This window comes from Aquariibacter albus (assembly GCF_014145335.1).
GTDB lineage: Bacteria > Pseudomonadota > Gammaproteobacteria > Burkholderiales > Burkholderiaceae_C > Aquariibacter > Aquariibacter albus.
Window position 1 is genome coordinate 1 of the sequence record NZ_JACIVI010000007.1, and the last position, 107,845, is coordinate 107,845.

Sequence of the window (107,845 nt, forward strand, 5' to 3'; positions counted from 1 at the left end):
GGTGGTGACCGAGCCGCCATCGAGCAAGATCGAAGAAGCCGTCAGCGCCAGGCTGGACAGCGCCGTGCCGCTGCCGACGGCGCCGTTGAGATCGACCGTGCCGGCCGAGACGGACAGCGAGCGGGCGCCATCGACCGTGCTGCCCAGGCTCACCGTGCCCGCACTGGCGGACAGGGTGGTGTCGGCCCCCAGCGTCACCGCACCGGAGTAGGTCTGATGGCCGGTGGTGGTGACCGAGCCGCCATCGAGCAAGATCGACGAAGCCGTCAGCGCCAGGCTGGACAGTGCCGTGCCGCTGCCGACGGTGCCGTTGAGATCGACCGTGCCGGCCGAGACGGACAGCGAGCGGGCGCCATCGACCGTGCTGCCCAGGCTCACCGTGCCCGCACTGGCGGACAGGGTGGTGTCGGCCCCCAGCGTGACGGCACCGGTGTAGGTCTGCTGGCCCGTGGTCGTCACGGCGCCGCCGTCGAGCAAGATCGAAGAAGCCGTCAGCGCCAGGCTGGACAGTGCCGTGCCGCTGCCGACGGTGCCGTTGAGATCGACCGTGCCGGCCGAGACGGACAGCGAGCGGGCACCATCGACCGTGCTGCCCAGGCTCACCGTGCCCGCACCGGCGGACAGGGTGGTGTCCACGCCCAGCGTCACCGCACCGGTGTAGGTCTGATGGCCGGTGGTCGTCACGGCAGCGCCATCGAGCAAGATCGAAGAAGCCGTCAGCGCCAGGCTGGACAGTGCCGTGCCGCTGCCGACGGCGCCGTTGAGATCGACCGTGCCGGCCGAGACGGACAGAGAGCGTGCGCCATCGACCGTGCTGCCCAGGCTCACCGTGCCCGCGCCGGCGGACAGGGTGGTGTCGGCCCCGAGCGTCACCGCGCCGGAGTAGGTCTGGTTGCCGGTGGTGGTGATCGCTGAGCCATCGAGCAGGAGGGAGGCCGCCACCAACTCCAGGCTGCTCAGCGCCGTGCTGCCACCGACCGCTCCGTTGAGATCCACGGCACCGGCCGAAACCGAAAGCGAGCGTGCACCATCGACCGTGCTGCCGAAGCTCACCGTGCCTGCGCCTGCGGACAAGGTGGTGTCCACGCCCAGCGTCACCGCGCCGGAGTAGGTCTGATGGCCGGTGGTGGTGACCGAGCCGCCGTCGAGCAAGATCGACGAAGCCGTCAGCGCCAGGCTGTACAGTGCCGTGCCGCTGCCGACGGCGCCGTTGAGATCGACCGTGCCGGCCGAGACGGACAGCGAGCGGGCGCCATCGACCGTGCTGCCCAGGCTCACCGTGCCCGCACCGGCGGACAGGGTGGTGTCGGCCCCCAGCGTCACCGCGCCGGAGTAGGTCTGATGGCCGGTGGTCGTCACGGCGCCGCCATCGAGCAAGATCGACGAAGCCGTCAGCGCCAGGCTGGACAGTGCCGTGCCGCTGCCGACGGCCCCATTGAGATCGACCGTGCCGGCCGAGACGGACAGCGAGCGGGCACCATCGACCGTGCTGCCCAGGCTCACCGTGCCCGCACTGGCGGACAGGGTGGTGTCGGCTCCCAGCGTGACTGCACCGGTGTAGGTCTGATGGCCGGTGGTGGTGACCGAGCCGCCATCGAGCAAGATCGACGAAGCCGTCAGTGCCAGGCTGGACAGTGCCGTGCCGCTGCCGACGGCGCCGTTGAGATCGACCGTGCCGGCCGAGACGGACAACGAGCGGGCACCATCGACCGTGCTGCCGAAGCTCACCGTGCCCGCACCGGCGGACAGGGTGGTGTCGGCCCCCAGCGTCACCGCACCGGTGTAGGTCTGATGGCCGGTGGTCGTCACGGCGCCGCCGTCGAGCAAGATCGACGAAGCCGTCAGCGCCAGGCTGGACAGTGCCGTGCCGCTGCCGACGGCGCCGTTGAGATCGACCGTGCCGGCCGAGACGGACAGCGAGCGGGCACCATCGACCGTGCTGCCCAGGCTCACCGTGCCTGCGCCTGCGGACAAGGTGGTGTTCGCCCCGAGCGTCACCGCGCCGGAGTAGGTCTGGTTGCCGGTGGTGGTGATCGCTGAGCCATCGAGCAGGAGGGAGGCCGCCACCAACGCCAGGCTGCTCAACGCCGTGCTGCCACCGACCGCTCCGTTGAGATCCACGGCACCGGCCGAAACCGAAAGCGAGCGGGCACCATCGACCGTGCTGCCCAGGCTCACCGTGCCCGCGCCTGCGGACAAGGTGGTGTTCGCCCCGAGCGTCACCGCGCCGGAGTAGGTCTGGTTGCCCGTGGTGCTGACCGCGCCACCATCGAGCGTGATGGACGTGGCCGTCAGCCCCAGGCTGGTCAGCGCCGAGCCCCCCCCCACTGCCCCATTGAAGTCCACCGTACTGCCGGAGATGAGCAGCGCCTGCGCCCCATTGATCGTGCTGCTGAAACGCACCGTGCCCACGCCTGCGGACAGGGTGGTGTCCACGCCCAGCGTGACAGCGCCGGTGTAAGTCTGGTTGCCCGTGGTGCTGACAGCCGAACCGCCCAGCGAAATCGACGAGCCACTCACGCTCAGGCTGTTCAGCGCCACGCCGCTGCCGATGGCCCCGTTGAGCTCCACCGGGCCACCGCTCAGCGTCAAGGCATGGGCGCCGTCAACCGCGGCGCCCAGCTCAATCCTTCCGGCGGTCTGGATGCGCATGTCGGTCGGCAGGTTCAGCACGCCAACGCCGATGTCTCCCGTGCCCTCACTGCGACCGATCTGCAAGGTTCCGAAGCTGGCGAAGAGATCCAGCGTCGCCTGGGCGATGGACAGCGTGCCCACCCCACCGGCCAGACCCACGGAGCTGCCGATCGAACTGGGTGCCAGCGTGGCCGTCCCTGTTCCGGTGACGGTGGCCCCCACATCCAGCGCGGAGAAGAACAAGCTCAGGTCACCCAGCGGCGCCATCCCGCCGACCGCGCCAGTCAGCACGATGCGATCGGCGGCATCGATGGAGAGCTTGTGGCTGCCATCGACGGTGCTGCCAAGCGTGATGTCGCTGCCTGCCGCCGTCGCGCGCAGGACCGTGTCTGTGCCCAGCGTGACTGCACCGGTGTAGGTCTGCTGGCCGGTGGTGGTGACCGAGCCACCGTCGAGCAAGATCGACGAAGCCGTCAGCGCCAGGCTGGACAGTGCCGTGCCGCTGCCGACGGTGCCGTTGAGATCGACCGTGCCGGCCGAGACGGACAGCGAGCGGGCGCCATCGACCGTGCTGCCCAGGCTCACCGTGCCCGCACCGGCGGACAGGGTGGTGTCCACGCCCAGCGTCACTGCACCGGTGTAGGTCTGATGGCCGGTGGTGGTGACCGAGCCGCCATCGAGCAAGATCGAAGAAGCCGTCAGCGCCAGGCTGGACAGTGCCGTGCCGCTGCCGACGGCGCCGTTGAGATCGACCGTGCCGGCCGAGACGGACAGCGAGCGTGCGCCATCGACCGTGCTGCCCAGGCTCACCGTGCCCGCACCGGCGGACAGGGTGGTGTCGGCTCCCAGCGTGACGGCACCGGTGTAGGTCTGATGGCCGGTGGTGCTGACTGAGCCGCCCATGAACTGGGTTGCGCCGGTCATCGTCAGGCTGTCGCCGCCAAGGCTGGCGTTCGCGTTCAGCACCAGCAGCGTGCTTTGGAAGTTCAGCTCCTTGGCAACGACCGTGACATTCGCCTCCAGCACGATGCTGTTACCAGCTTGGACCTGCAGCTTGCGCATGCCCAGGTTGAGCGAATCCTCGAAGGTGACGGTGTTGCTGGCCGTCAGCAGGACATTGCCGACCACGGCCTCCAGAGCTGCTGGCGAAATGGTGAGGTCCCCGCCTGCGGGCAGTGGGTCGGCATAGGCATCCGTGCCGCCCGTCCCGATCACGAGCTTGTCAGGGTCCAGCAGCAAGAGGCCGGACTGCCCGCCGGTCGCGCCGGTGTCGACGCGACCGGCGAAGCCCAGCCCTCGCAAGCCCGAGACCTCGACCCGGCCGCCGTCCCCTTCAAGCGCTCCACCACGGGCCGAGATATGGCCCTGGAACCGGTTGCTGCCGTCGGACCAGACGACGACTTCGCCACCGTTGCCGCGGGCCGTGGCATCGGCGCGGACCTCGGCGCCAGCCTCGACCCGGACCGATTCGGCCCGCCCGACCGTGTCCAGCGCAGCACCCTGCCAACCACCGCCTATGGCCACCGTGCCGCCCCCTGCTACACCGGAGGCGTCGATCCGGCTTCCCCCGCCTACCACCAGGGCTTGGCCACCAACCTGCACGGAACCGCCGCGTGCGCCGGCATCCAGGCCCTGCACGTCGATGCGACCGTTCAGGGCCACTTGACCCTGGCTGCCGCCGTCGATGACGATGCGGCCGTTTCGCTGGCTCAGGCTGCGTGCCTGCAGCAGGCCATCCATGTTGAGCACGGTGTCGGCCAAGGCGCTGCGGGCCTGGGCCCGGAGCTGGATGAGGCCGCCGTCGGCCTGGATGCGACCGAGCTGGTCGAGACGCTGGCTGACTTGGTCACCTCGGGCTTCGAAGAGCACGAGGCCGTCGCCTTCGATATCGACCCGCACCCGGTCAACCGCAGCCAGCGCCACCCGCCCCTCGCGGGCTTCGATGAGGCCGCGGTTGATCACCAGCGGCGCCACCAGGGCCACGGTGCCGCCGTGGGCGGTGATCGTCCCGGCATTCAGCACAGTACCCGCCTCGGCCGTGACCAGGCTGTCGTCGCCGAAGCGGTAGAGGCCCGCCATGAAGTCGACGGTCGAGATGGGCAGGGTCGAGGCCACCAGCGAGCCGACATCGATCCGGGCCCCCTCGCCAAAGACGATGCCGTTCGGATTGACCAGGAAGACCCGGCCGTTGGCCTGCATGTGACCGAGCAGATGGCTGGGGTCTGTGCCCACCACGCGGTTGAGCAATACCGAGCGGCTGTCAGGCTGGACGATGCGCAAGGTCTCGTCTGCCCCGATCGAGAAGCCTTGCCAATCGATCGCGGCCTGGTTGCTGATCTGGCGGATCAGGCCCTGCCGGGGGGCGCCGCTCTCGACCGTGGCTTGTCCGGCCACGATTTCAGCCCCGGTCGGCAGGGCCAAGCTTGCGCCGCTGTGCATCAGCAGGGCACTCGCCAGTGCCACGGGGCTGATCAGGGGGGGGGCGAGTCGGCGCAGGCCGGCAGGCCGGGCGGACAAGGTGGGGCAGGACCGCTTCATGTCGTACCTCGGGACTGCGCGCTAGAAGGACTTGCTGAGCAGCAGATGGGCCCGTGGCGAGCGGTCGACCGGATCGCTTCGCCCCTCGCCCACCAGCGGCCAGGCCAGTGAGGCACGGATCGTGAAGTCACCCGGTCGGTCCCAGACCAGACCGAAGCCAGCACCAGCCAGTGTGGCCGCGTTGTCTGTGGAGACGCTCGGAGCCGACAGTTTGCTCCGGTAGCGTACGTGCCCGATGTCGAGGAAGGTGCTGAAGACCAGTTCCCGCGCCAGCCGTCCCAGCCAGGCGTCCGGAGGCAGCCAGCGCAGTTCGGCGGTAGCCACCACGCCCCGGTCACCGGTGCCCTCCCCGGGGGCGAAGGCACGGACGCGATCGGGGCCGCCGAGCTGAAACTGCTCCGCACTGTCCAGATTGTCCGGAGTCCATTGCCCGCGAAGGCTGAGATAGAGCAGCAGCCTGGCATCCACGATGTTCTGCAGCCGCGCGATCTGGCCGCTCAGCACCACGAAGCGGTCGTCGACGTCATCAAAGACCTGGGGTGGGCTCAGGTCGATCTGGCCAAGGGCCAGGCCGAGCTCGTAGGTGCTGACACCACCGCTGAGCCAGGCGTCCCGCCAGTCGCCGAAGAGGCCGAGACGCAGCGCATCGACGGACTTGTCCCGGGAGAAGCCCGTCAAGCCCTGGCGGTCCTCGAAGCGTTTGAGATCCAGGCTGGCCAGGCCAAATACATTCAGGTTGCGGCTGCGGACCAGGGGGTAGAGCCCGAAGGCGGTGAGGGTGGAGATGTCACCGTTCAGATTGATCGGTAGCTTGTCCTTGTCGATCTGGTAATCGACGTAGGACAAGGACAGGCCGAGCTTCAGTCCGTCATCGCCCACCGGCCGGGTGTAGCTGGCCAGTGCGAAGCGCAGTCCGCCGGTCTCGGAGCTGAGCAGGTTGAAGACCAGGCCGTCGCCCGCACCTGTGGGGCTGTTCCACTGCGCCAGCGCACTGAGGCGCCATTCGCCCGAAAAGCGCGAACCGTGGTTGTCCAGCTCATAGCGCTGACTCCAGCGAGACTCCGGTTGCGGTGTCACCACGAGGGTCGCAGTGCCTGGCTTCCGGCCGGCCTTGACCTCAAAGCGCGCAGTGATGCCGCGCAGGTCATTGATCAGGAAAACCGTGCGCTCGACATCGCGTACCGTGAGGATGGATCCGGGAACCAGCCGGGCCAGATAACGCTCGACGACCCCGCGATCGACCGGGAGGCCGTCGGACCAGTTCAGCTGCACCTCGTCGAGCCGGCCCTCGAGCACGGCAATGCGGATGACGCCATCCTCGGCGGCCTGCTCGGGCAAGTAGGCATAGCCCAGGTAGTAGCCCAGCTCGCTTTGCAGGAAGCGAGTGACCGCAGCGGCTGCTTCGACCAGGTCCTCGTAGCTCCGCTGGGGCCCCACGAAGCCCACTGTCAGCGCAGGCAGGGCCTCGCGGAGCGCCGCCGGAGCCTGGTCATCCACCACGAAACGCTGGACATCGACGCGCAACTCGTCCTGGGGCTTGCCAAGCTCTCGGCTGATCGGTCGGTCCGGCAGGTCCGCCGGGCGTCCGGTGGGCAGGCTGGGGGCCAGGTCCTGCGGCCGCGGAAGGATGCCCGCCGGCGGCGCGGATTGAGCCTGGGATGCGCCTGCCGTTGTGATGAGAAGGGCGAACCCCAAGCCGTGCCAGAGCCTTCGGCGAGGGCACGGCCTCACGCGATGCCGTCTCACTCGGCCCGCCCGATCTCGACGCGGCGGTTCTCGCTGGCAGCAGGATCCTGCGGATTCTTGGGATCCTTGGCCCCCAGGCCGACCGTCTGCAGCGAAGCCGGGTCAGCCCCCTTGCCGACGAGGTAGGCCTTGACCGATTCGGCGCGCCGCAAGGAGAGGGCGAGGTTGCCTGCGGCAGAACCGCTGGCATCGGCATGACCAACGATGCGAACCCCTTGACTGCCCTTGGGGCGCCCCCGCAACACCTCCGCAAAAACGTCGAGCTGCTTGCGCAAGCCCTCAGGCAACTCCGCCGAGCCGAGCTTGAAACTGGCCGCCGGCAGCGAGAAGCGCACGGCGGGCTTCAAGCCCATGCAGCGAAAGCCGTTGGCTTCGAGTTCCTTGCATGCGTCGTCCGGGAAGAGGCCTTCCTTGACTGTCGCGGCGTCAGGCACGGTGGTGCCGAGGTCGACCGCGGGAGCCCCCTCGGCGGCGCAGACGCTGAGACTCAGGGCCAGAAGAGTGCTTCCGCCCAAGGCGCGGAAGGGGCGATGCAAGAGGCCGCGAGCTGTCATTTGCTTATCTCCTGAGGGGCAGGCGCCGCGGTGACCGGGGTCGTGAGGGTCATGCCGGTAGGTGGCGCCCCGAGGTTCGGAACACGGACTGATTCACACCACGCTTGTACTGTGAGCGGTGGGTGGCTTCCATCCTGGGTGTCCCCTGCTTAAGGGATCGGGATAACCCGGGGCGTCTGGCTTCACCACGCGGAAAAGATCTGAAGGGCTGGAACGTGCTGTCTGAATTTGGCGCGAAGATCGTGCAGATGGTGCTCCGGCCAACCCAGGTGGCTGCCGGAAAAAACCCGAGGGTCTGGGGTGTGCATAAGAAAGGCCTGGGTTTCGTTGGCCATCAGGGTTTCATCGCTCGTGTCGTATTCCAGATCTCCGAGGAAAATCCTAAATGCCCTTCGCTGAGATTCGTTCAAAACATCTCGCCAGAATCCGATGACCTGCTTCTGATACCCCTTATGGGTGAAAAAGAAGCCGTGGCTGAGTTCGTGGCGCAAAACGGTTTCCCGCCGTCGGGCATCGACCTCCTCATCGGCCAAAGTGGCCGGGTCGTCCGCCTGCACGGCGGTGAAGGCAATCAGTGCTTGCGACGGGGCCTGCGCTTCGTCGGTCGAAGCTGCTCGCGCCCGAGAGTCCAGCAGACCCGCGTTCTGCAGCGTGGTCCGGAGCCGCTCCTCGTCCGGGTTCAGCGGGAGACCCTGGCGCGCGATCTGGGCGAAGAAGCGGATCACGCTGCTGCCCGCGTAGTCGTGGCCCTGATAAAAAGTCGCGGCGCTGTCTCCCGTCTTCTGCATCAGCAGGGCCAGTTCCTCGGGCGTGAGCACGCGATCCCGTGGCGTCCCGCGCTTCTCGATAAGCGCGGCCAGGCGGTTGAGGGCCGCTCCCTGGGTCAGGAGATCCGGGAACTCGATGACCAGGATCGCGGGATGTTCGGCCAAGCGCGCGACACGCCAGGTTCCGTCTGGTGTGTCGTTCAGCAGGTCCTCCATCCGGCGCACGGCGACACCCGAGCTCGGCTGGGCGTCGGGCGGGGTCACCGTCTGGGCCCCCTGACTTCCGGGCCGAAGCGCTCGTCCAGGATGGGCCGCTTCCGGTGCGAGAGTCGGCGTTTCCGGCCGGCGCTGGAACCCGTTCAGCGCAGCCAGTCCTGCGATACAGCAGAGGCCGCAGAAAAGAAGGATGCTGCGTGAAAGGCGCGAACCAGCACGCCGCGTCTTGGCCGGATGGGTTCGAGGGGGCGGGGGGCTTCCGGGGAAACCCTTGGGTCTCAGCAACTGGCGTGTGATCTCGCGCGGGTCGGTGCTCACAAGGCCCTCTCCGTAAGCCGGCAACACAGCCAAAGGGAGCATTCCACAGCGGAATCAAGGTGGCAACAGGTCATCCGTGCGGCAAACCGGCGGGTCATGCTCCTGGCCCATGGAAAACCCTGAGCGGGCAGTCCATCGCAGTTTTCATGCGCTCAACCGATTGACGCGTACCGAGGGCCTGGTGCTACATTCCGGCGACGTTTGGTGCCGCCCTCAATGCTGGCCCCGATGCAGTTTGACCGTCGCGAGGATCTCCCGAAATCATGGCCGATTATTCGATCGATACATGGCTGGAGCCCATTGACGGTGCGCCGTGTGGCGAGAATCTTGAGTATGACCTCGAGTTTTTCGAACTGAATCAGTCGCTGGCTGGCAAGCCCGAGACCCAGTTTGCCCCTGCAGAACCACCGCAGTGGATGGTGGTGCGCGAGCAGGCCGAATCGCTCATGACGCGCACGCGGGACCTGCGTGTGGTGATGGCCTGGGGACGAGCGTGCGTCAACCTCGACGGGGTCCAGGGCTTGACTCCGATCTTGAAGTTGTTGACGGGCTTGATGGAGGCCTTCTGGAGCGAGGTCCATCCACAACTCGATCCCGATGACGGGGATCCCTTCTCCCGGCTCAGTGTGCTCGGCGGTTTGGGCAAGTGGGAGGATCTGCTGGGCGACGTGCGCAATGCGCTGCTGCTGCCTGACCGACGCCTGGGCGGCTTGCGCGTGCGCGACGTTGAGGTGGCGCTTGATCGTTTGGCGCCGCGGCCGGGCGACTCGCCCCGCACGCTGGGTCAGATCCAGGGTTTGCTTGGCGACCTGCCTGAGCTGGCCTCCCAACTGCGCGACGTCCATACGCATGCCATGCAGGCGGCCCGCGACCTGCAGGCTTTGATGAACAGTCGTTTCGGTGGGGACGTCGCCGTGGACTTGGCCGATCTCCGCGGATTGCTGGATGCACTCCGGCAGGCCCTTCCCGACGAGGCCGCCGTCTTGGATGCAGCGGCCGACGGGCCTGCCCTTGCAAGCGAGCGGTACAGCCGGGCTGCGGAAGCGGACGCCGACCTCGGATCGCGCGTGCTGTCGACCCCGAGCCGGGCCGGGGGCACGGCCGGCCGGATCGAGTCGCGCCAGGACGTGATCCAGGCGCTTCAGCGCATTTGCGATTACCTCGAACGGCACGAGCCCACCAACCCCGCGCAGCTGCTGCTGCGACGCGCGCAGCGCCTCATCGACAAGGGCTTCATGCAACTGGTGCAAGACCTCGCACCCGATGCCCTGGCCGAAGTCGCTCGGATCATGGGCGTAGACCCTGACAGCATCCCCCGAATCGGGGCAGATGATGGTTCCTCTTGATTCCAAGCCAAGCCGCGCGGCGTAAAACGCGCTGGCCGTCTCGTGGCCCCTGCGGTGCCGCGGCGAACGTGTCCTCGCTCATCCTCGGAGAACATTCATGGGCAGCAGTCAGAAGTTCATCGCGCGCAATCGCGCGCCACGCGTGCAGATCGAGTACGACGTCGAGCTGTACGGTGCAGAAAAAAAGGTGCAGCTGCCCTTCGTCATGGGGGTCATGGCGGACCTCGCCGGCAAGCCCGAGGATCCCTTGCCGCCGGTTGCCGACCGCAAGTTCCTCGAGATCGACGTCGACAACTTCGACACCCGCATGAAGGCGATGAAGCCACGAGTCGCCTTCCAGGTGCCCAACACCCTGACCGGTGAAGGCAACCTCTCGGTGGACCTGACCTTCGAGAACATGGACGACTTTTCGCCCGCTGCCGTGGCGGCCAAGGTTGACGGATTGAAGCAGCTGCTGGAGGCACGGCAGCAGCTGTCGAACCTGGTCACCTACATGGACGGCAAGGGCGGGGCAGAAGAACTCATTGCCCGTGTGCTGAAGGACCCCGCCTTGCTGAGTTCGCTGGGGGCTGCGCCCAAGGCCGGCGACCCGACCTGATCCGCCACCGACATTCCCGGAGCAAGCGCATATGGCTGAACCTCTTCAGACCACCTCGTCCGCCTTCGCGGGCGTCACCTTGGAAGGCAATGACTTCGCAGCCCTGCTGTCCAAGGAGTTCAAACCCAAGAGCGACGAGGCACGCAATGCCGTGGAAGCGGCTGTCCAGACCCTGGCGCAGCATGCCTTGCAGAACGTCCAGCTCATCAGCTCGGATACGGTCGCCTCGGTCGAAGCCATGGTCGCAGCAATCGACCGCAAGCTCAGCGAGCAGGTCAACCTCATCCTGCATCACGCCGAATTCCAGAAGCTGGAGTCCGCCTGGCGTGGCCTGCACTACATGGTCAACAACACCGAGACGGATGAACAGCTGAAGATCCGCGTGATGCCGATCTCCAAGCAGGAACTGGGCAAGACGCTCAAGCGCTACAAGGGCACCGCCTGGGACCAGTCGCCCCTTTTCAAGAAGCTCTACGAGGAGGAGTACGGTCAATTCGGTGGCGAGCCTTTCGGTGCCATCGTCGGCGACTACCACTTCGACCACTCCCCCCCGGATGTTGAGCTGCTGGCCGAGATGAGCAAGATTGCTGCATCGGCGCATGCGCCCTTCATCACCGGTGCTGCCCCCTCCGTGATGCAGATGGAGTCCTGGAGCGAGCTCGCCAATCCGCGCGATCTCACCAAAATCTTCACCACCCCCGAGTACGCAGCCTGGCGCTCGCTGCGAGAGAGCGATGACGCCCGCTACTTGGCGATGTGCATGCCGCGCTTCCTCGGTCGCTTGCCCTACGGCTCAAAGACCTCGCCGGTCGATGAGTTCAACTTCGAGGAAGACACCGTCGGGGCGGACCACGACAAGTACGCCTGGTGCAATGCCGCGTACGCCATGGCCACCAACATCAACCGATCCTTCAAGGAGTACGGCTGGTGTTCGAGGATCCGGGGCGTGGAGTCCGGTGGCGCGGTCGAGAACCTGCCCTCGCACACCTTCCCCACCGATGATGGCGGGGTCGACATGAAGTGCCCGACCGAGATCGCGATCTCGGATCGCCGTGAAGCCGAGCTCTCGAAGAATGGCTTCCTCGCGATGATCCATCGCAAGAACTCTGACTTCGCGGCCTTCATCGGTGCGCAGTCCCTGCAGAAGCCGACCGAGTACGACGATCCCGATGCAACGGCGAACGCTGCCCTTGCAGCTCGACTGCCCTATCTGTTCGCATGCAACCGTTTCGCGCACTACTTGAAGTGCATGGTCCGGGACAAGGTGGGCTCGTTCAAGTCGCGCGAAGACATGGAGCGCTGGCTGAACGATTGGATCTTGAAGTATGTCGACGGTGACCCGAGCAACTCGTCGGAATCCGTCAAGGCGCAGAAGCCCCTGGCGGCTGCAGAAGTCACGGTCGAGGAAGTGGAGGGTGCACCTGGCTATTACCAGAGCCGCTTCTTCCTGCGTCCGCACTACCAACTTGAAGGCTTGACCGTCTCGCTGCGCTTGGTCTCCAAGCTGCCCAGCGAGAAGGGCTGAGCCGAGAGTCCGCAGTCCCTTCAACCTGCCGGATCGCTCTTTAGGCGCGGCACCATCGATCGAGGAGCATTGACATGCCTGGAAATGCGTTCATCAAGTTCAACGGCGTCAAGGACGGCGAGTCGCTGCAGGAGACCCATCCAGGGTCCGCGGGTTGGATCGAGATCAGCGACTGGAGCTGGGACATCGAGGCCGAGACCAGTTTCCTCAAGGGAGCCGGCGCCTCGGTCGGCAAGCCGACCCCTGGCACCTTGTCGTTCACGCACTACTACGACAACGCCTCGCCCGAGATCATGAATCGCATCGTTCAGGGAACGCATTTCCTGGACGTCCACATCGTGATGCTGAAACAGACCGGCAGCAAAAGCGGCAAGGGCGAGGTCTATTACGGGATGACGATGAAGACCGTGTTCATCACCAAGGTCTCGACCAAGGGCGGTGAGGATGGCTCGGTCAGCCAGGATGTCGACATGGTCTTCAAGGAAGTGGCCATCGGCTACAAGCCCCAGTCGGGGATGACGGGTGGTCTGGGTACCCAGAAGGACTTCACCTGGGACATCTCGAAGATGAAGGTGGAAGGTGTGGCGACCGCAAACCTTGCGGTCAAGTAAGCCCAGGAGGCTGCCTCCGCTCCGATCCCTGTTGCGACTCCACGGCCTCTCATGTCCACCCAGATCTTTCTGCACATCGAGGTCCAGGGTCGCAACATCACCGGCGAGGCCACCACCTCGGGCTACGAGGGCGAGATCGAGGTCAACAGCTTTGAGTTGGGCATGGAGGTTCGCGGTACCTCGTCGCAGACCGGCACGACCAAGCGCCAGCTGAGCTACGGCAACCTCAGCATCACCAAGTACTACGACAAGGCCTCAGTCAATCTGGCCCGCGCACTCGAGCGGGATGCCGTCTTTGACCACCTCCGACTCACCGTCGATCAACATCGGATCGAGACCCAGCAGCAGAAGGATCAGAGCCCGATCATGCTCATCGAGCTCTTCGACGGGCGCATCGAGAAGATCGATATCAAGCTCAATGATGGCGGAGACAAGGGCGCGACGATTGAGGAGTCGATCGAGTTCTCGTACCGGAAGCTGGAGGTGGGCTATGTGCCGCTGGATGTTGCACGTCGCCGCCGACAGGCCGGCATGACGTTCAGCGCAACGCTGCCGGCCGTGGACTGAAGCCATGGCGACCCACTGCTATCTCAAGCTGCTCGACAAGAGCGGGGCCCCGGTTGTCGGCGAGGTGGTGACCCCCGCCTACAAGGATCAGATTGCCTGCGCGGACTGGTCGGTTGACATCGGCATGCAGCAGGACCGGGCAGGCGCCCCGGGAAAGGCCTCAGGCAGGGCGCTCGGCATGTCGCTTTTCAAGTTCGGCAAGGCGCCGGACAAGTCCAGCACCCGGATCATGGCGGCGCTCCGGGATGGCGAGCAGTTCACCCAGGCGATCTTCACGATCTACGAGGAGCTTCAGGGGTCCGAGGATCTGACCGAGGGCAGCTTCCACTTGGTCGTCAAGCTCAACCAGGTCACGGTGCATGAGTACCAGGTTCAGGGCGAGACCAGCGAGAAGGAGGTCACGCTCAAGGAGCAGTGCTCCTTCCAGTACCAGAGCGTCTACTTTGATTACGGGGGTGGGGTCACCCTCAATCAGCCGCCCAATGCGGAGGCCTTCAAGCCGGTCGACAAACTCGACGAACTCGTTGCCGAGGCGAAGCGCCTCTCCCCCATCGAACGGGGCAATCTGATCAACCTGATCAAGCGGATCCGCGACGACGAAGACGACAAGAGCGCGGTCTCGGGGAAGGGGGTCAAGCCGCATGGCACTCGATAACTACCGGGATCTCAGCGACCGCAGCAAGAGCCTGTCCGCAGGCTTCCAGTTTGAGTTCGCCTGCAGCCATTGCAAGACAGCCTGGCGCTCACCGTACCGGCCGTTCCGGACAGGACAGCTGACCGGCGTGCTGCTGCGCGCAAGCCATTACATCCGCAAGCTGAGCGTGGTGGGCCAGGTGGGCGCTGACTTGGCCGAGTACGCGACGGACAAGGCCCATGCCGAGGCCCTGCAGGACGCGATGGTCCTCGCCCGCCAACGCTACACCGAGTGCCCGAAGTGCCAGCACGCCTACTGCGACAACTGCATGGATGGTTCCGTCTGCGTGCCATGCATGGGCTCGGCTCTTGATCACGCACCCCGTGCCGGGTCTGAGGCAGGTGCCGCATCGGCCACCTGCCCGCAATGTCAGGCTGCAGCAGCCGGTGGACGCTTCTGTGCCGAGTGCGGTTTCGATTTCGCGGCCACCCACAAGTCCTGCCCCGGATGCGGTGCGCTGTGCCAGCGGCAGTCGCGCTTCTGCACCGACTGTGGCCACAGTTTCTGACCCGAGCCTGCCATGAATCATCCCGCACTCTCCGAGGCCGAATCCGCCATTCGCGCGGGCATGCCCCGGTCGGCGCTCACCGCCCTGACCCTGGCCGTCAAGGCCAGCCCGGGGGATGTCCGGCTGCGCATCTTCCTGGCCCAGCTGCTCTGTGTGCTCGGGCAGTGGGACCGGGCGCATACCCAGCTCAATGTCGCGGCGGATCTCGATGCGACGGTACAGCCCATGCGCGAGATGGTCGGCCATGCCCTTCGCTGCGAGCTGATGCGTGCCGCAGTCTTCGAAGGCCGCCGCTCGCCGATGATCTTTGGCCAGCCGGATGAATGGATGGCGCTTCTGATCGAGTCCCTGCTGCAGGCCGGACAGGGTCAGCAGGCTCAGGCCCAGGGGCTTGCCGACCGGGCCTTCGAGGCGGCTCCGGCCAGCGCGGGGCGGCTCAATGGTCAGCCCTTCGCCTGGATCGCCGATGCGGATTCCCGCCTGGGGCCGGTGCTGGAGGCCATGATCAACGGCCGCTACTACTGGTTGCCGTTTTCGCGATTGAGTCATGTCCGCATCGAGGCGCCGACCGACTTGCGCGATATCGTCTGGCTGCCTGCCACGGTGACGTTCATCAACGGTGGCGAGGCCATCGCGATGCTGCCGACCCGCTACCCAGGGACCGAACGAAGCGGGGAGGACGCCCTGCTGATGGCCCGGCAGACCGCGTGGCAGCCAGCGGGTGCCGAGCGCTGGTTCGGCCTGGGTCAGCGCGTGCTCGTGACCGATCAGGGGGAGCACGACCTCCTCGGCATTCGCGAGATTGAGCTGAACGGCCATGGCTGAGCTGAACTCCAGGGATCGCCTGCAGCCTTCCTTGCTGGACCGATTGATCGACGTCGATCCCCAGGCCGCGCAGGAAAGCGTCGAAGGGCGCATCTTGTCGCGAGCCCAGCTGCGGGCCGCGGTCCTGCGTGACCTGACGTGGCTGTTCAACACCACGCGGCCCGAGCCTGAGGTCGCCTCGGAGCGCAAGGCCGAACTGGCCTTGTGGGCCAGCCATGCCGAGGCCCGCCGCTCGGTCCTGAATTTCGGCATGCCGGCCTTCGCCGGCATCACCCTGTCCTCGCTCGACCGCCTGGCCATGGAGCGCGCCGTCCTGGAATCGATCCGCTGCTTCGAGCCCCGGATCGATGCCGACACCCTGGACGTCGAGATCTCGATCCATCCCTACGCCCACCACAACACGGTTCAGCTCAAGATCCGCGGCCAGCTCTGGGCCCAGCCTGTGCCGCTGGAGCTGATGCTGGCGGCCGAGGTGGATGTCGAGACCGGCTTTACCCGTGTGCGCGACCTGCGAGCCTGAGCGGCACCATGGACCCCCGGCTGCTGCGCTACTACAACCAGGAGCTGCGCTACCTGCGCGAGCTCGGGGGCGAATTCGCGCGCGAGTTTCCGAAGGTGGCGGCCCGTCTCGGCATGGAGGGCCTCGAGGTCAGCGATCCCTATGTCGAGCGGCTGCTCGAAGGCTGCGCCTTCCTCGCGGCTCGGGTGCAGCTCAAGCAGGATGCCGAGTTCCCGCGCTTCTCGCACCGCCTGCTGGAACTGGTCTACCCCAACTTCCTCGCCCCCTTGCCGGCCATGCTGGTGGCCCAGGTCCAGCCGCAGCTCAGCGACCCCAACCTGCTGGCCTGCCCGGAGCTGCCCCAGGGCACGGCCCTGTTCAGTGCGCCGCTCAGCCACACCCCGACCCGGTGCGAGTTCCGCACGGCGCAGGCTCTGCAGCTGACGCCCTTGAGCACCGTCTCGGCCGATTACTTCCGCAACGTCGGAGACCTCGGTCTCGGAGGTTCGGGGGGGGCGATGCGACCCCGTTGCGGGGTGCGCGTGCGCCTGGCCCTCCCCGCCGGAGCGTCGCTTGCCAAACTCCGGCTGGACCGCCTGCGCTTCTACCTGGGCGGTCAGGTGGAAGTCGGCATGCGTCTGCACGAGCTCATGGTCTCGTCCTGTGTCGGCGTGCTGGTGGGCGTGCCGGGCAACCCGGCGGGACGCGAGATGCTGGACGCCGCCTGCGTGCAGGCGGTCGGCTATGCCGACGGCGAGGCCATGCTGCCCATGCAGCTCCGCGGACAGGCCGGCACACGCCTCGTCCAGGAGTACTTCGCCTTCGCGGAGCGCTTCCTCTTCATCGAGGTCCAGGGTCTGCAGTCGGTGCTGAACGGCCTGCCGGGCGAAACGCTGGAGCTGAATTTCCTCTTCGATCGACTGGGCACCGGGCTGGACGGTGTGGTCGAGCCGGCGAATTTCAGCCTGCACTGCGCACCGGCGATCAACCTCTTTCCCAAGCGAGCCGACCGCATCGGCCTCAGCGAAGGTCAGCACGAGTACCACGTGGTGCCGGACCGGACCGCTCCGCTCGACTACGAGGTGTATGACATCACGGGCCTCAGCGGCATCGACGACGCCGGTCAGGAGCGCGAGTTCCTGCCGCTCTACGCGCCTGCGCATGACAACCCGATGCGGCAGAGCGCCTACTTCAGCGCCTGGCGCGAGCCGCGGCTGCCGTCGGAGCAGGCGCGTCGCGATGGTCCCCGCTCGGGCTATGTCGGATCCGAGGTCTTCGTCACCCTGGTCGATCCCGAGGATGCCCCGGTCGACCTGGGCATCCGCCAGCTCTCCGTGCGCACCCGCTGCACCAACCGCGACCTCAGCATCTTCGTCGGCAGCACCGCCGCCGGGGCCGAGCTGAGCCTGGAGCCCGGCCTGCCCGTGCAGGGCGCGCGCTGCATCGCCGGCCCCTCGCGACCCCACACCGCGCTGCGGGAGGGCGGCGTCGCCTGGCGCTTCATCAACCTGCTGTCGCTGAACTACCTTTCGCTCGTCGACATCGAGCCCGGATCGGCTGCCGCCGTCTTGCGCGACATGCTGAGCCGCTTCCCGCTCGGTACCGAGCCGGCCCAGCGCCGACAGATCGAGACCCTGCAGCGCGTGGTCGCCCGCAGCGTGGTGCGTCGCCATCCGGCGCCGGGCCCCATTGCCTTCTCGCGCGGCATCGAGATCGAGCTGCATGTCGACGAGCTCGGCTTCGAGGGCAGCAGTGCCGTTCTCTTCGGCGCCGTGCTGCACCACCACCTGTCCCGGCATGCCTCGACCAACAGCTTCGTCGAGACCGTGCTGATCTCCCTGTCGCGGGGTGAACTGATGCGCTGGCGGCCGATGCTGGGCCGTCGCGCCGTGCGCTGAGCGGGCGGTCATGGGCGAGCGCGAATTTGATCGCGAGCGGCAGGCCGAGCGGAAGCTCGCGCACCAGACTTGGCTGGATGCACTTCGCGCTCAGCCCTATCGCCACGACTTCTACGAGACCCTGCGACGCATCGACGCAGCCCACCCCGAGCTGCCGCGACTCGGCGAGGCGCTGCGGCCGGTTGACGAGCCCATGCGCCTGGCCCAGTCCGCCGAGCTGAGCTTCGCCCCGGCCGCCCTGCATCAGGTCGAGACCGCCATCGATGGCCAGCTCCGTCTGCGCCAGCGCATCTTCGGCCTGCTCGGTCCGATGGGGCCGCTGCCGCTGCACTTCACCGAGACGGTCCGCGAACGCAGCCGCAACCATGCCGACGCGACCCTGCAGCGCTTTCTTGACCTGCTGACGCATCGCTTTGCGCTGCAGTTCTACCGGGCCTGGGCCACCGCCCAGCCCGTTCTCGACCTGGACCGACCGGCCGACCCGGCCAAGCTCGACCGCCTTGCTTCGCTGCTGGGCCTGGGCTTGCCCAGCCAGCGCGGGGTCGACGCCCTCCCAGATCGGGCCAAGCTCTTCTTTGCAGGGCGCCTGGCCGGCCAGATCCGCGATGCGGATGGTCTGCAGTCCTGGTGCCGTTGCGAGTTCCGGGTGCCGGTCCGGGTGGAGCAGTGGGTCGGCCACTGGATGCCACTGGCCCGACCCGAGCGGAGTCGCCTCAGCCGGCGCCGTGGCGCAGGTCAGTCGCTCGGGCGCGATGCCGTGCTGGGCCAGAGCGTCTGGGACGTGCAGCACAAATTCCGCATCGTCATCGGACCGCTCGACCTCGGGCGCTACCAAAGCTTTCTGCCTGGGGGCCGCGAACTGGCCCAGCTCCACGCCATGGTGCGCCAGTGGCATGGCCTGGAGTTCGCCTGGGAGCTGCAGCTCGTCCTGCGCCGCGAGCAGGTCCCGCCCCTCAAGCTCGGTCGGGGCCGTGCGCGGCTGGGCCTGACCAGCTGGCTCGGCCACTACCGCAGCCCGCGCGATGCCGATCAGCTGCATCTCAAGCCCGAGCGCCCCCAGCGGGCCGTGACTTCGTAGACGTGAGGACCCCACCATGAGCGAGATCAGTCGCGCCGCCCTGTTCGGCAAGCTCAACCCGCTGGCCTACACGGCCATCGAAAGTGCGACGGTGTTCTGCAAGATGCGCGGCAACCCCTATGTGGAGTTCGTGCACTGGCTGGCCCAGCTGCTGCAGACGCAGGGCAGCGACCTGGAGGCCATCGTCCGCCACTACCAGATCGACATGGGCGTCGTGGCCCGCGACGTCACGCAGGCGCTCGACCGTCTGCCGCGCGGCAGCACCGCGATCAGCGACTTCTCCGAACACATCGAAGCCGCCATCCAGCAGGGCTGGCTCTACGGCACGCTGATGTTCAACCAGGCCCAGGTTCGATCGGGCTATCTGCTGCTCGGCATGCTGCGCAGCAAGAACCTCTACACCGTGCTGCTCGGCATCTCGCGCCAGTTTGACCGCATCAAGGCCGACGACCTGGCCGCGAGGTTCGAGGCCATCTGTGGCGCCAGCGCCGAGGCCCGGCTCGGCGCGCAGGACGGCTCCAGCCTCGGTGCAGCCGGCGAACCCGGCAGCGACAGCCAGGCCATGGCCCCGGCCGCCATGGGCAAGGGCGAGGCGCTGAAGAAATTCTGCGTCGACCTGACCGAGCGCGCCCGCGAGGGCAAGATGGATCCGGTCACCGGCCGCGACGAGGAGATCCGCCAGATCGTCGACATCCTGATGCGGCGGCGCCAGAACAACCCCATCCTCACCGGCGAGGCCGGGGTCGGCAAGACGGCGGTGGTCGAGGGTTTCGCTCAGCGCCTGGCCAAGGGCGATGTGCCGCCCCAGCTCAAGGAGGTTTCGCTGCTCAGCCTGGACCTCGGCCTGCTGCAGGCCGGCGCCAGCATGAAGGGCGAGTTCGAGCAGCGGCTGCGCCAGGTCATCGACGAAGTGCAGGCCAGCCCCAAGCCCATCATCCTGTTCATCGACGAAGTGCACACCCTGGTGGGTGCCGGCGGTGCGGCCGGCACCGGCGATGCAGCCAACCTGCTCAAGCCGGCGCTGGCGCGCGGCAACCTGCGAACCATCGGCGCGACCACCTGGGCCGAGTACAAGAAGTACATCGAGAAGGACCCGGCACTGACCCGCCGCTTCCAGGTCGTTCAGGTGCCCGAGCCCGACGAGCACAAGGCCATCCTGATGTTGCGCGGCGTGGCCAGCGTGCTGGAGAAGCACCACCGCGTGCAGCTGCTCGACGAAGCGATCGAGGCGGCGGTGAAGCTGAGCCACCGCTACATTCCCGCGCGCCAGCTACCCGACAAGGCGGTGAGCCTGCTCGACACCGCCTGCGCCCGCGTGGCCGTCAGCCAGCATGCGACGCCCGCCGAGCTGGAGGACTGCCTGCGCCGCATCGAGGCCCTGGAGGTCGAGGCCGGCATCATCGAACGCGAAGCGGCCGTCGGCGTGCGCATCGGCAGCCGCGGCAGCGAAGTGGCCGAGAAGCTGACCGGCGAGCGCGCACGCCAGCAGCAGCTCGAAGCCCGTTGGAAGGACGAGAAGGCCCTGGTCGACGAGCTGCTCGCACTGCGCGCTGCCCTGCGCGGCGACGACCGGCCGGTCGATGCCCCCGCCGGCGGCGAAGCCGACCGCGAGGCCCTGCTGGTCCAGTTGCACGAGCTGCAGGACCGGCTGGCCACGCTGCAGGGGGAGTCGCCGCTGATCATGCCCTCGGTCGACGCGCAGGCGGTCGCCAGCGTGGTCGCCGACTGGACCGGCATCCCCGTCGGCCGCATGGTCAAGAACGAGCTGGAGACCGTGCTGCGCCTGGGCGCCGCGCTCGGCCAGCGCGTGATCGGCCAGCAGCACGGCCTGGACATGATCGCCAAGCGCATCCAGACCGCCCGCGCGCGGCTGGACAACCCGAACAAACCCATCGGCGTGTTCATGCTCTGCGGCACCTCCGGTGTCGGCAAGACCGAGACGGCCCTCGCCCTGGCCGAGGCGCTCTACGGTGGCGAGCAGAACGTTATCACCATCAACATGAGCGAGTTCCAGGAGGCGCACACCGTCTCCACCCTCAAGGGCTCGCCGCCGGGCTACATCGGCTACGGCGAGGGCGGCATCCTGACCGAGGCGGTGCGCCGCCGGCCCTACAGCGTGGTGCTGCTCGACGAGGTCGAGAAGGCCCACCCCGATGTGCACGAGCTCTTCTTCCAGGTCTTCGACAAGGGCCGCATGGAGGACGGCGAAGGCCGCATGATCGATTTCAAGAACACGATCATCCTGCTCACCAGCAACGTGGGCTCCGAGCTGATCATGAACATGTGCAAGGACCCGGAGCTGCTGCCGGATCCGGACTCGATGGCCGAGTCGCTGCAGGCACCGCTGATGAAGGTCTTCCCGCCAGCGCTGCTGGGCCGCATCGTCACCATCCCCTACTACCCGCTCTCGCCGGAGATGCTCGCGCAGATCGTCCGCCTGCAGCTCACGCGGATCAAGAAGCGGGTCGAGGCGAATCACCGCATTCCCTTCGTCTACGGCGAGGATGCGGTCGAACTCATCGTCAAGCGTTGCAACAACGCGGAGGCTGGCGGTCGCATCATCGATTCGATCCTGACCAACACCGTGTTGCCCAAGGTGTCGATCGAGTACCTCGGTCGCCTGGCGCAGGGCAATGAGCTCAAGGGCATCCGGCTCGGTGCGGCGGACGGCGAGTTCAGCTACCACTTCGACTGAGCGAGGCCGCCATGAGCGAGGACGTTGTCGAGGCCAGCTTCAGCTGCGTGCTGGGCAAGGACGCCCTGCTCTACCGCCGCATGAGCGTGGTGGAGGCGCTCAGCGCCCCGACCCGTCTCGAAGTCGAGGTGATGCGGCTCGGCAGCAAGACCTCGATCGAGCCGAAGAAGCTGCTGGGGACCCAGTCCACCGTGACCCTGCGGCTGCGCGATGGCAGCAAGCGCTACTTCAATGCCTGGGTCACCGAGGTGGCCCAGGTGGATCCCATCGGGCGCTTCGATGCCTTCCATCTTCAGCTTCGCACCTGGAACTGGCACCTCGGCCTCAGCGTCGACAACCGAATCTTCCAGGACAAGACGGCAGTCGAGGTGCTCGATGCCGTCTTTGCCGACTACAGCTCGCAGCAGGTCAGCAAGAAGCTCAAGGGCAGTTACCGCAAGCGGCCCTACTGTGTGCAGTACCGCGAAACCGATCTCGACTTTGTCCATCGCCTGATGGAAGACGAGGGCATCTATTACTACTTCACCCACCAGGATGGCCAGCACACCCTGGTGCTTTGTGACGATCCGTCCGCGCACGAGCTGATCCAGCCCGACGACACGCTGGGTTACGCCGCTGCTCGGACCAGCAATGAGCGTGGCGACGCCGTCGTCGACCACTGGCGCCTCAGCCGCAGCGTGCACAGCCTGAAGTACAGCCACGTCGACCACGACCAGGACTCGATCACGCCCAAGCCGATCAACACCGCCCAGAGCGCCGCCACCTTCGCGAACCCCGGGCGTCAGGAGGTCTACGAGTGGCCGAGCGAGTACGCGGAGCTGGAGGACAAGTCCCAGGCGGCAACGCGTGCGACGGCGGTGTCCAAGCTGCGGGTGCAGGGCTTCGAGTCCGGCCAGGTCAAGGCGCTGCTGGAGACCCCTTGCCGCTCGGTGGGGGCCGGGCGCAGCTTCAAGTTCGTCGACCATCGCGACCGTGGCGAGTACCTGATCACCTATGCCGAGCTGGAGATGGACTTCGGCCGGTATGAATCGACCGACGACGAGCCGGCCACCGGCTTTTCCGCCAGGCTGGAAGCCATGCCCAAGGCCCAGCGCTACGTGCCCGACCGCAGGACCCGCAACCCGCGCATCCACGGCGTGCAGACGGCCGTCGTGGTGGGCGCCAGCGGGGATGAGATCCACACCGACAAGACGGGCCGGGTCAAGATCAAGTTCCCCTGGGACCGCCTGGGCAAGGGCGACGAGAAGAGCTCCTGCTGGGTGCGGGTCGCCCAGCCCTGGGCCAGCAAGGGCTTCGGCATGTTCGCGCTGCCGCGGGTGGGGGATGAGGTGGTCGTCGAGTTTCTCGAGGGCCATCCGGATCGCCCGCTGATCACCGGCAGCGTCTACAGCCCGGAGAACCTGCCGGCTTACACCCTGCCCGACCACGCCACCGTCACTGGCCTCCGCAGCCGCTCCAGCAAGGGCGGCACGGCGGACACCTTCAACGAGCTGCGCTTCGACGACAAGAAGGATGCCGAGCATGTCTACTTCCAGGCTCAGAAGGACCTGCACCAGAACGTCAAGCACGATGCCCACCTGACGATCGGCAACGAGCACTGGACCTCGGTCGGCAAGCACGCCCAGCATGCGGTCGGCGAGAACCACACGTTCTCGGTCGGCAAGGTCCACACGGTCAAGATCGGTGAGGACAGCCACACCGCGATCGGCGGCGACCAGATTCTCCAGACCGGCGGCCTGCTCGATGCCAAGGTGGGTGCGGCCGTGCAGTTCGAGGGCGCGCAGACGATCAAGCTGAGCTCCGGCCAGGGCATGGACGTGAAGGTCGGCCAGGCTCTGGCGATCTCGGCCGGCGCCAGCGTGCACCTCAGCGCCGGCGCGGGCGTGGTGATCGACGGGGGGACCCAGCTGACCATCGTGGCCGGTGGAGCCTTCATCAAGCTGGGGCCCGAGGGGGTGACCATTCAGGGCCCGCTGGTCAAGATCAACAGCGGCGGTTCGCCCGGCACGGCCAACGCAGCGCAGGCGCCCCAGCCTGCCGAGCCACAAGCCCCAGGCGAGCACAAGCCCAATGACGATCCGCTGGCCAAGAAGGCTTGAGGCCCGCGCCCATGCATGCCCTCCAGGACCCTCCGAGTGCGCTGACGCCCGCCCAGCTCAAGGCTGGCCTGTGGGCCGACGCCCGCCTGCGGGTTCATGCGGTGGTGATGGGGCAGCGGGTGCCCGATCTGCCCACCCGCCTGGCCGCGGCCGACGGCTTGCTTCACGAGTGCCTGCTGCCCGGGGCCCTTGAGCCCGCCCGTCGCCGTCAGGCCCCGCATCTTGTGACCCTGGGTCCGGACGCGCCCCTCACCGACTGGCTGCTCTTCGAGGCCGCTGCCGGCCTGGGCGACTGGGGCCTGCTGGTGCTGGCCGAGGCCCCCCGCCTGGCCTTGCGCCAGCACCTGCGCCAGCTCCTGAAGGCCCGGCTGCCGCAGGGGCCGGTGATTGACCTGGACTGGATGGATCCCGCCGTGCTGGATTGCCTGCTGCCGGCCCTGGACCCGGCCGGCTGCCGGGCCTTCTTCGGTCCGGTACGCAGCTTCGTCGTGCCGGCGGCGACGGAATGGCGGCACTACGAGGCGCCCCTCGGAACCTTGCGCATCACGCGCCAGGCCTGCATGCGCTGAGGCGGGAAGCTCATGCTGAGCCTGAACGAAGCACAGCTTGCCGCCCTGGAGGGCCTCAAGTTCCGGCGGGACCTGCAGCGCCTGGGCGAGGTGCTGGCCGAGGCCTTTCCCGAGCTGCCGGCTCGCCTTGGAGAGCGCTATCCCCGGCTGATCGAGCATGGTGTGCAGCGAGCCCGCATCCACGGCCTGGATCATGCCGTGGGGGTGGGTCGTTACCTGGCCTGCTGCTGCGCCTTCGGGGCGGACTTCGACAGCCGGCCCGAGCAGGCATGGGCCCGGCCCGTTCTGGCTGCAGTCGAATCGGCCCCCGGCCTGAGGATCTTCCAGCTGGGTCGGCGCGCGACCGAGGCGCTGCGCCGCATGGCCGCCGAGGGCCGTGTTGCCGCCGGGCTGCCGGCTAGCTTCGAGCAGGCCCTGCCCCGGCTCGACCGCGCGCTGATGCCCCTGGGTCGCATCGGACGCCTGCTGCCACCCGAGTGGCTGCAGCTCGGCGAGCCCTGTGACCTGGCCCATGTCGATCTCCTGCCCCTGGCTCCGGTGGCTTGGCAGCACTACCGCTACGAGGCGGGCCAGTGGCGGCGTCTGCCCCAGCCGGTGCAGCCGAGCGCCCTGCGCCTGCCCGTACCGCTTGCGCCGGACGGGTCGCCGGGCTCGGCAGCGCGCGAGCCGCAACGGGTCTACACCCTGGCGCCCGGAGGGGAGGGGGTCTTGCGCCTGCAGGTTCGAACCGAGCTGGCCGCGTGTTGCGATCCGGAGGTCCATCCCCGCCTGAGCCTGCAGCATGCCGCGGGTCTGCGCGACTGGCGTGGCCGCCATGCTCATGCCGTGAGCCTGGAGCTTGCGGCCCCGCCTGCGGTCGACTGGCCGGCGCCGGGCAAGGGACTGGCGGCCGAAGGCGGGGTGGACTGGTCGCGCATCACCGTCGAGACCTGCGGCCTGCGCAGCGCCGATGCGCCGATTGGTGATCTCGGCCTCGACCTCGGCTTGCTGCCCGCAACGCAGTGGATGATGGCCTGGCGCCGCGAGCCCGGTCCGTCCTGGAGCTGGCCGCATCGTGATCCGCTGCCCTTGCCGCCCCCGCCCCGCCTGCACCTGGAGCGCGACGGCCAGGCCCAGGCGGCCCGCCTCTGGCAGGAGGGGCTGCAGGCGCTGGACGTGCAGTTGGCAACCGGCCTGGATCGCCTGGCCGAGGCCTGGGCTGCGGTCGCGGGGCTTGAGGACGCGCGGGTCGAGGCGGAGCCACGTCTGCTGGCTGGCCATGCCGGTCTGAGCTGGGGGTGGATGGCGGATGTGCGGGGCGCGCTGCACCCTCCGGTCTACCGCGTCGTCGGGCAGATGGAGCTCCAGGCCTGTGACCTGCAGCTCCGCCTGTCGGGCCGGCTGCACAGCGGTGCGGCGATCAGCCTGTTGCGGCTGGACTGCGCGGGCAGCGTGGCCTTGCGCAGCCTGTGGGGCCGTGAGCGGACGGGCGAGGATCTGCTTGCGGCCCTGGCCCCGGCCCAGCTGGCCGTCGGCCTGCCGTGGGTGGCTGAACTCATCCCGGTGGCGCGGCCCGAGGCCGGCCGCCTGGAGGCGATGGCACCGGTGCAGGGCAGTCTGAGCCTTGCGTGCGGGCTGCGTGCGCATCCGGGCGGGGTGGGCCTGCAGTGGTTTGCCCGGCTCGAACTCGAGCCGCTGCGCTTGGTGGTCGAGCAGTCCGCGCCGGGCGGCCTGACGGTCTGCCGGACGCTCGAGCTGCTGCCGGCGATGAAGCTGCTTGACTGGAGCCTGGGCTGATGGATCGCCTGCTTGTCCTCCGTCTCGAAGCCCAGGGCTGCAGTGCCGAGGCGCTGCTCAACGGCATCCCGCTTGCGCGGGTTGATGCGGCCCGGCCATGCTCTGTGCTGCCGGTGCACGAGTTCACCGTCAGCGGCGAGAACCGGCTCGAACTGCGGATCTGGCCGCCTGCGCTGCTCGTCGGCGAGGCCCCGGCGCCCCTGCCGCCGCTTGAGTCTGATGGCCAGCGCTCGGCCAGTCTGCAGGTGCTGTTGCCGCGCATGGGCCATGCCATCGATCCCGGCCAGTCACGCAATCTGGCCCAGTTGCTTTGGGCGCCGGAGGCGGGCATGGCCCTGCTTCCCCCGATCCAGTTGACCGAGGCGGTGCTGCTGCCCGTGAACTTTCCGCGCTGGCGATGGCTGGATGCGCCGCCTCTGCGGCTGGATGCAGCCCTGCAGGCGCGCATCCACACCTGGCTGTGCGGCCTGGCCGAGGCACTGACAGCGGGCCGTTTCGAGCCGCTGCTCCAGGCCCTGCGGTCGCGTGCCCTGGACCTCGCCACGGCCTATGGCCGCGACCCGCGCGAAGGCCTCCTCGACCTGCACCAGCAGCTGCTGGCCCGACATGCCCAGGGTGGGCTGGTGATGGCGCCGATACCTCCGGCCGAGTTGCTGCTCCGACCGATCGCCGACGGGCGTCTGCTGGACTGTCTGCTGAGCGGCGGCGATCCCGCCCTTCGCACCGAGCCCGATGCCGAGGGCCAAGTCTTCCGTCTGCCGCTGCGGATTGCCGTGCTCGACGGCCAGCCTCAGGTGATGCTGTGAGCTGTGCTGGCCTGAAGACCGACGGCCCCTGGCCCCTGGACGCGTGCCACCGGGCAGGGCCCGCCACAGCTGCCGGCAGGCCGCAACAGCTGGGGCGCATGTGCACGCAGCTGGAGGGCGCTGGTCAGCTGGGCAGCCGCCTGCAGGTCCATCCTGGCGACGGCCTCCAGCGGCAGACTGAGCTGGGCCTGTGCCGCAGCCTGGGCCGCGGCCTGGGCCGTGGCTGCCGCCGAGGCCTGGGCACGGACCGCAACCGGAAGCTGCAGCTCGGCCAACCCGGCCAGCGGCAGTCCGTCCAGGGCCAGGCGCAAGCGCGTCGGCCCGGCAGGTGCCAGCAGATCCACCTGGAGCAGCGAGCGCAGCGCGGCCAGCACCGCCATGAGCGCCGCCAGCAGGGACAGACCCTGTGCGGGCGCGGTGATCGCGGGCAGGCTCTCGCTCATCGAGGCTGCGGCCTGCATCGCGGTCGTCAGTTGCGCGGCGCCCCGGGCATCGGCCTTCAGGCCCATCGAGGCCATCAGCGCGCCCAGGGCCGAGGCCTGCGCGCTGGCCTTCGCATGGGCCTGGGCCGAAGCCTGGGCGCTGGCCTGCAGCCTGGCCTGCAGCAGGGGCAGGGCGCCGGGCTGGCGCAGGTCCAGGCCGCTGGCCAGCAGGCTCTGCAGCAGCCCCAGCAGCGGCATCAACGCTGCCAGCGGAGACAGGAGGCGGCCCAGGGCCGGCTGATGCATGCCCAGGGCCGGAGCGCTCGCGTTCAGCGACCCGACCTGGGCTGCCAAGCTGGCCTGCAGTCCCGCCTGGGCCCGGGCCGAGAGCCCGGAGCTCAGCTTGAGCCCGAAGGCGGCCTGAACGGCCGCATGCAGTGCGGCCAGAGCCGAAACCCGCGCCAGCAGGGCAGCCTGAGCCTGAGCCTGCAGCCCGGCTTGCGCGCCGAGCCGCGGCACCGGGCTGAGGTGGGTCTGCATGGCGCTCAGCCGGGCCGGCAGGCCGGAGGGCAGCATGGGCCCCAGCGGCGGGATGGCCGCCAGCCCTTCCAGCAGGTCGAGGAGTTTGGAGGGGCACAGACAGGACATGGTCGGACCGGCATGCGCCTGAAGGCGGTGACCCATGGTAGCGGCGAGCGCCTCGACGCGGGCCGCTGCCACCCCCCGCGTCCTGCGGTCCCCCCCTGCAAACCAGACCTGCCGTCGCCGCATCCGGCCGCTATGCTCGTTCGCGCCCTGACGGGGCCCGGCTTGCCCTGCGCGGGGTCGCCGCATCGTCCGGTGCGGTATCGACGCTGCGCATCCACTGCCTGCTGACCCTCGGAGGAAGCCCGCCTTGACTGCGATCACCCTGACCGTCGTCAATTTCAACGGCCAGCCGCCGGCCGGCCTGCTGAGTGCCTGCTTCGACGAGCTGGGCGGTTCGATCGGCCGCGCCGACAGCAACCAGCTCGTGCTCGACGATCCAGACCGCACCGTCTCGCGCGTGCATGCGCAGATCGTCTTCCGCGGGGGCCAGTACGCGCTGATCGACCGCGGCAGCAACCCGGTGCTCATCAATGGCCGCGAGGTCGGCAGCGGGCGCGAGGCCCGCATCCAGGCTGGCGACACGCTGCAGATCGGCGGCTACCAGCTGACGGTCGCGGCAGCGGCATCCGCGGCGCCGTCCGCCGATCCCTTTGCCGACCTGCTCGGTCCCGCCGCCACGCCGGCCGCTGCGGCGGGCGGCTGGGTCGACCCCCTGGCCGCTTTCGGCCAGGAGGCTGCACCGCCTGCCCGTCGCAGCAGCGTGCCGGGCCCCGCGGCTGCGACACCCGCCGCGGTCGGCGGCATCCCCGACGATTGGGATCCCTTCGCCGAGCCCGCGCCGGCCGGTCCTTCGCCCCTGGCCGGGCCGGCCCCCGGGGCCTTCGGCCTCGACGGGGGCGCGGCCGCCCCGGCGCCGCTCATCCCCGACCTCGGCGCCAGCGGCAGCGCCGCTTCGCTCGACAGCCTCTTCGGCCTCGGCCCCAGCCTGGGCGGCGATCCGCTGGCGCAGGGCAAGCTCGATGCGCCGCTGATGCAGCCCAACACCGGTGCGTCGGCCGATGCGCTCCAGGCGCTCTCGGCCCTGCCGCAGGCCACGGCCACGGCCGCGCCCGACACCGTGTCGGCCTTGAATCAGCCCTTCCTCGCACCGCCCACAGCCGCATCCGCGGCGCCCCGGCCACCCCGTGCCGGCGGTGCGGTGCTGTCCTGGAGCGAGGAGGGCGGCGACGGTCACACGCTGATCCGGCCCGCGACGCCCCGACCCGCGCCGGCTGCCGCGGCAGTCCCGGCCCCGCCCGCGCCCCAGCGCGCAGCGCCTGCCGCGCGGCCCGAGGCCCTGCCTGCGGCCTGGACCGAGCCGCCTGCTGCCACGCAGCCCCAGCCGGCCAGCCCGTCCGGCGCCCCGCCGAGCCCGGCCGAGGCGAGCGACCTGCTGCAGGCCTTCCGAGAGGGCCTGGCCACGCCCGGGGTGGCGATCGAGGCCCTGAGCCCGGCCCTGATGCGCCTGCTCGGCGAGCTGCTGCGCGAGGCCGCTGCCGGCACCGTCGACCTGCTGGTCGCGCGGGCCGCGCTCAAGCGCGAGGTCAAGGCCGAGGCGACGATGATCGTCGCCCGCGAGAACAACCCCCTGAAGTTCTCGCCCAGTGCCGAGGCCGCGCTCCAGCATCTGCTGGCACCGCCCGTGCGTGGCTTCATGGCTGCCGGGCCGGCCATGCGCGATGCCTACGACGACCTGCGCGCCCACCAGTTCGGCGTGATCGCCGGCATGCGCGCGGCGCTGGAGGGGGTGCTGGAGCGCTTCGACCCGGCCCAGCTCGAAGGCCGGCTGGTGCAGCGCTCGCGCCTGGCCAGTCTGCTGCCGGGCAGCCGCAAGGCCCAGCTCTGGGAGCTCTTCGTCGAGCACTATGCGCAGATCAGCCAGGACGCGGCCGAGGACTTCCACAGCCTCTTCGGCAAGGCTTTCCTGAAGGCCTACGAAGAGCATATCGACCGCCTGCAGCGGCCCGCACCGTGAGCCAGCCGGCCCGCCTGCCTGCCGAGCCGCGGCCCGAGGACGGGCCGGCGCTGGAGCTGGCCATCCTCTCGCGCCCCGGCGGCCGCGAGTACAACGAGGACGCCTGCGGCCACTGGCACTCCGACACCCAGCTCTGCTGCGTGGTGGCTGACGGCGCCGGCGGCCATGGAGGCGGGGATGTGGCCTCGCGCCTTGCGGTGAGCTACCTGATCGACCAGTGCGCCGACGCGCCGCTGCAGTCTCCCGAGGACCTGCGCGAGCTGCTGCTCGACACCAATGCCAAGGTCATCCGCCACCGCGCCGATGCGCCTGGCCAGCGCGAGATGCACACCACCGTCGTCGCGCTCTTCATCGACCGCGTGCGCGGCCTGGCGCTCTGGGGGCATGCCGGCGATTCGCGGCTCTATCTGTTCCGCGACGGCGCGGTGGCCCATCGCACCCGCGACCACAGCCTCGTGCAGTCCATGGTCGAGGCCGGTCTGCTGCGGCCGGAGGACACCCGCAACCACCCGCAGCGCAGCCAGCTTCATTCGGCCCTGGGCACCGCGCCCGAGGACCTGCGCATCGGCACCTGCGAGGCCCCGCTGGCCCTGCAGCCGGGCGACGTCTTCCTGCTGTGCACCGATGGGCTCTGGGAGTTCGTCGACGACGACGTGATGCTGCGCGAGCTGGCCGCAGCGCCCGACCCGGCCGCCTGGCTTGCTGCGCTCGAGGCCTGCGTGCTCGCCGAGGCCGAAGCCGGCGGCAAGACCCGGCACGACAACTTCAGCGGCATCGCCCTCTGGGTGACGGCCCCCGCCCAGGCCTGAGAGGACACGCCATGCCCCAGCAGGTCTGCACCACCGCCACCCTGCAATGCACCTTCGGGGTCGCCCCCTCGGTGTTCAACGCGACACCGCGGCCGATCCTCACCAGCCAGATGGTGGCCGGCGTGATCACCGACCACATCCCGATCACCAATGTGCCGCCCTTCGGCGTGTGCAGCTCGCCGTCCAACCCCTCGGTGGCGGCGGCGACTGCGGCCGCTCTGGGCGTGCTCACGCCCATGCCCTGCGTGCCCGTGCTGCCTGCCCCCTGGGCGCCCGGCGTGCCGACGGTGCTCATCGCCAACACGCCGGCGCTCGACAACAACTGCAAGCTCATGTGCGCCTGGGGCGGGGTGATCTCGATCACCTTCCCCGGGCAAGTCACCCACGAGATTCCCTGAACGCCGACCATGACCTGGCACAACAAGGTGATCTGGACGGAGGGCATGTTCCTCCAGCCGCAGCACTTCCAGCAGCACGACCGCTTCCTGGCGCGCCAGGCCCATCTGCGCTTCGGGGCCACCGAGGGTCATGGCTGGGGCTTCATGGGCCTGAGCCTGGACACGGCGGCGCTGACCCTGGGCAAGATCGCCGTGCAGTCCTGCCACGGCGTGCTGCCCGATGGCCTGGTCTTCGACATCCCGGGCCAGGATGTCGCGCCCGCCGCTTTGGACGTGCCGGCCGATGCCCGCGACGAACTCGTCGTGCTGGCCGCGGTGCTGCAGCGCCCGGGCGTGACCGAGACCGATGCCGAGGGGGGGGCCGGCTCGATGCCGCCGCGCTTCCTGGCGGCCGAGGTCGAGGTGGGCGACAGCAATGCCGTCGGCGAGCGCAGCGCCCCCATCCAGGTCGGTCGCATCCACCTGCGCGTGATGCTGGCCCGCGATGCCGGCGAGGGCTATGCCACCCTGGGCCTGTGTCGGGTCGTCGAGCGCCGGGCCGACAACCGCGTGCTGCTCGACCCGCAGTTCATTCCGCCCACCCTCCATGCCGGAGGCAACGAGCTTCTGGCCGGCTACCTGCGCGAGCTGCACGGCCTGCTGCATCAGCGCGGCGAGGCCCTGGCGGCCCGCCTGGCCCAGCCCGGCCGGGCGGGCATCGGCGAGATCGCCGACTTCCTGCTGCTCGAAGCCGTCAACCGCCACGAGCCGCTGCTGGCCCAGCTGCGCCAGACCACGCTGCTGCACCCGCGCGACTTCTACTTCGTCGGCGTCTCGCTGGCTGGCGACCTGGCCACCTTCCGCGACCGCCGCCGCCCCGCGGCCCTGCCGGCCTACGTCCACGACGACCCGGCGCGCTGCTTCCGGCCGCTGATGGACGATCTGCGCCAGTCGCTGTCGATGGTGATGGAGCAGACCGCCCTCCCCATCGAGCTGCAGGACCGCAAGTACGGCATCCGCGTCGCCCTCATCCCCGACGTCGAGCTGCAGCGCAGCGCGCAGTTCGTGCTGGCCGTCGGTGCGCAGATGCCGGGCGATGCGCTGCGGGCGCGCTTCCCGACCCAGGTCAAGATCGGCACGGTCGAGCGCATTCGCGACCTCGTCAACCTGCAGCTGCCCGGCGTCACGCTACGCCCCCTGCCGGTGGCGCCGCGCCAGATTCCCTACCACGCCGGCTTCAACTACTTCGAGCTGGAGACCCGGGGCAACGAGATGTGGAAGCAGCTCGAAAGCTCGGGCGGCCTCGCCATGCACATTGCCGGCGACTTTCCGGGCCTTGAGCTCGAGTTCTGGGCGGTGCGGACCTGAGTCCGCATCGCCCGCCTGACCGAACCGTCCCATGAGCGATCCCAACGATCCCTTTGCCGCCTTCGGCTCGGACCGCACCGTCATCAAGCCCAGTGCCGGTCGCGCCGGCCGGCCGGTGGCCTCCGCCGAGGCGGGCGCCGTGCCGGCCGGGCCGGCGGCTGCCGGCGGACGCCCGGCCGCCGCCGCCGCCGCGGCTCCGGGCGGCACGGCGCCCCTGGCCCTCGATGCGCTGATGGGCAGCAGCCTGAACCCGCTGGTGGGCGCAGGCGCGGCCCTGCTCGCCGCCGGGCCGCGCCTGCGCAGCACACCCCAGCATGCCAACCCCGCCGGCCTGCGCGAGGCGCTGGCCGAGGGCGTGCGCAAGTTCGAGGCCCAGGCACGCGAGAAGGGCCTGCCCAACGAGCAGGTCATCGCCGGCCGCTACATCCTCTGCACCTTCCTCGATGAGTGCGCGGCCAGCACGCCCTGGGGCGGCGCAGGCGTCTGGTCCGCGCACAGCCTGCTCGTGCAGTTCCACAACGAGACCTGGGGCGGCGAGAAGGTCTACCAGCTCATGTCCAAGCTGGCCGAGAACGTCGAGGGCAACCGCAACCTGCTGGAGCTGCTCTACCTGGTGCTGGCCCTGGGCTTCGAGGGCCGCTACCGCGTGATCGAAGGCGGCCGCGGCCAGCTCGACAGCGTGCGCGAGCGCCTCTCCCAGATGCTGCGTGCGCAGCGCGCCGGCAGCGACAAGACACTCTCGCCCCGCTGGAAGGGCGAAACCGCCCGGGAGACCCGCCTGCACGAGGGCCTGCCGCTGTGGGTGCTGGCCTCGCTGATGGCCCTGCTGCTCGGCGGCGTGTTCATCGCGCTGAAGCTTGCGCTGGGCGCGCGGGCCGAGGCCAGCTTCGCGACCCTGGCCGCGCTCGATGCCAAGGCGGTCAAAGTCGTGGCCGCACCGCCACCGGCCGAGCCCGTGCCACCCCGCCTGGCCGGTTTCCTCCAGGCGGAGATCACGGCCGGTCTGGTCGAGGTGCAGGACCTGCCCGACCGGTCCATCGTCACCATCAAGGGCGACGGCTTCTTCGAGCCCGGCAGTGCCGTGGTTGCGCGCGGCGTGCTGCCCCTGCTCGGTCGCATCGCCCAGGCCCTGAAGGAGACACCGGGCCGGGTGCTCGTTCACGGCCACACCGACAGTCAGCCGATCCGCAGTGCGCGCTTCCCGTCCAACTGGCATCTGTCGCAGGAGCGGGCCGATGCCGTGCGCAACGAGTTGCTGCGCACCGTGACGGCCGAGCGGGTGCGCGCCGAGGGCCGGGCCGATGCCGAGCCGCGCGCCGACAACGGCACCCCCCAGGGGCGCGCGCGCAACCGACGGGTCGAGATCACCCTGTTCACGCCGGCGGCGGGCGCCTGAGCCGCCCACCCGTCCCAGCCCCTTGCCTGTCCGGGTTTCCGCATGAAGAAGCTGCTGAGAGTTCTCGTTCATCCGCTGCTGCTGGTGGTGCTGGGTCTGCTGGCCCTGGCGGCATTGATCTGGTGGGTCGGGCCGCTGATCGCGATCGGCGAGCGCCGGCCGCTGGACGGCGTGGTCGAGCGCCTGCTGCTCATCACCCTGCCGCTGCTGATCTGGGCCGTGGTCGCCGGCCTGCGCGCCTGGCGGCGCAAGCGCGCGAATGCGCAGATGGTGGCCGGCCTGCGCGGCGGGCCCTCGGCCAGCGACCGCGAGGCCCAGGTGCTCGGCGAGCGCTTCGACCAGGCGCTCAAGGTGCTCGACGAGAGCGCGCGCCAGACCGGTCGTCGCTCGCTGTTGCGCCGCCGCGCCTACCTCTACGACCTGCCCTGGTATGTCTTCATCGGCGCCCCGGGCTCCGGCAAGACGACGGCCCTGCTGAATGCCGGCCTGAACTTCCCGCTGGCCGGCAAGCTCGGCCAGTCGCCGGTCAAGGGCGTCGGCGGCACCCGGCATTGCGACTGGTGGTTCACCGAGGAGGCGGTGCTGATCGACACCGCCGGCCGCTACACCCTCCAGCAGTCCGACGAGCAGGCCGATGCGGCAGCCTGGGGCCGCTTCCTCGACCTGCTGCGCCGCACCCGGCCGCGCCGGCCGCTCAATGGCGTGCTGCTGACGGTGAATGTGCAGGACCTGCTGCAGCAGACCCCGGCCGATCGCAAGGACCACGCCGCCCGCCTGCGCACCCGGCTGCGCGAGCTGAACACCCATCTCGGCGTGCGGCCGCCGGTCTATGTGCTGCTGACCAAGACCGACCTGATCGCCGGCTTCAACGAGACCTTCGGCGAGCTGGGCAAGGAGGAGCGCGAGCAGGTCTGGGGCTTCACCTTCCCGCACGATCCGGCGGGCCGCGAGTCGCCGCTGCGCGACTTTCCCAGCGAATTCGCCGCGCTCGAGGCACGGCTTCGGGTGCGCCTGATCGATCGCCTGCAGGCCGAGAGCGATCTGATGAAGCGCGCCGCCATCTTCTCCTTTCCGCAGCAGTTCGCGGGCCTCAAGGGCCTGCTCGGCGGCTTCCTCGAACAGGTCTTCGACGGTGACGGCACGCTGGAGGAGCGCAGCCTGTTGCGCGGCGTCTACTTCACCAGCGGCACGCAGGAGGGCACGCCGATCGACCGCGTGCTCGGCACCCTGGCCCGCACCTTCGGCGTCGAGGGCAAGGGCCCGGCGACCACGGCGGTCGGTCGCGGCGGCAAGAGCTTCTTCCTCGCCCGCCTGCTGCGGGAAGTCATCTTTGCCGAGCAGGGCCTGGTCGGCGAGAACCGCCGTGCCGAGGGCCGCCGCCGCCGCACGCGCCTGATCGCCCTGGGCGGCCTGGCCGCCTGCGGCGCGCTGCTGCTGGCGGGCTGGGCGATCAGCTTCCTGCGCAACCAGGCCTACATCGACCAGGTCGCCCAGCGGGTCCCGCCGGTGAAGACGGCAGTCGAGGCCTTGCCGCCGGCTGATTCCAGCGACCTGGCTGCCCTCCTGCCCGTGCTGGACCAGCTTCATGCGGTACCGCAGCCCGAGGGCTTCCCGCTCAGCGAGCCGCCGCTGGCCTGGGGCCTGGGCCTCTACCAGGGCCCCTACCTCGCGGCAGGCACCGAGATCGGCTACTCGCGGCTGCTCGATCGGGCGCTGCTGCCGCGCGTGGCACGCCGCCTGGAGGAGCGCTTGCGCGCGGTCGGTCGCGACAACCTGGAGCTGGCCTACGAGGCGCTCAAGGCCTACCTGATGCTGTACACGCCGGATCAGTTCGACCCCGAGGCCTTGCGCGCCTGGGTCACGCTGGACTGGGACCAGAACCTGGCCCGGGTGCTGAGCGAGACCCAGCGCCAGGCCCTGGCCGGCCATCTCGATGCCGCGCTGGCGCGCGGCGCGCCGCAGGCCATCGCGCCCATGGACGCCCAGCTCGTGGCCAATGTGCGCGAGATGCTGGTGGCCTTCCCGCTCGAGTACCGCATCTTCAGTCGTCTGAAGCGGGCGCAGGTCGGCGCCGACCTGCCCGAGTTCTCGGCGGCCGCGGCCGGCGGGCCGCAGGCCGTGCAGGTCTTCCAGCGCCAGAGCGGCAAGCCGCTGACCCAGGGCATCCCGGGCCTGTTCACGCGCGATGGCTATTTCAAGGCCTTCAAGGGCGCGCTGATCAAGGTGGGCGCCCAGCTCGCCAACGAGCAGCGCTGGGTCCTGGGCGTGAAGACGCCGGCCGGTGCGGCCGACGCCGCTCGCGCGCTGACCGGCGAGGACGAGCTCTCGCTGCGCGTGCGCCGGCTCTACCTGCAGGAGTACATCAAGGTCTGGGATGCCTACCTGGCCGATGTGCAGCTCCTGCGGCTTGATGGCCTGGAGCGCAGCCTGTCGGTGGCGCGCATCCTGGCCGCGCCGGATTCGCCGCTGGCCGCCTACCTGCGCGCCGTCAGCCGCGAGACCCAGCTCGGTGCCGCCGCCGAGGCGGCCCAGGCCAGCCCCGGCACCCTGGCCAGCCGGATCGGCGAGCGGGCCGACAAGGCCAAGTCCGAGCTGGCCGCCCTGGCCGGGGGCGCGGGCGCGCCGCCGCAGCCCTCGGCCGAAGGCGGACCGCTGGAGGCCATGGTCGACCGTCATTTCGCCGCCCTCCATCGCATGGTGAGTGGCCAGCCGGCACCGATCGACGAGGTGCTCAAGCTTTTCAACGACATCCAGGTCCAGCTCACCGCCATCGATGCTGCCCAGAAGAGCCGCACCGCGCCGCCGCCCGCTGCCGCCGGTGCGGCTGCGATGGCTGCGGCCGGCCTCCAGCCCGAGCCCATCAAGTCCATGCTGGAGGGCCTGGCCAGCGCCGGCGCCAGCCAGGGCCGCACGGCCGAGCGCCAGGGCCTGTCGGCCGAACTGAAGCCGCTGGCCGATCTGTGCAGCAAGACGATCGCCGGCCGATTCCCCTTCGCCCAGGGCGCGGCCGTCGATGTGCTGCCCGACGACTTCGGCCAGATGTTCGGTGCGGGCGGTGCGCTGGATGACTTCTACCAGCGTCGCCTGGCCCCGCTGGTCGATGTCGGCGTCACGCCCTGGGCCTACAAGCCCCTGCCCGACGGCCGCAAGCCGCCGGGCGGCAGCGGCCTGGCCGAGTTCCAGCGGGCGGCCCGCATCAAGGAGGCTTTCTTCCGCAGCGGCGGCAAGGCGCCTGGCTTCAAGGTCGACCTGCGCATCGTCGAGATGGACGAGGGCCTGAAGGAGATCAGCCTCGATGTCGATGGCCAGGTGCTGCGCTTCGCGGCCGGCAACACTTCAGCCCAGACCCTGAGCTGGCCGAGCAGCCGCGTGGCCTCGCAGATCCGCCTGCAGGCCGCGGGGGGCACGCCGCAGGTCTTCGAAGGGCCCTGGGCGCTGTTCCGGCTCTTCGCCAAGTTCGAGAACCAGCCTTCGACCCAGCCCGAGCGCTTCGTCGTCGTGCTCAACCTCGAAGGCCGCAAGGCCCGGCTGGAGGTGATCTCGGCCAGCGCCATCAACCCGCTGCGCATGCGCGAGTTGCAGACCTTCCGCTGCCCCGACAGCCTCTGAGCCCGTCCGGCTTGCGCATGGATGCCCCAGACGCCTGCCCCGGCTGGTTCGGCAAGCTGCCGAGCCTGGGCGACTTCGCCTCGCGCCGGCTGCCGCCGGACTTCATCGAGCCCTGGGATGCCTGGCTGTCCGAGGGCTTGGGCCAATGGCGCCAGGCCCAGCCCGAGGACTGGTTGCCGGCCTATCTGGCCAGTCCGAGCTGGATGTTCCTGCTCTTCCCCGACGCCCTGCAGCCCGGCGCGGTCGGCTGGGCTGGCGTGCTGATGCCCTCGGTCGACCGGGTGGGCCGCTACTTTCCGCTGACCCTGGCCCAGGCCCTGCCCGGCTGGCCCTGCGGTACCGAGGACTGGCAGACCCTGCAGCGCGGTCTGCTGGCGCTGGACGATCTGGCCGTCGACGCGCTGCACGAGGACTGGTCCGTCGATCAGCTCGAAGCCGCGTTGGCGCGGCACGGCCTGCCCCGGCCCGAGGATGCACCCGATCCGACCCTGCCCTGGCAGACCACAGCCGGTCCCCTGGGTCGGCTGGACGAGGCCCTGGCCGAGCTGGCCCGGCCGCGGCTTCCAGCCACCCTGCGCGGCATGAGCGCCTGGTGGTGCCAGACCGCCGGAGGCCCCTCGCCGTTGCGCCTGTGTCGCGGCCTGCCACCGGCTCCTGACTTTCCCCGCCTCTTTCAGCCCCCGGCTGCGGCCGCCTGAGCGCCCGCAGCGCCTCTTGTTCGCGGAGACCACGATGCACGACAGTGACTGGCAACCCCACTTTGGCCAGGTGGGCGCGGCCCCGCCGAACTGGTCGGCCAAGCGACCGCTGCGCATTGCCGTGCTCGGTGACTTCGGCGGCGGCGCGCTGGCCGGCCGGCTCGAAACCGGCGCGGCACTGGGCCGGCGCAAGCCGCTGCCGGTCGAGTTCGACACGCTGGAGGATGCGCTGGCCCGCCTCAAGCTCGAACCGCAGCTCCCGCTGGGCGCCGAGGGCGCCACGGTGGCCGTACCGCTGGGCGAGCTGGAGTCCTTCCATCCCGATGCCCTCTACCGCGAGCTGGAGGTCTTCGGTGCGCTGGCCAGCTTGCGCAAGCGACTGAACACGCCGGCGAGCTTCGCCAAGGCGGCTGCCGAGGTCCAGGCCTGGGGCGAGGACAAGCTGCGCCGCGCCTCCAGCGTCGCGCGCCGGCAGAGCGCCCGCGGTGGCGCCCTGTCGGCCGGTGCCCGGCTCGATGACTTCGCCCGCCTGACCGGCCGGCCCGGTCTCGCCGCTGCGGCCGACGAGTCGGTCGATGCACTGATGCGGCAGATCGTCGGCCCCTTCGTGCAGCCCGCGGCCGACCCGAAGAAGGACGTGCTGGTCGGCGCCGTCGATGCCGCCCTGACCGATGCCATGCGCGCCGTGCTGCACCAGGGCGACTTCCAGCATCTCGAGTCGCTGTGGCGCGGGGTCGACTTCCTGCTGCGCCGGCTGGAGACCGGGCCGCAGCTTCAGGTCCACCTGATCGACCTCAGTGCCGAGGAATTCGCCGCCGACCTGAGCCAGGCCGAAGATCTCGCCGAGAGCGGCCTCTACAAGCTGCTGGTCACCCAGCCGGCCGAGCATGCCGACGGCGGCTATGCCTATGTCTGCGCCTGCTATCACTTCGAGGCCACGCCGCCCCAGGCCGAGCTGCTGGGCCGCGCGGCCAAGGTCGCGTCCCATGCCGGGGCTGCGCTGCTGACCGGCATCGCGACCGATCCCTTCACCAACCGCAAGGAGCCGCCGCATCGCCTGGTCGCCGAGGCCTTCGCCGCGCTGCGGGCGCTGCCCGAGGCCAGCTTCCTCGGCCTGTTCGGGCCGCGATTCCTGCTGCGCCATCCCTATGGCAAGCGCAGCGATCCGATCAGCAGCTTCAGCTTCGAGGAGTTCAGCCCCGAGGCCGGCCTGCGCGGCATGCTCTGGGGCCATCCGGCCCTGCTGGCCCTGTGCGTGCTGGCGGTGCGTGGCGGGCAGCTCGCGGTCAACGACCTGCCCTTCCACCACTACGTGGATGGCGATGGCGACAGCGTGGCCCTGCCTTGCACCGACCGCCTGATCAACACCCAGGCGGCGGCCCTGCTGCGCGGCTTCGGCATCAACGGCTTGATGGCGCACAAAGGCGAGGCCCTGGTCCGCATCGCCGGGCTGGAGGCGCTCAACGGCGACGGCCTGGCCGTGGCCCTGGGCGCGCTGCGCAAGCCGCCGGCCTCGGGCGGTCGCGTCGGCCTGGGCAGCAAGCCGGAGGCCGATGCGCCGGTCGCCGTCGATTGGCAGCCGGCCATGCGCCAGGGCGTGGCGATGGAGACGGGCTTGCAGACCGCCCCTCCCGCCGACGACCCCTCGGCCACCGCGGACGAAGCCACCGAGGCCCCGGCCGATGCAGCGCAAGACGATGCATCGGCCGACGGCGGCATGGACGAACTCGATGCCCTGCTGGCCAGCCTGGGCGGCGACGATGCAGCCCCGTCCAGCGAGGCTGATGCGGCCTCGTCGGACGCACCGGCCGAGGACGAGATGGATCCGGAACTCGCCGCCTTGCTGGCCTCGCTGGGTTGATCCCCCAGCCCCGCCGGCCCGGACGGTCCGCCCCGGGGCGGGCCGTCCGGAGCCGGAGGCCTCACTGAGGCCGCGACAGGATCAGCCAGCCAGCCCAGCCGTAGAAGGCCAGTGGCAGCAGCACCAGGCAGATCCGGTCGATGGTCAGGGCCAGGTCCTCGCGGCCGCGCACCTCGAACTTGAGGCAGAGCGAGGAGATCAGCAAGGTCACGAAGATGAAGCCCAGCGCCACCATGTGCAGCTTGTCGGCGATCGTCATCTCGCCCGAGTCGGGCACGGCCGATGCGGCGATGAAGGCGCTGGCGGCCACCGCGAACAGCGAGCCCACGCCCATGCCGAAGCGGGCGTCCAGGTCCGAGGGCTTGACCATGAAGGCCACAAAGGCCACCGCCGTGGCCAGCAGCACGGTGCTCAGGAGCTTGATGGCCGAGCCCTGGCTCAGGCGATCGATGTCGGCCATGAAGGCAAAGCGCGAGTACTCCGATTTGGCATCGGCCGGAAGGCTCGTGTCGCCATAGTTCGTGCGGTAGATCTTCGTGCGCACGTCACTCGCGAAGTTGGAGGCCCGCCAGCCCGGCAGGTCGAGTTCGTCGCCGAGCGAGGAGTTCTTGGTGTCCGGCACGAAAACCACATCGTTCAACGTGAACACGCTGTCCTCGATGAAGACCCCCAGGGTGTGCCGGTCGAAGGGGAAATGGGTCAGGTCCCAGCTCTCGGAGATCGTTGCGCTCACTCTCACCGACGCATAGTTCGTGTCGCCGATCCGCTTCTCGACGACGCTGGACTTGTCCTCGATCTTGCCGTTGATGATCTCGAAGCTTTCCAGCGGCTTGTAGTCGGCCAGCCGGCCTTCGCCCTTCCAGCGGAACCACAGGTAGAAGTCCAGCGCGTACTTGTTCTCGCGGAAATTCAGGTCCTGGATCTTGTTGATGTAGGCCCCGACCACCACCTCCGAGGGACTGGCCCGAGCAGGTGCTGCGCTCAACGCAGTCCCGAGCGCCAGCAGGCTCAGCAGGTGCAGCAGGCGAAATCCCCAGGATGCGAATCGGCGGTGCATGGAATCCTCTCGTCTGGGTCTGATGTGAAGGGCGGGCCGGGACCATGCGGTGAAGCGAAGGTCCACGGCCCGTGACGGGTTGCACGCCACAATCGTGAGGGCGGGCACGCCCGGAGCGTGATGGGACTTCAACCGACTTGGCGCACGATGAGCACACCCTCTTCCGATGACGATCGAACGGTGATTCGTCCGCGGGCCGCAGGGGCGGAGCCGCCGCCCGCGACCGCCGACGCCATCCGCCCCCCTCCGACGGAACCCGCGCCCGCCCCGTCCCCCGCGGCCGATCACGGGAATGCACTGCCGATCGGCACTTATCTCGGCGAGTTCGAGCTGACCAGCGTGCTGGGCGAGGGCGGCTTCGGCATCGTCTACCTCGCCTGGGACCATTCCCTGGAGCGGCGGGTGGCGCTCAAGGAGTACATGCCCTCGGCCCTGGCGGCGCGCAGCGGCGCCACCCAGGTGCAGGTGCGCTCGGCGCGCCACCAGGAGACCTTCGAGGTCGGCCTGCGCAGCTTCGTGAACGAGGCCAAGCTGCTCGCGCAGTTCGACCACCCCTCGCTCGTCAAGGTCTATCGCTTCTGGGAAGCCAATGGCACGGCCTACATGGTCATGCCCTTTTATGAGGGCACCACGCTCAAGGATCACCTCAAGCGTCTGGGCCAGCCACCCGACGAAGCCTGGCTGATGGATCTGCTCGCGCCGCTGACCGAAGCGCTGGCCGTCGTCCATGCCGAGAACTGCTACCACCGCGACATCGCGCCTGACAACGTCATCCTGTTGCAGGGCAGCGAGCGTCCGCTGCTGCTCGACTTCGGCGCTGCCCGGCGGGTGATCGGTGACATGACGCAGGCCCTGACGGTCATTCTCAAGCCAGGCTATGCGCCGGTCGAGCAGTACGCCGAGACACCGGGGATGAAGCAGGGCCCATGGACCGACGTCTACGCCCTCGCCGCCACGGTGCATTTCGCCATCCTCGGTCGCACACCGCCGCCGGCTGTCGGCCGCCTGATCGGCGACAGCTACCAGCCCCTTCAAGAGGCTGCCGCCGGCCGCTACAGCGAGGGCTTCCTCCGCGCCATCGACCGTGCGCTGGGTGTGCGGCCGGAGCATCGCACCCCGTCGGTCGCCGAGTTCCGAAGCGACCTGGGGCTCGCCGGCATGGCAGCCGTGCCGGCCCGGGCCGCGGCCTCGCCGGCCCATGCGCCGGCGGCCACCCGGGTCGCTGAGCCGCCCGGACGTGGCCGCGTGCTGGCCCTGGCTGTGGCCGGTGCCCTGGGGCTGGCCGCTGGCGCCGCGTTCCTGCTGATGCGCGACGAACCCACGCCGCCGGTGGCGGCCGAGCTTGCGCCGGCACCGACCCGTGCAGCGGCGCCGTCGGCCGAGCCGGCCGACGGCGCGACCGCATCCCCGCCAGCGCCTGCCTTGCCGTCTCGCTTCCAGGCGCTGGAGCAGTTCGACCGGGTGGTCGCCGGGCAGAGCCCGGGCTTCCTGGTCGAGGCCCGTCCGAGCAAGCCGGTGCTGCGCATCGGGCAGGACTTGCTCGGCTTCACGGTGCGCTCGACCCAGGCCGGCCATGTCTACGTCTATGCACAGGGGCCGGATGGTGAACTGCTGTTGCTCTTCCCGAACACGCAGGCCCAGGACAACCGCATTCAGGCGGGTCAGACGCTGAAGCTGCCCCAGCCCAGCTGGGCGCTGGAGACCTCCGAGCCGGCCGGCCCCGAGCACTTCCTGGTCCTGGTCACCGAGACGCCACGCGATCTTTCGGAGCTCGGCCGGGACCACGCCTATTACTTCCTCAAGCTGCCTGGCGGAGAGGCTGCCGATCGCCTCCTGCAAGCCCGCACCGACGGGCGCTCGCCACTCCTGGGGCAGCCCCGGGCCGACTGCCAGGGGCCTCCTTGCGCGCGCTATGGCGCGAGCCGGTTTCAGGTCGACATCGTTCGCTGAGGGATCGCCAGGCTTGCCCTTGGCGCGAGCTCCCCAGGCCTAGGGCTCGTCCCGAGTCCATGCCGCATTGAACGGACTACCCTGCGTCGCTGGGATCGAAGCGCAACCGCCTTCGACGGGAGGGACGGGGCATGCCGGACAAGTCACTGACCGAAGCCGCCTGGAAGGCGTTCGCAAAGCAGGGCAGCTACAAGGATGCCCCGCTTCTCAAGGCACTGGCCTCCCTCGACAAGGCCGGGAAGGCCGGAGGCGAGTCCGAGCTTGAGGCGCTGGACGAGGTCGAGAAGCAGGTTGATCTGCTGCGCAAGGCGCACAAGGGCGACAAGAAGCTGGACGACTACCTGTCCGACCTCGACAAGGCCCTGGCGCGCCAGCGCAAGCAGACGGAGCAGGATCTTGCCGCCAAGCGCAAGGCCGAGGCCCAGGCCGGCGAGGACGAGGAAGAGTCGCCCGCCCTGCTCACCACCAAGATGATCCCGCTGCTGCGCGAGGTCCGCAAAGGGGACCTGGTGCTGCAGGCCCTGATCGCCGTGGCCGGCAAGGAGACCGTGGTCCTGCTGTCGCGCAAGGCCATCTCCCCGGCCCGCGGCAAGCTGCTCAAGGAGCAGATGACGAATCCCGGCGGGCTCAAGTTCATCCGCGGTGAATGCACGCTGGAGAACAGCGCGCTGACTTTCATCGTCCAGGCGGCGGCCGGTGGCCTGGCGAAGCGCCTCAAGGCCGCACTGCTTGCACAGACCGAGCTGCGCCTCAAGGTTCGGGTCCGGGGCGAAGACCCGGACGATGTCGATGAGGACATGGAGGAGGGCGGGGCCGTTTCCGAATCGGACGAAGCACCGGATGCGCCCACCCCGGACGCGCCATCCCGGCCCGATGCGGTCGAGCGCACGCGCTACGAGCAACGCATGTCCGCGCTCGAGCCCTTGCTGATGGCCGCCCTGCGTGCGCAGCAGGGCGACACCGGCAAGCTGCGCGCGGTTGCCGAGTTCGCGCGTGGCAAGGCCCGGGCCGAGGCTTGGGGAGCTGCCTTGCAGTCACTGGATGCGCTCGAAGGCCTGCTGAAGGCAGCGACGTCCTCGGGGGGCAAGGCCTCCGACCCGGTCGAGGTCGAGCCGGAGGCCACGCCCAAGCGCAACGATGCGGCCACGGCCTTCGCCGCACGGCTGAGTGCCCTGATGGGGCGCATCAAGGCGGGCATCGAGGCGGGCGGGCCTCGGGCGTCCGAGCTCAAGCTCAAGCTCAGCGAGGCCGGTGCTCTCGGGCGGGCCCGCGATTTTCCGGCCGGCATGCTCGTGCTGGACACCCTCGAGGATCTGCTGGACGCGCCCGCCGTCGACTCGCCCCAGACCGTCGAGCAAGGCGTTGAGGACGTACCCGATGAGGCACCGCCCTCGCGTCCCAAGCTGAGCCTCGTCCAGCAGCGCAGCTTCATGCTCACCAAGTGGCGGGTCATCCCCGGACGCATTCGCGCGGATCTCGGTGCGCTGAGGGCGGTGCTGGTCGACACCGGCGCCGACAGCGATCCCACGGAACTCGTCGACCTGATCGCATCGCACCTCGAGGACCTCCTCGAGGAGATCCAGGACGCGATGGACGACGCGATCAATGCGGGTGACATGGCGGCCTTCAAGGGCCTGGCGGCGCGGGTGGCCGATGACGAGATCGTCGCCTTGCTCGTCGACAACCCAGCCATCGACGGCAAGGTCTGTCGTGACCGCATCCTCGCGGCCATGCGCGAGATCGAGAACGGCCTGGTGGGCTGATCTCCGCGGAAGGCGTTCTTCCGTTCCCTTCTCTCAGCAGCGAGGCCCTCGAGATGGCAGACAAAAAGCAACTCGAACTGTGGTGCGCCCAGGTCCGCGAGGCTCTGGGCAAGAAGCGCGCGAAGGCGGTCACCGACAGCCTGCCCAAGAGCATCATCAAGCTCTTGTCCGAGAAGCCACTGCCTTACGGCCACGACAAGTTGCTGGTCGAGTTCAAGTCCCTGATGGATCGCATCAAGCTGCTCCCGCAGGACCAGCGCGGTGATCTTGCCTTGAAGAACGAACTCGCCGAGCTCGAGAAGAAGATCAGCGTCAGCAGCGAGTGGTCCAAGGCGCGGCAGAAGGTGACGGCGCTGGGGTCGCCGGACCATCCCGCGGTGGCCAGACTGCTCGGTCGCCTTCAACTCGGACAGGACATCTTCCTCGACAAGGGGCATGTCGAGCAGGCCCGTCATTTCCTGGGGACGCTCAAGGATCAGATCAAGAACGCGCCCTCCGAGATCAAGAAGTCTCAGCAGGTCGAGAAGAGCGACTCGAAGGCGCAGGGTGCGGCCGAGCGGCTGCGCAGTGAGATGCAATCGCGCATCCGCTACCTCGAGGAATCCTGCGTCGGGCTGGGCGATTTGCTGCGCCAGTTGCAGAAGGCGGTCAAGGACACGGACCAGGCGGCGTCGCGCGGCCAGTGGGCGGAGGTGCTGCGCCAGCTGCAGCTCATCGATCTGCCTTCCCAGGAGGAATGCCGCCAGTTGAGCGAGGCGGCCATCGGCGACTCGGGCAAGCAGTCGATGCTGGCCCTCAAGGGGCGGGCTGAGCTGCAGGAGCTGGCGCGCTTGCTGGACCCGTCCGAGTTCGCCGAGCTGAGGCAGGGTTTCAATCGTGCCCTGGCGGCCTTCCTCGACGAGCCGAAGCTTGAACTGCGCATCAAGAACTTCGAGCCCGCCTTGAGAACGGCTGTCAAGGCGATGGAGAAGCTTCGACTGGCGGCCTTCCAGTCGAGCAAGGACTTGAACGAGAGTCGCATCCAGGCCCTGCGGCTCAAGCTCAAGCAGTTGCAGGACCTCGCGCCGCTCCTGGATGGGCCCACGCAGGGCTTCAAGGAACGCTTCGATCATCTGGAGAGCTGCCAGGTCGGTCGCCGCTTCGTCGAGGAGGCTGGCCTCAAGCTGCGGCAGCTGGAGCAGCAGATCGACACGCGCCTGGACCAGCTGTCCTCGGCCCAGAAGACCTGGGCATCCTGGGCCCTCAAGCTCGCACCGGTCCGGGAGGGTCTGTCCAAGCTGAACAGCAAGCTGGACGACTTCGGGCCCGAGCTTGCCGGGGCCTGCCGCGCATTGGCCTCGCAGGTCAATGAATCGGACCTGCTGCGCAATGTCGAGCAGAACCGGGACTGGCTCAGGCTCTGCGATCGTGCGCAGCAGGCCCTGACCGCATGGAGCGATCTGAAGCTGCAGATCGAACGCTGGGAGCAGCTTGCCAGCAAGCGCGAGGAGTCCCGGAAGGCCTTGGTCGAGCTGTTCCAGCAAATCGATCGGACCGTCGTCGAGGCCAAGAAGGCGGCGAATGACGCAGGCCTCGACGGGGATGGCCTGCAGGGCCAGTTGCAGACGCAACGGGTGCAGCTCTTCCAGCGTGTCATGGGGGAGCTCAAGGATGCCCTCAACCCGGAAGACCTGAAGCTTGACATCTGGCGCGAAGAGGTCCGTGCCTTGCTGGATCGCGTCCGCCTGGCGGGCTCCAAGGTCGGTCTGGAGGATCGCCAGGCCGAGCAGGCGATGGCCCGGGAGCGTGATGCCTTCGAGCAGGAGGCCGCCCGGGCGAACGGCCTGATCGATCAGCTCGAAAGGCTGGACCTGGATCAGGCCGCAGACTGCCGCAAGCGGCTCGCACAAGCCAGAAACCAGGGAAGCGAACCGGGCGGTGACGGCCCCTCGGCCGGCAGCTGGAAGGCAGCGGCCGGTGAGCTGGCGCTGCTGATTCGCGATCTTGACCTGAAGAAGAAGGCGCTCGAGGACGAAATCCTCAAGCGCCGCGTCACGCTCAACAACCGGGTCACCGATCTGCGCAAGCAGATTGAGGACACGCCGGCGCCCTTGAAGAAGAGCTTCCCGGATCTGATCTCGGGTCTCCAGTCCGAGCTGAACGACCTGGCCACCCTCGGCGGCGGCCAAAGCGCCCAGGCCTTCCAGCTGGCGATGGACGAGCTCGATCGGCTGGCCCAGCGCCTGGTGAAGCTCTTGCAGCAAGGCCCCTCCGCGCCGAAACCGCCCCTTCCGAGTGTCCAGGACCGTGTCAAGAACGGACTCAGCGAGGAAGAGGCCCAGGCGGCCTTCGACAAGGAGGAGGCGGAGCGCTGCAGCCAGGCCACTCTCGGAGACCTGGCCCACATGCTCGAGCAGCTCAAGACCCAGCTGGAGCAGGCCAAGCTCGCCCTGGGGAAGACCCAGCCTGCCGAGCGCAAGCGGCTCGAGGGTGTCCTGAAGACCCTGATCCAGTCCTCGCGTTCTGCCGATCCAGCCACCACCATGGCCGAGGCTCTGGTGCTCGGGCGCTCGATCGAGCAGCTGCTCGACAAGAAAAGCAAGATGGACGACTTGCTGGCCACGGACAAGGGCATCCCCAAGACCCTGGCCGAAGCGGATGACCTCCTGCTGCCGCTGGAGATGGCCGGCGAGTACGGCCCCTACCTCGCCTCGCTGCGCGAGCGGTACAAGCAGGCGCAGAAGGCGCTTGCCAAGGCGCTGGAGTACGGCTCGCTTGAACTGGTCCGGCTCAATGCGAATGCCCTTCTGCAGGAGCTGAAGGAAGTCAGCGCCAAACCCGAAGCACTCGCCCAAGGACAGCAGAACCTGGAGAAGGAGCGGCTGAGCACGGACAAGCTGGATGCCGAGTGGAAGGGCAGGTTCCCCAGCCGGCGGGCTTGGGAGGCCAAGGTCCTCGAGCCGGCGAAGGAAGCCGTCAGGCTCGCGGATGGCGACCGTGGCCTGCTCAAGGAGATCCGCAACCTCGTCGGACGCGCCGAGAAGCTCTACAAGGAGGGCGATGTGGCTGGCGCGCTGTCGGCCCTGCGCACGGCCGAGGCCCGAGTGGATCAGGTGGTGCAGGATCCGCTGGGCCCGGCCCTTGGTCGGCGCAGGGGCCTGGCGCGTGGTGCAGCCCAGTTCCAGGCCGATGCCGTCGAACTGCGCGGCCTGATCAAGGACCTTCCGTCTCGTGCGAAGGAGCGTCTGGCCGAGCTGGACGGCGAGGCCGAAGCGCGCCTGGGCAAGGCGATGGACCAGGCGGCCGAGCTCATTCGGCCCGAAGTCTTCCACGCCGTTGCGGCGCGCTTCGAGGCCTCCGATGCGCCCCCCGAGGAGCTCCGCGCCGTCCGGGAGGAGGCCATGGCCCTCGCCCGGCGCACGCGCGAGACGCTGAGCCAGCATCCCCTGATGGTCCAGTTGCTTGCCAACCCCATCAACCGCGGCGTGGCCGTGGTGATGCGGCGCCTTCTACAGCATGCCAATCGCTTCGAGGCCAATGTCAGCCGCGCGGTGAAGTGAGGTCCGACCCCATGCGTCAGCCGAGGAAGACACGATGAGTACCGATGCCGAATGGATCACCGGCCTGACCGGGATTGCGATCGATGAGCGGGGCGCGAAGCGGACCGGGGGGACCGGAGAGGAGTCTGAGGGGACGCCCGGCAAGGGCCCGTCGCCGCTCGACTTGGCGGAGGCCTTCGAAGCTCGCCAGCGCATGAAACAGATGCTGCTGCTTGAAGTGCGCGGACGGCTGGCCAAGGTCAAGGTCGAGTTCCAGGGCGCCATGCAGATCGAAGTGACGCTCAAGGAGAAGCGGTTCAAGCTCTTCGAGCAGAAGGCCAAGCTGCTGAACGTGGAGGCCACCCAGCTCGATGAAGCCGACTTCGAGGAGATCCTCTTCGAGCAGGCTGCCTTCGAGCCGGAGACCCTCAAGACGATCGACCGCGGCAAGAACGCGATCATCAACAACCATGAGTTGCTGAAGAACGCCAAGGGGCCCGACGGCAAGGAGCTGTTCCTGCCGCAGGAACTGGAACGCGAGTTCTGGACTCCGCTGATGCGCGAACGCATCCTGCCGGAGACCTTCATCGCGGATCAGTACTCGCTGACCCAGCGCATGATCAGCCAGACCAACGACCTGTACCTGACCGAGTCGCGCAAGCGCGAGGACGAAGGCACCGCCACCGAGTTGCCGTCCGAGCAGCGTCGCCTGCTTTCGATGGGCTCCGATGCCTTTGACATGGCGGGCGACCTGGCGAAGTCCTTCGGGGGGGATGTTGGAGAGAACGTCAGCCTGGCCTTGAAGGGGGTCTCCCAGGCCATCACCACCGGGGTGGATGTCTTCGATCAGCTCAATGCCGGCGAGTGGGCCGACCTGGCCTCCACCTGCACCTCGGTGCTGAAGGGCCTGGTGTCCTCCGCGCTCACGCTGGCAGACGTTCCGGAGACCACCGTCAGTGCCGTGGGCAACGCCCTGGACGCTGGCGGCAGCGCGGTCAAGGCCGGCATTCACTTCGCAAGCGGGCCCAAGGGCTTCGAAGCGGGCGTGCTCGCCCTGGCGGAGATGGTGGGCAGCGCCGTGTCGGCCGGGGCGAGCGAGGAGAAGAACAGCAGCAAGAAGAGCAGCCTGGAGGACCTCGCGCGCTACCTCCCAGGTGCCATCACCACGGCGGTCAAGGGCTCGAAGGCCGCGATTCACGCCCGGAACGGCGATCTTGACGCCGCGGCCAAGGCCATGAACGAAGCGTTCAAGGCGGGATTCGGCATGGTGCGAGCAAGCCAGCGCAAGGCCTTGGAAGACGAACTGGAGAACGATCCGGAAAAGGACGACAAGCTCGACGCGTTTGACACCAGCACCGAGGAACTCAACACCAAGCTTGATGCCACCCTCGGCACCTCTCTGGAAGAGGTGGCCCGCAAGGCCGAGGCCGCGCGCATGGGGAGCTATCGAGACCGCGCACGTGCCTGCGTGACGACCCTGGCCCAGCTTCTGGAAGGGGCTGTGGGGCAGGCGGGCCTGGGCAAGCCGCTTGCAACCGATGTCGGCCGACTGGTGATGGGCGGTGTGCAGCCCAGGGCGCTGGTCGAGGCGGTCTTCAGCAAGGAGTTCAAGCTGGAGGTCGCGGCCGATCTGCTCAGCAAGGCCGTCGACGAAGCCTGCGCGCCGCTGCATGCGGCTGCGCCCTCGGTGGAGCCCGTGGCCAAGGCCTCCGCCACCCGCGTGAAAGAGCTCGTCACGGGGCTCTCATCGGGTATGGACAAGATCCTGGACGACATCAAGAAGGCGCAGAAGGAGGGTGCCTCGCCCAGCTTCGCGCCGGCGATGGATCACTTCTTCGACGGCCTGGGTGCCGGCCTCGCGAGCGCCGTGGACGCGCCGGCCCTGGTCCAGGCCCTTCAGGCAGCGTTCAAGACGCCGGAGGACATTCAGAAGGCCCAGGATGGCGTGACCCGCAAGGCCATCGACCGGGCCAAGAACGAAGTCGATCTTGAGCTGCAGGCGTCCGAGGCCGGACTCAGCGGCCTCACGGCCACGGAGCAGGCTGGTGCCGATGCGTCCGCCATCGACGACCTGATCGCCAAGATCAACCGCGACCGGATGATCCTTAACATGGCCACCCAGCTCGTGTCCGGCGGGGCCCAGTTGCTTGAGAAGGTGGTGCCGGCCATGGCGGCCACCGCAGCGGGCGTGAAGATGGTCGCCCAGCTGATCGCCGCCGCCCAGCGCCTGCAGCAACTGCTGCGCTGGATGGACAACCGCGACGACTTCGAGGCGGCGCAGAGCGTGCTGTCCTCGGCCTCACGCAATTTCGTCCGCAACCAGCGGAACCAGCTCGCCGACCATTCGGTGGATGCAGCGCTTCAACTCGCCAAGATGATCGGCGAGGCTGCGTCCATGGGGGGGCCTGCAGCGGCGGCCGGTCTCGTGATCGCCAAGGTTTCGGATGCCGCCATCTCCATCAAGGAGAAGCTCAAGAAGCACTTCGACGAAAAGGAGCTGGTCGACGCCTGGAAGCTGTTCCGCAAGTCCCTGGCCAACCCGGGCAACCGGCGCCTGGCTCTTCAGGTGCGGGAGGTTCATCCGACGCTGGCCAAGTACACCATCGCCTGGGGCGCCCTGGTCGAGAAGGATCTGCTGGCCCGGAATGCCCTCAGGGCCTGCAATCTGAACGAGGCCTCGCTGAACCATCCGGACTCGGGCGTCGACAAGGTGGTCAGCTACCTCGAAACCTTCTACGAGGAAGACCAACAGCTCTATGCGAGTGGCGACTTCGCGATCCCGAACCTTCCGCAGCCCCTGGAACTGAGCCCGCGTTGCTGGGTGCAGATCAAGCGGGCCGCCAACCAGGCCGGCTTGTGGGACTCGATGGAATCGTCCAAGGTGGATGGACTGCTTGCGCAGATTGAGTTGCGCAAGCGCGAACTGCCGCCGCTTCAGCAGGCCGAGCAGGATCTGCGCAAGTTGAAGCCGGAAGACCCCAAGCGGGTTCAGCTTCAGACCCAGGTCGACAAGAAGGTGGAACTGGAGGAGGCTTTGGTTGCGAGCTACTCCGCGCTGGCGGATGGGCTGCTGGCCATCCAGGCGGGAGGCGCCAAGGCGGATCCCAAGAAGCTGGAGGAGTTTCGGCGCGTGGTGCTTCTGCTCCTGGTCCGCAAGGCCCGGGAAGCCGGCAGCGCGCTCGCAGTGGCCTCGACCCGCCTGGAGGAGGTGGACGCCTGAGGCACCATGCGGGCATGCCCCGCTTTCCCGCCCTCGGCCTCCTCCGCAGCTTCATCCTCGCCGGTGCCGCCGCCACCCTCGCGGTGACCGTGGCGCTGGCCTGGCTGATTTCCGGTTTTCTCGAGCGGCAGCTGCTGCAGCGTGACGGCCTGACCAGCGCGGACATGCTGCAGAGCGTGATCGACACCCAGGGCGTGGCGCCCTGGTTCCGGGGCGAGGCCGGCGTGCCGGCGGCCGAGGTGCTGGAGTTCCTTGCCCACCTCAGCGCGCTGCCGGACGTGCTGCGCATCAATGTCTACCGGCTGGACAAGCAGGTGCTGTGGTCGAGCCGGCGGGAGATGATCGGTCGCCGCTTCGGGCCGAACGAGGAGTTGGACGAGGCCTTGCGCGGCGACGTGGTCGTGCACCGGGACACCGACGGTCCGGATGCCCAGCTCAAGAGCGAGCATCTGCTGATGAATGCCCGCCCCGACGAGTTCATCGAGAACTACCTGCCCGTCCGGACCGCGGACGGCCGGTCGGTGATCGGCGTGATCGAGCTCTATCGCCGCCCGGTGGCTTTGGTGGCGGCGCTCGACGGCGGTCGGCGTCTGGTGGCGCTCTCGGCGGCCGGCGGCGGCCTCTTCATCTTTCTCTGCCTGGTCTGGTTCGTTCGGCGGGCCGATGCGGCGCTGCGGCTGCAGCAGCACAAGTTGGTGGAGTCCGAGACCCTGGTGCGCATTGGCGAGCTTTCCGGCGCGGTGGCGCACAGCATCCGCAACCCCTTGGGCTCGATCCGCAGCAGCGCCGAACTGCACCGGGAGCTGGGCGATGCCCCCGAGGCCTTGACCACGGAGCTGATCCAGCATGTGGATCGCATCGAGACCCTGGTGCGCACCCTGCTGGGCTATGCCCAGCAGCGCGGCGCGCGGCTGACCGGCGCGGACCTGGGCCGGGTGCTGCGCGAGGTGACGCCGCGCATCGAAGCGGCAGCCCGCAGCCAGGGCAAGCCCTTCCTGCTGACCCTGCCGCCAGGGCCGCATCCGGTGGAGGCCGACCCCGAGCTGCTCGCCCAGCTGCTCGACAGCCTGCTGAGCAATGCCCTGGAGGCCACCGCGGCGGGCCAGGCCATCCGTCTGGATCTGCAGGCCCAGGCCCGGGCCTACGTGGTGGCGGTGGAGGACGAGGGCCCGGGCGTGCCCGCCGCGCAACTCGGCGCCATCTTCGAACCCTTCTTCACCACCAAGCCGCGGGGCCTGGGCATGGGGCTTGCGCTGGCCCGCCGTGCAGCGGAGCGGCTGGGCGGTCGCCTGCATGCCGAGGCCGCACCCGGTCGCGGTTTGCGCATGGTGCTGAGCCTGCCGCGCAGCCCGGTCGATGCTTCAGCCCGTTCCGCCTGATCGGCCTGTCATGCCTGCTGTTCCGACCCCTCCCTTCGCGGCCACCGGCCGGGCTGTCCTTGTCATCGACGACGAGGTCACCCTGGCCCGCAACCTCTGCGTCTACCTCGACCGGCTCGGCTACGTGGCCGAGACGGCCGGCTCTGCCGAGGAGGGCCTGGCGCGAGCGGTCGAGCTGCGCCCCGACATCGTGTTGCTCGACCACAACCTGCCGGGGCAGAGCGGCCTGGCCGTGCTGCCCCGGCTGCGCGAGCAGGAGCCGGCCGCACGCATCGTGCTGATGACCGGTCACGGCAGCCTGGAGCTTGCCGTGCAGGCCATGAAGGCGGGCGCGGTCGACTACCTCAGCAAGCCGCTGGTGCTCGGCGAGCTCAAGCTGCTGCTCGAGCGCCTGTCCAGCCAGCAGCGCTTGGAGACCGCGGTGGGCTACTACGCGCAGCGCGAGGCGCAGTCCAGCGGCCTGGATCAGCTGCGGGGCGATTCGCCCCCGATGCGCGCGCTGCGCGAGCGCATCGAGCGGCTGCTGGCCTCCGAGCGCCAGCTCGGCGATGCCGAGGCCCCGGCCGTGCTGATCCAGGGCGAGACCGGCACGGGCAAGGAGCTGGTGGCCCGGGCGCTGCACTACGGCGGCCCGCGTGCCGCCCAGCCCTTCGTCGAGTTGAACTGCGGGGCCCTGCCGCCGCAGCTGGTCGAGGCCGAGCTCTTCGGCCACGAGCGCGGCGCCTTCACCGACGCCCGCGAGCGCAAGGCCGGTCTGGTGGAGACGGCCGAGGGGGGCAGTCTCTTCCTCGACGAGATCGGCGAGGCCGACCTGAGCGTGCAGGTCAAGCTGCTGAAGCTGCTGGAGGACCGTCGCTTCCGGCGACTCGGGGGCCTGCGTGACCAGAGCGTGAACCTGCGCATCCTCAGCGCAACCCACCAGCCGCTGGACACGATGGTGCAGCAGCAGCGCTTCCGCGCCGATCTGTACTACCGCCTGCGCATCGTCGAGCTGGCCGTGCCGCCCTTGCGCGAGCGCGGCGATGACATCCTGGCCCTGGCCGAGCACTTCATTGCGCTGCACGCCCGGCGCTACCGCCGCCCGCCTCCCAGCCTGAGCCCCGCCGCCGAGGCCGCGCTGCGCCGCCACCGCTGGCCCGGCAATGTGCGTGAGCTGCGCAATGGCATGGAGCAGGCGGTGCTGCTGGCCGGTGGCACGCAGCTCGATGTGGAGGCCCTTGGCTTTCTCGGCCCCACGCTGGTCGGCCCCGCGGAGGCGCCGTCGCCTGGGTCCGAAGCCGAAAGGCCTGCCGTCTCCGGCTTGCTCCCGCCCGATGCGGACCTGAACCTGGAGCGCATGGAACGCCGCCACATCGAGACGGCCCTGGCCCGCAGCGGGGACAACGTCACCCAGGCCGCTCGACTGCTGGGGGTCAGCCGCGACACGCTGCGCTACCGACTGGAGCGCCTCGGGCGCGCCTGAGCCCGCATTCAGGCGTCAACGTATTGACAGCTTTCTTGCCGCGCTTCTAGGCTCGGGACCCCATGGTTTCCGGTCCTCAGGAGCGCCCAGCGTGATCCCGAATCTGTTCCGTCGCGGGGCCAGCGTGCTGGCCCTCCTGGCGCTTGGCCTGTCACAGGCCCGCGCCCAGTCCTTCGACATCGTCGGCCTTCGGCTCGGCATGAGCGAGGCCGAGGCCCTGCAGGCCATCCAGGCCTACCGTCCCGACCTGAAGATCTCCCGGGTCCAGAGTGCCTTCAGTTACAGCGACGGCGTCCAGTCCTTCCAGACGCAGCCTTTCCTGTCGCGCCTCCTGGTCGCCGGCCACCCCCGGCCCACCCTGGCCGTCTATTTCACGCCGCCACCGAAGGGCGGGCGGGTGTGGGCGATCGAGCGTGACGAGCCGATCACCGGCGATCCGCCCAACTTCGCGCAGTACACCGCGGCCCTGAAGGACAAATACGGCACGCCGACCGCCGGGCGCGATGGCGTGCTGGCCTGGGATTTCCCGGCGGGCCGCCCGAACTGCATCCCGCGGCCGCCCGACCGTCCCGGTTTCCCGGCGTTCAAGCCGAGCGGCACCGACGATCTCGGCTTCCTGCTCCGGCTCTGGCAGCAGAAGAAAGTGGCCCCGGCGGACCTCAGCCAGTGCGCCTCGCGTCTGCATTACGTGCTGAGCACCAGCAACGGCGAAGTCATCAGCCGCTACTACGCCCTGCTGGTCGATGTGCCCGCCTATGCCGCTGCCTACGAGGCTGCAAACCGTGAGGTCGAGGCCCAGGAAGCCGCCGCCCGCAAGCGCCGCGAAGGCAAGGCGCAGACGCCCAGGCTCTGACACGGACGGCCGGGCCACCGGCCCCGCCGAGCCTGGGGCCTGTGACCCGGTGCGCCGGGGCCGATCCCCCAGCCCCTGAGGCAGATGCCCCGGGTCCGGGCTGGCATTCCGGCTCAGTCGTCGCGCTTGATGCGGACCGCGCGGTAGCGTGTCACGCCGTCCTCCACGCCGTCCGCCGCAGCCCGCACATCCACCTGCTGACCGCTGAGCGTGGCGGGACTCAAGCCATCCTCGAAGCGGGTGCGGCTGTCGTAGACCACCCGCTGGCCACGCACGATGAAGCGGCCATTCACGGCATCGCCCGTGACGGCGCTGGCCAGGCCGGCGAACTCGAAGCGGGCGTCGTCGTCGTCGTTGCTGCTGTCGTTGTCGTCGGCGTTGTCATCCTGGGTCTCGATCTCGACCTTGCGGGCTTCCAGCACGCCCCCGATCACGCGGCCCTCCACCTCGACCCGCGCGCCGAGCCTCACCCCCGCGCTGCCGTCCTCGAAGACGGTGCTGGCATCGGTCCGGATCGGGTAGCCGTTGACCTCGAAGGCGGCCAGGCTGTCGAAGCGGGTGATGAACCCCTCGATCTCGGCCCGCGGCAGCGTGGCCGTGCCGAAGCCGGTGGATTTCACGCTCACCTGCAAGGCGCGGTAGCGGCCGTCGACGGGCGTCTTGGCCAGCCGCAGGCTCACCCGCACGCCCTCAGCGAGCGTGCCGCTGACCACGGTGCCTGCATCGCTTGCCACCGGCAGGCCGGCGACGCGGAAACGTCGGTTGCTGCCGCTACCGCTCAGCTCGCTGAGCAGGCCGCGCAGGCGGAAGTCGCCGGTGTAGCTGGCGGCGCGGTCGGCCAGGCGCACGAGCCGGGTGGCGACGATCGCATCGCCCTCGTCGGGCAGACCGTAGACGGCCACGATCTCGCCGGCGGCCAAGTCAGCGATCCCGGCCAGGCCGGCCAGGACGGTGCTGCGCTTGAGCTTCACGCTGCGCCCCAGCACGCTCAGGCTGGCGCCGGCCACGTCGACGCTGTCGACCGGGCCCAGCACCTCCGCGCGGAAGACCAGGCGGTCGGCCGTGCCGCTCAGGCCGTCGGCCGCCACCCGGCCCTCGACGTCCACGATCACGCCCAGCTGCAGCGGATCCTCGCCGGCACGGCTGACGAGCTGCCCGTCGTCGTCGCGCAGTTCGGCCGCCCGGTCGTCGTAGCGGATCTTGTTGACGATGATCGAGCCGAAGCCGCTGATCGGCCCGCTGGCGAAGCCGGTGCCGCCGCTGCCTGGTGCGCCGGCCGAGCCGCCCCCGCCGCCACAAGCCGACAGCAGGATGCCGAGCGCACTGCCCAGCATCTGCTGAAGCAGGAGTCGGCGGGCGCGCCACGGCGCCGAAGGGGTCGAGGGCATGTCATCACTCCTGACCCGGCCGGCGTGCGGGCCGGGCAGGTCGTGCCGCGGGGGCGGCGGGTTCGGGATCGGCCGCCTCGGGCGCCTGAGGCGGCCGTGCGGTGCTGTAGCTGAAGAGGCCCAGACGCAAGCGCTGGTCCATGGCACGGCCCAGCGCGCGGTCCTCGGCCTCCAGGGCCTCGAGCCGCGGAATCGCTTCGGCCAGCAGGCGGCGCCAGTGCGCGCGGATCAGCGGCCGCATGGCTTCGACCGCGGCGACGGACAGTGCGTCCTGGTAGATGGCTTGCTCGACATGGGCCGGCTCGCGGCCGCCGACGTTCTCGACCGCCGCCTGCAGGTGGTCGCCGACGTTCTCGCCCAGGAAGCCCAGCATGCGGATCTGGTCCTCGCGGGGCACGAAGGCCTCCTGCGCGAGTTCGACGGTCTCGTCGGATCTCACCCGCGCAGCACCCAGCCGCAGCAGTTCCTCCAGCAGGCTGCGCGGGTGCACGTCACGGGTGATGGCCTGGGCCAGCGCCTCGAAGCTCGGTGCAGGCCCCTGACGGGGCAGGGGCAGGGGCTGGCCCGTGGCGTCGCGCAGCGCCGGGTCGGCCAGCCAGCGGGTGACCAGCTCGGACACCGGTGAGCGGGCCGGCCGCGACGGCGTGCTTGCGTCACGCGCCTGGATCAGACGGCCCACCTCGCGTCGGTTCAGACCGGTCGTTGCACTGACCCGGCTGACCGCACGCTGGGGCGCAATGTCGGGGTGGGCGGCCAGGGCCGCCTCGACGAAGGCCTCGCGCAGGCCTTCCTCCACCACGCCGTAGGGAAGGCCTCGGGCCACGGCCAGGCCGGCCAGGGGCCGCAGCAGCGCCTGGACGGCCGCGAGCAGGGCCGCCAGGTCGGGCCGGGCGTCGTCGTCGGTGGGCAGAGAACCGTCCATGCCGACAGTCTAAATGGGCTTGATGCACATCTCGGACCTGCTGTCCAGTGGACGGTCTCGGGCTCGGGTGATCGATCCCAGACTTGCAAATGTGCAAAACGCACATTAATCTGAGGGCGTTCCCAGCCAAGCCGGACTGTCCGGCCCGTCCCGCGGCCCGGTCCCGCGCCTCCCATTCCTGCAGGAGTCCCCATGCCCCAAGCATCTGTTTCCCTCCGTCCGGCGAGCGCACGCTGCGCCTTCGCCCTCTCGACGCTCAGCTTGGCCGTGCTGCTCGGCGCATGCGGGGGCGGTGGGGGCGGTGATCCGGCGGCCAGCACGCAGGGCTTCAGCAGCGGGCCGATCAGCGGCTTCGGGTCGATCATCGTCAACGGCATCCGCTACGAGGATGGCAGTGCGAGCGTGATCGACGACGAGGGCGACAGCGTCAGCCGCAGCAGCGATGACCCGCTTCAGCTCGGCGTGGTCGTCGAGGTCGTCGGCCGGGTGAACGATGACGGCATCAGCGGCACCGCCAGCCGCTTTGAAGTCCGCAGCGGCCTGAAGGGCCCGGTCGAGGCCAAGAACAGCCTGACCGACACCCTCACCGTGCTGGGCACGCCGGTGCGCGTGACGGCCACCACGATCTACCAGGGCGTGAGCGGCTTCGCGGGCCTGGTCGCAGGCAGCGATGGCCAAGTCGTCGAAGTGCATGGCCTGCCGGGTGCCGACGGCACGCTGGTGGCCACCCGGATCGAGCTGGAGTCCCCCAGCGTCTCGGCCTACGGCGGCGACTACCGGGTCCGTGGCAGCCTGAGCGGGCTGGCCGGCACGGCGCCGTCGCAGACCTTCCGGGTCGGTGCGGTCGACGTGAGGACCGATGCGCTCACCCGTCTCAACGGAAGCCTGGTCGAGGGCGCCTTGGTGAGCGTGCGTCTGGCCAAGACGCCTGTCGCCGGCGTCTACACCGCCTCCCGCGTCCAGTTGAAGACGCGCGGCTTTGCACGCGACGACCGCTACGACCGGGCCGAGATCGAGGGCCTGGTCACCGCCTTCACCTCCATCAACAGCTTCGAGGTGAACGGCTATCCCGTCACCACCTCGGACACCACGGTCTTCGAGGACGGCCGAAGCGGCGTCGTGCTCGGTGCCCGGGTCGACGTCGACGGCACCGTGGTCAACGGCGTGCTGCAGGCCCGCAAGGTCGAGCTCGACCGCTTCGACAGCGGCGAGTCCGGCGACGACCGGGACGGTGACGACCGGGACGACGCGCCCTTCGAGTTCAAGGGCGTGGCCAGTGCCGTCAGCGGCACCGCCAGCGCTGGAACCTTCGTGGTCCGCGGACAGTCCATCGACTACGACAGCCGCACCGTCTTCCGCGACGGCCTGAGTGCCGCCAGCTTCAGCGGGGTGAATGTCGAGGTCGATGCGGTCAGCGACAGCAGCAGTGGCGCCGGCACGCGCTTCCTGGCCGTCCGCATCGAGCGCAAGAACTGAGCTTCGGGCTCGGCCTGCCACCGCGGGCCGGGCTCGTCCGCATCCTCAAGGAGTCTTCCAGTGAATGCTTCCCACACTTTCGGCAGCCCGTCGATCCGCAGCTTGTTGTGCGCGCTGGCGGCGGTCACCGGCCTCGGCGGCTGCGCCTCCATGTCCGACCGCGACCGCAACACCGCTGTCGGGGCGGCCGTGGGGGCTGCGGCCGGCTCGGTGCTGACCGGCGGCAGCACCGCGGGCACGCTCGGCGGCGCGGTGATCGGCGGGGTCATCGGCAACAAGAGCGGCGACAAGGCCGACGGGGGCCGCGACGAGCGCAAGCGCTCCGGGTCCCGCAGCCGAGATGGCCGGCGCGACAAGGACCGCGATGACGACTGAGACCGGGCGTGCTGCCCGGCGTGTTCAGCCGCGCAGGGCCTGAGCCCAGCGCGCCGCGGTCGCCCGCAGCCGTTCGCCCAGCGTCGGCGGCGCAGAGGGCGCAGCCGGGGCCGCTTCATGCGCAGGCGCTGCGGCCGGGTCGGGCGGCAGGCCAAGACGCTGGCGGAACTCGGCTTCATCGATCGGGCGATTGCGGTTCTCCACAAAGCCCAGGCTGCGCCAGCCGGGGCGGCGCTCGGTCAGCTCGCGGGCCGACTGCTCGACGTAGAAGTCGCTCTCCGCCGCGATGATCTCGAAGCGCTCACCACAGGGGTGAAAGAAGATCGGCTGGGCCTCCTCGGGCACACAGATCACCTGCACCGCGATGCGCGACCTCTGGCTGCGGTTTGCCGGGGAGCCATGGATCACGCTGTCGTCAAAGACGTGTCCGTGGCCGGCACGGGCCGGCAGCGGCTTCATGTAGCGGGCGATCTGCGGTCGGAAACTATCGAAGTAAGACCGCACTGCGGGGCCCTCGACATGCGGCAGCAGCTTGTGGCTGCGTGGAACCACGTGCAGGGTGCCGTTCTCTTCATCGGCGTCGACCAGCGCACACCAGATCGTCACCGAAGTCTGGTCCAGCGGCAGCACCGGCCAGTTCTGATGCGAAGGGAAGCTGCCATCGCCGGGCTGCTTGACATGGAAGTTGCTCGCGACAACACGGTGCCGATCCAGCAAGCGGTCGATCGCCGGCTGGAAATGTCGGACCAACATGGCGTGGGTGGCACGGCGGTAGTCGACATCGCGATCCAGCAGCGTGACGTGGTGGTTGAGCAGCCCGTCCCGGGCGGTCGGTGCAAAGCCGTCGGCTGGACGCAGGCTCTGCAGGTCGGCCAGCAGAGCAGCGACGGCCTCGGCGTCCAGGACGGGAACGGCCACCGACCCCTCGGCAACGAGCTCGGCCTGCAGGACGGGGTCACGGAGGGATGCGCGCATCAGGGCCTCGTTGGCGGTACAAGAAGGGATCGGGAGGAGCCGCATCGGACAGCTCCTCCTTACGGGGGAGTATCTGCCAGCCCTCGCTTTCAGGGCCGCTGGGCTTCCCTGGACCGCAGGGGCCGTCCATCCCAGGCCATCAGGCGACTCCCGGTGCCGAGGGGCCTGCTGCTGCCAGCCCGGAAGAAGATGTGCTATAGTGTTAGCTTCAGTCGCGGGGTGGAGCAGTCTGGTAGCTCGTTGGGCTCATAACCCAAAGGTCGCAGGTTCAAATCCTGCCCCCGCAACCAAATTTTCCTTGGCCGCCAAGGATCCCGACAAAGCCCGCAATTGCGGGCTTTGTCGTTTCCGGAGCCTTCCCGTCGATCCGCGGGCCTGTGCAGGATGCGGGGCCCGCCGACTCAAGGTACGCTCCGCCCGTCTCGGGTTGCGGCCGGGCAGATCGCTCGGCAGCTTCGACCCCAGCGGTCGCTTGTCCGCGACAGAAGACGAACAGGCGGGCGGCCTGCCAGCTCCGGACCGGGAGCTGCTCTAGCTCCTTTCCGCCGTCATCACGACAAGCGGCGTCCGCGCACGACGGCGACCGCCATGGAGACACCACGTGGGCGATCTGCTGTCCCTGCTGCGCTTCAACGCCGGTTCGGGCCACATCTGGCTGGACGAGCAGCGCATGCTGCTGCTGCACACCCGGGCTTTGGCCGAACTGCGCAAGGAGCTGCTGGACTCGCTGGGCGTGCAGCGCGCCCGCGGTCTCCTGGTGCGCATGGGCTTCGCGTCCGGCCAGCGGGACGGCGAACTGGCGCTCAAGGAAATGCGTGCCGGCCTGCCCATCGAGCAGGCCTTCATGCTCGGTCCGCAGCTGCACACCATTGAAGGCGCGGTGCTGGTCGAGAAGGTCCACATGGAGCTGGACCTCAAGCGCAAGCACTTCTTCGGCGAGTTTCTCTGGACCAATGCCTGGGAGTGCGATGCCCACGTCGCCGACTTCGGCTACGGCGACGACCCGCAGTGCTGGCAGCAGATCGGCTACGCCTCGGGCTACACGAGCGCCTTCCTCGGCCGTCTGGTCGTCTTCAAGGAGACCGAGTGCCGCAGCATGGGCGACAGCCGCTGCCGCATCATCGGTCAGGCCGCGGAGGACTGGAACGACGCCGAGTACGTCGAGTACTTCCAGCCGCAGCGCATCGGCGAGAAGCTGATCGACTTCAACATCGGCCTGGAGCACCTGCGCGCCGTGCAGCCGCGGCGCAGCTACGACCACACCCTGGTCGGCGTGTCGCCGGGTTTCCGCCAGGCCTTCGACCTGCTGAAGCGCGCCGCCGGCAGTGCGATCACCGTGCTGCTGCTCGGCGAGACCGGGGTCGGCAAGGAAGTCTTCGCGCGCTGGCTGCACGAACAGGGGCCGCGCTCGGGCGGGCCCTTCATCGCGGTGAACTGCGCCGCCATTCCGGCCGAGCTGATCGAGGCCGAGCTCTTCGGCGTGGAGAAGGGGGCCTACACCGGCGCGCACAGCGCGCGGGCCGGACGCTTCGAGCGGGCGCATCACGGCACCCTCTTTCTGGACGAGGCTGGCGACCTGCCCGCGGCCACACAGGTCAAGCTGCTGCGGGTGCTGCAGACGGGCGAGATCGAACGGCTGGGCGGCGAGTCCCCGCTCAAGGTGGATGTGCGTATCGTCGCCGCGACCAACGTCAACCTGCAGCAGGCCATGGACGAGGGCCGCTTCCGCCGCGACCTCTTCTACCGCCTCAACACCTTCCCCATCACCATCCCGCCGCTGCGCGAACGCCAGGCCGACATCGCGCCGCTGGTGCAGCGCTTCATCGAGAAGTTCAGCGCCCTCTACGGCAAGAAGCTGCGCGGCCTGACCGACCGCGCCATGCGCGATGTGCTGGGCCACCCCTGGCCCGGCAACATCCGCGAGCTGGAGAACGTCATCGAGCGCGCCGTGCTGCTGGCGCCCGAGGGCGGGGCCATCGAGGTCTCGCACCTCTGGGGCTGCGGCGGCGGCCAGGTGCCGCAGGCCGAGAAGCAGATCGACGCCCGCGGCCAGCTGGGCAAGGACGGCGCGGGCGATCCCCTGGACCAGCTCTGCGAGCAGGTGCTGGCGCGCGAGGTGGACCTGGGCGCGCTGGAGCAGCGCCTGATGCAGACCGCGATGCAGCGCGCCAAGGGCAACCTCTCGCAGGCCGCGCGCCTGCTGGGCATCACCCGGCCGCAGCTGGCCTACCGCCTCAAGAAGGAAGGCCTGCCGGCCGGCTGAGCGCCGGCGGCGGTCGGCCCGGCCCCGCTGCGGGCCGCCTGCGCGGGCGCCTTCGGGCGCCCGCGGCGCTTCACCATTTCATCAAGCTGCGGCGCAGCATGTGCTCGGCTCGTTATCCGGGACTTCCCGGGTTGGGCGGCTTGCCGCCGGGCGGCGGACCACAAATCAAGCACTTAGCCGCACTGGCACGGCCGTTGCGCTAAAGAGGCTCTGCGGCCCGCCCCCCGGCCGCCGCTTGATGGATTGAACAAGTGAACGCCGCCCTCCCGCCCGAACGCTCCGCCTCGGCCGCCGCCCTGACCGGCCAGCGCTGCTATGTGCGCGTCACCGGCACGCGCGACAGCCGCTTCGTCGAGTTCGAGTTCGCCATCGGCGACCCCGAGCTGGCCGTGGAGCTGGTGCTGGACTTCGAGCAGTTCCGCCAGTTCTGCGCGACCCACGAGGTCACCCATCTGACGGCCGAGGAGGGCGCCCGCCTGGACTGGGAGCGCATGAAGTGGCGCTACGGCCAGCCCGGCCTGGACCACTGAGCGCCAGCGGGCGCGGCTTCAACGAGAACGAGCACCGAGGAGACACGACCGTGCATGTCGAGATCAGGACCACCGACGTCCAGCCCATCCGCCAGACCTTCTCGCACATCGCCCGCCGGCTGGGCGAGGGCAAGCCGGCCTCGCGCTACCAGGAGGCCACCCTGGACATGCAGCCGACGGCCAACTTCCACTACCTGCCGCTGTGGGAGCCCGAGCGCCAGATCTACGACCCCCGCCGCACGGCCCTGGTGATGGCCGACTGGTATGCCTTCAAGGACCCGCGCCACTACTACTACGGCGTCTACACCATGGCGCGGGCCAAGCAGCAGGAGGGGGTCGACAAGCAGTTCGAGTTTGCGGAGAAGCGCCGGCTCTTCGACCCGCTCGACGAGTCCACCCGCGAACTGCTCGTCCAGGTGCTGGTGCCCCTGCGCCATGTCGAGTGGGGTGCGAACATGAACAACACCTACTGCTGCGCCTATGGCTATGGCACCGCCCTGACCCAGGCCTGCACCTATGCGGCCATGGACCGTCTCGGCATCGCGCAGATGCTGTCGCGCATCGGCCTGCTGCTCGACGGCAACCAGGGCAGCGCGCTCGACCAGGGCAAGGCCGCCTGGCTGGAGCATCCGGCCTGGCAGCCGCTGCGCCGGCAGGTCGAGAAGCTCTTCGTCACCCGGGACTGGTTCGAGCTCTTCCTCGCGCAGAACCTGGTGATGGATGGCCTGATGTATCCGCTGGTCTACCGCCAGATCGTCGAGGCGCTCAGCCCGCGCAGCGGCCATGCCCTGGCCCTGCTGACCGAGTTCATGAGCGACTGGTCGGCCGAGCAGCAGCGCTGGGTCGATGCGACGGTCAAGACGGCCGCCGAAGAGTCGCCAGCCAACCGTGCGCTGCTAGCGGGCTGGATCACCGCCTGGCGCGAACGCTTGTTCGACGCCCTGAAGCCACTGGCCGACCTGGCCCTGGGTGCTGCCGGCCCGGCGGCTCTCGCCAGCGCCCGCGCCGAGTTCGACACCCGCATCGCCCGCCTGGGCTGCGCCGCCTGAGCGCCTCGAGGAGACCCCGCATGACCATCGCCCCCGCCGCCGCCTCGCGCGCGCCCGTCTTCATCTCCTTGCTGGCCAACGAGGCCTCGCGGGCCATCGTCGAGGCCATCGTCGCCGACAACCCCGAGGCCACCGTCGCCGAGTTCCCGGCCATGGTCAAGATCGACGCGCCGGGCCAGCTGGTGATCCGCCGCGAGAGCGTCGAGGCCCAGCTGGGCCGCAGCTGGGATGTGCAGGAGCTGCATCTGAGTCTGATTTCCCTCGGCGGCAACATCGAAGAGACCGACGAGGACTTCACCCTGAGCTGGGGCGCGCGTTGAGCCGCCGCCGCCCGTCCTGACGAACCGGAGCCCCGCATGAGCCTCACCCCCCCCTCGGCCAGCAAGCCCACCACCAAGCGACTGGGCCTCAAGGAACGCTACGCGATGATGACCCGTGGCCTCGGCTGGGAGACCAGCTACGAGTCCATGGACGAGGTCTTCCCGCAGGACCGCTTCGAGGGCATCAAGATCCACGACTGGGACCGGTGGGAGGACCCCTTCCGCCTCACGATGGATGCCTACTGGAAATTCCAGGGCGAGAAGGAGAAGAAGCTCTACGCGATCATCGATGCCTTCCAGCAGAACCAGGGCCAGTTCAACATCAGCGACCCGCGCTACCTGAACACCCTCAAGCTCTTCCTCACGGCGGTCAGCCCGCTGGAGTACGCCGCCCACCGCGGCTATGCCATGTGCGGTCGCAACTTCCGGGGCGTCGGCGCCCGCGTTGCCGCGCAGATGCAGTCCATCGACGAGCTGCGCCACTGCCAGACGCAGTTCCACACGATCAGCCACTTCAACAAGTACTTCCACGGCCTGCACGATCCGCAGCACATGTACGACCGCGTCTGGTACCTGTCGGTGCCGAAGTCCTACTTCGAGGACGCGATGAGCGCGGGGCCCTTCGAGTTCATCACCGCGATCAGCTTCAGCTTCGAGTACGTGCTGACCAACCTGCTGTTCATGCCCTTCATGAGCGGCGCCGCCTACAACGGCGACATGGCCACCGTCACCTTCGGCTTCTCCGCGCAGAGCGACGAGTCGCGTCACATGACGCTGGGCCTGGAGGTGGTGAAGTTCATGCTGGAGCAGGATCCGGCCAATGTGCCCATCGTCCAGCAATGGATCGACAAGTGGTTCTGGCGCGGCTACCGCCTGCTGACCATCGTCGCGATGATGATGGACTACATGCTGCCCAAGCGCGTGATGAGCTGGAGCGAAGCCTGGGCCATGTATTTCGAGAAGAACGGCGGCGCGCTCTTCGAGGACCTCTCGCGCTACGGCATCCGCATGCCCAAGTACCACGAGGTCGCGAGCAAGGAGAAGGACCGTATCAGCCACGAGGCCTGGGCCGCCTTCTGCAACTACGGCCATGCGGCCGACTTCCTGACCTGGGTGCCGCGTGCGGAGGAGATGGACTGGCTGTCGGCCAAATACCCCGCCACCTTCGACCGGCTCTACCGCCCGCGTTTCGAGTGGATGGCCGAGCAGCAGCGCAGGACCGGCGCCATGTGGCGCAACAACACGCTGCCCATGCTGTGCCAGACCTGCCAGGTCCCGATGCTCTTCACCGAGCCTGACGATCCGACCAAGATCTGCTACCGCGAAACCAGCTACCACGGCATGAAGATGCACTTCTGCTCCGACGGCTGCAAGGACATCTTCGAGAACGAGCCCGAGAAGTACGCCCAGGCCTGGCTGCCGGTGCACCAGATCTACCAGGGTCACTGCTTCCCGGCCGATGCCGATCCGAGCGCGCCGGACTTCAACCCGCTCGCCGAGGTGCTGCGCTACTACCACCTGAACCCCGGGGCCGACGGGGGCGACTTCGACCGTTCGCCCGACCACGCCAACTGGCTGCGCTGGACCGGTCAGGCCCCCGCCGAGCCCGCGCCGCCCGCCGCCGCAGCCGCCTGAGCTGAACCCTGCCGAACCGCTGTGCCACCGACCCCTCCGGGCCGGTGGCTAGCGGAGCCCTGCGCCCTTCCTCCTGGACACGACCCATGCCCGTCGTTGCATTGAAGCCCGGCTACACCGGCCCGGTGGCCGACACCGAAGACAAGTTCCACGGCAAGCGCCTGCTCTACATCGGCTGGGATGACCACCTGCTGTTCTGTTCCCCGGTCTGCCTGCCGCTGCCGCCGGACATGCCCTTCGGCGCGCTGGTCGGGCAGGTGCTGCCCGGCATCTATGGCAGCCACCCGGACTTCGCCCGCATCGACTGGTCCAGCGTGAGCTGGCTGGACTCGGGCCAGCCCTTCAAGCCGGATCCGGCCAAGACCCTGGCCGAGAACGGCCTGGTCCACAAGTCCGTGATCCGTTTCCGCACCCCTGGCCTGCGCGGCCTGGCGGGCAGCAGCAGCTGAGGACCGGAGGCCTCCGATGAGCCAGACCCTCACCATCGAACCCCTGGGCCAGGCCGTGTCGCTGCGGCCCGACCAGACCGTGCTTGACGCCTGCCTGCGTGCCGGCGTCTGGCTGCCGCATGCCTGCGGCCACGGCGTCTGCGGCACCTGCAAGGTCCAGGTGCTGGACGGCGAGGTCGAGCATGGCGACGCGTCCAACTTCGCGCTGATGGACTTCGAGCGCGACGAGGGCAAGATCCTCGCCTGCTGCGCCACCGCCGTCGGCGACCTCACCATCGAGGCCGAGATCGACGAGGACCCGGATGCCGCCTTCCTGCCCCTGGAGGACCACACGGCCGAGCTGGTCGAGGCGCGCATGCTGACCCCGACCATCCGCGGCCTGTGGCTGCGCACCGAGCGGCCGCTGGCCTTCCAGGCCGGCCAGTACCTGATGCTGAAGGTGCCGGGGGTCGAGGGCGAGCGGGCCTTCTCCATCGCCAGCCGGCCGGGCGAGGAGCTCGTCGAACTGCACATCCGCCGCGTGCCCGAGGGCCGGGCCACCGGCTGGCTGCACGAACAGCTGCAGGTCGGCCAGCCCTTGCGCTTCACTGCGCCCAGTGGCCGTTTCTTCGTGCGCAAGTCGGCCGGCCTGCCGATGATCTTCGTCGGGGGCGGCTCCGGCCTGTCCAGCCCGCAGTCCATGGTGCTGGACCTGCTGGCCGAAGGCTGCACCCTGCCGATCACCCTGGTGCAGGGCGCGCGCAACCGCGACGAGCTCTACCACCGCGAGCGCTTCGAGCGCTTGGCCGCCGAGCACCCGAACTTTCACTACCTGCCGGTGCTGTCGGACCTGCCGGCCGACAGCGACTGGGCCGGTGCGCGCGGCTACGCCCACGAAGCGATGAAGACCCACTTCAAGGGCGACTTCCGGGGCCACAAGGCCTACCTCTGCGGCCCGCCGCCGATGATCGAGGCCTGTCTGAAGACGCTGATGCAGGGGCGCCTCTTCGAGCGCGACATCTACACCGAGAAGTTCTTCACCGCCGCCGACGCCGCCCTCGCGGCGCCGCGGAGCCCGCTGTTCCGCTCGGTCTGAGGCCTGCGCCGTGGACGCCTTCCGCCCCTCAGCCCGGCTCCGCCGCGGCCAGGCCTGGCAGCAGGGCCAGGAAGGCTGCCAGCGTCGGCGAGGGATCGCCGCGCCGATGCACGCAGCTCAGCTCGATATCCTGAAGGTACCGCGCCTTCAGGGGCCGGTAGACCACGCCAGGCAGCTGCAGGCGGGCGGCCGAGGCCGTCGTCACGCACAGACCCAGGCCGCCGGCCACCAGGGCCACGCAGGTCAGCACGTCCTCGACCGACTGGACGACCTGCGGCTGCGCGCCCTCGCGCGCGAAGGCCTGCAGCACCTGCTGCGCCAGGCCGGGCAGGGGCGAGGCCGACGAGACCGGATAGAGGATCAGCGGCTGGCGATCCAGGTCCCGCAGGGTGATCTCGTCCTTCAGGCTCAGGGGGTGAGCTTTCGGCAGGCCGACGATCAGGCGCTCGCGCAGCACCGGCACGGTGACCAGGTCGGGCTCGGGCGGCAGCAGCCGGTTGAAGCCGACGTGGATGCGCCGCTCGCGCAAGGCCTCGATCTGCTGGGCCTTGTTCAGCTGGTGCAGCTCGATCTGCACCTCGGGGCGCTCGGCGTGGAAGCGCGCCAGCAGACGCGGAATCACGTCCAGCACGGCCGAGCCGAAGATGCCCACATCCAGCCGCCCGCGCAGGCCCTGGCCGCTGAGCTGGGTGCGCGTCTTCACCTGGGCGGCCAGGCCGAGCAGGTTGGGGGCCTCGGCACGCAGGGCCTCGCCGGCCGCGGTCAGCTCCACGCCCTTGGGCGTGCGCAGGAAGAGCGCGGTGCCCAGTGCGTCTTCCAGCGCGCGGATCTGCCGTGTCAGCGGCGGCTGGGTCATGTGCAGGCGCTCGGCCGCACGGTGGAAGTTGCGCTCCTCGGCGAGCACCAGGAAATCACGCAGCTGACGCAGTTCCATGGCTTTCGGGCTCCCGGTTTGAGTCGATACCGATTGGGTATCGGACGTGCGAAATCGAGTATTGGACTGTATCGGTCTGCCCTCCTATCGTCCGCCCATCCCAGGCCATCCGCCGCGGCGCAGACCGCAGGGCCGGGGGAGAGAAGGAGACCACAGGGCATGCACGCACATCGCGTCGGGTGCATGGCGGGGGCGTCGGCATGAGTTCCGGCAGCGAGCCCCGCCATGCCGTTCGCATCGTCAACACGCAGGAGGACTACGGCTGTGCCGCCTCCCGCACCTTGCTGGGCGGCATGGAAGCGCTGGGCCGCCGCGGCATCCCCGCAGGCTGCCGCGGCGGCGGCTGCGGCATCTGCAAGGTGCGCATCGAGACCGGCACCGTCCGCACCGACCGGATGAGCCGCGCCCATGTCAGCGTCGACGAGGAGGCCCGCGGCTATGTGCTGGCCTGCCGGGCCTACCCGACCAGCGATGTGGTGCTGCATGCCGTCGACAAGCTGGCCCGCTGCATCGAGCGGCGACCGGCTGAACCGGCTGCCCCTTCACCGTTCCTGGCCGCAGCGCTGCAGCGCGTGCCGCCCACCCCCTGAACCCACCAAGAGGAGACAAGCATGGCGATGACTGGCGTGCTGCGCCCCGGCCACGTGCAACTGCGCGTGCTGGACATGGCGGCAGCGATCAAGCACTACAGCACGGTCCTCGGCCTGTGGCAGACCGCCACCGATGCCGAGGGCCGCGTGTACTTCAAGGCCTGGGACGAGCACGACCATCACAGCGTCGTGCTGCGCGAGGCCGACGAGGCCGGCATGGATTTCATGGGCTTCCGCGTCGACGGTGTCGCCACGCTGAAGCGGCTGGCCGTCGAGATCGAGGCCAGCGGCCTGGCCGGCGCGCTGCAGTGGATCCCGGCCGGCGAGATGCTGCGCACCGGCGAGCGCCTGCGCTTCACCGTGCCCACCGGCCACGCGATCGAGCTGTACGCCGAGAAGGACAAGGTCGGCAACGGCATGCCCCTGGAGAACCCCGAGGTCTATCCGGACAACCTCAAGGGCATGTCGCCGACCCGCTTCGACCACTGCCTGCTCTACGGCGACGACCTGGATGGCACGGTCAAGCTCTTCACCGAGGTGCTGGGCTTCAAGCTGGCCGAGCAGGTGGTGGCGGGCCCGGATCAGCTGCAGATCGCGGCCTTCCTGACCTGCTCCAACAAGCCGCATGACGTGGCCTTCATCCGTCACCCGGAGAAGAACAAGTTCCACCACGCCAGCTTCATCCTCGACAACTGGGGCGAGGTGCTCAAGGCCGCCGACCTCATCACGCGCCACCGCGTGTCGCTGGACATCGGCCCGACGCGGCACGGCATCACGCGGGGCGAGACCATCTACTTCTTCGACCCCAGCGGCAACCGCAACGAGGTCTTCTCCGGCGGCTACATCCACTACCCGGACCGGCCCACGCTGACCTGGACCGACAACGAGCTGGGGCGCGCGATCTTCTATCACGACCGCAAGCTCAACGAGAACTTCCTCAACGTGGTGACCTGAGTCCCCCCCGAAGCGGCTGCGCCGCTCCCCCCCAGGGGGGCGACGCTGGCGGACCGGCGGAGCCGGATCCGCGGCGTCTGCTGGAGGGGGTGTCGAGGGCCCGGAGGGCCCCGACACCGGGCCTGCGATTGACCTTGTGAGTCCTGCGATGGTGGATGCCACCCTGAATCTTCAAACCCTGAGCAGCGCGGCGGCCCATGCGGCGGTGGCGGCGGCGGTGGCGCATGCGCGCACGCTGGGCGTGGCGGTCAATGTGGCGGTGGTCGATGCCGGGGGCCAGCTGCTGGCCTTCCTGCGCATGGACGGCGCCTTCCTGCAGTCCATCGACATCGCCATCGACAAGGCCTACACGGCCCTGGGCTTCGGCTTTCCGACCGAGGCCTGGGCCGGCCTCTTCGCCACCGACCCCCTGCTGCAGACCGGCCTGGGCGTGCGGCCGCGCCTGGTCGTGCTGGGCGGCGGCGTGCCGGCCTATGCGGGCGCGGCGCGGGTCGGCGCGATCGGCGTGTCCGGCGCCTCGGCCGCGCAGGACGCAGCCTGCGCCCGCGCCGCCCTGGCCGCCCTCGGCCTGCAGGACGCCGCGGCGTCCTGAACCCCGTTTCCCATTCTTCCCACCCGGATCCGAGATGACCGAGTTCCTCAACTTCATCGATGGCGCCTTCGTGCCCAGCGAGCGCCGCTTCGACAAGCGCACGCCGACCAGCCATGCCGTGATCGGCACCGTCCACGAGGCCAGCGCCGCCCAGGTCGACGCGGCCGTGCGTGCGGCCCGCGCCGCGCTCGACGGCCCCTGGGGCCGCATGCCGGTGGCCAAGCGCGTGGAGCTGCTGCATGCGGTGGCCGACGAGATCAACCGCCGCTTCGACGACTTCCTGGCCGCCGAGCTGGCCGACACCGGCAAGCCGCGCAGCCTGGCCTCGCACATCGACATCCCGCGCGGTGCGGCCAACTTCAAGGTCTTCGCGGACATCATCAAGAACGTCCCGACCGAGAGCTTCGAGATGACCACGCCCGACGGCGGCAGCGCGGTCAACTACGCGGTCCGCTCGCCGGTCGGCGTGGTGGCGGTGGTCTGCCCCTGGAACCTGCCGCTGCTGCTGATGACCTGGAAGGTCGGCCCGGCCCTGGCCTGCGGCAACACCGTCATCGTCAAGCCCTCGGAGGAGACGCCCGCCACCGCCACCCTGCTGGGCGAGGTCATGAACGCGGTCGGCATTCCGCCGGGCGTCTACAACGTGGTGCACGGCTTCGGGCCGCAGTCCGCCGGCGAGTTCCTGACCCGCCACCCGGACATCGACGCGATCACCTTCACCGGCGAGACCCGCACCGGCGAGGCCATCATGGCCGCGGCGGCCCAGGGCGTGCGGCCGGTCAGCTTCGAGCTGGGCGGCAAGAACGCCGGCATCGTCTTCGCCGACGCCGACTTCGACAAGGCCGTGGCCGGCATCACCCGCAGCGCCTTCGAGAACTGCGGCCAGGTCTGCCTGGGCACCGAGCGCGTCTACGTGCAGCGACCGATCTTCGAGAAGTTCGTCGCCGCGCTGAAGGCCAAGGCCGAGGCCCTGAAGATCGGCCCGCCGAACGAGCCCGGCGTCGGCCTGGGCCCGCTGATCTCGGCCGAGCACCGGCAGAAGGTGCTGTCCTACTACCGCCGCGCGGTGGAAGAGGGCGCCACCGTGGTGACGGGCGGCGGCGTGCCCGACATGCCCGCGGCGCTGGCCGAGGGCCACTGGGTGCAGCCCACGATCTGGACCGGCCTGCCCGAGAGCGCCTCGGTGATCCGCGAGGAGATCTTCGGCCCCTGCGTGCACCTGGCGCCCTTCGACACCGAGGAGGAGGTCATCGCCCTGGCCAACGCCACCCGCTACGGCCTGGCGACCACCGTCTGGACCGAGAACCTCGGCCGCGCCCACCGCATGGCCCGCGCGGTCAAGGTCGGCATCTGCTGGATCAACAGCTGGTTCCTGCGCGACCTGCGCACCGCCTTCGGCGGCTCTGGCGCCTCCGGCATCGGCCGCGAGGGCGGCGTGCACTCGCTGGAGTTCTACACCGAGCTGCGCAACGTCTGCATCAAGCTCTGAGCCCGGGACACCCCATGGACGACACCCTCATCCCCCAGCTCGGCGACGAGCTCTACCGCGCGCTGCGCGAGCGCCGCGTGATCGAGCCCATCACCGACCGCCATCCCGGCATCACCATCGAGCAGGCCTACCGCGTGCAGGGTCGCATGATCGAGCGCCGCCTGCAGGACGGCGAGCGCCTGGTCGGCAAGAAGATCGGCGTGACCTCGCGCGCGGTGATGAACATGCTCGGCGTCTACCAGCCCGACTTCGGGATGATGCTGGACGCCATGATCGTCAGCGACGGCGACTCCATCGCCATGGACACGCTGATCCAGCCCAAGGCCGAGGGCGAGATCGCCTTCGTCCTCAAGCGCGACCTGATGGGCCCCGGCATCGGCAATGCCGACGTGCTGGCCGCCACCGAGTGCGTGATGCCCTGCTTCGAGATCGTCGACTCGCGCATCCGCGACTGGAAGATCCGCATCCAGGACACCGTGGCGGACAACGCCTCCTGCGGCGTCTTCGTGCTGGGCGACCGCGCGCTCGACCCCAAGAAGATCGACCTCTCCACCTGCGGCATGGTGCTGGAGAAGAACGGTGAGGTCGTGGTCACCGGCGCCGGGGCCGCGGCCCTGGGCTCGCCGGTCAATGCCATCGCCTGGCTGGCCAACACCCTGGGCCGCCTGGGCATCCCGCTGAAGGCGGGCGAGGTCGTGCTCTCGGGCGCGCTGGGTGCCATGGTGCCGGCGCGCGCCGGCGACAGCTTCCGCGTCAGCATCGGCGGCCTGGGCGGCTGCGCGGTGCGCTTCCACTGAGCGGGGGCGGTCCATGGATCTGCAACTGCAGGGCCGGCGCGCGCTGGTCACCGGGGCCACCGCGGGCATCGGCTTCGCCATCGCCCGGGCGCTGGCCGCCGAGGGCGTGGAGGTGCTGATCAACGGCCGCAGCCGCGAGCGCGTGGACGCCGCCATCCAGGGCCTGCGCAGCGAGCTGCCGGCAGCCCAGCTGCGCCCGGCGGTGGCCGACCTGTCGGACGCGGCCGGCGTGGCCGGCCTGCTCGGAGTCCACCCCGAGGTGGACCTGCTGGTCAACAACCTCGGCATCTTCGAGCCGCTGCCCTTCGAGCAGATCGCCGATGCCGACTGGCAGCGCTTCTTCGACATCAACGTGATGAGCGGCGTGCGCCTGTCGCGCCACCACCTGCCGCGCATGAAGGCGCGCGGCTGGGGCCGCATCGTCTTCATCAGCAGCGAGTCCGGCCTGTGCCCTCCGGCCGAGATGCTGCATTACGGCCTGAGCAAGACCGCGCAGCTGGCCCTGTCGCGCGGCCTGGCCGAGACCACGGTCGGCAGCGGCGTGACCGTCAATGCCGTGCTGCCGGGCCCCACCCGCACCGAGGGCGTCGGCGGCTTCCTGGCCAAGCTGGCCCGCGAGCAGGGCCTGTCGGTGGCCGAGGCCGAGCAGCGCTTCTTCGCCGAGGCGCGGCCCAGCTCGCTGATCAAGCGTTTCATCGAACCGCGCGAGGTGGCCAGCCTGGTCGCCTACCTGTGCAGCCCGCTGGCCGCTGCCACGAACGGCGCCGCGCTGCGGGCCGACGGCGGCGTCGTCCGCACCCTCGCCTGAAGACCCCCAGGAGACCCCATGAGCAAGAAGATCAAGTGCGCCCTGATCGGGCCGGGCAACATCGGCACCGACCTGCTGGCCAAGCTGCAGCGCAGCCCGGTGCTGGAGCCGGTGTGGATGGTCGGCATCGACCCCGAGTCCGACGGCCTCAAGCGCGCCCGCGAGCTGGGCCTGAAGACCACCGCCGAGGGCGTGGACGGCCTGCTGCCGCACATGCGCGCCGACGGGGTGCAGATCGTCTTCGACGCGACCAGTGCCTACGTGCACGCCGAGAACTCGCGCAAGGTCAATGCCGAGGGCGCGCTGATGATCGACCTGACGCCCGCGGCCATCGGCCCCTACTGCGTGCCGCCGGTCAACCTGAAGGCGCATGTCGGCTCGGGCGAGATGAACGTCAACATGGTCACCTGCGGCGGCCAGGCCACCATCCCCATGGTCGCGGCCATCAGCCGCGTGCAGCCGGTGGCCTATGGCGAGATCGTCGCCACCGCCTCCAGCCGCTCGGTGGGCCCGGGCACGCGCAAGAACATCGACGAGTTCACCCGCACCACGGCGGGCGCGATCGAGAAGGTCGGCGGCGCCAGGCAGGGCAAGGCCATCATCGTGATCAACCCGGCCGAGCCGCCGCTGATCATGCGCGACACCGTGCACTGCCTGGTGGACGAGGCCGCGGGTCCGCCGCAGCGCGAGGCCATCACCGCCTCCGTGCGGCAGATGCTGGCCGAGGTGCAGAAGTACGTGCCCGGCTACCGCCTGGTCAACGGCCCGGTCTTCGACGGCCAGCGCGTCTCGATCTTCCTGGAGGTCGAGGGCCTGGGCGACTACCTGCCCAAGTACGCCGGCAACCTCGACATCATGACCGCCGCCGCCGCGCGCACCGCCGAGATGTTCGCCGAGGAGATGCTGGCCGGCACGCTCAAGCTCGAGCCCGTCACCGCCTGATCCTTCCGTCCCCATCCCAGGTCTTCCCGGGCAGGGAAGGCCGATCCAGGAGCACCCCATGAACCTCAAGGGCAAGTCCATCACCGTCCACGACATGACGCTGCGGGACGGCATGCACCCCAAGCGCCACCAGATGAGCCTCGCGCAGATGCAGGACATCGCCTGCGGCCTCGACGAGGCCGGCGTGCCGCTGATCGAGGTCACCCACGGCGACGGCCTGGGCGGCAGCTCGGTCAACTACGGCTTCCCCGCGCACAGCGACGAGGCCTACCTCTCCACCGTGATCCCGAAGATGAAGCAGGCCAAGGTCTCGGCCCTGCTGCTGCCGGGCATCGGCACCGTCGACCACCTGAAGATGGCCAAGTCGCTGGGCGTGCACACCCTCCGCGTGGCCACCCACTGCACCGAGGCCGATGTCTCCGAGCAGCACATCAGCGCCGCGCGCCAACTGGAGATGGACACCGTCGGCTTCCTGATGATGGCCCACCGCGCCGAGCCCGAGCGCCTGGTGCAGGAGGCGCTGAAGATGGAGCGCTACGGCGCCAACTGCATCTACGTCACCGACTCGGCCGGCTACATGCTGCCCGAGGACGTGCGCGTGCGCCTGGACGCCGTGCGCCAGGCGCTCAAGCCCGAGACCGAGCTGGGCTTCCACGGCCACCACAACCTGGCCATGGGCATCGCCAACTCGCTGGCCGCGGTGGAGGCGGGTGCCAACCGCATCGACGCCGCCGCCGCCGGCCTGGGCGCCGGCGCGGGCAACACGCCGATGGAGGTCTTCATCGCCGTCTGCGACCGCATGGGCATCCGGACCGGCGTGGACGTGTTCAAGATCCAGGACGTGGCTGAGGACCGGGTGGTGCCCATCATGGACCACCTCATCCGCATCGACCGCGACTCCCTGACCCTGGGCTACGCGGGCGTCTATTCCAGCTTCCTGCTCTTCGCCAAGCGCGCCGAGGCCAAGTACGGCGTGCCGGCCCGCGACCTGCTGGTCGAGCTGGGCCGCCGCGGCATGGTCGGCGGCCAGGAGGACATGATCGAGGACACCGCCATCACCATGGCGCGCGAGCGGGCCGAAGCCGCGATGAAGGCTGCCGCATGAAGCTCGATGCCGCCACCCTCGACGGGCTTGCCGCCCACCTCGACGCCTGCCAGCTCGAAGCCCGCGACACGCTCAAGATCACCGACGAGCATCCGGGCATGGACTGGGAGGATGCCTACGCCATCCAGGACCGCATCCTGGCCCGCAAGCAGGCGCGCGGCCTGCGGCTCGTCGGCCTGAAGGCCGGGCTCACCTCCTTCGCCAAGATGAAGCAGATGGGCGTGGCCGAGCCGGTCTTCGGCTTCATGAGCGACGACTACCTCCTGCCCGACGGCGGCGAGTGCCGCACCGCCGAGCTCATCCATCCCAAGGTGGAGCCGGAGATCGCCTTCGTCACCCGGGCCGAGCTGCGCGGCCCGGGCTGCCATGTCGGCGCGGTGCTGGCCGCCACCGACTTCGTGCTGCCCGGCATCGAGGTCATCGACAGCCGCTACCGCGACTTCAAGTTCGACCTCAAGAGCGTGATCGCCGACAACACCTCGGCCGCGCGCTTCGTGGTCGGCGGCCAGGCCCGGCCCGCGGACGAGCTGGACCTGCGCACCCTCGGCATCGTGCTGGAGAAGAACGGCCAGGCCGTGGCCTTCGGCGCCGGGGCGGCGGTGCTCGGCCATCCGGCCGCGGCGGTGGCGGCCCTGGCCAACCACCTGGGCCGGCGCGGGCAGAGCATCCCGGCCGGCACCCTCATCCTGTCCGGCGGCATCACCGAGGCGGTGGCCGTCGAGGCCGGCGACCACGTCACCCTGCGCGTGCAGGGCCTGGGCTCGACCAGCCTGCGTTTCGTCTGAACCCGGAGCCCACCATGCCCTTTGCCCAGATCTACCTCATCGAAGGCCGCACGACCGAGCAGAAGCGCGCGGTGATCGAGAAGGTCACCCAGGCCCTGCAGGAGGCCGTGGGCGCGCCCAAGGAGAACGTGCGCGTGTGGATCACCGAAGTGCCCAAGGAGAACTGGGGCATCGCCGGGGTCAGTGTCAAGGACCTCGGCCGTTAGGCCGGCGCCCCGGGCCATACCGCAGCGGTATCGGCCCCGGACGGGGGAGGTATTGGACGCCACCCCCGGCTGTTTCCACACTGGCGGCACGTCCTGCCCGGGGCGGTGTCGGCGGGCTCCCGGCCCGTCGCACGGTCCCGGGCTCGGTCGCTGAGCCTCCGCCGCAACGGCCGCTTCCCGCGGCCGTTGTCGCATCCGGCCGCCCCTGTGGGGCCGCCGGTACGGGCGAGGACTCGGACCTTCGCGATTGAGCATTTGGTGAAGTCGCACCGCAGCAAATGCTCATCTGCTCATGCGGGAGTTCCCGGGTTCGTTCAGGTGCTGTTCGGCCCGGCTTTGTGAATCAAGCACTTGGCGCGATTGGCACATCGATTGCGCCGCAAAGAGGACAAGGCGAGCCGCGAACGGAGCGCTTGATGAATTGAAGAAGAGAGCACGCGAGGAGGTGAGTCGCCTCCTCGACGACCCAGTCGGCTGAAGCAGCCGCTTCGAGGACCGGCCCTGCGGCCGGGTGTGACGAGGATGACGATGAACATGCATGCCGGGCCCCGCGGGGCCCACATGGCGGTGGCGGCCCTGCTGGGTGCCGTGCTGCTGCTGGGGGGCTGCGCCCCCGCCCCGGACATGAGGCCGGTCCAGGCCGAGCGCAGCAAGCCGGTCCAGCGTTTCGACAGCTTCCAGTCGGCGGCCAGCAACGGCCGCTGGATCGTCGCGGGGGCAGCTGGTGGCGTGATCGTCGCGTCCGCCGATGCCGGGGCCAGCTGGACGCGGCATGTGCTGCCGCAGCCCTCGTCCATCGTCGCCATGACGGCCTGCCCGGACGGCAGCTTCGCCGCGCTGGACTTCTACAAGAAGGTCTGGGTGGCCGATGCCGAGGTCGCGGCCTGGACGCCCCGCCCGCTGCCGAGCCCGAGCGATGTGCTGGCCCTGAGCTGCGACCCCGCCAACCGCCTGTGGGTGGCCGGCGCGCACACCACGCTCATGGTCAGTGCCGACCGTGGCGCGAACTGGCAGCGCCAGGACCTGGGCGAGGACGCCATCCTGACCAGCGTGCAGTTCATCGACGAGCGGCACGCCGTGGCCACGGGCGAGTTCGGCACGGTGCTGCGCAGCCGCGATGCCGGCGCCAGCTGGCAGAAGGCTGCGCCCATGCCCGGCGAGTTCTATCCCTACGCCACCCTCTTCATCGATGGCCAGACCGGCTGGGCCAGCGGCCTGGCCGGGGTGATCCTGGCCACCACCGACGGGGGCAACACCTGGGCTCCGCAGGACAACCCGAGCGGCGTGCCGATCTACGCGCTGCTGAAGCTGGGCGACCGCGTCTATGGCGTGGGCGCCGGCGGTCGCATGGTCACCCAGCGCGGCGGGCAGTGGCAGCGCTTCGAGCCGGGCGCCCATGCGGTCAGCCAGCCGGTCGCCGGGGCCGCGCTTGACGCGCGCTCGCTCTTCGTGGCCGGGGCCGGCGGCGCGCTGGCCGTCATCAAGCTGCCCGAGCCGCTGACCCTGGCGGCTTCGCTGCCGCGCCAAGCCGACTGAGGGCCCGACCATGAAGCAACTGAGCAAGCGCCTGCTGGCCGGCCTGATCCGGGCCGAGGAATGGATCTTCGCCAACCCGAAGATCGTGCTGGGCCTGATCCTGGCGATGACCCTGGTCTTCGCAACCCGCCTGCCGGGCCTGCGGATCTACACCGACTTCAGCGACCTGCTGCCGCAGAACCATCCCTACATCCAGACCTACAACCGCATCAAGCAGAACTTCGGCGGCGCCAACCTGGTGGTGATGGCCATCGAGGTCAAGGAGGGCACGGTCTTCGAGCCCGGGACCCTGGACCTGATCCACCGCGCCACCCAGGGCATCGACAACCTGCCCAGCGTGAACCACAACCTGGTCAGCAGCCTGACGCACCGCACGGCGCGGCACGTCTACCTGACCGCCGAAGGCAGCTTCGCCTCCGAGCCCTACTACGACCCGCAGCGGCCGCCGGCCGATGCCGAGGCCCTGGCCCAGCTGCAGCAGAAGGTGCGTGCGAACCCGCAGGTCTACGGCCTGCTGGTGTCGCCCGATCTGAAGGCGGCGCTGATCAAGGCCCAGCTCAACGAGGGCGACATCGACTACCCGGCCACCTTCGCCGCGCTGCAGAAGGTGCGGGCCGAGCTGGAAGGCCCGGGCCACACCGTGCACGTCACCGGCAACCCGGTGCTGACCGGCTGGGTCTACACCTACCTGAACCAGATCGTCGCCATCCTGGCCTGGACGCTGGCCCTGCTGGCCACGCTGCTGATCGTCTACTTCCGGCGCTTCTACGGCGTCGCGCTGCCGCTGCTGGGCATCGCGCTGTCCTCGATCTGGGGCCTGGGCTTCATGGCCTGGCTGGGCTTCAACCTGGAGCCGCTGTCCATGCCGATTCCCTTCCTCATCGCCGCCCGGGCGATGTCGCATGGCGTGCAGCTGGTCGCGCGCTATTACGAGGAGCTGGATCTCACGCACAGCGGCCCCCAGGCGGCACGCAATGCACTGGAGGCCCTGTTCCGCCCCGGCTCCCTGGCCATCGTGGTGGATGCGGTAGGCATCGGCGTGATGATCCTGGGCGCGGCGCCCTTCAACTGGAAGCTGGGCATCTCGGCCGGCTTCTGGGCCTTCTCGGTGATCTTCACCGTGCACTTCATGGTGCCCCTGGCCCTCACCGTGCTGAAGGCGCCGAAGCAGACCCAGAACAAGAACGAGGGCATCCGCCGGGCCCTGGGCGCGGCCATGGCCCGCACCGGCGGCACCGAGCGCGGGGCCGCTGTGATCCTGGTCCTGTCGGGCCTGCTGATGATCGGTGGCACCCAGCTGGCCGCGGGCGTGAAGACCGGCGAGAGCGAGCCCGGCTCGCCCATCCTGCACCGCGATCACGACTACAACCGCTCCACCGCGGCCATCAACCAGCTCTTCCCCGGCTCGGAGGAACTGCACATCGTCTTCCGCACGGAAGGGAAGGGCGGCATCAAGCGGCCCGAGGTGCTGCGCGCGATCGAGGCCTTCCAGGCCGAGATGCTGGCCGACCCCAACCTGGGCGGCGCCAAGGCCCTGCCGACGGTGGTGCGCGTGGTCAACCGCCTCACGCACAACGACGACCCCCGCTGGGCCCAGATCCCGGACAACGCCGACGAGATCGGCGGCCTGATGTTCACCTACCTCGCGTCCAGCCCCATCCCGGGCGCGCTCAAGGAGTTCGTCAACCCCGACGAGAACGAGGCCAACCTGGTCTTCTATTACAAGGACCAGCAGGCCGACACGATCAACCGCGCTCTGGCCCTGGCCGAGGCCGCGGCGGCCAAGATCACCGCCCAGGTGCCGGGCCTGGCCATCGAGCCGGGGGGCGGGATCATCGGCGTGAGCGCCGCCGCCAACGAGGCCCTGCACAGCGACCACCTGCTGCTGGTGCCCCTGGTCATCGTGCTGGCCTTCGTGCTGGTCACGGCCTACTACCAGTCCCTGCACGCCGGCTGGCTGATGGTGCTGCCCATGCTCTTCGCCACCGTGCTGAGCTATGCCTACATGGGCTGGCAGGGCATCAGCATCAGCGTGAACACGGTGCCCGTGATCATGATCGGCGTGGGCGTGGGCATCGACTACGCGGTCTATTTCATGGACCGCATCCGCGAGGAGATGCCGCATGTGCGTGACGTGCGCCAGGCCGCCATCAACGCGGTCAGCACCACCGGCTATGCAGTCAGCTTCACGGCGCTGACGCTGACCGCCGGGGTCATCCTCTGGGTCTTCCTCAGCGACCTGCGCTTCCAGTCGGATGCCGCCGCGCTGCTGTCCTTCATGCTGGTCGTCAACGCCATCGCCGCGATCCTGATCGTGCCGGCCTGGTGTGTCGTCTTCAAGCCGCGCTTCGTGGTCGAGGACCACGGCGCCCCCGCGAGTCCGGCAGCGACGGCGACCGCCGCGCTGCCCCAGGGCGCCGCCGGCGCCGCCTGAAGAGCGGGCCGCGAGGCCCTCACAACAACACGTTCAGCCTTGAACGGAGCGAGGAGACAGAAGATGCGGAGAAACAGTCCCGGACGATGGTGTCCGCTGGTGCAGTCCCTGCTGCTGGCCGGCCTGGCCGGTGCCGCGCAGGCCCAGGTCGAGAGCGTGCCGGCCCCGCTGGCCAGCCAGGCTGCGCCCCTGCCGCCGGTCGACGACCCGTGGAAGGTTGACATTTACTACGAGAACGACACCCGCTACCGCGGCCAGGACGCGACCGGCAGCACGGTGGGGCTCTCCAAGTTCCGCAACACCCTGCAGGTCGAGGCCGACAAGAAGCTCGCCGACGGCTGGGCCTTCCGCAGCATCCTGCGCGGCAGCTTCGACGGCGTCTACCGCCTCAACAGCGACCAGTTCGGCCGCAAGGCCGGCGGCCCCATCACGCTCGACTCCACCGGCGGTCCGCCGCCGCTGCCCCACGGCGGCGGCGCGGTCAACAAGGCCGTGGTCGACGGCCTGGGCCTGACCAACAACGCCTTCGGCTTCAACAGCAGCAACCCCAACGCGCCGGGCTACAACCCCAACGAGGGCCTGCGCGTGCTGGGCGACCGCTGGCACGGCCGCGACGGCGGCGTGGCCTTCGCGGTGCCGGTGCGCCCCTGCGACACCGACAAGCGCGGCTGCGACGACTTCGGCGGCTACGGCGACCAGGACCGCAGCGACCTGGAGCTGCCCGAGTTCAACGAGCGCCTGGACGTGCTGCGCGAGGCCTTCGTCACCAAGACCTTCCCGCTGGCCGACGGCAAGCAGATGTTCCTGAAGGTCGGCAAGCAGCAGGTGGTCTGGGGCCGCACCGACCTGTTCCGCGTGCTCGACGTGATCAACCCCGTCGACTACTCGCGCAACAACATCTACGACGAGCTGCAGGACATCCGCATCCCCATGTGGATCGCCCAGGCCGAGTACCGCATGGGCCCCAGCGAGACCATGCAGGACCGCAACCTGCAGGTGGTCTGGAACTTCGACAAGTTCCGCGCCAACAACCTGGGCCAGTGCGGCTCCAGCAACGTCATCCTGGACGCCGGCTGCTTCTTCCGCGGCATGCGCAACCTGTGGGACAACGGCGGCACGGTGGCCAACTTCGCCAATGTCCAGCCGGGTGTTCTGCTGGCCACCGACTTCGGCCCCGGCCAGATCGGCCTGCGCAAGGTCCACCTGCCCGAGTGGAACCTGAAGAACACCCAGCTCGGCGTGAAGTACGAGGGCGTGTCGCAGGAGGGCCTGTCCTTCTCGCTGAACGCGCTGACCTACCGCTCGCAACTGCCCTCGCTGCGCGGCGGCAAGGGCGCGCAGAACAGCTTCACCGGCGTCACCCAGACCGATGCCCAGGGCGGCTGGCCCTACCTGATCGCCTTCGACATGCACTTCCCGCGGGTGCACCTGATCGGCGGCTCGATGGACTTCGAGTGGGAGGCGGCCAAGGCGGCCGTCCGCGTCGAGGCGGCCCTGACCCATGGCGAGGAGTTCGCCAACACGCTCAAGCCCGAGCTGTACTCCAAGAACCGCGTCTTCCGCTCGGTGATCGGCTTCGACCGGCCGACCTTCATCCCCTGGATCAACCCCAACCGCACCACGCTGATCTCGGCGCAGCTCTTCTACCAGCACATCTTCGACCACGAGGTGAAGCAGATGGCCTTCGGCCGGGCCGGCATGCCCGACTGGCAGGACAACGTGATCGGCACCCTGCTGATCAAGGCCTTCCTCGCCAACGACCGCGTCAGCCCGCAGCTGATCACCGCCTACGACGTGCGTGCCAAGGCCCTGGTCACGGCGCCGCAGGTCGACTGGCTGATCAGCGACAAGCTGAAGATCAGCGTCGGCGGCAACTTCAAGTGGCGTGACGGCGACGACCGCTGGAAGTTCGACGACTGCCGCAGCTGCAACCCCTTCCCGCCCTTCACCGCGCCCATCGGCGACGCCAACCCCATGACCCCGGGCTCGCGCGGCCTGGGCGGCCTGGAGCCGCTGGGCCGCTTCCGTGCCGGCCCCATCGGCACGGCCTGGAAGGAGAACGAGGTCTTCGTGACCATGCGCTACCAGTTCTGAGCCTGCGCCCACCCCACCGGTCCGCAGCCCGGCCCCGCGGCCGGGCCCGGACCGGGCCCGAACGATTGAACGAGGAGACCCCCACCATGCCCATCCGTCCCCAAGGCCTGGCCTTCGCGCTGGCCCTCGCGCTGAGCGCCGGCGTCGCCACGGCGGCCAGCGAAGCCGATGTCGAAGCCAGCTTCGACCCCTACAAGGCCGGCTTCCCCAGCTTCCCCGGCCTGAGCGTCGGCACCGTCATCAACAAGGCCAATGCCGAGCAGTTCAAGGACGTGCTCGATGCCGGCATGCTGATGATGATCAAGAACGGCTGGACCGAGATCAAGGTCGGCCCGACCACCCAGTTCCGCCTGAACCAGTTCTACGTCGACGCCACCAAGAAGGGCCTGAACAAGGCCAAGCTGGGCGCCAAGAACGGTGAGCTGACGGGCTACGAGGCCGGCCGGCCCTTCCCCGAGGAGCCCAAGCTGGACGACCCGCGGGCCGGCGAGAAGATCGCCTGGAACTACAAGTACGGCATCAACTGGGGCGACAACGCCGCCATCGACCCCTTCTACTGGCGCTACCGCAACATGGCCACCGGCCAGGTCGAGCGGACCATCAAGTTCGACTTCCACTTCCTGAACTTCAAGCACCGCGTGCAGCACGCCCCGGTGCCCGAGGTGACGCCCAACCCCTCGGAGCTCTTCCGCGGCATCTACGTGCGCGTGCAGGAGCCGCAGGATCTGAAGAACACCCAGCTGCTGATCCAGCGCTACGAGGACGACCTGAAGTTCGACGACGCCTACCTCTACCTGGGCTTCCAGCGCCGCGTGCGGCGCCTGGCCACCGGGCAGCAGACCGACTCCTTCCTGGGCTCGGACCTGATGATCGAGGACTTCGAGGGCTACAACGGTCGGATCTCCGACATGAAGTGGACCTTCAAGGGCACGCGCAACATCCTGATGCCCTACTACAACCACAACGAGCTGCAGCTGACCGACGAGTTCAAGGAAGCCGACGGCTACAAGTTCGTGGACTACGGCGGCCAGGGCGGCTGCTTCCCCAACATCACCTGGCAGCTGCGCAAGGTCTTCGTGCTGGAGGCCGAGCCGGTCAACCCGGCGCACCCGGTCAGCAAGCGCGTCTTCCACATCGATGCGCAGGTCTACAACATCAACCGCACGCTGATCTACGACCGGAAGGGCGAGCTGTGGAAGAGCTTCACCATCGGCAAGTCGCATCCGGACTACCACCACCCGATCAACAAGGGCTCGGGCATCGCCATCGATGACTCGGGTTCGATGATTGACGTGCAGAGCAAGCACTGCACGACGGTGCAGTTCAAGGGCCAGGTCGATCCCAAGCAGAACCCGCCCAGCCTCTTCCAGGTGCAGAACCTGCGCGGCGGCAACTGATCCTTCTCCGTGTGTGCCGGTCCGGCGGCGGCCCGGCGGACCTTGCGGCGGGCCGGGGGGGGGCCACAAGCCTCCCCGGCCCGCCTCTTTTCTGGAGCGTTTCCCATGAACAGCAGCAACCCCGAACTGGGCCGCCGCGTGCAGGCCGGCGGCATCGCCACCAACGTCCATGAGCGCGGCAGCGGCGAGCCGGTCTTCCTCATCCACGGCTCCGGTCCCGGCGTGACGGCCTGGGCCAACTGGCGCCTGAGCCTGCCGGTGCTGGCCGAGCGCTTCCGCGTCATCGCGCCCGACATGGTGGGCTTCGGCGAGACCGAGCGCCCGGCCGGCCAGCGCTACGACATGGCTGCCTGGGTCGACCACGCCCTGGGCGTGATGGATGCCCTGGACATCGAGCGCACGAACCTGGTGGGCAATTCCTTCGGCGGCGCCCTGGCCCTGGCCCTGGCCATCCGTGCGCCGCAGCGCGTCAAGCGCCTGGCGCTGATGGGCAGCGTCGGCGTGCCCTTCCCGATCACGCCGGGGCTGGATGCGGTCTGGGGCTACCAGCCCTCGATCGAGACCATGCGCGGCCTGCTGGATGTCTTCGCCTTCGACCGTGGTCTGGTCAACGACGAGCTGGCCCGGCTGCGCTACGAGGCCAGCATCCAGCCCGGCCGGCAGGAGGCCTTTGCGCAGATGTTCCCCGCGCCGCGCCAGCGCTGGGTGGATGCGATGTGCAGCGCCGAGGCCGACATCCGCGCCTTGCCGCACGAAACCCTGATCGTCCACGGCCGCGAGGACCGCGTGATCCCGCTCGCCACCAGCCAGCGCCTGCTGGAGCTGATCCCGCGGGCCGAACTGCATGTCTTCGGCCGCTGCGGCCACTGGACACAGATCGAGCATGCGCGACGCTTCAACGAGCTGCTGCTGAACTTCTTCGGCCAGCCCTGAGTCCGCCCGCGGCCCCGATACCGCGGCGGTATCGGGCGCCGCCCGGCAAAGGTATTGGACGCTGCGGAGACCCGCTTCCTAAACTGAATTGCATCGATTCATCTGGGAAGAGGGCGCGGCGTGCAGCAGGTTCAGCATTTCATCGGCGGCAGCTTCCAGCCCGCCTTCAACGGCGCCCGCTTCGAGAAGCGCTCGCCGCTGGACCGGACGCTGATCGCCCAGATCGCCGAGGGCGGGGCCGCCGAGATCGACGCCGCCGTGCGGGCCGCGCGCGCTGCCCTGCACGGTGACTGGGCCCGTCTCGGCACCGACAAGCGCTGCGCCATGCTGCATGCGGTGGCCGACGAGATCACCCGCCGCTTCGACGACTTCGTGCAGGCCGAGGAGGCCGACACCGGCCAGCCGCACCATGTGATCGCGCACGCCTTCGTGCCGCGCGGCGCGGCCAACTTCAAGGTCTTCGCCGACGTGGTGAAGAACGTGCCAGCCGAGTCCTTCCAGCTCGACACGCCCGATGGCCGCGGTGCCCTGAACTACGCGCTGCGCAAGCCCAAGGGCGTGATCGGCGTGATCTGCCCGTGGAATGCGCCGCTGCTGCTGATGACCTGGAAGGTCGGCCCGGCCCTGGCCTGCGGCAACACCGTCATCGTCAAGCCATCGGAGGAGACCCCGCTCTCGGCCGCGCTGCTGGGCGAGGTGATGAACACCGTCGGCGTGCCGGCCGGGGTCTACAACGTCGTGCATGGCTTCGGCCCGGGCTCGGCCGGTGAGGCCCTGACCCGCCACGAGGGGGTGAACGCGATCACCTTCACCGGCGAGACGCGCACCGGCACGGCGATCATGCAGGCGGCGGCCGGCGGCATCCGCGATGTGAGCTTCGAGCTGGGCGGCAAGAACGCCGGCCTCGTCTTTGCCGATGCGGACTTCGAGGCCGCGGTCGACGGCATCTTCCGCTCGGCCTTCATGAACACTGGCCAGGTCTGCCTGGGCACCGAGCGGGTGTATGTGGAGCGGCCGATCTTCGAGCGCTTCGTCGCCGCGCTGAAGGCGCGCTGCGAGGCGGTGGTCTACGGCCGGCCGCAGGACCCCGGCGCCAACTACGGCCCGCTGATCAGCGAGGAGCATCGCCGCAAGGTGCTGAGCTACTACGCGGCGGCGGTGGCCGAGGGCGCCACCGTGGTGACCGGCGGCGGCGTGCCGTCCATGCCCGGTGCGCTGGCCGAGGGGTCCTGGGTGCAGCCGACCATCTGGACCGGCCTGCCGGAGAGCGCCCGCGTCGTGCAGGAGGAAATCTTCGGCCCCTGCTGCCACATCCGCCCCTTCGACACCGAGGACGAGGTGCTGGCCCTGGCCAATGCCAACCGCTACGGCCTGGCCACCACGATCTGGACCCGCGACCTGGCCCGCGCGCACCGCGTGGCCGGCGCCATCGAGGTGGGCGTGGCCTGGGTCAACAGCTGGTTCCTGCGCGACCTGCGTACGCCCTTCGGCGGCAGCAAGCAATCCGGCATCGGCCGCGAGGGCGGCGTGCATTCGCTGGAGTTCTACACCGAGCTGCGCAATGTCTGCGTGAAGCTATGAGTGAGGGTCCAGGGCTCGGGATGCGCGGCGTGGCCGCATGGGCCCAGGCCGGCCTGCTTCGGCGGGACGGTCGGCCCGGTGGGCCAACTGCCCTGCGATGCTCGGCTTCATGGCGGCGTCGCGGAACTCGCTGCGCGCCCCTTGGGCGCTCCGCTCGGACAGCCGCGACGGATCGGAAGCCGATGCGCGCTGTGCGCGCCGCCATGAAGCCTGCGCATCTCGGCGTCCCGCAGGCGCAGACCGGCCTGTGCCCATGCGGCCACGCATCCCGGTCGGCGCTGGGTCTCGGCCCCTGCCGCGTCGCGCCCACCGAGGCACCAAGCACACCCATCCGCGCTGCGCTGTCCCATCGTCCAACCCGCATGCCATGAGCCCCCAAGACCTCCAGCGCCACGGCGCCGCCCTGCATGCCGCCCTGCGCGGGCGCCACACCCTTGCGCCGCTGCGCGAGCAATGCCCCGGCATCACGCTGGAGGAGGCCTACCGCATCCAGGAGCACATGGTCGCGCTGCGCGTGGCCGAGGGCGAGCGCATCGTCGGCAAGAAGATCGGCGTGACCAGCAAGCCGGTGCAGGACTTCCTCGGCGTCTACCAGCCCGACTTCGGCCAGCTCACCTCCGGCATGGTGCGCAGCGAGGCCGAGGGCGTGGACCTGAACGCGCTGATCCAGCCCAAGGCCGAGGCCGAGCTCGCCTTCGTGCTGGAGCGCGACCTGGTGGGCCCCGACCTCACCGCCACCGACGTGATCCGCGCCACCGCCTATGTCTCGCCCTGCTTCGAGATCGTCGACTCGCGCATCCGCGACTGGACGATCAAGATCGAGGACACCGTGGCCGACAACGCCTCCTGCGGCGTCTTCCTGCTCGGCGAAGCCAAGGCCGATCCGCGCGACCTGGACCTGGCCCTGGCGGGCATGGTGCTGGAGAAGAACGGCGAGCTCTTCTCCACCAGCGTCGGCGCAGCGGTGCAGGGCTCGCCCGTCAACGCCGTGGTCTGGCTGGCCAACACCCTGGGTGCGCTGGGCCTGCCCTTCCGGGCCGGCGAGGTGATTCTTTCCGGCTCGCAGTCCGCCCTGGTGCCGGTGCGGGACGGCGACACCCTGGTCTGCACCGTCGGCGGTCTGGGCCGCTGCACGGCGCGCTTTCACGGACGGAGCGCCGTCGCATCATGATCACCCTCAAGGACCCCGAGATCGAGGCCCTGGCCGAGCGCGTCGACGCCGCGCAGAGCGGCGCCCGCGCCATCCCCAAGCTGACGGACGACTTCCCGGCCATGACCCTGGCCGATGGCTATGCGGTGCAGCTTGCGCTGCGGCGCCGCCTGCTGGCGCGCGGCCAGCGCCAGGTGGGCTGGAAGGCCGGCCTCACCTCCCTGGCCAAGATGCGCCAGATGGGCGTGGACGTACCCTCCATCGGCTTCCTGATGGCCGGCATGGCGCGCCCCGACGGCGGCACCGTGGTGCATGCCGAGATGGTGCACCCGCGCGTCGAATGCGAGGTGGCCTTCGTCACCCGCGCCCCGCTGCGCGGCGCAGCGGTGAGCCGCGAGGAGGTGCTGGCCGCCACCGACTTCGTGCTGCCGGCCATCGAAATCATCGACTCGCGCTACGCCGGCTTCAAGTTCGACCTGCCCAGCGTGGTGGCCGACAACGGCTCCTCGGCGCGCTACGTGACCGGCGGCCGTCCGCGCCGTCCTCGGGAGCTGGACCTGTCCACCCTGGGCGTGCTGATGGAGAAGAACGGCGAGCCCGTCGGCATGGCGGCCAGTGCGGCGGTGCTGGGCCATCCGGCCGAGGCCGTGGCCCTGCTGGTCAAGGTGCTCGACGAGCTCGGCGAGCACCTGCCCGCGGGCAGCTTCGTCATGAGCGGCGGCATCACCGAGGCCGTGGCCGTGCAGCCCGGCGATCACGTGATGGCGCGCTTCCAGGCGCTGGGCGCCGTCAGCCTGCGCTTCGTCTGAAGGAGAGCCCATGCCCATCATCGAGATGCACCTGCTCACCGGCCGCACCGTCGCGCAGAAGCGCGGCGTGGCTGCGGCCATCACCGAGGCCGTGTGCGCCCAGCTCGGCGTGCAGCCGCAGCAGGTGCGCATCCTGATCACCGAACACGGCGGCGAGGACTTCTCCGTCGCCGGCCAGACCGCCGCGATGCGCGCCGAAGCCGCCGCGGCCACCCTGCCCACCAAGGATCCCGCATGAGCAGCACCCCCCCGCGCAAGATCAAGTGCGCGCTGATCGGCTCCGGCAACATCGGCACCGACCTCATCTACAAGATCCAGCGCAGCCCGGTGCTGGAGCCGGTCTGGATGGTCGGCATCGACCCGGCCTCCGAGGGCCTGGCCCGCGCCCGCGAACTCGGCCTGAAGACCACCGCCGAAGGCGTCGATGGCCTGCTGCCGCATGTGGCCGCGGACGGCATCCAGATCGCCTTCGACGCCACCAGCGCCTATGTGCATGCCGAGAATTCGCGCAAGCTCAATGCCCTGGGCGTGATGATGATCGACCTCACCCCGGCCGCCATCGGGCCGCTGTGCGTGCCGCCGGTCAATCTGCGCGAGCATGCGGCCCGGCTGGAGATGAACGTCAACATGATCTCCTGCGCCGGCCAGGCCACCATCCCGATGGTGCATGCCATCTCGCGGGTGCAGGCGGTGGACTATGCAGAGATCGTGGCCAGCCTGGCGTCCAAGTCCATCGGGCCGGGCACGCGCGCCAACCTGGATGAGTTCACCTACACCACGTCCAACGCGCTGGTGAAGGTGGGCGGCGCGAAGCAGGGCAAGGCCCTGGCCATCATCAACCCGGCCGAGCCGCCGATGATCATGCGCAACACCATCAACTGCCTCACGGCCGAGCCGCCGAAGCAGGCCGAGATCACCGAGTCGGTGCTGGCCATGATCGCCGAGGTGCAGAAGTACGTGCCGGGCTACGAGCTGGTCAACGGCCCGAGCTTCGACGGCCACCGCGTCAGCGTCTTCATGAAGGTCGCCGGTCTCGGCGACTACCTGCCCACCTACGCCGGCAACCTGGACATCATGACGGCGGCCGCCTGCCGCACGGCCGAGATGTTCGCCGAGGACATCCTCGCCGGCACCCTGAAGCTCGAAGCCGTGACGGAGACCGCCTGATGCCCAGCGCGCCCCAAGTTCAAGAACCCGATCTGCGCGGCCGCAAGGTCGTGCTGCACGACATGTGCCTGCGCGACGGCATGCACGCCAAGCGCGAGCAGATCCCCGTCGAGCAGATGGTCAAGGTGGCCTGCGCGCTGGACGCGGCCGGCGTGCCGCTGATCCAGGTCACGCACGGCGCCGGCCTGGGCGGCAACTCGTTGCAGCACGGCTTCGCGATGGCCAGCAACGAGGACTACCTCAGCGCGGTGGCGCCGCAGATGAAGCAGGCCAAGGTCTCGGTGCTGCTCATCCCCGGCCTGGGCACCATGCGCGAGCTGCAGAGCGCCTACGACTGCGGCGCCCGCGCCGTGACGGTGGCCACCCACTGCACCGAGGCGGACACCTCGCCGCAGCACATCGCCTACGCGCGCAAGCTGGGCATGGACACCATGGGCTTCCTGATGATGGCCCACCTCAACGACCCCGCCGGCATCGCCCGCCAGGGCAAGCTGATGGAGGACTACGGCGCGCAGACCGTCTACGTCACCGACTCCGCCGGCTACATGCTGCCGGCCGATGTGCGCGCCCGCGTCGGCGCGCTGCGCGCGGTGCTCAAGCCCGAGACCGAGATCGGCTTCCACGGCCACCACAACCTGGGCATGGGGATCGCGAACTCGATCGCCGCGATCGAGGAGGGCGCGAGCCGCATCGACGGCTCGGTCGCCGGCCTGGGCGCCGGTGCCGGCAACACGCCGCTGGAGGCCTTCCTCGCCGTCTGCGACCGCATGGGCATGGTCACCGGCGTCGACCTCTTCAAGCTGATGGACGTGGCCGAGGACGTGATCGTGCCGATGATGGACCACATGGTCCGCGTCGACCGCGAATCGCTGACGCTGGGCTACGCCGGCGTGTACTCGACCTTCCTGCTGCACGCCAAGCGCGCGGCGGCCCGCTTCGGCGTGTCGGCGCGCGAGATCCTCGTCGAGCTCGGCCGCCGCAAGATGATCGGCGGCCAGGAAGACATGATCGAGGACACCGCGATGAGCATGGCCAAGGAGCGTGGGCTGCTGAAGGACGTGGGCCGCAAGACGGCCTGAGGAGGAGACCCGATGTCAGTACAAGAAATCGCCGTCGTCGTCGGCGCCACCGGTGCGATGGGCGCCGTGATCAGCAAGCGCCTCGCCGCGACGGGCCTGAAGGTGCTGGCCGTCGCCCGCAAGGCCGACGCGCTGGACTCGCTGGTGGCGACCACGCCGAACGTCGTCGCCTGCACCGCCGACATCTCGAACGATTCTTCGATCGACGCGATCAAGGCGGCGCTCGACGCCCCCGTGCGCATGGTCGTCCACGGGCCGGGCGTGGCCACCGCCGGCGGCGTGCTGGTCGCGCCGACCGCGGCGGTGGTCGACGCGGTCAACATCAAGGTCGGCGGGATAATGCGGCTGGTGCGCGCGGTCGACGAGAAGCTGGTGCGCGGCTCGCGGCTGGTGGCGATCGGCGGGCACTACGGCTCCGAGCCCAACCCCTGGGCTGCGACCGCCGGCGTCGGCAACGCGGCGCTGACCAACCTGATGCGCCAGTACTCCTGGGCCTACGGTCCGCGCGGCATCACGGCCCATGTGGTGCAGCCCGGCCCGGCCGACACCGAGCGCTTGCGCCGCATCGCCACCGATCGTGCGGCGCGCGCCGGCATCACGGTGGAGGCGGCGCTCGACGAGTACCGCGCCGAATCGGCTCTGGGTGCGCTGACCACGCCGGAGCAGGTGGCCTGGGCCATCGCGCTGCTGCTCGCGCCCGAGGCCGACGCGCTGGCCGGCAGCACCCTCTTCATGGACGCCGGCCGCCGCAAGGGCATGGCCTGACAGCCCTTCGACAGGCTCAGTGCGAACGGCACCCGTTCGGGCTGAGCACTGAGCTCATCGAAGGGTCGAAGCCCCACTCCGCACGATCGGATTGCCACTCATGCCCATCCTCGAATACCGCCTCGCCGAAGGCCAGTACACCGACGAGCAGGTCTCCGACCTGCTGCTCGCCTCCGCCCGTCTTTACGCCGAGGTGCTGAAGAGCCCGCTGGACCGCGTGCGCGTCGTCGCGCTGAGCTACAAGCCGCAGCACGCGGTGGTCGGCGGCCACCTCGTCAGCGAGGGCGGGCCGTCGGCACCGTGGTTCCACTTCCTCGTGCTCGAAGGGCGGCCGGTCGACGAATGCCAGGCGCTGATCGCCGGCTTCACCGACCTCGTCGTCTCGACGCTCGGCGTCGAGCGCAGCCTGGTGCGCGGCGGCTGCTGGCCGATCGCGCCGCAATACTGGGGCATCGCCGGCACGCCGGCCAGCGTGATGCGCGCGAAGGAGATCGCCGCCCGCGCTGAAGGCGCGGGTCAGCGCGGATGAACGTCTTCATCGTCCACGCGCACCCGGAGCCCAAGTCCTTCTGCAGTGCGCTGTGCTGGTCGGCCACCGAGATCCTGCGTGCCCAGGGCCACGAGGTGCTGGTCTCCGACCTGCATGCCGATGGCTTCAAGCCCGTGGCCGACGCCGCCGATTTCGGCACGCGCCAGAACCCCGACTACCTCGTCTACGCGCTGGAGCAGCGCCAGGCCTACGCGCAGGGCAGCCTGGCGCCCGACATCCAGGCCGAGATCGGCAAGCTGCTGTGGTGCGACCTGCTGATCCTGAACTTCCCGCTCTACTGGTTCGCGCCGCCGGCCCTGCTCAAGGGCTGGATCGACCGCGTGCTCATCTCCGGCCTGGCCTACGGCGGCAAGCGCTTCTACGACCAGGGCGGCCTGGCGGGCAAGCGCGCCATGCTCAGCCTGACCCTGGGCGGCCAGGCCCACCTGTTCGACGGCCCGGAGTCCGTCCACGGCCCGCTGGAGGACATGCTGCGCCCGCTGCAGCGCGGCACCCTGGCCTACACCGGCCTCGCCGTGCTGCCGCCCTTCGTCGCCTGGCACGTGCCCTACCTCAGCCCCGCCGCCCGCGAGCAACTGCTGCAGGATCACCGGCATCACCTGCTGAGCCTGGACCGCCGCTCGCCGCTGAAGCTCGCACCGCGGCTGGCGGACTTCGACGAGCGGTTGAGGCCGCGGTGAGGGGCGAATCAAGGATTCGTGAGCTTGCAGTTCGATTCGCTTCAGACCATCAAGACGAAGGCAAAGTGTGACGAGTGCTTCGCCCCGCAGGGAGCCCGCGTCCGACCAAGCCTGTCGCATCTGCGAACCAGGCACCCCACAACTTGCTGCCCTCCGGGCCTATCGTCAAACACCTTGATGTTTTACGGCGCCGAGCTGGAATGGAAGGTTGACGTCGAAGGTCCTACAAGCCACTCGCGTCCCGCAGGAACTGCTTCATCTTCGGCGAGGCCTGCGGCGAGTCCAGCAGGCCGTCGACGACGAACTGGTAGACCTTCGCATCAAGCACTGGCTTGGCGATGAACTCGCCGTCGGCCACCTTGCGCTCCAGCAGCTGAGCTTTGACTAGGCGGGCGAAGCGGTAGACCACCCAGCTGTCGTGCTTCACAAAGGGGTGTTCGCCCGCGAAGAGGGTGCAACTGCCGTCGTACAGATTGTTCTGCGGGATCGACGACACCGACACGACCTGCACCTGCCCATCGACAGGGTCGGTCAAGACGATGTGCAGGTGCTTGCGCTCGGGGTCGTGCGCCGGGCCCGACGGAATGAGCAAGGTCGCCCGGCGCGCAGCGGTCCACATCCGCGTTGACTGTCAGGCCGACAGCTGTCGAGCCAGTCGCGACTGCGCTTCGATTTCCGCCTGGGCCGCGTTGGCTTCAGCCACGCTCATTCCCAACGCCCGGAACACATCCCGGTAACGGATGGCGTGGCTGGAGCCCTGCGGATCGCGCCACTCGGGGCAGTGGCGCGGGTCGTGGGTGTAGTCCCGAATCTGCCACTTGTCCATCGAGCCGAAGGTGTCCCACACCCGCTGCAACACCGCGATGTCGGCGTCACTGAGCTCGTCCAGCGCATCCCGATCGACTCGGCGAATGACCTCAACGCAGTGGTCAGCCTTGTCGCTGATCCAGCTGTCCCAGCCTTCGGCGCTGGATTCGACATCGCCGTCGATATGGCTCAGAGTCAGGGAGAGCACCGGGCCGTGCGGCATCGCCACAAACCGGTCCCCCGTAATTGGGAAGCCGTGCTCCCGCATCGCTTCGCGGTCTGCCAGATACATGAGCTTCATGAGCTTGAGATGCGGCATGCGTCCGCCTTCCCGCTGGAGGAAGAAGGCTGCGACCTGCGCTGCTTTCTGCTCTTGAAACACCTCACACCTCTCCTGACTCGCGATATGCGAACGTCCAACCAGTATAAGTCTGTATGGATAGCCAGTTCTTGCTGCCTTGACTCAACTTGCCAGAAGAGTAGACCTTCAGAGCTGCGCCGTGTCACTTTTGTAGTGCGCAGCCGAGCTTTCAACAGCGGCCCGATGCTCCCGGATCACCCCCAGGAAGGCCTTCAGCAGCGGCGAGTTGTCGCTGGCGCGGTAGAGGCAGCTCAGGTCCACGGTGGCTTGGGGCGCGTCGGCCAGGGGGCGGTAGAGCACCCGCGGCAGCTTGAGCGTGGTGATGGAGTCCGGCACCAGGGAGATGCCGTAGCCGCCCGCCACCAGGGCGATGCCGGTGACGGCGTCGCCCACCTCCTGCGCGATGGTCGGCAGGAAGCCCTGCTGCTTGCACAGCTCCATCACGCGGTCGATGAAGTTGGGCCGGCCGAGGTTGGGAAAGAGCACCATGGGCTGTCCGGCCAGGCTGCGCAGCGGCACGGCGGCGTGGCGGGCCAGGGGGTGGTCCTCGTGCATGGCCACGCGCAGCGGTTCCATGGTGACCAGCTCGCGGCCGATGTCGGGCAGCGGCGGGGTCATGCGGTTGAAGCCGACGGTGATGCGGCGCTGGCGCAGGGCTTCGATCTGCTCGGTCTTGCTCATCGTGTGCAGCACGATGTTCACGCCGGGCAGGCGGGCGCGGAAGGCGTCGAGCAACTCCGGGATCAGGCCATAGATGCCGGAGCCGAAGATGCCGACGTCGAGCCGGCCGAGCTTGCCTTCGCCAGCGCGCTGCACGCGATCCACCGCAGCCTCGACCAGCATGCGGATGTTGCTGGCCTCGGCCTGGAAGATCTCGCCGGCCTGGGTCAGCACCATGCCCTTGGGCGTGCGCTGGAAGAGTTCGACGCCGAGCTCTTCCTCCAGCGCCTTGATCTGCCGGGTCAGCGGGGGCTGCGAGATGTGCAGCCGGGCCGCGGCGCGGCCGATGTTCCCCTCCTCGGCCACGGCCAGGAAGTACTTCAGGTGTCGCAGGTCCATGGTTCGGGCATCCACTCCCGCGCGGCGGGCGCGCGCGGCGCGAGTATGCGCGGCCCGGCCGGCCGGGGCCCGATCAGGTGACGATGGTCAGGAAGCTCTCGTGCAGCTTGCCGTGCGGGAAGTCCAGGCCATGGCCGAAGCCGTCCTGGGTCCAGGTGATGGGCTGCACGTCGGGGTAGGGCTCGTAGCCGCCGCAGAAGGTCTCGAAGCGGTTGCCCGAGGGGTCCCAGGCGTAGATGGTCTCGCCGCGGGTGGTGCCGTGGCGGGTCGGGCCGATGTCGATCGGCACCTTGTTCATGCCCATGATGTCGCCGGCGCGCAGCACGCGCTCCCAGGTCGGCATGCGCCAGCTCAGGTGGTGCAGCTTGCCGGGCTCGGGGTACTCGACGAAGGCGATGTCGTGCGTCTTGTGCGAGCAGGACAGGAAGATGGCGATCTCGGGCTCGCCGGCTTCGACCGGGCCGACGATGCGCTCCACCAGGTAGAAGCCCAGCACCTGCGTGAAGAAGGCCTTGTTGGCGGCGATGTTCGGGCCGTAGAGCAGGCAGTGGTCGAGCCGGGTCGGCGCGATGCCGTGGTCGGCCGCCGGGCCCCAGGGGGGAGGGTTGACCTGGCCCAGGCCGTTGCCGACGTGGGTCTTGTCGGCGTAGAGCTCGAAGACATGGCCGGTCGGCAGTGTGAAGCGCACGCGCTCGCCGGTCTCCAGCAGCTCGCCGGCCGGCACGCGCTCGGTGGCCAGGCCCCAGGCCTGCACATCGCGTTCCAGCTGGTCGAGCGTGGCCGCGTTGAGCACCTTGAAGCCGATGAGATCGATGCCGGCGCGGTCGGCCTCGCGCAGCACCAGGCAGTGGTGGTCGCGCTCGTCCCAGCACTTGAAGTAGACGCGGCCCTGCGCGTCCTCGCCGGTCTCCACCAAGCCCAGTACATCGCGGTAGAAGCGTCGGCTCTCGGCCAGATCCAGCACGCGCATCTGCGCGTGGCCCGGGCGCAGCACGCCGGTCATTGCCATGGTGTCTTGTCTCCTCGAAGGGAAGCTTGGGTGCTGCCGCCACGGCGCACCCCTGTTGTGATGGCAGTTTAGGAAGCGGCGCCGCATCGATCCAATACCGATTCCGGCCCCCTGCGATACCTTGGCGGTATCCGCATGCGGCTGGACTCAGTCGGCGGCCGGCTCGCTGCGCTTCTTGAGGCGGTACTCGACCTGGCCCCGGCGCATCTGCAGCATGCGGGCCGCGGCCGAGACATTGCCCCCACTGCGCTCCAGCGCCCGATCGAAGAGCAGGCCTTCGATTTCGTCGAAGGACAGGGCCTGGTCCAGCAGGGCATCGGCCAGATGGCCGATGCCGGAAGGGGCAGAGGCCGCCTCGCTGCCTGCCGGTCGCACCAGGCCGCCATGACGTCCGACGCTCATCGAGCGGAGACTCAGGGTCTCGCCGCCCGAGAAGAGGTGCTGCACATCGATCGCACCGTCCTCCTCGGCCAGGATGACGGCGCGCTCGATCATGTTCTCCAGCTCCCGCACATTGCCCGGCCAGCCGTAGTCCCACAGGGCGTCATAGGCTCGCGGCGTGAGCCCGCTGACCTTCTTCTGGCAGCGCGCCATGCTTCGCTCGAGGAAGAGGGCGACGAGCAGCGGAATGTCCTCGCGCCGCTCGCGCAGCGGCGGGATGACGATGGGAAAGACGTTGAGCCGGTAGAACAGGTCCTCGCGGAAGCGGCCTGCCTCCACCTCCGCCCGCAGGTCGCGGTTCGACGCAGCGACCACCCGCACGTCCACCCGGCGCACCCGGATGTCACCGACGCGCTCGATCTCGCGTTCCTGCAGCGCCCGCAGCAGCTTGCCCTGGGCCGGTAGCGGCAGGCTGTTGATCTCATCGAGAAAGACGGTCCCGCCATGGGCGCGCTCGAAGCGGCCGGGCCGGGCATGGTCGGCGCCGGTGTAGGCGCCTTTCTCCACGCCGAAGAGCTCGGCCTCCACCAGGTCCGGCGGGATGGCCGCACAGTTGATGACGACCATCGCCGCTTCGCGGCGCCGGCTGATCGAGTGCAGGGCACGCGCGAAGCGCTCCTTGCCCACGCCGCTCTCGCCACGGAACAGCACGGTCGAATCGGTCACCGCCACCCGCCGCACGAGGTTGGCCACGGCATTGAAGCTGGCCGATGCGCCGACGAAGTCGCCGAACTCGGGATGCAGGGCCGCGCTCGCGGGCCGTGGCGTGCGCGGGGCGTGCGCGCGGCGGGGCTCCCGTGCGGCGCCATGGGGTGGCGCGTCGACGAAGTCCTCGATCTGCAGAAAGGCGATCTCGTGGGCGGCCAGGTCCTCCCAGCTCGCCACCGGCCGGCCGACCACGCGGCACTGCGCATGGCCCATGGCCACGCATTCCAGCTCGCGCCAGAGCACCGGCATGCCGAGCGTGGCCGTGCAGTAGCCGCTGGCATAGCCGGTCATCATCCAGCAGGCCGGCTCGCCGCAGACGCCGCAGTGCTTGAGGTGGGCCTCGGCCTCCCAGGACGCGTTCCAGTGGTAGTTGCCCCAGAAGTCCTTGTGCTCGCCGTCGAACAGCATCTCGTCGATCGGCTGGTTGCGGACGAAGCCCTCGATCTCGCGCAGCCGCGGGCCCAGCGCCAGCAGGGCTTCACGGTCAAGCCGACCGACCTGGCGCAGGTGCTGGCCGTCCTCGAAGCCCTGCTGGTAGCCCAGGCGCTGGAAGAGCTCGCGGGCCTTGGCCATGCCGAGCTGCTGGATCAGCTCGCGCCGCAGCTCGGCGAAGGACGAGGCATGCATCAGCAGCATGCGTTGGTCGAACAGCACGATGTGGCCGGCATCCGGCGAGAAGCGCAGATGCTCGGTCAGCAGGCGGTCGCCGTCGGCTTGCGGTACGGCCGTGCCGACAGGGCGAAGTGGCATGGAGGGTCCTTCGGGGGCGTGGGCCTGGCTTGCCGCAAATCCGGCAAGCAGGCTGGCATGAGTTCTTGAAATCATGAATTCTTCGTCGCCTCGAAGCGACCCAGGGTTTACGCGAGATACTAAAAAAGTCGTTATGCATCATTGACTTATGTGCTGACGACGGGGTGGCACTCGCTTTGCAATGACGGGCCCAGGCAGCGCAAGACGTGCCAGGGCTACGGGCCCTAGACATTCGTCCACAGAGCGAGGAGACACGATGAGCAAACGACCGACCGTCCTGCGGGGCGGCCAGGCAGGCCTGCCTGCGCCCCGACGTCACCCCTGGGGGTGGACCCTGCTGCTGCTCGGCCCGCTGGGCCTGGGCGCCCCCCTGCACGCCGCCGAGATCGACACCGGCGTGCCCGAGCTGAAGCTGCGCTGGGACAACAGCTTCAAGCTCAGCAATGCCTTCCGGGTGAAGGACCGCAGCGACCGTCTGGTGGCCGACGTCAACCTCGACGATGGCGACCGCAACTTCGACAAGGGCTTGATCTCGAACCGCTTCGACCTGCTCAGCGAGGTCGATGTCGGCTGGCGCAACCTCGGCCTGCGCGTCAGCGGCGCGGCCTGGTACGACACCGTCTACAACCGTCGCAACGATCACGACAACCCGGCCAGCTCCAACAACCTCAGCGTGGCCAGCAACCGCTTTTCCGAGGACACGCGGCGCCTTCACGGCCGCAAGGCCGAGTTCCTCGATGCCTTCGTCTTCGGCCGCACCGAGCTGGGCGACATGCCGCTGACGGTGCGCCTGGGCCGCCACACCGTGGTCTACGGCGAGAGCCTGTTCTTCGGCAGCAACGGCATCGCCGCGGCCCAGGGGCCGGTCGACCTGGTCAAGCTGCTGACCGTGCCGAGCTCGCAGTTCAAGGAGATCCTTCGTCCGGTCGAGCAGATCTCCAGCGTGCTGCAGGTCAGCAAGCAGTTCACCCTCGGGGCCTACTACCAGTTCAAGTTCCGCGAGACCCTGATCCCTGGAGCCGGCAGCTACCTGAGCGGCTTCGACTTCGTGGGCGAAGGGGCCGAGCGCTTCATCGTGGGCGGGCCCCTCGTGCCGGGTGGCGGCGCAGCCGCCTTCCACCGCGGCCCCGACGTGAACGCCCGCGACAGCGGCCAGGGCGGTGTGCAGCTGCGCTGGTCGCCGACCGGCAGCGAGTGGGAATTCGGCCTCTACGCCGCCCGGTACCACGACAAGGGGGCGGCGCTCTACCTGACGCCCGATGCCGTACCGGACGGGGTCAGCGGCCGCGTCGGCAGCATCCAGCAGGTCTACCACGAGGGCATCCGAACCTACGGGGCGAGTGCCACCACCTCGATCGGTCAGCTGAACCTGGCCTTCGAGGCCTCGCTGCGCGACAACGTGGCCCTGGTCAGCGACCCGCAGGTCGTGCTGCCCGGCGTGTCGGCCAACAACGGCAGCCGGCCGCTCTACGCCGTCGGGAAGACGGCGCATGCGCAGATGTCCGGCATCTATGTGCTGAGCCAGACCGCCTTGTGGGATGCCGGCGTCTTCCTGGGCGAGGTGGCCTGGAACCGCCGCCTGTCGATCGACAGGAACCCCGCCGCGCTGGACCCCAACACCACACGCGATGCCGCGGCCCTGCGCTTCATCTTCGAGCCGTCCTACTTCCAGGTGCTCGACGGGCTGGACGTGTCGGTGCCGATCGGCGTGGGCTACAACTTCTACGGCCGTTCCTCGTCCATCTTCAACTTCAACGGCGGCAGCTCCAAGGGCGGCGACTTCTCCATCGGCCTCAAGGGCCTGTACCAGAGCGTCTGGCAGTTCGGCCTGACCTACACCGGCTTCTTCGGCGCGTCCGACGGCTTCCTCACGCCGGCCAATTCACCGACGCCGGTGCTGTCCTACAAGCAGTTCTACAAGGACCGCAACTTCCTGGCCTTCTCGCTGCAGCGCACGCTGTGATGGAGCAAAGCATGACGATCCCCACCCCCCGCCAGTCTCTCTCTTCGCGAGCGCCGCATGCGCTGGCCCTGGCCGCCTGCCTCGGGCTGATCCTGCCGGCCGTGGCCGCAGTCTCAGCCGATGAGGCTGCCCAACTCAAGTCCACGCTCACGCCGCTGGGCGCCGAACGTGCCGGCAGCAAGGACGGCCGCATTCCCGCCTGGACCGGCGGCTACACCAAGGTTGCACCCGGCTGGAAGAACGGCCAGCCGCGGCCCGACCCCTTCGCGGGCGAGAAGCCGCTGGTCTCCGTCTCGGCCAAGAACCTGGCCGAGCACGAGGGCCACCTCAGCGAGGGGGTGAAGGCGCTGATGAAGAAGCACCCCGATTTCCGCATCGACGTCTATCCGACCCACCGCACCGCCGCGGCGCCGGACTGGGTCTACGAGAACACCTTCAAGAACGCGACCTCGGCGCGGCTGGTCGACAAGGGCTATGGCGTGACCGATGCCTTCGGCGGCATCCCCTTCCCCATTCCCAAGAGCGGCATGGAGGTGATGCTGAACGCGCGCCTGGCCTGGGAAGGGCCGGCGCAGAAGTACCCGCTCAACACCTGGGTCGTCACCGGTGATGGCAAGCGCACGCTGTCGTCCGGCGGTCAGCAGACCTGGCTGTGGTCCTACTACCAGAAGGATCAGCGCGACAAGTACCTGGCCAAGCCCAGTCACTACAAGATGGGCGCCTTCACCAAGTCCTCGCCGGCCGCGGTGGCGGGCGAGGTCATCCTGCTGCACGAGACCGTCCACGAGGAGGCCGTGCCGCGCAGCGTCTGGCAGTACCTCGTCGGTCAGCGCCGCGTGCGCAAAGCGCCGTCGATCGCCTACGACACGCCCGATACCGTGACCTCCGGCACCGGCCTGTTCGACGAGGCTTTCGGCACCCTCGGCCCGCTGGACCGGCACGAGTTCAAGATCGTCGGCAAGCAGGAGATGTACGTGCCCTACAACTCCAACCGCACCGCGCTGGCGAAGGTGGAGGACTTGGTCACCCCCCGCTTCCTGAACCCCGACCATGTGCGCTGGGAGCTGCGCCGCGTCTGGGTGGTGGAGGCCACCCTGGCGCCGGGCAAGCGCCATGTGATGGCCAAGCGCCGCTACTACATCGAGGAAGACGCCTGGAAGCTGGTGCTGGCCGACCACTGGGACGCCCAGGGTCAGCTCTATCACCTGCAGTACGCGCTGCCCTATCTGGTGCCCGAGGTGCCGGCCGTGGTGACTACCGTGCAGTGGGGCGTGATCAACCTGCTGACCGGTCAGTACTACTACAACTGCAGCTTCAACGAGCTGCCCCAGCACTACCCGGTGCCCCAGCTGCCGCAGGACCTGAACGAGGGCATGTTGAGCCCCGAGGCCATCGCCACCGGCGCCCGCTGAGCGCCGCCGCCGGAGGGGCCGCCGCCGATCCGGCGGGCCCCTCCCCCCGCCGGTCCGGCCGGCGGGGGGCGCTTCTTCCCGATCCCGATCCGCGACGTCCCGCCCTTCCGGTCGGGGCCGCGGCCGCCGCATGGCCTGCCGTCCCTCCTTCGCCGCCCATGAGCCCGATGTCTTCTTCCTCTGCCGAACGCCGGCGCCGTGCGCTGATGCTGGCCTTGCTGCCTGCCCTGCCCGCCGTGGCCCCTGCCGCTCCGGCCCCCGGAACCTACCCAGTGCTGCGCGAGCCGGCTCCGCCCGCGGCCCGCGCGGCCTCGGCCGCCCTGCTCGCCCTGGCCTGGGCCGGGCCAAGGCTGGTCGCCGTCGGCGAGCGCGGCCTGATCCTCACCTCCGAGGACCAGGGCCGCCGCTGGGTTCAGGCTCGTAGCCCGGTGCGCAGCACGTTGACCGCGGTGCAGTTCGTGGATGCGCAGCTGGGCTGGGCGGTCGGCCACCTGGGCGTGATCCTGCACAGCCGCGATGGCGGCCTGAGCTGGGTCAGACAGCTCGACGGCCTGCAGCTCCCCGAGCTCTACGCCCAGGCCGCGCAGGGCGATGAGGCTGCGACCCTGGCCCGCCAACTCGCAGCCGACGGCCCCGACAAGCCCTGGCTTGCGCTGAGCTTCCAGGATGCGCGCCGCGGTCTCGTCGTCGGTGCCTACAACCTGGCCCTGGCCACCGAGGACGGGGGCGCCCACTGGCAGCCGATCAGTGCGCGCCTGCCGAACCCGCGCAGCCTGCATCTCTACGGCGTTGCGCGGCAGGGCGAGACCGTGCTGCTGGCCGGCGAGCAGGGCCTGCTGATGCGATCGAACGATGGCGGCAGTCACTTCGAGCCGCTCGCCTCCCCCTACCGCGGCAGCTGGTTCGGCGTGCAGGCCCTGCAGCGCGGCGAGCTGCTGCTGCACGGCCTGCGCGGCAGCGTGCAGCTCTCACGCGACCAGGGCAGCAGCTGGCAGCCGCTCGACACCGGCCTGGGCGTGTCGATCACCGCAGTGGTCGAACGGGCCGACGGCAGCCTGCTGATCGCGAGCCAGGCCGGCGAGCTGCTGCAGCGTGCCCCCGGAGCCGCCAGCCTGCAGCGCTGGCCGGCCCCGCCGCTGCCGCCGCTGGCCGCCCTGGCGGCCCTGCCCGAGGGCGGGGCCGTGGTCGCCGGCCTGCGCGGCGTGATGCGCGTCGAGCCGCCCCTGCGCTGAGCGTTCCGAACCCCTTTCCCGAGTCCGTCCTGCCATGCATGCCGACCTTGCCCCCGATCCCCACCCCGTCCTGCGGCGGGTGGAGGACTTCGATCCCCGCTCCGGTCCGCTGCTCGAACGCGCGGTCTTCAACCACCGCCCGCTGGTCCTGCTGATCTGCCTGCTGCTGACCCTGTTGCTCGGTGCGCAGGCCTTGAAGCTGCAGCTGCACGCCAGCTTCGAGAAGATGGTGCCGACCCAGCACCCCTACATCGTCAACTACCTCGCGCAGCGCAGCCAGCTCAGCGGCCTGGGCCAGGCCGTGCGCATCGCGGTGGAAAACCGCCAGGGCGACATCCACGACGCCGACTACCTCGCAGCCTTGGCCAAGATCAACGACGAGGTCTTCCTGCTGCCCGGCGTCGACCGGGCCTACATGAAATCGCTGTGGACGCCGGCCGTGCGCTGGACTGCCGTGACCGAGGAAGGCCTGGAGGGCGGCACCGTCATTCCCGAGGACTACGACGGTTCGCCCGAGGCCCTGGCCCGGGTGCGCGCCAACATCGAGCGTTCGGGCCTGATCGGCCAGCTGGTCGCGCATGACCTGCGCTCCAGCATCATCGAGGTGCCGCTGCTGGCCCGCATCGAGGCCACCGGTCAGCCGGTCGACGCGGCCGTCTTCGGCGCCCAGCTCGAAGCCCTGCGCGCCAAGTACCAGACCGAGTCGCTGCGGCTGCACATCACCGGCTTTCCGAAGATCGTCGGCGACCTGATCGAGGGTCTGGGCGAGGTGCTGGGCTTCTTCGCCGTGGCGCTGCTGATCGCCGCAGCCATGGTCTACGCCGCCACCCGCGACGCGCGCAGCACCGCGCTGGTGGTGGCCAGCTCGCTGGTCGCCGTGGTCTGGCAACTCGGCCTGCTGCCGACCCTGGGCTTCAGCCTGGACCCGTACTCGATCCTGGTGCCCTTCCTCGTCTTCGCCATCGGCATGAGCCATGGCGCCCAGAAGATGAACGGGATCATGCAGGACATCGGCCGCGGCACGCACAAGCAGGTGGCGGCGCGCTACACCTTCCGCCGCCTCTTCCTGGCCGGCCTGACCGCGCTGCTGGCCGATGCGGTGGGCTTCGCCGTGCTGCTCATCATCGACATCCCGGTGATCCAGGAGCTGGCCCTGGCTGCCAGCCTGGGCGTGGGCGTGCTGATCTTCACCAACCTGATTCTGCTGCCGGTGCTGCTGTCCTACACCGGCGTCAGCGCCGCGGCGGCCGAGCGCAGCCTGCGCGCCGAGCGTGCCGCCGGTGCCGCGCAGCGCTCCGTCTGGGGCCTGCTCGGCCGCTTCACCGAACGGCGCTGGGCCCTTGCGGCGCTGGCCGTGGCGGGCGGGCTGGCCGTGCTCGGGATTCACGGCAGCCTGCAGCTGAAGATCGGCGACCTGGACCCCGGCGCCCCCGAACTGCGCGCCGACTCGCGCTACAACCGCGACAGCGCCTTCATGGTGTCGCACTACGCGGCCAGCGCCGACCTCTTCGTCGTGATGGTGCAGGCCGAGGGCAAGGGCTGCGTGAACTACGACGTGGTCTCGCGCGTCGATGCCCTGGCCTGGACGCTGCAGCAGCTGCCTGGCGTCGAATCGACCAGCTCGGCCCCGGCCCTGGCCAAGCTGTCCTCGGTCGGTTTCAACGAGGGCAATCTGAAGTGGTACGAGCTGCTGCCGAATGCCGGCGCGCTCGGCACCCTGCTCACCTACGCGCCGCGCGAGCTGCTGCCGGAAAGCTGCGAGCTGCTGCCGCTCTACGTGCATCTGCAGGACCACAAGGCCGAGACGCTGTCGCGCGTGGTCGCCACCGTCGAGGCCTTCAAGGCCGAGCACGAGACGCCGCAGGCCCGCTTCCTGCTGGCCGCCGGCAGCGCCGGCATCGAGGCCGCGACCAACATCGTCGTGCAGCGTGCCTGGCTGCAGATGCTGGGCCTGGTCTATGCGGCCGTGGTGCTGCTGTGCTTCATCACCTTCCGCTCCTGGCGGGCGGTGGTGGTTGCGGTGCTGCCGCTGATGCTGACCTCGGTGCTGGCCGAGGCGCTGATGGTCGCGCTGGGCATGGGTGTGAAGGTGGCGACGCTGCCGGTGATCGCGCTCGGCGTGGGCATCGGCGTGGACTACGCGCTCTACATCCTGGCCGTCACCCTGGCCCGGCTGCGGGCCGGCGAGGACCTGGCGGCTGCCTACCAGCATGCCCTGCGCTTCACCGGCAAGGTGGTGCTGCTGACGGGCTGCACCCTGGCCCTGGGCGTGGCCACCTGGGCCTTCTCGGCAATCAAGTTCCAGGCCGACATGGGCGTGCTGCTCGCCTTCATGTTCGTCTGGAACATGCTCGGCGCGCTGGTGCTGGTGCCGGCCCTCGCACACTTCCTGCTGAGACCGTCTGTCCACCGGACCGGGCAGGCTGCGCCCGTCGCCCGCGTGCTGCAGGAGGCCCGCGCATGAGCCTGCAGCATCCCGTGCCGCCGCGGCCGGCGGCTCCCGAGCCCCAGGGCTGGATCGCCGTGCGCGTCGCGCATCGCGAGTCCCTGGGCGCCGACATCGTCGGACTGCAACTGGTCGCCGAGGGCGACGTCCCCTTGCCGCCGGCCGAGGCCGGCGCACACATCGAGCTGGCCCTGCCCAACGGGCTGCGGCGCTGCTACTCGCTGTGCAACCCGCCGGGGCCGGTGACGGCCTATGCGCTGGGCGTGCTGCGGGACGCGGCCTCGCGCGGCGGCTCGCGCTGCGTGCATGCGGAGTTGCTGCCCGGCACCGGCCTCTGGATCCGGCCGCCGCGCAACCTCTTCCCGCTGCCGGCGCAGGGCCCCGTGTGCCTTCTGGCTGGCGGCATCGGCATCACGCCGCTGCTCGCCATGGCCGAGCAGCTGCACGCCGAGGGCCGCGACTTCCGCCTGCACTACGCCTGCCGGAGCCGCGCGCGTGCGGCTTTCCTGCCGCAGCTGGCGGCTGCGCCCTGGGCGGCCCGCGTGCAGCTGCACTTCGACGACGGCCCTCCTGCTCAGCGTCTGAGCCTGGATGCGGTGCTCGGTCCCTTCGACGGCGCCCGCCACCTGATGGTCTGCGGCCCCGCCGGATTGATCGACGCGGCCCTGGCGCGGGCTGCGGCCCTGGGCTGGCCCGAGGCCCATCGCCATGCCGAGCGCTTTGCCGCGGCCCCCGCCGCTGCGGAAAGGGCTGCGGAGGGCGGCTTCGAGGTGGTGCTGGCGCGCAGTGGCCGCGTTGTGCCGGTGCCCGCCGGACGCAGCGTCGCGGCCTGCCTGATCGCCGCCGGCGTGCCGCTGCCGCTGTCCTGCGAGCAGGGCATCTGCGGCACCTGCGCCGTGCGCGTGCTCGACGGCGAACCCGATCACCGCGACCTCGTTTTCACCGCGGCCGAGCAGGCCGCCAACACCCACTTCACGCCCTGCTGCTCGCGCGCCAAGTCCGCGCGGCTGGTGCTTGATCTCTGAGTCTGTCCCTGCTGTCCTCCCGCCGGAGTCCGCCATGACCGTCCATGCCCTGAAGCCGCACACCCCCTTTCTGATGAACGCCTGGTACGTGGCCGCGCTGTCCAGCGAGGTCGGCCCCGAAGCCCTGTTCCATCGCACCCTGCTCGACACGCCGGTGCTGATCTATCGCAAGGCCGACGGCACGCCGGTTGCGCTGCACGACCGCTGCCCGCACCGTTTCGCGCCGCTGCATCTGGGCAGGCGCATCGGCGACGAGGTGGCCTGCCTGTATCACGCGCTGCGCTTCGACTGCAGCGGCCAATGCACGCACAACCCGCACGGCAACGGTCAGATTCCGGCGGCCGCCCAGGTGCGCAGCTTTCCGCTGCTGGAGCGCCACGGCTTCCTGTGGATCTGGATGGGCGAGCCGGCTGCGGCGCGGCCCGAGGCGCTGCCCGATTTCAGCCCGCTCGATGCAGGTCCCGAGACCGGCGTGGCCCACACCTACATGCACATGAAGGCGAACTACGAGCTGATCGTGGACAACGTGATGGACCTCAGCCACATCGATCATGTGCACGGCGAGATCATCAACACGCGTGGTCAGCTTTCGCCGCTGCGGCCGGCGCTGCGCGAGGGCGCGGCCGAGGCTTTGTCAGCCCGCTGGGAGTGGACGCAGACCCCGGCCATGCTGATCTTCGCGAACTTCCTGCCGCAGCCGCGCGAAGCGGCACGCCACTTCTTCGACATCACCTGGACGCCACCGGCCAACATCCAGCTCAGCGTCGGGGCCGTGCAGGACCCCGACCTTGCGCTGGACCTGCAGCACTGCATCGGTCAGTACGACCTGCACACCTGCACGCCGGAACGTGCGCACACCACGCACTACTTCTTCGCCACGCGGCGCAACCACGTCGAGCACGACGCCGGCTACAACGCCGCCAAGATCGCGGCCATGCACACGGCCTTCGAGGCCGAGGACGGCCCCATCATCGAAGCCGTCGATGCCGAGATGGGCACGCCGGACTTCTTCAGCCTCAACCCCGTGCTGATGAGCAATGACGTGGCCCCGGTGCGGGTGCGGCGCAGCCTGAAGCGCCTGATCGATCTGGAGCGTGCGGCCCGCTGAGCCGCTGCCCCCGTCCCTCTCCCTGTCCACCTGCCTGGAGCCCCGCATGAGCTATCTGAAGAACGCCTGGGTCGTGGCCGCGCTGTCGAGCGAGGTCGGCCCCGAAGCCCTGTTCCATCGCACCCTGCTCGACACGCCGGTGCTGATCTATCGCAAGGCCGACGGCACGCCGGTTGCGCTGCACGACCGCTGCCCGCACCGTTTTGCGCCGCTGCATCTGGGCAGGCGCATCGGTGACGAGGTGGCCTGCCTGTATCACGCGCTGCGCTTCGACTGCAGCGGCCAATGCACGCACAACCCGCACGGCAACGGTCAGATTCCGGCGGCCGCCCAGGTGCGCAGCTTTCCGCTGCTGGAGCGCCACGGCTTCCTGTGGATCTGGATGGGCGAGCCGGCTGCGGCGCGGCCCGAGGCGCTGCCCGATTTCAGCCCGCTCGATGCAGGTCCCGAGACCGGCGTGGCCCACACCTACATGCATC

General features: G+C 69.4%; 85 protein-coding genes, 1 tRNA gene and 1 pseudogene. 72 read left to right on the forward strand and 15 right to left on the reverse strand.

The features are described 5' to 3' along the window. The 4 genes from H4F90_RS14340 to H4F90_RS14355 form a co-directional block, all read right to left on the reverse strand. Positions 1-5,151, reverse strand: a 5,151-nt coding sequence (locus H4F90_RS14340; protein ID WP_182665797.1) for a two-partner secretion domain-containing protein, incomplete at its 3' end; no start/stop codon positions are given. Between the two features lie 42 nt (positions 5,152-5,193). Then, positions 5,194-6,867, reverse strand: coding sequence for a ShlB/FhaC/HecB family hemolysin secretion/activation protein (locus H4F90_RS14345; protein WP_182665799.1), 1,674 nt, complete (start codon positions 6,865-6,867; stop codon positions 5,194-5,196). 47 nt (positions 6,868-6,914) lie between these two features. Beyond that, positions 6,915-7,472: an OmpA family protein gene (locus H4F90_RS14350; protein WP_182665801.1), complete on the reverse strand. Its 558-nt coding sequence runs from the start codon at positions 7,470-7,472 to the stop codon at positions 6,915-6,917. A gap of 182 nt (positions 7,473-7,654) precedes the next feature. After that, positions 7,655-8,503, reverse strand: a complete 849-nt coding sequence (locus H4F90_RS14355) for a hypothetical protein (protein WP_182665803.1) — start codon at positions 8,501-8,503, stop codon at positions 7,655-7,657. A gap of 533 nt (positions 8,504-9,036) precedes the next feature. Between H4F90_RS14355 and tssA the strand changes: the two genes are divergently transcribed. From tssA to H4F90_RS14435, 16 genes are all read left to right on the forward strand, one after another. Further along, positions 9,037-10,119 carry a type VI secretion system protein TssA gene (gene tssA / locus H4F90_RS14360; RefSeq protein WP_182665805.1) on the forward strand — a complete coding sequence of 361 codons (1,083 nt, stop codon included), beginning with the start codon at positions 9,037-9,039 and terminating at the stop codon, positions 10,117-10,119. Positions 10,120-10,216: 97 nt separating this feature from the next. After that, positions 10,217-10,717, forward strand: a complete 501-nt coding sequence (gene tssB / locus H4F90_RS14365) for a type VI secretion system contractile sheath small subunit (RefSeq protein ID WP_182665807.1) — start codon at positions 10,217-10,219, stop codon at positions 10,715-10,717. A 31-nt stretch (positions 10,718-10,748) separates the two neighbouring features. After that, positions 10,749-12,242, forward strand: coding sequence for a type VI secretion system contractile sheath large subunit (gene tssC, locus H4F90_RS14370; protein ID WP_182665809.1), 1,494 nt, complete (start codon positions 10,749-10,751; stop codon positions 12,240-12,242). 74 nt (positions 12,243-12,316) lie between these two features. After that, positions 12,317-12,853, forward strand: a complete 537-nt coding sequence (locus tag H4F90_RS14375; RefSeq protein ID WP_182665812.1) for an Hcp family type VI secretion system effector — start codon at positions 12,317-12,319, stop codon at positions 12,851-12,853. A gap of 51 nt (positions 12,854-12,904) precedes the next feature. Continuing rightward, a complete protein-coding gene (locus H4F90_RS14380) occupies positions 12,905-13,420 on the forward strand; it encodes a type VI secretion system tube protein Hcp (protein ID WP_182665814.1) in 516 nt (171 codons plus the stop codon). Positions 13,421-13,424: 4 nt separating this feature from the next. Further along, complete coding sequence (locus H4F90_RS14385) at positions 13,425-14,075, forward strand: type VI secretion system tube protein Hcp (protein ID WP_182665816.1); 651 nt, start codon at positions 13,425-13,427, stop codon at positions 14,073-14,075. Further along, a complete protein-coding gene (locus tag H4F90_RS14390) occupies positions 14,062-14,622 on the forward strand; it encodes a double zinc ribbon domain-containing protein (RefSeq protein WP_182665818.1) in 561 nt (186 codons plus the stop codon). The genes H4F90_RS14385 and H4F90_RS14390 overlap by 14 nt, the downstream gene beginning before the upstream one ends. A gap of 12 nt (positions 14,623-14,634) precedes the next feature. After that, entirely contained in the window at positions 14,635-15,447 is an 813-nt protein-coding gene (locus H4F90_RS14395) for a type VI secretion system accessory protein TagJ (RefSeq protein ID WP_182665820.1), read from the forward strand. Beyond that, positions 15,440-15,967: a type VI secretion system baseplate subunit TssE gene (tssE, locus tag H4F90_RS14400; protein ID WP_182665822.1), complete on the forward strand. Its 528-nt coding sequence runs from the start codon at positions 15,440-15,442 to the stop codon at positions 15,965-15,967. The genes H4F90_RS14395 and tssE overlap by 8 nt, the downstream gene beginning before the upstream one ends. 8 nt (positions 15,968-15,975) lie before the next feature. After that, positions 15,976-17,844, forward strand: a complete 1,869-nt coding sequence (gene tssF, locus H4F90_RS14405) for a type VI secretion system baseplate subunit TssF (RefSeq protein WP_182665824.1) — start codon at positions 15,976-15,978, stop codon at positions 17,842-17,844. A gap of 10 nt (positions 17,845-17,854) precedes the next feature. Further along, a complete protein-coding gene (gene tssG / locus H4F90_RS14410) occupies positions 17,855-18,922 on the forward strand; it encodes a type VI secretion system baseplate subunit TssG (protein ID WP_182665826.1) in 1,068 nt (355 codons plus the stop codon). A gap of 16 nt (positions 18,923-18,938) precedes the next feature. Further along, on the forward strand, positions 18,939-21,617 hold the full coding sequence (gene tssH / locus H4F90_RS14415; protein WP_182665828.1) for a type VI secretion system ATPase TssH: 2,679 nt from the start codon (positions 18,939-18,941) through the stop codon (positions 21,615-21,617). An 11-nt stretch (positions 21,618-21,628) separates the two neighbouring features. After that, on the forward strand, positions 21,629-23,716 hold the full coding sequence (locus H4F90_RS14420; protein ID WP_182665830.1) for a type VI secretion system Vgr family protein: 2,088 nt from the start codon (positions 21,629-21,631) through the stop codon (positions 23,714-23,716). Positions 23,717-23,727: 11 nt separating this feature from the next. After that, positions 23,728-24,285: a DUF4123 domain-containing protein gene (locus H4F90_RS14425; RefSeq protein ID WP_182665832.1), complete on the forward strand. Its 558-nt coding sequence runs from the start codon at positions 23,728-23,730 to the stop codon at positions 24,283-24,285. Positions 24,286-24,297: 12 nt separating this feature from the next. Beyond that, positions 24,298-26,061, forward strand: coding sequence for a hypothetical protein (locus H4F90_RS14430; protein ID WP_182665834.1), 1,764 nt, complete (start codon positions 24,298-24,300; stop codon positions 26,059-26,061). Continuing rightward, the gene (locus H4F90_RS14435) at positions 26,061-26,867 is read left to right on the forward strand and encodes a hypothetical protein (RefSeq protein WP_182665836.1); all 807 of its coding nucleotides are present in this window, start codon (positions 26,061-26,063) and stop codon (positions 26,865-26,867) included. The genes H4F90_RS14430 and H4F90_RS14435 overlap by 1 nt, the downstream gene beginning before the upstream one ends. Here the strand turns inward: H4F90_RS14435 and H4F90_RS14440 are convergent. Continuing rightward, entirely contained in the window at positions 26,852-27,937 is a 1,086-nt protein-coding gene (locus H4F90_RS14440) for a hypothetical protein (RefSeq protein WP_182665838.1), read from the reverse strand. The genes H4F90_RS14435 and H4F90_RS14440 overlap by 16 nt on opposite strands. Before the next feature lie 247 nt (positions 27,938-28,184). On the opposite strand from H4F90_RS14440, the gene tagH reads away from it, so the two are divergent. Genes tagH through H4F90_RS14480 form a run of 8 tightly spaced genes read left to right on the forward strand, consistent with a single transcriptional unit; the run spans position 28,185 to position 40,009 of the window. Beyond that, positions 28,185-29,891, forward strand: a complete 1,707-nt coding sequence (gene tagH, locus H4F90_RS14445; protein WP_235972228.1) for a type VI secretion system-associated FHA domain protein TagH — start codon at positions 28,185-28,187, stop codon at positions 29,889-29,891. Continuing rightward, positions 29,888-30,700 (forward strand): PP2C family protein-serine/threonine phosphatase, encoded by an 813-nt coding sequence (locus tag H4F90_RS14450; protein WP_182665840.1) that lies wholly within the window; start codon positions 29,888-29,890, stop codon positions 30,698-30,700. The genes tagH and H4F90_RS14450 overlap by 4 nt, the downstream gene beginning before the upstream one ends. Before the next feature lie 11 nt (positions 30,701-30,711). Further along, a complete protein-coding gene (locus tag H4F90_RS14455; protein ID WP_182665842.1) occupies positions 30,712-31,098 on the forward strand; it encodes a DUF4280 domain-containing protein in 387 nt (128 codons plus the stop codon). Between the two features lie 9 nt (positions 31,099-31,107). Next, positions 31,108-32,445, forward strand: coding sequence for a type VI secretion system baseplate subunit TssK (gene tssK / locus H4F90_RS14460; RefSeq protein ID WP_182665844.1), 1,338 nt, complete (start codon positions 31,108-31,110; stop codon positions 32,443-32,445). 31 nt (positions 32,446-32,476) lie between these two features. Beyond that, a complete protein-coding gene (locus H4F90_RS14465; RefSeq protein ID WP_182665846.1) occupies positions 32,477-33,841 on the forward strand; it encodes a DotU family type VI secretion system protein in 1,365 nt (454 codons plus the stop codon). A gap of 42 nt (positions 33,842-33,883) precedes the next feature. Next, positions 33,884-37,450 (forward strand): type VI secretion system membrane subunit TssM, encoded by a 3,567-nt coding sequence (tssM, locus tag H4F90_RS14470; RefSeq protein ID WP_182665848.1) that lies wholly within the window; start codon positions 33,884-33,886, stop codon positions 37,448-37,450. A gap of 17 nt (positions 37,451-37,467) precedes the next feature. Further along, on the forward strand, positions 37,468-38,148 hold the full coding sequence (gene tagF, locus H4F90_RS14475) for a type VI secretion system-associated protein TagF (RefSeq protein WP_182665850.1): 681 nt from the start codon (positions 37,468-37,470) through the stop codon (positions 38,146-38,148). A gap of 34 nt (positions 38,149-38,182) precedes the next feature. Further along, positions 38,183-40,009, forward strand: coding sequence for a type VI secretion system contractile sheath domain-containing protein (locus tag H4F90_RS14480; RefSeq protein WP_182665852.1), 1,827 nt, complete (start codon positions 38,183-38,185; stop codon positions 40,007-40,009). A gap of 61 nt (positions 40,010-40,070) precedes the next feature. Here H4F90_RS14480 and H4F90_RS14485 read toward each other — a convergent pair whose 3' ends face one another. Next, complete coding sequence (locus H4F90_RS14485) at positions 40,071-41,066, reverse strand: ligand-gated ion channel (protein ID WP_182665854.1); 996 nt, start codon at positions 41,064-41,066, stop codon at positions 40,071-40,073. A 147-nt stretch (positions 41,067-41,213) separates the two neighbouring features. On the opposite strand from H4F90_RS14485, the gene H4F90_RS14490 reads away from it, so the two are divergent. The 7 genes from H4F90_RS14490 to H4F90_RS14520 all read left to right on the forward strand — a co-directional run bounded on the left by H4F90_RS14490 (position 41,214) and on the right by H4F90_RS14520 (position 55,211). Further along, complete coding sequence (locus H4F90_RS14490; protein WP_182665856.1) at positions 41,214-43,016, forward strand: serine/threonine protein kinase; 1,803 nt, start codon at positions 41,214-41,216, stop codon at positions 43,014-43,016. Between the two features lie 131 nt (positions 43,017-43,147). Then, a complete protein-coding gene (locus H4F90_RS14495) occupies positions 43,148-44,779 on the forward strand; it encodes a hypothetical protein (RefSeq protein ID WP_182665858.1) in 1,632 nt (543 codons plus the stop codon). Positions 44,780-44,832: 53 nt separating this feature from the next. Continuing rightward, positions 44,833-48,318: a hypothetical protein gene (locus tag H4F90_RS14500; RefSeq protein ID WP_182665860.1), complete on the forward strand. Its 3,486-nt coding sequence runs from the start codon at positions 44,833-44,835 to the stop codon at positions 48,316-48,318. 193 nt (positions 48,319-48,511) lie between these two features. Next, the gene (locus H4F90_RS14505; RefSeq protein ID WP_182665862.1) at positions 48,512-51,517 is read left to right on the forward strand and encodes a hypothetical protein; all 3,006 of its coding nucleotides are present in this window, start codon (positions 48,512-48,514) and stop codon (positions 51,515-51,517) included. A 14-nt stretch (positions 51,518-51,531) separates the two neighbouring features. After that, entirely contained in the window at positions 51,532-52,896 is a 1,365-nt protein-coding gene (locus tag H4F90_RS14510; RefSeq protein WP_182665864.1) for a sensor histidine kinase, read from the forward strand. A gap of 10 nt (positions 52,897-52,906) precedes the next feature. Continuing rightward, a complete protein-coding gene (locus H4F90_RS14515) occupies positions 52,907-54,358 on the forward strand; it encodes a sigma-54-dependent transcriptional regulator (RefSeq protein ID WP_182665866.1) in 1,452 nt (483 codons plus the stop codon). A gap of 91 nt (positions 54,359-54,449) precedes the next feature. After that, positions 54,450-55,211, forward strand: coding sequence for a hypothetical protein (locus H4F90_RS14520; protein ID WP_182665868.1), 762 nt, complete (start codon positions 54,450-54,452; stop codon positions 55,209-55,211). Positions 55,212-55,324: 113 nt separating this feature from the next. Here the strand turns inward: H4F90_RS14520 and H4F90_RS14525 are convergent, their stop codons facing one another. Together H4F90_RS14525 and H4F90_RS14530 are read right to left on the reverse strand one after the other, a co-directional pair. After that, the gene (locus H4F90_RS14525; protein ID WP_182665870.1) at positions 55,325-56,599 is read right to left on the reverse strand and encodes a DUF5666 domain-containing protein; all 1,275 of its coding nucleotides are present in this window, start codon (positions 56,597-56,599) and stop codon (positions 55,325-55,327) included. Positions 56,600-56,603: 4 nt separating this feature from the next. Beyond that, positions 56,604-57,521, reverse strand: coding sequence for a DUF6502 family protein (locus H4F90_RS14530; protein WP_182665872.1), 918 nt, complete (start codon positions 57,519-57,521; stop codon positions 56,604-56,606). A 192-nt stretch (positions 57,522-57,713) separates the two neighbouring features. Between H4F90_RS14530 and H4F90_RS14535 the strand changes: the two genes are divergently transcribed. Beyond that, positions 57,714-58,997 (forward strand): DUF5666 domain-containing protein, encoded by a 1,284-nt coding sequence (locus H4F90_RS14535; RefSeq protein WP_182665874.1) that lies wholly within the window; start codon positions 57,714-57,716, stop codon positions 58,995-58,997. Positions 58,998-59,090: 93 nt separating this feature from the next. After that, positions 59,091-59,276, forward strand: a pseudogene (locus tag H4F90_RS15710) (glycine zipper 2TM domain-containing protein); the annotation flags it as partial. Positions 59,277-59,396: 120 nt separating this feature from the next. Here H4F90_RS15710 and H4F90_RS14545 read toward each other — a convergent pair. After that, positions 59,397-60,347 carry a phytanoyl-CoA dioxygenase family protein gene (locus H4F90_RS14545; RefSeq protein ID WP_182665875.1) on the reverse strand — a complete coding sequence of 317 codons (951 nt, stop codon included), beginning with the start codon at positions 60,345-60,347 and terminating at the stop codon, positions 59,397-59,399. A 213-nt stretch (positions 60,348-60,560) separates the two neighbouring features. On the opposite strand from H4F90_RS14545, the gene H4F90_RS14550 reads away from it, so the two are divergent. The 8 genes from H4F90_RS14550 to H4F90_RS14585 all read left to right on the forward strand — a co-directional run bounded on the left by H4F90_RS14550 (position 60,561) and on the right by H4F90_RS14585 (position 67,668). Beyond that, a tRNA-Met gene (locus tag H4F90_RS14550) sits at positions 60,561-60,637 on the forward strand. Between the two features lie 311 nt (positions 60,638-60,948). After that, positions 60,949-62,610, forward strand: a complete 1,662-nt coding sequence (locus H4F90_RS14555; RefSeq protein WP_182665877.1) for a sigma 54-interacting transcriptional regulator — start codon at positions 60,949-60,951, stop codon at positions 62,608-62,610. Positions 62,611-62,861: 251 nt separating this feature from the next. Beyond that, the gene (locus H4F90_RS14560) at positions 62,862-63,140 is read left to right on the forward strand and encodes a phenol hydroxylase subunit (protein ID WP_182665879.1); all 279 of its coding nucleotides are present in this window, start codon (positions 62,862-62,864) and stop codon (positions 63,138-63,140) included. Between the two features lie 50 nt (positions 63,141-63,190). Continuing rightward, a complete protein-coding gene (locus H4F90_RS14565; RefSeq protein WP_182665881.1) occupies positions 63,191-64,189 on the forward strand; it encodes an aromatic/alkene monooxygenase hydroxylase subunit beta in 999 nt (332 codons plus the stop codon). A gap of 20 nt (positions 64,190-64,209) precedes the next feature. Beyond that, positions 64,210-64,509, forward strand: coding sequence for an MmoB/DmpM family protein (locus H4F90_RS14570; protein ID WP_182665883.1), 300 nt, complete (start codon positions 64,210-64,212; stop codon positions 64,507-64,509). 36 nt (positions 64,510-64,545) lie between these two features. Further along, complete coding sequence (locus H4F90_RS14575) at positions 64,546-66,144, forward strand: aromatic/alkene/methane monooxygenase hydroxylase/oxygenase subunit alpha (RefSeq protein ID WP_182665885.1); 1,599 nt, start codon at positions 64,546-64,548, stop codon at positions 66,142-66,144. Between the two features lie 86 nt (positions 66,145-66,230). Next, positions 66,231-66,593, forward strand: coding sequence for a phenol hydroxylase subunit P4 (locus tag H4F90_RS14580; protein WP_182665887.1), 363 nt, complete (start codon positions 66,231-66,233; stop codon positions 66,591-66,593). A gap of 16 nt (positions 66,594-66,609) precedes the next feature. Next, the gene (locus tag H4F90_RS14585) at positions 66,610-67,668 is read left to right on the forward strand and encodes an NADH:ubiquinone reductase (Na(+)-transporting) subunit F (RefSeq protein WP_182665889.1); all 1,059 of its coding nucleotides are present in this window, start codon (positions 66,610-66,612) and stop codon (positions 67,666-67,668) included. 28 nt (positions 67,669-67,696) lie between these two features. On the opposite strand, the gene H4F90_RS14590 is transcribed toward H4F90_RS14585, so the two are convergent. Continuing rightward, complete coding sequence (locus H4F90_RS14590; RefSeq protein ID WP_182665891.1) at positions 67,697-68,602, reverse strand: LysR family transcriptional regulator; 906 nt, start codon at positions 68,600-68,602, stop codon at positions 67,697-67,699. A 200-nt stretch (positions 68,603-68,802) separates the two neighbouring features. Between H4F90_RS14590 and H4F90_RS14595 the strand changes: the two genes are divergently transcribed. From H4F90_RS14595 to H4F90_RS14710, 24 genes are all read left to right on the forward strand, one after another. Next, entirely contained in the window at positions 68,803-69,192 is a 390-nt protein-coding gene (locus H4F90_RS14595; RefSeq protein ID WP_182665893.1) for a 2Fe-2S iron-sulfur cluster-binding protein, read from the forward strand. 21 nt (positions 69,193-69,213) lie between these two features. Then, entirely contained in the window at positions 69,214-70,146 is a 933-nt protein-coding gene (locus H4F90_RS14600) for a catechol 2,3-dioxygenase (RefSeq protein WP_182665895.1), read from the forward strand. A gap of 148 nt (positions 70,147-70,294) precedes the next feature. Beyond that, positions 70,295-70,738 (forward strand): GlcG/HbpS family heme-binding protein, encoded by a 444-nt coding sequence (locus H4F90_RS14605; RefSeq protein ID WP_182665897.1) that lies wholly within the window; start codon positions 70,295-70,297, stop codon positions 70,736-70,738. 34 nt (positions 70,739-70,772) lie between these two features. Continuing rightward, the gene (locus H4F90_RS14610; RefSeq protein WP_182665899.1) at positions 70,773-72,227 is read left to right on the forward strand and encodes a 2-hydroxymuconic semialdehyde dehydrogenase; all 1,455 of its coding nucleotides are present in this window, start codon (positions 70,773-70,775) and stop codon (positions 72,225-72,227) included. Positions 72,228-72,241: 14 nt separating this feature from the next. Further along, positions 72,242-73,024 (forward strand): 2-oxopent-4-enoate hydratase, encoded by a 783-nt coding sequence (gene dmpE, locus H4F90_RS14615; RefSeq protein ID WP_182665901.1) that lies wholly within the window; start codon positions 72,242-72,244, stop codon positions 73,022-73,024. A gap of 13 nt (positions 73,025-73,037) precedes the next feature. Continuing rightward, a complete protein-coding gene (locus H4F90_RS14620) occupies positions 73,038-73,832 on the forward strand; it encodes an SDR family NAD(P)-dependent oxidoreductase (protein ID WP_182665903.1) in 795 nt (264 codons plus the stop codon). Between the two features lie 18 nt (positions 73,833-73,850). After that, positions 73,851-74,774: an acetaldehyde dehydrogenase (acetylating) gene (locus tag H4F90_RS14625; RefSeq protein WP_182665905.1), complete on the forward strand. Its 924-nt coding sequence runs from the start codon at positions 73,851-73,853 to the stop codon at positions 74,772-74,774. A gap of 58 nt (positions 74,775-74,832) precedes the next feature. Further along, positions 74,833-75,879, forward strand: a complete 1,047-nt coding sequence (gene dmpG, locus H4F90_RS14630; RefSeq protein WP_182665907.1) for a 4-hydroxy-2-oxovalerate aldolase — start codon at positions 74,833-74,835, stop codon at positions 75,877-75,879. Beyond that, positions 75,876-76,664 carry a 2-oxo-3-hexenedioate decarboxylase gene (gene dmpH, locus H4F90_RS14635; protein WP_182665909.1) on the forward strand — a complete coding sequence of 263 codons (789 nt, stop codon included), beginning with the start codon at positions 75,876-75,878 and terminating at the stop codon, positions 76,662-76,664. The genes dmpG (H4F90_RS14630) and dmpH (H4F90_RS14635) overlap by 4 nt, the downstream gene beginning before the upstream one ends. A gap of 14 nt (positions 76,665-76,678) precedes the next feature. Beyond that, positions 76,679-76,870, forward strand: coding sequence for a 2-hydroxymuconate tautomerase (locus H4F90_RS14640; protein ID WP_182665910.1), 192 nt, complete (start codon positions 76,679-76,681; stop codon positions 76,868-76,870). 528 nt (positions 76,871-77,398) lie between these two features. After that, complete coding sequence (locus H4F90_RS14645) at positions 77,399-78,406, forward strand: WD40/YVTN/BNR-like repeat-containing protein (protein ID WP_235972229.1); 1,008 nt, start codon at positions 77,399-77,401, stop codon at positions 78,404-78,406. 10 nt (positions 78,407-78,416) lie between these two features. Next, complete coding sequence (locus H4F90_RS14650) at positions 78,417-80,840, forward strand: efflux RND transporter permease subunit (protein ID WP_182665912.1); 2,424 nt, start codon at positions 78,417-78,419, stop codon at positions 80,838-80,840. A gap of 99 nt (positions 80,841-80,939) precedes the next feature. Beyond that, on the forward strand, positions 80,940-82,934 hold the full coding sequence (locus tag H4F90_RS14655; protein ID WP_328700949.1) for a DUF1302 family protein: 1,995 nt from the start codon (positions 80,940-80,942) through the stop codon (positions 82,932-82,934). A gap of 86 nt (positions 82,935-83,020) precedes the next feature. After that, positions 83,021-84,331, forward strand: a complete 1,311-nt coding sequence (locus H4F90_RS14660) for a DUF1329 domain-containing protein (protein WP_182665916.1) — start codon at positions 83,021-83,023, stop codon at positions 84,329-84,331. Between the two features lie 105 nt (positions 84,332-84,436). After that, positions 84,437-85,264, forward strand: a complete 828-nt coding sequence (locus tag H4F90_RS14665; protein ID WP_182665918.1) for an alpha/beta fold hydrolase — start codon at positions 84,437-84,439, stop codon at positions 85,262-85,264. 120 nt (positions 85,265-85,384) lie between these two features. Then, a complete protein-coding gene (locus H4F90_RS14670) occupies positions 85,385-86,845 on the forward strand; it encodes a 2-hydroxymuconic semialdehyde dehydrogenase (RefSeq protein WP_182665920.1) in 1,461 nt (486 codons plus the stop codon). A gap of 367 nt (positions 86,846-87,212) precedes the next feature. Then, complete coding sequence (locus H4F90_RS14675; protein ID WP_182665922.1) at positions 87,213-88,016, forward strand: fumarylacetoacetate hydrolase family protein; 804 nt, start codon at positions 87,213-87,215, stop codon at positions 88,014-88,016. Further along, positions 88,016-88,804, forward strand: coding sequence for a 2-oxo-3-hexenedioate decarboxylase (dmpH, locus tag H4F90_RS14680; RefSeq protein WP_407926195.1), 789 nt, complete (start codon positions 88,016-88,018; stop codon positions 88,802-88,804). The genes H4F90_RS14675 and dmpH (H4F90_RS14680) overlap by 1 nt, the downstream gene beginning before the upstream one ends. 10 nt (positions 88,805-88,814) lie before the next feature. Continuing rightward, the gene (locus tag H4F90_RS14685) at positions 88,815-89,042 is read left to right on the forward strand and encodes a tautomerase family protein (protein ID WP_182665926.1); all 228 of its coding nucleotides are present in this window, start codon (positions 88,815-88,817) and stop codon (positions 89,040-89,042) included. Next, on the forward strand, positions 89,039-89,971 hold the full coding sequence (locus H4F90_RS14690) for an acetaldehyde dehydrogenase (acetylating) (RefSeq protein ID WP_182665928.1): 933 nt from the start codon (positions 89,039-89,041) through the stop codon (positions 89,969-89,971). The genes H4F90_RS14685 and H4F90_RS14690 overlap by 4 nt, the downstream gene beginning before the upstream one ends. Beyond that, positions 89,971-91,050 carry a 4-hydroxy-2-oxovalerate aldolase gene (gene dmpG / locus H4F90_RS14695; RefSeq protein WP_182665929.1) on the forward strand — a complete coding sequence of 360 codons (1,080 nt, stop codon included), beginning with the start codon at positions 89,971-89,973 and terminating at the stop codon, positions 91,048-91,050. The genes H4F90_RS14690 and dmpG (H4F90_RS14695) overlap by 1 nt, the downstream gene beginning before the upstream one ends. A 12-nt stretch (positions 91,051-91,062) precedes the next feature. Then, a complete protein-coding gene (locus H4F90_RS14700; protein WP_182665931.1) occupies positions 91,063-91,815 on the forward strand; it encodes an SDR family oxidoreductase in 753 nt (250 codons plus the stop codon). Between the two features lie 100 nt (positions 91,816-91,915). Continuing rightward, complete coding sequence (locus H4F90_RS14705) at positions 91,916-92,344, forward strand: tautomerase family protein (protein WP_182665933.1); 429 nt, start codon at positions 91,916-91,918, stop codon at positions 92,342-92,344. Next, on the forward strand, positions 92,341-93,045 hold the full coding sequence (locus tag H4F90_RS14710) for an NAD(P)H-dependent oxidoreductase (RefSeq protein ID WP_182665935.1): 705 nt from the start codon (positions 92,341-92,343) through the stop codon (positions 93,043-93,045). Before H4F90_RS14705 ends, H4F90_RS14710 begins: the two co-directional genes overlap by 4 nt. A 223-nt stretch (positions 93,046-93,268) precedes the next feature. Here the strand turns inward: H4F90_RS14710 and H4F90_RS14715 are convergent, their stop codons facing one another. From H4F90_RS14715 to H4F90_RS14735, 5 genes are all read right to left on the reverse strand, one after another. After that, entirely contained in the window at positions 93,269-93,637 is a 369-nt protein-coding gene (locus H4F90_RS14715; protein WP_182665937.1) for a hypothetical protein, read from the reverse strand. Positions 93,638-93,676: 39 nt separating this feature from the next. Next, positions 93,677-94,234 carry a Panacea domain-containing protein gene (locus H4F90_RS14720; protein ID WP_182665939.1) on the reverse strand — a complete coding sequence of 186 codons (558 nt, stop codon included), beginning with the start codon at positions 94,232-94,234 and terminating at the stop codon, positions 93,677-93,679. 105 nt (positions 94,235-94,339) lie between these two features. Continuing rightward, entirely contained in the window at positions 94,340-95,272 is a 933-nt protein-coding gene (locus H4F90_RS14725; RefSeq protein ID WP_182665941.1) for a LysR substrate-binding domain-containing protein, read from the reverse strand. Between the two features lie 73 nt (positions 95,273-95,345). After that, a complete protein-coding gene (locus tag H4F90_RS14730) occupies positions 95,346-96,281 on the reverse strand; it encodes a catechol 2,3-dioxygenase (RefSeq protein WP_182665943.1) in 936 nt (311 codons plus the stop codon). Positions 96,282-96,428: 147 nt separating this feature from the next. Next, positions 96,429-98,180: a sigma-54-dependent Fis family transcriptional regulator gene (locus tag H4F90_RS14735; RefSeq protein WP_182665945.1), complete on the reverse strand. Its 1,752-nt coding sequence runs from the start codon at positions 98,178-98,180 to the stop codon at positions 96,429-96,431. 256 nt (positions 98,181-98,436) lie between these two features. Here H4F90_RS14735 and H4F90_RS14740 point away from each other — a divergent pair, with 256 nt between their 5' ends. The 7 genes from H4F90_RS14740 to H4F90_RS14770 all read left to right on the forward strand — a co-directional run. Further along, a complete protein-coding gene (locus H4F90_RS14740) occupies positions 98,437-100,143 on the forward strand; it encodes a DUF1302 domain-containing protein (RefSeq protein WP_182665947.1) in 1,707 nt (568 codons plus the stop codon). Between the two features lie 11 nt (positions 100,144-100,154). Continuing rightward, a complete protein-coding gene (locus tag H4F90_RS14745) occupies positions 100,155-101,555 on the forward strand; it encodes a DUF1329 domain-containing protein (RefSeq protein WP_182665949.1) in 1,401 nt (466 codons plus the stop codon). A gap of 167 nt (positions 101,556-101,722) precedes the next feature. Further along, complete coding sequence (locus H4F90_RS14750) at positions 101,723-102,787, forward strand: WD40/YVTN/BNR-like repeat-containing protein (protein WP_182665951.1); 1,065 nt, start codon at positions 101,723-101,725, stop codon at positions 102,785-102,787. A 34-nt stretch (positions 102,788-102,821) separates the two neighbouring features. After that, on the forward strand, positions 102,822-105,251 hold the full coding sequence (locus H4F90_RS14755) for an efflux RND transporter permease subunit (protein ID WP_182665954.1): 2,430 nt from the start codon (positions 102,822-102,824) through the stop codon (positions 105,249-105,251). Further along, positions 105,248-106,258, forward strand: a complete 1,011-nt coding sequence (locus H4F90_RS14760) for a PDR/VanB family oxidoreductase (RefSeq protein ID WP_182665956.1) — start codon at positions 105,248-105,250, stop codon at positions 106,256-106,258. The genes H4F90_RS14755 and H4F90_RS14760 overlap by 4 nt, the downstream gene beginning before the upstream one ends. Before the next feature lie 34 nt (positions 106,259-106,292). Beyond that, complete coding sequence (locus H4F90_RS14765) at positions 106,293-107,366, forward strand: aromatic ring-hydroxylating dioxygenase subunit alpha (protein ID WP_182665958.1); 1,074 nt, start codon at positions 106,293-106,295, stop codon at positions 107,364-107,366. A gap of 46 nt (positions 107,367-107,412) precedes the next feature. Next, on the forward strand, positions 107,413-107,845 hold a 433-nt coding region (locus tag H4F90_RS14770; RefSeq protein WP_182665960.1), incomplete at its 3' end, for a Rieske 2Fe-2S domain-containing protein.

What these genes read in the sequence shown, in the direction of transcription:
- H4F90_RS14350 (WP_182665801.1), bottom strand. Translation starts at nt 7,472, where the DNA reads ATGACAGCTCGCGGCCTCTTGCATCGCCCCTTCCGCGCCTTGGGCGGA.
- tssA (WP_182665805.1), top strand. Translation starts at nt 9,037, where the DNA reads ATGGCCGATTATTCGATCGATACATGGCTGGAGCCCATTGACGGTGCG.
- tssB (WP_182665807.1), top strand. Translation starts at nt 10,217, where the DNA reads ATGGGCAGCAGTCAGAAGTTCATCGCGCGCAATCGCGCGCCACGCGTG.
- tssC (WP_182665809.1), top strand. Translation starts at nt 10,749, where the DNA reads ATGGCTGAACCTCTTCAGACCACCTCGTCCGCCTTCGCGGGCGTCACC.
- H4F90_RS14375 (WP_182665812.1), top strand. Translation starts at nt 12,317, where the DNA reads ATGCCTGGAAATGCGTTCATCAAGTTCAACGGCGTCAAGGACGGCGAG.
- H4F90_RS14380 (WP_182665814.1), top strand. Translation starts at nt 12,905, where the DNA reads ATGTCCACCCAGATCTTTCTGCACATCGAGGTCCAGGGTCGCAACATC.
- H4F90_RS14385 (WP_182665816.1), top strand. Translation starts at nt 13,425, where the DNA reads ATGGCGACCCACTGCTATCTCAAGCTGCTCGACAAGAGCGGGGCCCCG.
- H4F90_RS14390 (WP_182665818.1), top strand. Translation starts at nt 14,062, where the DNA reads ATGGCACTCGATAACTACCGGGATCTCAGCGACCGCAGCAAGAGCCTG.
- H4F90_RS14395 (WP_182665820.1), top strand. Translation starts at nt 14,635, where the DNA reads ATGAATCATCCCGCACTCTCCGAGGCCGAATCCGCCATTCGCGCGGGC.
- tssE (WP_182665822.1), top strand. Translation starts at nt 15,440, where the DNA reads ATGGCTGAGCTGAACTCCAGGGATCGCCTGCAGCCTTCCTTGCTGGAC.
- tssF (WP_182665824.1), top strand. Translation starts at nt 15,976, where the DNA reads ATGGACCCCCGGCTGCTGCGCTACTACAACCAGGAGCTGCGCTACCTG.
- tssG (WP_182665826.1), top strand. Translation starts at nt 17,855, where the DNA reads ATGGGCGAGCGCGAATTTGATCGCGAGCGGCAGGCCGAGCGGAAGCTC.
- tssH (WP_182665828.1), top strand. Translation starts at nt 18,939, where the DNA reads ATGAGCGAGATCAGTCGCGCCGCCCTGTTCGGCAAGCTCAACCCGCTG.
- H4F90_RS14420 (WP_182665830.1), top strand. Translation starts at nt 21,629, where the DNA reads ATGAGCGAGGACGTTGTCGAGGCCAGCTTCAGCTGCGTGCTGGGCAAG.
- H4F90_RS14425 (WP_182665832.1), top strand. Translation starts at nt 23,728, where the DNA reads ATGCATGCCCTCCAGGACCCTCCGAGTGCGCTGACGCCCGCCCAGCTC.
- H4F90_RS14430 (WP_182665834.1), top strand. Translation starts at nt 24,298, where the DNA reads ATGCTGAGCCTGAACGAAGCACAGCTTGCCGCCCTGGAGGGCCTCAAG.
- H4F90_RS14435 (WP_182665836.1), top strand. Translation starts at nt 26,061, where the DNA reads ATGGATCGCCTGCTTGTCCTCCGTCTCGAAGCCCAGGGCTGCAGTGCC.
- H4F90_RS14440 (WP_182665838.1), bottom strand. Translation starts at nt 27,937, where the DNA reads ATGTCCTGTCTGTGCCCCTCCAAACTCCTCGACCTGCTGGAAGGGCTG.
- H4F90_RS14455 (WP_182665842.1), top strand. Translation starts at nt 30,712, where the DNA reads ATGCCCCAGCAGGTCTGCACCACCGCCACCCTGCAATGCACCTTCGGG.
- tssK (WP_182665844.1), top strand. Translation starts at nt 31,108, where the DNA reads ATGACCTGGCACAACAAGGTGATCTGGACGGAGGGCATGTTCCTCCAG.
- H4F90_RS14465 (WP_182665846.1), top strand. Translation starts at nt 32,477, where the DNA reads ATGAGCGATCCCAACGATCCCTTTGCCGCCTTCGGCTCGGACCGCACC.
- tssM (WP_182665848.1), top strand. Translation starts at nt 33,884, where the DNA reads ATGAAGAAGCTGCTGAGAGTTCTCGTTCATCCGCTGCTGCTGGTGGTG.
- tagF (WP_182665850.1), top strand. Translation starts at nt 37,468, where the DNA reads ATGGATGCCCCAGACGCCTGCCCCGGCTGGTTCGGCAAGCTGCCGAGC.
- H4F90_RS14480 (WP_182665852.1), top strand. Translation starts at nt 38,183, where the DNA reads ATGCACGACAGTGACTGGCAACCCCACTTTGGCCAGGTGGGCGCGGCC.
- H4F90_RS14485 (WP_182665854.1), bottom strand. Translation starts at nt 41,066, where the DNA reads ATGCACCGCCGATTCGCATCCTGGGGATTTCGCCTGCTGCACCTGCTG.
- H4F90_RS14490 (WP_182665856.1), top strand. Translation starts at nt 41,214, where the DNA reads ATGAGCACACCCTCTTCCGATGACGATCGAACGGTGATTCGTCCGCGG.
- H4F90_RS14495 (WP_182665858.1), top strand. Translation starts at nt 43,148, where the DNA reads ATGCCGGACAAGTCACTGACCGAAGCCGCCTGGAAGGCGTTCGCAAAG.
- H4F90_RS14500 (WP_182665860.1), top strand. Translation starts at nt 44,833, where the DNA reads ATGGCAGACAAAAAGCAACTCGAACTGTGGTGCGCCCAGGTCCGCGAG.
- H4F90_RS14505 (WP_182665862.1), top strand. Translation starts at nt 48,512, where the DNA reads ATGAAACAGATGCTGCTGCTTGAAGTGCGCGGACGGCTGGCCAAGGTC.
- H4F90_RS14510 (WP_182665864.1), top strand. Translation starts at nt 51,532, where the DNA reads ATGCCCCGCTTTCCCGCCCTCGGCCTCCTCCGCAGCTTCATCCTCGCC.
- H4F90_RS14515 (WP_182665866.1), top strand. Translation starts at nt 52,907, where the DNA reads ATGCCTGCTGTTCCGACCCCTCCCTTCGCGGCCACCGGCCGGGCTGTC.
- H4F90_RS14525 (WP_182665870.1), bottom strand. Translation starts at nt 56,599, where the DNA reads ATGCCCTCGACCCCTTCGGCGCCGTGGCGCGCCCGCCGACTCCTGCTT.
- H4F90_RS14530 (WP_182665872.1), bottom strand. Translation starts at nt 57,521, where the DNA reads ATGGACGGTTCTCTGCCCACCGACGACGACGCCCGGCCCGACCTGGCG.
- H4F90_RS14535 (WP_182665874.1), top strand. Translation starts at nt 57,714, where the DNA reads ATGCCCCAAGCATCTGTTTCCCTCCGTCCGGCGAGCGCACGCTGCGCC.
- H4F90_RS14545 (WP_182665875.1), bottom strand. Translation starts at nt 60,347, where the DNA reads ATGCGCGCATCCCTCCGTGACCCCGTCCTGCAGGCCGAGCTCGTTGCC.
- H4F90_RS14570 (WP_182665883.1), top strand. Translation starts at nt 64,210, where the DNA reads ATGACCATCGCCCCCGCCGCCGCCTCGCGCGCGCCCGTCTTCATCTCC.
- H4F90_RS14575 (WP_182665885.1), top strand. Translation starts at nt 64,546, where the DNA reads ATGAGCCTCACCCCCCCCTCGGCCAGCAAGCCCACCACCAAGCGACTG.
- H4F90_RS14580 (WP_182665887.1), top strand. Translation starts at nt 66,231, where the DNA reads ATGCCCGTCGTTGCATTGAAGCCCGGCTACACCGGCCCGGTGGCCGAC.
- H4F90_RS14585 (WP_182665889.1), top strand. Translation starts at nt 66,610, where the DNA reads ATGAGCCAGACCCTCACCATCGAACCCCTGGGCCAGGCCGTGTCGCTG.
- H4F90_RS14590 (WP_182665891.1), bottom strand. Translation starts at nt 68,602, where the DNA reads ATGGAACTGCGTCAGCTGCGTGATTTCCTGGTGCTCGCCGAGGAGCGC.
- H4F90_RS14595 (WP_182665893.1), top strand. Translation starts at nt 68,803, where the DNA reads ATGAGTTCCGGCAGCGAGCCCCGCCATGCCGTTCGCATCGTCAACACG.
- H4F90_RS14600 (WP_182665895.1), top strand. Translation starts at nt 69,214, where the DNA reads ATGGCGATGACTGGCGTGCTGCGCCCCGGCCACGTGCAACTGCGCGTG.
- H4F90_RS14605 (WP_182665897.1), top strand. Translation starts at nt 70,295, where the DNA reads ATGGTGGATGCCACCCTGAATCTTCAAACCCTGAGCAGCGCGGCGGCC.
- H4F90_RS14610 (WP_182665899.1), top strand. Translation starts at nt 70,773, where the DNA reads ATGACCGAGTTCCTCAACTTCATCGATGGCGCCTTCGTGCCCAGCGAG.
- dmpE (WP_182665901.1), top strand. Translation starts at nt 72,242, where the DNA reads ATGGACGACACCCTCATCCCCCAGCTCGGCGACGAGCTCTACCGCGCG.
- H4F90_RS14620 (WP_182665903.1), top strand. Translation starts at nt 73,038, where the DNA reads ATGGATCTGCAACTGCAGGGCCGGCGCGCGCTGGTCACCGGGGCCACC.
- H4F90_RS14625 (WP_182665905.1), top strand. Translation starts at nt 73,851, where the DNA reads ATGAGCAAGAAGATCAAGTGCGCCCTGATCGGGCCGGGCAACATCGGC.
- dmpG (WP_182665907.1), top strand. Translation starts at nt 74,833, where the DNA reads ATGAACCTCAAGGGCAAGTCCATCACCGTCCACGACATGACGCTGCGG.
- dmpH (WP_182665909.1), top strand. Translation starts at nt 75,876, where the DNA reads ATGAAGCTCGATGCCGCCACCCTCGACGGGCTTGCCGCCCACCTCGAC.
- H4F90_RS14640 (WP_182665910.1), top strand. Translation starts at nt 76,679, where the DNA reads ATGCCCTTTGCCCAGATCTACCTCATCGAAGGCCGCACGACCGAGCAG.
- H4F90_RS14645 (WP_235972229.1), top strand. Translation starts at nt 77,399, where the DNA reads ATGAACATGCATGCCGGGCCCCGCGGGGCCCACATGGCGGTGGCGGCC.
- H4F90_RS14650 (WP_182665912.1), top strand. Translation starts at nt 78,417, where the DNA reads ATGAAGCAACTGAGCAAGCGCCTGCTGGCCGGCCTGATCCGGGCCGAG.
- H4F90_RS14660 (WP_182665916.1), top strand. Translation starts at nt 83,021, where the DNA reads ATGCCCATCCGTCCCCAAGGCCTGGCCTTCGCGCTGGCCCTCGCGCTG.
- H4F90_RS14665 (WP_182665918.1), top strand. Translation starts at nt 84,437, where the DNA reads ATGAACAGCAGCAACCCCGAACTGGGCCGCCGCGTGCAGGCCGGCGGC.
- H4F90_RS14675 (WP_182665922.1), top strand. Translation starts at nt 87,213, where the DNA reads ATGAGCCCCCAAGACCTCCAGCGCCACGGCGCCGCCCTGCATGCCGCC.
- H4F90_RS14685 (WP_182665926.1), top strand. Translation starts at nt 88,815, where the DNA reads ATGCCCATCATCGAGATGCACCTGCTCACCGGCCGCACCGTCGCGCAG.
- H4F90_RS14690 (WP_182665928.1), top strand. Translation starts at nt 89,039, where the DNA reads ATGAGCAGCACCCCCCCGCGCAAGATCAAGTGCGCGCTGATCGGCTCC.
- dmpG (WP_182665929.1), top strand. Translation starts at nt 89,971, where the DNA reads ATGCCCAGCGCGCCCCAAGTTCAAGAACCCGATCTGCGCGGCCGCAAG.
- H4F90_RS14700 (WP_182665931.1), top strand. Translation starts at nt 91,063, where the DNA reads ATGTCAGTACAAGAAATCGCCGTCGTCGTCGGCGCCACCGGTGCGATG.
- H4F90_RS14705 (WP_182665933.1), top strand. Translation starts at nt 91,916, where the DNA reads ATGCCCATCCTCGAATACCGCCTCGCCGAAGGCCAGTACACCGACGAG.
- H4F90_RS14710 (WP_182665935.1), top strand. Translation starts at nt 92,341, where the DNA reads ATGAACGTCTTCATCGTCCACGCGCACCCGGAGCCCAAGTCCTTCTGC.
- H4F90_RS14725 (WP_182665941.1), bottom strand. Translation starts at nt 95,272, where the DNA reads ATGGACCTGCGACACCTGAAGTACTTCCTGGCCGTGGCCGAGGAGGGG.
- H4F90_RS14730 (WP_182665943.1), bottom strand. Translation starts at nt 96,281, where the DNA reads ATGGCAATGACCGGCGTGCTGCGCCCGGGCCACGCGCAGATGCGCGTG.
- H4F90_RS14735 (WP_182665945.1), bottom strand. Translation starts at nt 98,180, where the DNA reads ATGCCACTTCGCCCTGTCGGCACGGCCGTACCGCAAGCCGACGGCGAC.
- H4F90_RS14740 (WP_182665947.1), top strand. Translation starts at nt 98,437, where the DNA reads ATGAGCAAACGACCGACCGTCCTGCGGGGCGGCCAGGCAGGCCTGCCT.
- H4F90_RS14745 (WP_182665949.1), top strand. Translation starts at nt 100,155, where the DNA reads ATGACGATCCCCACCCCCCGCCAGTCTCTCTCTTCGCGAGCGCCGCAT.
- H4F90_RS14750 (WP_182665951.1), top strand. Translation starts at nt 101,723, where the DNA reads ATGTCTTCTTCCTCTGCCGAACGCCGGCGCCGTGCGCTGATGCTGGCC.
- H4F90_RS14755 (WP_182665954.1), top strand. Translation starts at nt 102,822, where the DNA reads ATGCATGCCGACCTTGCCCCCGATCCCCACCCCGTCCTGCGGCGGGTG.
- H4F90_RS14760 (WP_182665956.1), top strand. Translation starts at nt 105,248, where the DNA reads ATGAGCCTGCAGCATCCCGTGCCGCCGCGGCCGGCGGCTCCCGAGCCC.
- H4F90_RS14765 (WP_182665958.1), top strand. Translation starts at nt 106,293, where the DNA reads ATGACCGTCCATGCCCTGAAGCCGCACACCCCCTTTCTGATGAACGCC.